This is a genomic window from Streptomyces liliifuscus (assembly GCF_016598615.1).
Taxonomy (GTDB): Bacteria; Actinomycetota; Actinomycetes; order Streptomycetales; family Streptomycetaceae; genus Streptomyces; species Streptomyces liliifuscus.
The window spans coordinates 5,166,394-5,281,736 of record NZ_CP066831.1; the positions used below are offsets into that span (position 1 = coordinate 5,166,394).

Below are 115,343 nucleotides of genomic sequence, written 5' to 3' on the forward strand. Positions count from 1 at the left end.
GCGACTTGCCACCACCCTCGTCACCCCCGCCCCCCTTGTCCTGCTCCTGCTGAAGCAGAACGAAGGCGGCTCCGACCCCCACTGCGAGGCCCATCGCCACGGCGACCATCCAGGGCCGGGTACGCCGACGCGCGGGCCCGGAGAGTTGAGTGGGTGTGTACCCGTAGGCGCCCGGAGTCGAAGCCGAGGCCGTCGGCAGCTCGTACGACCCCAAGGGCGGGGCAGCCGGAGCCGACGGAACACTCCGGGGCGGCGTCTGCGGCACCGACTCGCCCAGCGCGGCGAGTCCTCCGTACGACGGGTCCTCGACCAGTGCCGTCCGCACCCCGCATCGCACGATGACCTCGGCCAGAGCGGGTCGCGCCGCCGGATCCTTGACGACACACGCTTCGATCAGTTGCGCCAACTCTGGTTCGACGCCCGCGAGATCGATGGGTTCGTGGACGGCCCGGTAGCTCACCCCGGCGGGCTCGCCCCTGCCGAACGGGGGCCGCCCGGTCGCCGCGTACGCGATCGTCGCGCCGAGTGCGAATACGTCGGCCGCCGGCCCGACCTCGTTGCGTATCAACACCTCGGGAGCGGTGAAGCCGGGCGTGCCGGGCCCGGAGCCCGCTTCGGTGAGTGCCGTCTGCCCGGCGCCCCGCGCGATCCCGAAGTCGATGAGCTGGGGGCCCTGGGCCGCGAGGATGACGTTCGGCGGCTTGAGGTCCCGGTGCGTGACATCGTGCTCGTGCACGGCCGCCAGTCCCTCCGCGAGGGCGGCGAACAGGCCGCGGCACGTCTCGGGCGGCAGAGCCCCCCGCTCGGCCACCGCCCCACCGAGCGTGGGCCCCGACACATACTCCGTGGCGAGCCAGTAAGGCGCGGCGTCCAGCGACGCGTCGATCAGGTTCGCCGTGTACGCGCTCCGCACCGCCCGAGCCGTCTCCACCTCGCGCCGGAACCGCGCCAGCGCCTCGGGATGGTCGGTGATCTCGTCCCGGATCACCTTGATCGCCACGAGCCGCCCACCGGGCGACCGCCCGAGATACACCTGCCCCATCCCACCCGCCCCCAGCCGGGCGAGCAACGTGTACGCGCCTATGTGGGCGGGGTCCCGTTCTCTGAGTGCCTCCACCCAACCGACCTTTTCACACAGGTCACTTCGACGCCTTCCCGTACAACTCGGCGGCCTCGCGCCCGAACACGACGCTGTACGACACGTCATCGGTGGTACCGCCCTGCTGGAACCCGCCCAGCACCCCTACGACCCGCCCCTCCGCATCGATCCACGGACTCCCGCTCGTGCCCCCGCTGTACCCCGGACACTCGATCCGCTGCTGGCTGCCGCCGTACGCCGTGGAGATGTTCGTGCACCACACGGGCGTCTCCCGAGCCCTGGGATACCCGACAACGGTGACGGCCCGCCCCACCGGACTCACCCGCCGCCCGGCAACCAGCCGGTTGCCCCCCACGACATCCTCGATCTCCTCCCCACCCCGGGAGGCGACCCGGGCGAACGCCACATCACTGTCCTCGTCCTCCCGCCCCTTCCACCCGTCACCGACATACGTCCGCGTCACGGCCCACTCCCCGTACGGCGCCTCCCCGCCCCGATACCCGGGCACGAAGTAGATGGCCCCGCCGCCACTCCCACTCAGACAGTGGGCGGCAGTGACGACGAGATCCCGCCGCTCGCTGTGCACGACGGAGGCGGTGCAGTAGTGCGCCCCGCCCCTGACCAGCACTCCCACCCGCGCGTCCCCGGCACTCACGGGAGCCGTCACGGTGACGCCGAGCGGTACGGGCGTACGCACACGACCGTGCGCGGCCGCCACGGGCACCGACCCGGTGGCCAGCAACGCCACGGCGACGAGGAGGGGGAGACGGATGGGGCGCTTCATCGCAGGAAGCCTTGCCGGACGGGGTGAGAGGAATCCCCGCCTCTACCTGAGAATCCCGTATGAACAGGTCAACACCCAGCGGCTGCCCGGAACGCGGGGATCATGCGGGAGTCGAAGGGTGCAGGCCCAGGTCGGGGATACGGTGGCCGTCGGATACAAACAGAGTCACGAGCCCTCGTCCACGTACTCAAAGAGAACCCGAGTCATGTCTGACATCCCCGCGAACCTCACCTGGGAACGTGCCGCCCCGCCGGAGGCGACCGGTCCGGGTCCCTGGATCGAGCTCGCCTTCGGCGACAACGACCTCGTCTACATCCGTGAGACCAGCGACCCGGAGACCGTCGTCACGACCACCCGGAAGAAGTGGGACGCCTTCGTACTCGGCGTACAGGCAGGCGAGTTCGACCACTTCGTGGAGGGCCTGGAGGGCGTGGAGGACGGGTCGCCCTAGCCCGACGTCAGTCCGACTCGGTATCGGCGCCGGCGTCGACATCGGCCCCGGTGTACGCCGCAGTCGTCCGGTCCGCCCGCGCCCGCGCAACCCCCTCCGCCTCACCGTCGGAGACACTCGCCGCGTACCAGCCCTCGCTGCTCAGGACGACGAACCGTCGGCCTTCCTCGCCCCCGGCCCAGGCCATGAACTCCTGGGCGTCCACGGCCTCGCCGGTGGAGAGGTGCAGGGTGAGGCCGATGAAGGCCATGTCCCAGCCGACCCCGACGGCTCCGGGGCCGAACTGGGCCCACTTCTCGTCGTCGTCGGGGGCGATGTGGTCGAGCTCGAAGCGCGTACCGCCGTCCTCCTCGGGGATCAGCCGGAGCTCGATCCAGGTGACGTTCCCGTCGAACTCCCAGGTCGCGGCGAAGCCCCGCGGCGGGTCGCAGCTCTCGACGGTGCCGTTGGCGTTGCCCTCCAGCTGGTACTTGCCGCCGACGCGGAGGTCGCCGGTGACGGGCAGGAACCAGCGCGGGATGCGCTCGGGGTTGGTGCAGGCGTCCCAGAGGTCCTCGACGGTCGAGTCGTAGGTCTGGCTCAAGGTCACCACGTGTCCTTCGCCGGCCTCGATGACACGGCTGCCGACGCGGCGCCGCACGGCGTTGATCTGGTGGGTGACGTCGATCATGGGTTGCTCCTCTGCTGTACGGGGTCGTCGCCGCCGGAGTCGCCGTCGCTTTCGCGTTCACGTTCGCGGAGCCGGCGCTCGCGCTTGCCCCGGGCCAGTTCGGTGGCCAGGGCGTCCAGGTGGGGGGTCCAGAAGTGCCGGAAGCGGGCCAGCCACGCGTCGATGTCGCGCAACGGGTCGGAGTTCACGGCGTAGAGCCGCCGGGTCCCCTCCGGCCGGACCGTGGCGAAGCCGTTCTCCCGCAGCACCTTCAGATGCTGCGAGACGCCCGGCTGGGATATGCCGAACTCCTCCCTGATGACCTCCGAAACGGCCCCGGAGCTCATCTCACCGTCGGCGAGCAGCTCAAGGATCCGGCGGCGTACGGGATCCCCGAGTACGTCGAATGCGTGCACGGCATCAATATATCACTGCTCACTTATATAAGCACAAGCAAATATAGGTGGGACCCACCCCGGGCCGCGACGGGCCGATGGGCCGATGGGCCTGCCGCCGCACCCGTCGACATGCCCCGCAGGTGACACCCCGCCACATCCCCACGCCCGCAACCGGGATAGCCTTCCCCCAGCGCAAAACGGGCGGTGTCTACTCACCAGGAGACGTACGACCCGGAGAACATCGGCACGACGGACCGGCGCACATGGGACGGGGTCGGGCTCGATGGGCGGGCGGAGTCGGTCACCGCCCGGAGTGAGCCGGATAAGAGGGGCTAACGACGGAACCACACCTCGGGTTCCGGTTCGACTCCCGGTTCCACTTCATTGCCCGGCGTGACCTGCCGTGATACACAGAGTGACGATATGCCTCCTTGTATACCGACCCCCGCCCCCGTCAGGGCCCCGCGAGGGCCGGTGACAAGGGATCCGTACGAAACCCGCCAACCAATGACGCCAAGTCGACATGCGACAGCGTCTTTGTCGGCGACAATGGCCCTGACCTCTGCGCAGAGTGGCAGGGGGTGCAGAACAACCCACAAGGGGCGGTGACTTACATGCTTTTCGCAGCCGAAAAGGGCGACATCAACACCATCATCGGCGGGATTGCCCCGGACTGGGGCCCCTTCGGCAGCCTGGGCAACGAGGCGCGGGTAATGATCGAGGTCGTGATGGCGGTCGCCATCCTGCTGTGCCTCGGCATCGCGATCTGGGGCGCGGCGAAGCAACGCATCGGCGCGACGGCCCTCCGCGACACCTTCAGTGCCGAGCAAGGCAAGGGCCTCATCGTCGCGGGTCTCACCGGAGTCTTCATCATCGGTTCCCTCGGCACTGTCTTCACCATCGTGTACGGCATGGCCGTCTAGGCGGCCGCCGGCTCGGCGTCCTCAGACCCGGCCGGGCACGCCCGGTCTCCCTCCAACCCACCCGTCCGTCGTGCCCACCGGCTGAGGTTGCGTTTCCCTGATGTCGAGTCACCACACCGCGCCCGCGCTGAAGCCAGCGCGGCTACCGTCGTATTACGCGGTTCAGCAAGAGGTTGAGGGGGCGTACGCGGCATGAGTCTCGGCGACGAGCACGGAGCGCGCGGCGACGACGGCGGATACGGGGGGACCGGCCAGACCCGCACACGCCTCCCCGACAGCGCCGGTGACGTCTACGGCGGCGCACGACGCGGCGGCCGTTCCTCCTCCCGCAGCCTCGTCACGGTGGTGGGAGTGGTGGTGCTCCTGATTGCCGCCATCGCCTTCGCGAACCGTGGCGGCGGTGATTCCGCCTCGGACGAGTCGAGCGGCGACAAGACGAAGTCGGCCCCGACGGCGCCCTCCGGGGACCAACCGGTGCAGACAAAGGCGGGCGGCATCCCGTCGGGGTTCGCGCACAACCAGCAGGGCGCGGAGTCCGCGGCCGCGAACTACTCGGTGGTGCTGGTTTCGGCCGACATCCTCAAGCCCGCCCGGCGCAGCGAGATCGTCCAGCAGGTGTTCGTCGCCGACAAGGTGTCCGCGCTGCAGGCCAAGCTGGACAAGGCGTACTCCAAGGAGTTCCTGAGCAACGTCGGCCTGGACGAGAACGGCAACGCGGCCGCGGGACAGACCTACGTCTCACGCACCATGCCGGTCGGCACCAAGATCACCGACCACTCGGCCGACGCCGCGACCGTCGAGGTCTGGTGCACGGGCGTGTTCGGCACCGCCGGGGACGACTCGAAGAACCCGGTCAGCAACGACTGGTTCACCATGACGCTCCAACTGCGGTGGGCCGACGGCGACTGGAAGGTCGACAGCTTCTCCCAGAAGCCCGGACCGGCGCCGGTGAACGGCGACAACACGGTCTCGCCGTCCGACGAGATCTCGAAGGCCGTCGAAGAGTTCGGAGGCTTCACGTATGCCCGGTAGCCCGCGCCGCGTACTAAAGGTCACCGCCGCCGTCGCAGCCGTACAGACCACGCTCGTGCTGCTCGCCACCCGCGCGGCCGCGGCACCGACTCCGACACCTTCGCCGTCCGACGACAACTGCGACCTGATCGTCGGCCCAGCCAAGGACTACTGCGAACGAGACGGCGGCGGCTCCAGCCGTCAGGGCCCCTCCCTCGACGACCCCGCCACGGCTCTCGACCCCCTCGCCTCCCTCGCCAAAGGCTGCGCCAAAGCCGCCTCCTGGACCATCGACAAGCTCAGTGACGCGGTCCAGAACACGGCGACCGTCGACTTCACGAACACCACGTTCCTCCAGCAGTACGCGGTCGTCTTCGCCGCGTCGACGATCCTCACCCTCCTCCTGTGGCTGCTCGCGGTCGCCAAGCGAGCCGTACGAGGCGTCCCCCTCAGCACGGCCATCGGCGAGGCGATCGGCTTCCTCTGGCTGACGGTGCTGGCGTCGGCCTTCACACCCCTGATCCTCTACACCGTCGTGTCGGCGACCGACGGCATCGCCGAGGTCCTGGCCAAGACGACCGGCAACCAGACGGACACGTTCTTCGGCAACTTCTCCGGCGCCCTGAACAAGGGCACCGACATCGGCGGCGGCCCGATCATGCTGATCGTGGTGTCCCTCGTGTCGATCCTCGCCGCGGGCGTCCTGTGGCTGGAGCTCGTGATCCGCGCCGCCCTCCTCTACGTGGGCGCGCTCCTCGGCACCGTCGTCTACGCCGGACTGGTCGACAAGAACCTCTGGGGCCACGTCCGCCGCTGGGCGGGCATCATGATCGCCGTCATCCTCGTGAAACCGGTGATCGTGATCGTGCTGGGCCTGGCCGGCGCCCTGTCCGCCGAGGACGGACCCGACGCGTTCTCCGCCGTCGTCTCCGGCCTCGCCATCATCCTGCTCGCCATCTTCGCCAGCGCGATGATCTACCGCTTCGTACCGGGCTTCGGCGACGAGATCGCCGGCTCCCGCAACAACCGCATCATGCAGGGCGCCGAAGGCAAGGCCGCGGCCGTCATCAGCTCGCCCGCCACCCTCGTCGCCCAGGGCATCAAGACCCACAGCGCCCGGGCCGACAACAACGGCGGTGGAGGCGGAGGCGGCGGTGCCCGCCCCTCCAACCCCGCCTCCGGCGGCGTCGCCGCCCACAGCTCCCGCGGCTCCTCGGGCGGGGGCGGCGGCGGATCTGTCCCCTCCGCCGCACCCCCACCACGCAGCAGCCCGGTGAACACCCCCCACGCCGGAAACACACGCAACAGCAGCAACAACCGCACGGGAGGTGAAGGGCGTTGACGACCGAGGCCCATGTGTCCCATCCGGTCACGCCCCGCCGGACATATCTGATCGGCCGCGCCCGGCCGAACGCGATCGTCGGCAGGAACCGCGAGTCCGGCGAGATCGCGCTGATCATCGTGGGCGCGTTCCTCGGCATGATGTCCGGTCTGATCGTCCCTGTGCTCTCCCTGCGCATCGTGTCCCTCGTGGGCTTCCCGATGCTGGCACTGGCCGCGGTGTACGTGCCCTACAAGCGGCGGACCTTCTACAAGTGGTTCGAGATCAACCGCAGTTACAAGCGCAGCCTCCGCCAGGGCACCGCCTACCGCAGCAAGGTCATGGAGTCCGGGACACGCATCGACGGCCGCGAGGTCGAGGTCGGCCCCCCGCCCGGCATCGGACGGATCACCTGGCTCGCCGCGCCCTTCGGCCCGGACGAGATCGCCGTCCTCCTGCACGCCGACCGGAAAACCGTCACTGCGGCGATCGAGATCGAGGGCCCCGGCGTCGGCCTCCGCGACAGCGAGGACCAGGAAACCCTCGTCGACCGGTTCGGCACCCTGCTCAAGCACGTCGCGAACGGCGACGGCTTCGTCACCCGCCTCCAGATGCTCGCCCGTACGCTCCCCGCCGACCCGGACGCCCACGCCAAGGACGTCGTCGTACGCGGCGACGAGAAGGCACCCGGCTGGCTGCAGCAGTCGTACGACCAGCTCCAGTCCATGGTGTCGACGAGCAGCGAACAGCACCGCGCCTACCTCGTCGCCTGCATGCACTACTCCCGCGAACTCGCCGCCGAGGGCCACGCGATGGCCCGCGCCGCGCGCCCGCAGGGCGGCAAGAAGCTCGACCGCGACTCCGGACTCGCCGTCGTCATGGCCCGCGAGCTCACCGACATCTGCTCACGCCTCCAGGAGGCCGACATCCGGGTGCGCCAGCCGCTCGGACAGGGCCGGCTCTCCTCCCTCGTGCATTCGATGTACGACCCGGACCACCCCATCGACCACATCCAGGCCATGACGAAGCGCAACGCCTGGCCGGCCGAGCTGGACGCCATGGAGCCCACCTACCTCCAGGCCAAGACCCGCGAGTCCTCCACCCGCGCCCCCTGGTGCCACTCCACGGCCTGGGTGAAGGAATGGCCGATGACCCCGGTGGGCGTCAACTTCCTCGCCCCGCTGCTCGTCCACACCCCCGACGTGATCCGCACGGTCGCCGTCACGATGGACCTCGAACCCACCGAGGTCGCCATCGAGCGGATGCTCACCGAGAAGACGAACGACGACGCCGAGGCCAGCCGCCAGGCCAAGATGAACCGGACCGTCGACCCCCGCGACGTCGCCTCGCACAACCGCATGGACCAGCGCGGCGAGGACCTCGCGAGCGGCGCCGCCGGCGTCAACCTCGTCGGCTACATCACCGTCTCCTCCCGCAACCCCGAGGCACTCGCCCGCGACAAGCGGACCATAAGGGCCTCGGCCGGCAAGTCGTACCTGAAGCTGGAGTGGTGCGACCGAGAGCACCACCGCGCCTTCGTGAACACACTCCCGTTCGCCACCGGCATCCGAAGGTAGGGCTGAGTACTGATGCGGGATCCGCTGTCCGTCCTCACCGAGGCCTTCACGTCCTTCCTCTTCGGCAAGGTCGAGACGACCCGCCCACCGGTGCGCACCTCCACCGGCCAGGCCCAGGCCGTCTACCTGCCGACCGCGGCCCCCGGCCTCGGCGACTCCGGCGTCATCATCGGCCGCGAGGTCTACTCCGGGAAGGGCTACATCTACGACCCCTTCCAGCTGTACGGACAGCAGCTCCCGGCACCGCACTGGCTGGTCCTCGGCGAGTCCGGCAACGGCAAGTCGGCCCTGGAGAAGACGTACGTCCTACGGCAGTTGAGGTTCAAGGACCGGCAGGTCGTCGTCCTCGACGCACAGGGCGAGGACGGCGACGGCGAGTGGAACCTCATCGCCCGGCAGCTGGGTATAACCCCCATCCGGCTCGACCCGACCGCCGCCCTGGACATGGGAATCCGGCTCAACCCGCTCGACCCCGCGATCACCACCACCGGACAGCTCGCCCTGCTCCGGACGATCATCGAGGTCGCGATGGGCCACGGCCTGGACGAGCGCTCCGGCTTCGCCCTCAAGGTCGCGCACGCCTACGTCAACGAGACGATCGTCGAGCGCCAGCCCGTACTGACGGACATCGTCGAGCAACTGCGCCACCCCGAACCGGAGTCGGCGGAGGCGATGAACGTCGCCATAGACGACGTACGGGCCTGGGGCCTGGACGTCGCCCTCGTCATCGACCGCCTCGTCGACGGTGACCTGCGCGGCATGTTCGACGGCCCGACCACGGTCGGCATCGACCTCGACGCGCCCCTCATCGTCTTCGACCTGTCCCACATCGACCGCAACTCCATCGCCATGCCGATCCTCATGGCGATCGTCGGCGTGTGGCTGGAGCACACCTGGATCCGCCCCGACCGGAAGAAGCGCATCTTCCTCGTCGAGGAGGCCTGGCACATCATCAACAGCCCCTTCGTGGCCCAGCTGTTCCAGCGCCTGCTGAAGTTCGGCCGACGCCTGGGCCTGTCGTTCGTGGCGGTGGTCCACCACCTCTCCGACGTGGTCGACGGCGCGGCGGCCAAGGAAGCCGCCGCGATCCTCAAAATGGCGTCCACCAGGACGATCTACGCCCAGAAGGCGGACGAGGCAAGGTCGACAGGACGGGTACTCGGCCTGCCCAGGTGGGCCGTGGAGATCATCCCCACCCTCACGCCCGGCATCGCCGTCTGGGACGTCAACGGCAACGTCCAGGTCGTCAAACACCTGATCACCGAGACCGAACGCCCCCTCGTCTTCACCGACCGCGCCATGACGGAGTCGTCGGCCGACCACCTCGCGGACGACGCCCTGCGGGCCGCCGAACTCGAGGCCGAGGAACGCGCGGCGGCGTTCATGGAGCAACACCTGAGCGATCTCGACGACTCGTCCGAGTCCACGGTGGCGTAGAGGAGCGGCCCGAGATGAGACCGGACGAGCGCGACCGCCACCGCGGCGGCGAAGGCGGCATCCCCGACGGACTGCTGGTCGGTGTCCTGGCCTTCGTCCTCGGCATGACCGTCATGGTGTGGACGGCGACCGGCCTGGCCGGCCTCTTCACCCACGGCTCCTGGCCCGCCGAGGTCACCTTCCGCCGTACGCCCCTGGCCATGCGCCAACTCGTCGAGGCCCCCCACGACATCGCGGCCGCCTGGCCGGAAACCCCGGAGACCCAACTCTCCGGGTACGGCCTCTTCTGGGGCCTGTTCATCGGCCAGCTGATGGTCCTGCTGGTCCTGACGGTGTTCGTCATGGGAACGGCGGCGAGATGGCGAGCGGGGAGGGCACGACGCAGGGCGCTCGCCGCGGCGGAGTCGGACCTTCCGTCCAAGGACGAGCCTCGCGAGGTTCCTCGGAGCCGGGCGGCGGAGCGGCCTGAGGTGGAACGGCCGGAGGTGGAACGGCCGGAGGTGGAACGGCCGGGAGTGGAGCGCCCCGCAGCGGCACACCACCCGGCGCACCCGCCGGTCGAGCACGCCACGGCGCCGCAGCCGGCGACGGAGTACCCGGCGGCGGCCCCGGTCCGGGCGGCGGAGCCGTCGCTGGAGTCGGTTCCTGTGGCAGCCGACGGTGAACGGGTGGGTGGGTGGGAAAGCCCCGTACCCACCCCGCGAGGTCCCCTCGTCCTCGGCCCGCCCGAGACCCGCCACCCCCTCGCCGTCCAGGCGATCCGGGACGCCGACGGCCCGGCCCTGGTCATCACCTCCAACCCCACCCTCTGGTCGGACACGAAGGACGCCCGCGCGAAACTGGGCCCGGTCCTCCTCTACGACCCCTCCCACCTCTGCGACACCCCGGCCCGCCTCCACTGGTCCCCCTCCGCCGGCTGCGAGAACAAGGACACCGCCAAGGCCCGCGCGGCAGCGCTCCTCGCCCCGGTCCGCCCCACCGCGAAGATCGACCAGACGGTCGCCGACACCGCGGAAACCCTCCTGCGCAGCTACCTCCACGCCGCCGCCGTGGACGGCCGCACCATCCGCCACGTCCACCGCTGGGCGCAGGGCACCCAGGTCCAGGAAGCCGTACGCATCCTCCGTACGAACCCCAAGGCCGCCGCCGGCTCCGCGGGCGAACTCGAAGCCACCCTCACCTCGCACCCCGAACGCCGGGACATCGCCCAGGAGTTGACGGCACGGGCCCTGTCCGCCCTGTTCACGGTGAATGTCCGCGAAGCCTGCACACCCAACCGAACCGACACCCTCACCTTGGATTCCTTCGCCGACGAAGGGGGCACGCTTTATGTGGTCGGTGAACCCATCGAGGACCCCAGGGCAAATCCCGGTGCGATGCCCCTGCTGACGGCCCTCGCCTCAAGCGTGGTCGAGCGCGGCCGGCGCATGGCCGAACGGTCATCCTCCGGTCGCCTCGACCCACCACTCACCCTCGTCCTGGACGACGTGGCAGCGGTGGCCCCCCTCCCCCAGCTCCCGGACCTCCTGTCCGCGAGCACGGGAACCGGCACGGGCGGCCCCGACCGAGGCCTCCCCGTCCTGGCCCTCCTCCGCTCCCGCGAACAGGCCCGCTCCCGCTGGCCCCACCACGAGCTCCCGGTGTAACTCACCGCCCCCTAGGGCCGCTTGAACACGAACTCCAACTCCCGCGCGCCCGGATCCCCCGGCACCGGAACGCTCTCCCCCGTGGGCATGAACCCGAACCTCCGGTAGAAGGCCTCGGCCCGCCCGTTCCGCTCGTCCACGAACAACCGCACCCGCTCGACCCCGGCAACGTCCCACGCCCACTCAAGGGCGTACGAGAAGAGCCGCTCGGTGAGCCCCCGCCCCCGCACCTCCGGCCGCACATAGACGGCCACGAGATGCCCCTGGCGTACGTCGCTCACGTCCCCGAGCGCGCCAGGCGCCCCCGCCTCCTCGACGAGCACGATCACCGACCCGACCCACCGCCCGTCGGGAGCCACGGCCACCACCTGCTGCCGCTCACGCACACCCTCGGCGGCCCCCGCCGCCCGCTCCCGCCAGAAGCTGTCGGGCCGGCCCACGGCAGCCTCGTACGTCTCCAGAAAAGCGAGATGCGCCACCGGATCCCGCAGCGCGGCCAGCCGCAGCTCCTTCGCCGCGGGCCACTCGTCGGCACGTATCGAACGCACCACATGGTCCGCCGAGGCATCGAGACGGTCATCAGAACGAGCATCGGGGTTCATGAGGGTCACCGTAATACCGGGGTACTACACCCTTCACCTCATATCCCGCCGTCGTCCGACGCCCCCGGCCACCCGCCCGGCCGACCATCGAAGACATGATTACGGCCTCCGAACTGACCAAACGCTACGGCGACAAGACCGTCGTGTCCGACCTCACCTTCACCGTCCGCCCGGGCACGGTCACCGGCTTCCTCGGCCCCAACGGCGCCGGCAAGTCCACGACCATGCGGATGATCCTCGGCCTGGACGCCCCGACACACGGCACCGCGACGGTCGGCGACCGCGCGTACGCCGACCACCGCGCGCCCCTCCACGAGGTCGGCGCACTCCTGGAAGCACGCTCGGTGCACCCGGGCCGCACGGCCCACCACCACCTGGTCGCGCTCGCCCTCACCCACGGCATCCCCAGGAGCCGCGTCGACCACGTCCTGGACCTCACCGGCCTGACCGACGTGGCCGGACAACGGGTCAAGGGCTTCTCCCTCGGCATGGGCCAACGCCTCGGCATCGCCGCCGCGTTGCTCGGCGACCCGGCCACCGTGATCCTCGACGAACCCGTCAACGGCCTCGACCCCGAGGGCGTCCTGTGGATCCGCAACCTCCTCAAGTCCCTTGCCGCAGAGGGCCGTACGGTCTTCGTCTCCTCCCACCTGATGAGCGAGATGGCCCTGACCGCAGAGCACCTGATCATCATCGGCAGGGGCCGCCTGCTGGCCGACACGACGGTCGACACGTTCGTACGCGAATCTGGCGCGGGCACGGTCAAGGTCGTCACCCCGGAAGCGGGCCTGCTCGCCCAACTCCTCGCGGCCCCGCACGTGGACGTCACGAGCACCACCCCCGGCACCCTCGAAGTCCACGGCACGGACGCCGAACACATCGGCCGCACGGCCGCCGCCCACAACATCCCGCTCTTTGAACTCACCCCGCACGCCGCCTCGTTGGAGGCCGCCTTCATGGACCTGACCCGCGACTCCCTCGAATACGCAGCCCACCTGGAGCCGGCATGACCACCCTCGCCCTCACCCCGGCCCGCATCGTGCGCTCCGAATGGCACAAGCTGTGGACGGTCCGCTCCACCTGGATCATGCTGACCGCCGCGACCGTCGTCACCATCGGCATCGGCATCGCGATCGGCGCCTCCTACGAACAGGACGGCGGTGAGTCCTCCGGCATCGACCCCGTCCAGTTCCTGCTCTTCGGCACGCAGTTCTCGCAGATCATCCTGGCCGTCGTGGCCGTCCTGTTCATCGCGGGCGAGTACGGCACGGGAATGGTCCGCTCCACGATGGTGGCCGTACCGCGCCGCCTCCCGGTGCTGTGGTCCAAGGCCGGCGTCGTCGCCGCGGTCACCTTCACGGCCACGCTCGCCACGTTCCTCGTCACGTTCACGGCCGGGCAGTTCTTCCTCGACGGCACGGACAAGGAGCTGTCCCTGACCGACCCGGGAGTCTTCGGCACCCTCCTCGGCAGCGCCGCGGGCCTGACCTCCCTGGCCGTCATCGGCCTCGGCCTGGGCGCCCTGCTCCGCTCGGTCCCCGGCGGCATCACCGCCTTCATCGGAGGCGTCACCGTCCTCCCGGAGGTCCTCAGGATGTTCCCGTACGACGTCATGGACAGCGCCTCCAAGTACTTCCCCGGCAGGGCGGCCGAGGGCCTGATGACCCTCCACGACTCCTCCGACTACGCGGCAACGGGCCCCGCCCTCCTCGCCCTCACCCTGTGGACGGCGGCGATCCTGGGCGCGGCGGCCCTGCTCCTCAAGCGACGGGACGTATGACCAACTCCCGTACCACTAACTCCCGTACCTTCGGCTCGCGTACGAGGATGGAACCGTGACCGAGACACGGGACTGGCACCGGAACTGGCACCGGGACTGGCTGCGCAGGGCCCGCGACCGGAGCCGCCGGGACCGCGCCCGCCGGGACCAGGCCTGGCGCGACCAGTCCTGGCGGGGCTGGTCACCGGATGGCGCCCGCCAACAGCCCGTCACCCGCACGATCCACCGCCTCAGTCACCGGGTGCGCGCCTTCGACCGACGCCACCCGCTGGTGTGGGACGTCCTGGTCGCGGGCTTCTTCCTGGCCGCCGCCGTCAACGACATGCAGGGAGGCTGGCGGAACATCACCGAGAACCCGGACGCGCCGACCTGGCTTCTCACCACCCTGACCCTGGGCTTCACAGTCCCGCTCCTGTGGCGCCGCACCCACCCCGTCACGGTCCTCCTGGCGATGCTCCCACTCGCCGCCGTCAACGCCTGGACCGGCACGGACCTCCAGGCGAGCCTGACCCTGCTCGTCGTCACGTTCAACATCGCGCTGCACACCGGTCTGCGCGCCCTGCTCTGGTCGTACGCCCTCACCCTTGGACCGATCGTCGTGGACGCCCTCCGCTACCCCGAGGAGCAGGGCGCCGACCAGTCCATCGTGCCGCAGGCGACCCGCCTCGCCATGGTGGCGATCGTCGGCGTCTCCTACCGCACCCGCCAGGAGTACCTCGCCTCCCTCGTCGAACGCGCCCGCCAGCTGGAGGTGGAACGCGACCAGCAGGCCCGTCTCGCCACCGCCGCCGAACGCACCCGCATAGCCCGCGAGATGCACGACATCATCGGCCACAACCTCTCGGTCATCACCAGCCTCGCGGACGGCGGTTCGTACGCGGCCGCCAAGAACCCCGAACGCGCCGCCCAGGCCCTCACCGCCATCGGTACGACCAGCCGCCAGGCCCTCGGCGAACTCCGCCGCCTCCTGGACGTACTGCGCACGGACCCCTCAGGAACAGAGAGGCCAGGAGCCGAACCCCTCGGACCTGCCCCGGGACTGTCCCCGAGACTTTCCGTGGGACACGAACCTCCGGGCGTGGAGATGGCCCCCCAGCCGTCCCTCACCGACCTCGACCACCTCATCGACGGCGTACGCTCCGCCGGCCTCCCCGTCCGCACCACCATCCAGGGCCGAACCACCGCCCTCCCCCCGGGCCGCCAACTCACCGTCTACCGGGTCATCCAGGAAGCCCTGACGAACACCCTCAAGCACGGCGGCCCCGACGCCACATCGACGGTCACTGTGTCGTACGGGGACGGCGGCGCCGTGACCGCCACGGTGACCGACACCGGCCGCGGAGGCACAGGCCGGACCCCCGGGGCCGGAGGCCGCGGCCTCACCGGAATGCGCGAGCGAACCGCCCTGTACGGCGGCACACTTGAGTCCGGCCCGCTCCCGGAACACGGCTGGCGCGTCCACCTTCACCTACCGGAGGAAACCCCGCAGTGACCACCGTGCTCATCGTCGACGACCAGCCGCTGCAGCGCTTCGGCTTCCGCATGCTCCTGGAGAGCCAGGACGACATGGCGGTCGTGGGCGAGGCGTCGAACGGCAGCGAGGCGATCCGCATGACGGCCGAACTCCACCCGGACGTCGCCCTGATGGACATCCGCATGCCCGGCCTCGACGGCATCGAGGCGACCCGCCGCATCGTCTCCTCCGGCGACCGCACCCGCGTCCTCATCCTCACCACGTTCGACCTGGACGAGTACGCGTACGCCGGTCTGCGGGCGGGCGCCTCCGGCTTCCTCATCAAGGACGCCCAGCCCGAGGAACTCCTCGCTGGCATCCGCGCGGTGGCCACGGGCGACGCGGTCGTCGCCCCGAGTCTCACCCGCCGCCTTCTCGACGCCTACGCCGAGCACCTCCCCGCACCGGGCCCGGAAACGACCCCCGGCCATGACCCACGCCTCACCGCCCTGACGGACCGTGAACGCGAGATCCTGGCGGTCATCGGAAAGGGCTGGACGAACTCGGAGATCTCCACCCGCCTCCACCTCGCCGAGTCGACGGTGAAAACCCACGTGAGCCGCATCCTCGCGAAGACCGGTTCCCGGGACCGCATCCAGGCGGTGATCCTGGCGTACGACACGAGGCTGGTCGAGCCATCCTGAAAAGGGCCCTGAAAACACAAAAAAGCCCCCGCACCGAAGTGCGGGGGCTTTTCTCATTCAAATTTTGTTCGGCGGTGTCCTACTCTCCCACAGGGTCCCCCCTGCAGTACCATCGGCGCTGTAAGGCTTAGCTTCCGGGTTCGGAATGTAACCGGGCGTTTCCCTCACGCTATGACCACCGAAACACTATGAAATTCTGAACCGGTGCCTCAACCCCCCTGTGGCCCAGGAGGGGAGACGTGTCGTTCGTTATTTCAGAACTGACACAGTGGACGCGAGCAACTGAGGACAAGCCCTCGGCCTATTAGTACCAGTCAGCTTCACCCCTTACAGGGCTTCCACATCCGGCCTATCAACCCAGTCGTCTACTGGGAGCCTTAACCAATCTAGTTGGTGGGAATACTCATCTCGAAGCAGGCTTCCCGCTTAGATGCTTTCAGCGGTTATCCCTCCCGAACGTAGCCAACCAGCCATGCCCTTGGCAGGACAACTGGCACACCAGAGGTTCGTCCGTCCCGGTCCTCTCGTACTAGGGACAGCCCTTCTCAATATTCCTACGCGCACAGCGGATAGGGACCGAACTGTCTCACGACGTTCTAAACCCAGCTCGCGTACCGCTTTAATGGGCGAACAGCCCAACCCTTGGGACCGACTCCAGCCCCAGGATGCGACGAGCCGACATCGAGGTGCCAAACCATCCCGTCGATATGGACTCTTGGGGAAGATCAGCCTGTTATCCCCGGGGTACCTTTTATCCGTTGAGCGACGGCGCTTCCACAAGCCACCGCCGGATCACTAGTCCCGACTTTCGTCCCTGCTCGACCCGTCGGTCTCACAGTCAAGCTCCCTTGTGCACTTACACTCAACACCTGATTGCCAACCAGGCTGAGGGAACCTTTGGGCGCCTCCGTTACTCTTTAGGAGGCAACCGCCCCAGTTAAACTACCCATCAGACACTGTCCCTGATCCGGATCACGGACCCAGGTTAGACATCCAGCACGACCAGACTGGTATTTCAACGACGACTCCACCATGGCTGGCGCCATGACTTCACAGTCTCCCAGCTATCCTACACAAGCCGAACCGAACACCAATATCAAACTGTAGTAAAGGTCCCGGGGTCTTTCCGTCCTGCTGCGCGAAACGAGCATCTTTACTCGTAGTGCAATTTCACCGGGCCTATGGTTGAGACAGTCGAGAAGTCGTTACGCCATTCGTGCAGGTCGGAACTTACCCGACAAGGAATTTCGCTACCTTAGGATGGTTATAGTTACCACCGCCGTTTACTGGCGCTTAAGTTCTCAGCTTCGCACACCCGAAAGTGCACTAACCGGTCCCCTTAACGTTCCAGCACCGGGCAGGCGTCAGTCCGTATACATCGCCTTACGGCTTCGCACGGACCTGTGTTTTTAGTAAACAGTCGCTTCTCGCTGGTCTCTGCGGCCACCCCAGCTCACGGAGTAAATCCGATCACCAGTGATGGCCCCCTTCTCCCGAAGTTACGGGGCATTTTGCCGAGTTCCTTAACCATAGTTCACCCGAACGCCTCGGTATTCTCTACCTGACCACCTGAGTCGGTTTAGGGTACGGGCCGCCATGAAACTCGCTAGAGGCTTTTCTCGACAGCATAGGATCATCCACTTCACCACAATCGGCTCGGCATCAGGTCTCAGCCTTGATGAGTAGCGGATTTACCTACCACTCGGCCTACACCCTTACCCCGGGACAACCACCGCCCGGGCTGGACTACCTTCCTGCGTCACCCCATCACTCACCTACTACAGGTCTGGTCCGTCGGCTCCACCACTCCCCTTTGCCCGAAGGCTCCAGGGCGGCTTCACGGACTTAGCATCGCCTGGTTCAATGTTTGACGCTTCACAGCGGGTACCGGAATATCAACCGGTTATCCATCGACTACGCCTGTCGGCCTCGCCTTAGGTCCCGACTTACCCTGGGCAGATCAGCTTGACCCAGGAACCCTTAGTCAATCGGCGCACACGTTTCTCACGTGTGTATCGCTACTCATGCCTGCATTCTCACTCGTGAACCGTCCACCACTAGCTTCCGCTGCGGCTTCACCCGGCACACGACGCTCCCCTACCCATCCCAGCGGGCGTTGGCCCTATATGCTGAAATGACACGACTTCGGCGGTACGCTTGAGCCCCGCTACATTGTCGGCGCGGAATCACTAGACCAGTGAGCTATTACGCACTCTTTCAAGGGTGGCTGCTTCTAAGCCAACCTCCTGGTTGTCTCTGCGACTCCACATCCTTTCCCACTTAGCGTACGCTTAGGGGCCTTAGTCGATGCTCTGGGCTGTTTCCCTCTCGACCATGGAGCTTATCCCCCACAGTCTCACTGCCGTGCTCTCACTTACCGGCATTCGGAGTTTGGCTAAGGTCAGTAACCCGGTAGGGCCCATCGCCTATCCAGTGCTCTACCTCCGGCAAGAAACACACGACGCTGCACCTAAATGCATTTCGGGGAGAACCAGCTATCACGGAGTTTGATTGGCCTTTCACCCCTAACCACAGGTCATCCCCAGGTTTTCAACCCTGGTGGGTTCGGTCCTCCACGACCTCTTACAGCCGCTTCAACCTGCCCATGGCTAGATCACTCCGCTTCGGGTCTTGAGCGCGCTACTATATCGCCCTGTTCGGACTCGCTTTCGCTACGGCTTCCCCACACGGGTTAACCTCGCAACACACCGCAAACTCGCAGGCTCATTCTTCAAAAGGCACGCAGTCACGACCCACCAAGTAAACTTGATGAGCGACGCTCCCACGGCTTGTAGGCACACGGTTTCAGGTACTATTTCACTCCGCTCCCGCGGTACTTTTCACCATTCCCTCACGGTACTATCCGCTATCGGTCACCAGGGAATATTTAGGCTTAGCGGGTGGTCCCGCCAGATTCACACGGGATTTCTCGGGCCCCGTGCTACTTGGGTGTCTCTCAAACGAGCCGTTGATGTTTCGACTACGGGGTCTTACCCTCTACGCCGGACCTTTCGCATGTCCTTCGCCTACACCAACGGTTTCTGACTCGTCTCACAGCCGGCAGACTGTGAAAGAGAGATCCCACAACCCCGTACACGCAACCCCTGCCGGGTCTCACACGTATACGGTTTGGCCTCATCCGGTTTCGCTCGCCACTACTCCCGGAATCACGGTTGTTTTCTCTTCCTGCGGGTACTGAGATGTTTCACTTCCCCGCGTTCCCTCCACACACCCTATGTGTTCAGATGTGGGTGACAGCCCATGACGACTGCCGGGTTTCCCCATTCGGAAACCCCCGGATCAAAGCCTGGTTGACGGCTCCCCGGGGACTATCGTGGCCTCCCACGTCCTTCATCGGTTCCTGGTACCAAGGCATCCACCGTGCGCCCTTAAAAACTTGGCCACAGATGCTCGCGTCCACTGTGCAGTTCTCAAACAACGACCAACCACCCGTCACACACCGCTTACGCGATGCTGTACCGGGGCCGGCACTGAAGATCCAGACACAAGGTCCGTACCCTCAGACACCCAACAGCGTGCCCGGCACTCCTGATCTCTTCCCTCAACGTTCCACACCCCCGAAAGGGCAGTACTGGAAGGAGAAGACCATCACGAGTGCCGAATAATCAACGTTCCACCCTTGAGCAACCAGCATCGGACGTACGCCGATGTACTGGCCTCTGACCTCGTCCCGAAGGACTCGGTAAGAAGTGCTCCTTAGAAAGGAGGTGATCCAGCCGCACCTTCCGGTACGGCTACCTTGTTACGACTTCGTCCCAATCGCCAGTCCCACCTTCGACAGCTCCCTCCCCACAAGGGGGTTGGGCCACCGGCTTCGGGTGTTACCGACTTTCGTGACGTGACGGGCGGTGTGTACAAGGCCCGGGAACGTATTCACCGCAGCAATGCTGATCTGCGATTACTAGCAACTCCGACTTCATGGGGTCGAGTTGCAGACCCCAATCCGAACTGAGACAGGCTTTTTGAGATTCGCTCCGCCTTGCGACATCGCAGCTCATTGTACCTGCCATTGTAGCACGTGTGCAGCCCAAGACATAAGGGGCATGATGACTTGACGTCGTCCCCACCTTCCTCCGAGTTGACCCCGGCAGTCTCCTGTGAGTCCCCAACCCTCCGAAGAGGTTGCTGGCAACACAGAACAAGGGTTGCGCTCGTTGCGGGACTTAACCCAACATCTCACGACACGAGCTGACGACAGCCATGCACCACCTGTCACCCGACCACAAGGGGGGCACCATCTCTGATGCTTTCCGGGCGATGTCAAGCCTTGGTAAGGTTCTTCGCGTTGCGTCGAATTAAGCCACATGCTCCGCTGCTTGTGCGGGCCCCCGTCAATTCCTTTGAGTTTTAGCCTTGCGGCCGTACTCCCCAGGCGGGGAACTTAATGCGTTAGCTGCGGCACCGACGACGTGGAATGTCGCCAACACCTAGTTCCCACCGTTTACGGCGTGGACTACCAGGGTATCTAATCCTGTTCGCTCCCCACGCTTTCGCTCCTCAGCGTCAGTAATGGCCCAGAGATCCGCCTTCGCCACCGGTGTTCCTCCTGATATCTGCGCATTTCACCGCTACACCAGGAATTCCGATCTCCCCTACCACACTCTAGTCTGCCCGTATCGAATGCAGACCCGGGTTAAGCCCCGGGCTTTCACATCCGACGCGACAGACCGCCTACGAGCTCTTTACGCCCAATAATTCCGGACAACGCTTGCGCCCTACGTATTACCGCGGCTGCTGGCACGTAGTTAGCCGGCGCTTCTTCTGCAGGTACCGTCACTTTCGCTTCTTCCCTGCTGAAAGAGGTTTACAACCCGAAGGCCGTCATCCCTCACGCGGCGTCGCTGCATCAGGCTTTCGCCCATTGTGCAATATTCCCCACTGCTGCCTCCCGTAGGAGTCTGGGCCGTGTCTCAGTCCCAGTGTGGCCGGTCGCCCTCTCAGGCCGGCTACCCGTCGTCGCCTTGGTGAGCTTCTACCTCACCAACAAGCTGATAGGCCGCGGGCTCATCCTTCACCGCCGGAGCTTTCAACCCCCACCCATGCGGGCAGGAGTGTTATCCGGTATTAGACCCCGTTTCCAGGGCTTGTCCCAGAGTGAAGGGCAGATTGCCCACGTGTTACTCACCCGTTCGCCACTAATCCACCCCGAAGGGCTTCATCGTTCGACTTGCATGTGTTAAGCACGCCGCCAGCGTTCGTCCTGAGCCAGGATCAAACTCTCCGTGAATGTATTCCCGTAATCGGGAGAACACACACGAGAGCGGAACAACCAGCCGGAATAAGACCGGTCGTTCACTGCGTCCTCGCTGTGCGCCTGCCGGAACAATGCCCGGCAGGACTTTTTCAAAGGAACCTCATCTTCGGCCATGACGACCGGAGACGGGGTATCAACATATCTGGCGTTGATTTTTGGCACGCTGTTGAGTTCTCAAGGAACGGACGCTTCCTTCGTACTCACCCTTTCGGGCTTTCCTCCGGGCGCTTCCCTTCGGTCTTGCGTTTCCGACTCTATCAGACCGTTTTCCGATCTGATTTCCTCGGTGCTTTCTGGCCTTTCGGCCTTCCGGCGGTGTTGACTGTATCAGATCCTTTCGGGCCTGACTCCCTGTCAACCGGGTTTGTCTTTGCGGCTGTTGGGCCGTTCCGACGTCCCAAACGTTAGCGGATCCTCTCGGCAGTTCCTAATCGGGCTGCCGACCCCAAATCGAATTGAATTCGGGCACGCCGAATTCGCCCCGTTGGGGAGATCGTGCTGATGGTTTGGTGTGCCGCTTCTGCGGCGGAGGTGCTCCCGCAGAACCGTTACGGCCCCGTGGCAACTCGAAGAACCTTACGGATCGGCGAGGGGAGTGTCAAGTCTCCCCCGGGCGGCCATCCGGCAAACCAGCGGCGGGCAGGAAGTCCGAGCCGGGGCCGAGCCCCAACTCGGGCCTCAGTCAAGGTCGGTGAGCCGGCCACCGGCGTCCGGCTGCGCGTGCTCCACGCGGCGCAGCAGCCGGGTCAGCACCTCGCCCAGGACGCCGCGCTCATCCGGGGAGAGGTCCTGGAGCAGGTCCTCCTCGAAGACGGAGGCGAGGCGCATGGCCGCCAGCCACTTCGAGCGCCCCTCTTCGGTGAGCTCGACGATGACGCGTACGCGGTTGGACTCGTCGCGTTCCCGGGTGACCAGGCCCTCCGCGACCATGCGGTCGATGCGGTGGGTCATGGCGGCCGGGGTGAGGCCGAGGCGCTTGGCGAGGTCGCTCGGGCCCATTCGGTAGGGGGCGCCGGAGAGGACGAGGGCCTTGAGGACCTCCCACTCGGCGTTGCTCATGCCGAGGGTGGCGGTCTGGCGGCCGTAGGCGACGTTCATGCGGCGGTTCAGGCGGCCCAGCGCCGAGACGATCTTCTCGACCTGGGGGTCGAGGTCCTGGAATTCGCGCTGGTAGGCGGCGATCTGTTCTTCGATCGTCGGCTCGCTGACGCGGGGGGTGTCACCCATGGCCGCAGTATGGCACGCGCTCGCTTGGCGTTGAAGTCCTTCGGGATGTACTGTTTAGATCCTAACTTTAGCTTCGAAGTCTTCACCTCTAACTCCTGAGGCAGACGTAAGACTTCTCCTACCAAGGCAGGTGAAAGTGACCAGGGCGATGGGCGCTGAGATGCGCCGGATCCATGTGGGCAACGCACTCAGCGCGTTCGGGCTCGGCTTTACCGTCCCGTATCTGTACGTCTATGTGGCGCAGGTACGGGATCTTGGTGCGATGACGGCGGGGCTCGTGCTCGCCGTCTTCGCCGTGGCCGCGCTCGTGGTGCTGCCGTTCGCCGGGCGGGCCATCGTCCGCCGGGGCCCGCTGCCGGTGCTGCTCGCCGCCCTGGTCACCGCCGCCGTCGGAGCGCTGAGCCTCGGGCTCGCGAGCAGTTCGACGACCGTGCTGCTGTCCGCGGCGGCGCTCGGTGCCGGTCAGGCAGTGATGCAGCCGGCGCTCGCGACGATGATCGTGGACTTCTCGTCGGCCGAGACGCGGTCGCGGGCCTTCGCCACTCAGTTCTTCCTGCAGAACCTCGGGCTCGGGGTCGGCGGGCTCATCGGCGGTCATCTCGTCGACGCCTCACGGGCGAGCTCGTTCACACTCCTGTTCTCGATCGAGGCGGCGATGTTCCTGCTGCTCGCCGTGGTCATGGTGACCGTACGGATGCCGCGTACGGCCAAGGTCGAGGGTGCTCCGGGTGAGGCCAGGGGCAGCTGGAAGCAGTTGCTCGGCAATCGGGCCATGGTGCAGCTGTGTGTGGTCGGCTTCGTGCTGTTCTTCGCCTGCTACGGGCAGTTCGAGTCGGGGCTGAGTGCGTACGGCGTCGAGGCTGCGGGGATCTCCACGTCCGCGCTCGGGACCGCGCTTGCCGCGAACACGGCGATGATCGTGGTCGCCCAGTTCGCCGTGCTGCGGTTCGTCGAGCGGCGGAAGCGGTCCCGGGTGATCGCCGCTGTCGGGCTGATCTGGGCCTTCGCCTGGGTCGTCGCCGGTTACGCGGGGCTCGGGCACGCCAGCCAGACCATGGCGACGGCAGCGTTCGTGTCGACGTACGCGCTGTTCGGGCTCGGGGAGGCGATGCTGTCGCCGACCGTGGCGCCGCTGGTCGCGGATCTGGCGCCGAGCGGGATGGCGGGGCAGTACAACTCCGCCTTCGCCCTGGTGAAGCAGCTGGCGCTCGCGGTCGGTCCCGCGGTGGGCGGGCCCATGGGGGCCTCGCTGCATGCTCCGTACGTCGTGACGTTCCTGCTGTTCTCGCTGGGGATCACGTTCCTGGCGGTGCGGCTGGGGAAGCAGCTCACTCCCCTGCAGAATCAGCCGTCGCTGGCCAAGAGCCGGGTCGTGGCGCGGGGCGGGGCTTCGGCCGAGGCTGTGCAGACCGCGGCCTGACGGGCGTACGAAGCCGAGAAACAGAGGACGGCCGTCACCACTGATGTGGTGGCGGCCGTCCTGCTGTTTGCGTGGCGGTGCTCAGTGGATGGCTGTCACCAGGGTGGACGTGAACGGGAGCGTTGCCGTGCCGTCGGGGTTCGCCTGGTCGGTGAGGGTCGCGGCCACCGCTTCGGCGGCCTGTGTGAGGGCTTCCGGGCCGCCCGCGTCCTCGATGGCCTGGCCCCAGGGGACGGCGGAGAGGTGGCCGCGGGCGAAGGCGGCGAGCCGGGGCAGGGTGATGCCGAAGGTGACGTCATGACTGACCACGTCGTGGAAGCCCGCGGCGGTCAGTGCGGCCGTGAGGCGTTCGGCGGGGCAGGAGAAGGCCATCGCGAAGTGCGCCTCGGCCTCCGGGCCGCCGTACTCGGTGATGGCGCGGTGGTGGGCCACGAAGTACGGGGAGCGGTCCCAGGAAGCCCAGGCGGTGGCGGCGTACCGGCCGCCGACGCGCAGGACTCTGGAAGCCTCGACGAGGGCCGCGCCGAGGTCGGGGAAGAACTGGACGCCCTGCTGACAGAGGACGGCGTCGAACGTGTCGTCCGGGTGGGGGAGGTGGTCGGCGGGGGCCACTTCGAACTCGATGTCCGGGTACATGCGGGGTGCCTTGGCGGCGGCGACCTTGAGCATGGCCTCGTTGAAGTCGGCGGCCGCGACATGGCCCGTGGGGCCGACCCGGGCGGCTGCCGCGCGGGCCACGAAGCCGGTGCCGGAGGCCACGTCGAGGACCTGGTGGCCCGGACACAGGTCCACGGCGTCGAGCAGCGCCTCGACGAACGGCGCCATGATCGGTGCGCTGTACTCCTCGTAGCGCTCGGGAGCGCTGCCTTTGAGCTGAAAGCCCGTTTCGTCTGCCTGGGGTGAGCTAGCCATGGGTGAGCTACTAGCACCGCTGGGCGGGTCCGACCAGATGGCGCGCGGCTCCTGGGTCGGATGGTGCACGGCTCAGGCGTCAGGTGGTGCGCTGCTTCGGGGTCAGGTCGTGCGCGGGAGTGCGAACTCGCACCACACCGCCTTGCCGCCGCCCGGGGTGCGGCGGGAGCCCCAGTTCGAGGCGATGGTGGCGACGATCGCGATCCCCCGGCCGGACTCGTCGGCCGGCTCCGCGCGGCGGCGGCGCGGGAGGTGGTCGTCGCCGTCGGTGACCTCGACGATGAGGCGCCGGTCCGTGCGGCGGAGTCTGAGGCGCATCGGCGGGGTGCCGTGCTGGAGGGAGTTGGCGACGAGCTCGCTCGCGGCCAGTACGCCGAGATCGTGCAGGTCGGTCGGGAAGCGCCAGCTGGTGAGGACGCCGGAGGCGAAGGCACGCGCGCGCGGGGCCGCTTCGACCCCGCCCAGCAGTTCCAGGGCGGCGTTGCGGAAGAGCTCGCTGTCCGGTCCCGTACGGGCGGGGTGCTGAAGGACCAGGACGGCCACGTCGTCGTCGTGGTCGGCCGTCACGCCCGCCGAGCGGACCAGGCGGTCGCAGACCACCTGGGGGGTGCCCGTGGCGCCGGCGAGGGCGCGCTCCAGGGACGCGATGCCCTCGTCCAGGTCGGCGTCGCGGCGCTCGACCAGGCCATCGGTGTAGAGCACGGCGGTGGAGCCGGGGCCGAGGGGGATCGAGCCGGAGGCGTGCATCCAGCCGCCCGTGCCGAGCGGGGGGCCGGTGGGTTCGTCGGCGCGCAGGACCGTGCCGCTCTCGTCGCGGACGAGGATCGGGAGGTGGCCGGCCGAGGCGTACACCAGCCGGCCCTCGTTCGGGTCGTGGACCGCGTACGCGCAGGTGGCGATCTGGTTGGCGTCGATCTCCATGGCGAGGCCGTCCAGGAGCTGGAGGACCTCGTGCGGGGGCAGGTCGAGGCGGGCGTACGCCCGGACGGCCGTGCGGAGCTGGCCCATGACGGCTGCCGCGCGGACGCCGCGGCCCATGACGTCGCCGATGACGAGGGCGGTGCGGCCGCCGCCGAGGGTGATCACGTCGTACCAGTCGCCGCCGACCGCGGCCTCCGTGCCACCGGGGTGGTAGGTGGCGGCGACGCGCAGGTCGTCGGGCTCTTCGAGCTCCTGGGGCAGCAGGGAGCGCTGGAGGGTGACGGCGGTCTCGCGCTGCCGGCGCTCGCTGGCGCGCAGCCGCTCGGCGGCCTCGGCGTGGTCGGTGACGTCGGCGGCGAAGATCAGTACGCCACCCCCTTCGGGGGTGGCAGCTGCGTCGACGGGGACCGGGGTGCACGTGAACGTGTACGAGCGGCCGCCGGGGGCCTTGCGGGACTTGACCGTGCGGGGCTTGGAGCTGCGCAGGACCTGGTCGAGGAGCGGCAGCAGGCCGATCTCGGCCAGCTCGGGCAGCGCGACGCGCGCGGGCTCGCCGGCCGGGCGGACGCCGAAGGCCGCCACATAGGCGTCGTTCACATACGCGAGGCGGTGGTCCGGGCCCTGCACCAGGGCGACGAGGGCCGGGATGCGGTCGAGGACCTCGCGGACCGGCAGCTCGTCGACGGCGGGCAGGAGCGCGGCGTCGGACAGCCGCTCGGCGCGTGCCGCGGGCACGGAGCCCTCCGAAGGGAGCGCCGTCGGCGAATCCTCGGTCCGCGCTGCCGCGCGGCGCTGCGTTCCGGGGAGCCGGGCGCTCCAGCGCGTGAAGTTCACAGTGGGACAGGCCTCGTGGGTTTGAAGGGCGAGCGGTCGGCCCGCCCATGGTGTGGACCAGTGTGTCCGACCGGACCGACATCCGTCAGACGCGGGCGCGGCCGGTGGAGTTCCTGGGTCCGGTCAGGACGACCCCTTCGGGTTCTGAGGAGGCTTTCCACCGGCCGCGAGTTCGAACTCCGCACGGGGATGTTCGAGCGAACCGAGGGAGACGATCTCCCTCTTGAAGAGCCCCGACAGGATCCATTCGGCGAGCACGCGGGCCTTGCGGTTGAAGGTGGGCACCCTGCTCAGGTGGTAGACGCGGTGCATGAACCAGGCAGGGTAGCCCTTCAGCTTGCGCCCGTAGACGAACGCGACGCCCTTGTGCAGTCCCAGGGAGGCGACCGAGCCGACGTACTTGTGCGCGTACGTCCCCAGGGGCTCGCCGCGCAGGGAGCGGGCGATGTTGTCGGCGAGGACCTTGGCCTGGCGCACGGCGTGCTGGGCGTTGGGGGCGGTCTCCGTGCCGGGCTCGGCGGTGACGTCCGGGACGGCTGCGGCGTCTCCCGCGGCCCACGCGTGCGTGGTGCCGTCGACGGTCAGCTGGGCGGTGCACTTCAGGCGGCCGCGTTCGTTCAGCGGGAGGTCGGTGGCCGCGAGGACGGGGTGCGGTTTCACGCCTGCGGTCCACACGACCGTACGGGTCGGGAAGCGCGCCCCGTCACTGAGGACGGCGACGCGGTCCGCGCAGGAGTCGAGGCGGGTCTCCAGGCGTACGTCGATGTTGCGGCGGCGCAGCTGGGTGACCGTGTACTTGCCCATGTCCTCGCCGACCTCGGGGAGGATGCGGTTCGAGGCCTCGACGAGGATCCACTTCATGTCGTCGGGCTTGACGTTGTGGTAGTAGCGCGCGGCGTAGCGGGCCATGTCCTCCAGCTCGCCGAGTGCCTCCACTCCCGCGTAGCCGCCGCCCACGAAGACGAAGGTCAGGGCGGCGTCGCGGATCGCGGGGTCTCGGGTGGAGGAGGCGATGTCCATCTGCTCGATGACGTGGTTGCGCAGCCCGATGGCCTCTTCGACGGTCTTGAAGCCGATGGCGTACTCGGCGAGCCCGGGGATCGGGAGGGTCCGTGAGACGGATCCGGGGGCCAGCACGAGTTCGTCGTACGTGATCTGCTCGGGGCCCGTGCCCTCCTCCTCGGTGGCGAGGGTGGTGAGGGTCGCGGTGCGCTTGGCGTGGTCGATGGACGCGGCCTCGCCGATGACGACCCGGCACTGGTCGAGTACACGGCGCAGCGGCACGACGACATGGCGCGGTGAGATCGAGCCCGCGGCGGCCTCGGGCAGGAACGGCTGATAGGTCATGTACGGGTCGGGCGTCACCACGACGATTTCCACGTCGCCCCGCCTCAGCTCGGGTTTCAGCTTCCGCTGGAGCCCGAGAGCGGTGTACATCCCGACGTAGCCGCCGCCGACAACGAGAATGCGCGCACGTTCCTTCACTCACCCATGACGCACCGGCTACGGGAGTTTGTCCACAGGCCCGTCAATTTGTGTGACCGGGCGCCTGAGACGCGCACGGTTGGCCGATTTGCCGGAGTGCGGGGAAGCTTCGCAGGTCAGCGGGTGTGAGCGGGGTGGAAGTAGGGGGCGCAACCGGGACGTATGCGGCCCGTAGTCCGATCGGGGGGCGCTCCGTGCGGAACCTGCCCCTTCTGAATTGACCCCCACTCAACTATGTTCGTGTGTCATCGGGGTGTAGGGGGATGCGCTCGACGGGTCCGTGCGGCGATACCGCGCGGCGAAGGCTGTTCCGCTCGCTCCGGCTGTCAATGGCGGGGAGAGTCTCCGGGGGGAGACGTCATTACCGGGGGAACACATATGCACATTCAGGATTCTCAATGGTCTTCCGCGTCTGCCATCGGGGCGGGCGGCGCGATCAGTGCGGCGGCATCGAACGGACGCGGCGTGGGGGACCCGTCGCGCACGACGCCACTGCGCGTGGACGCACAGCGCAATCTGGAGCACGTACTTCGCGCGGCCCGTGAGGTCTTCGGCGAGCTGGGGTACGGCGCGCCGATGGAGGACGTGGCGCGGCGCGCCCGCGTCGGTGTCGGCACGGTGTACCGGCGCTTCCCGAGCAAGGACGTCCTGGTCCGGCGGATAGCCGAGGAGGAGACCTCCCGGCTGACCGACCAGGCGCGCTCGGCGCTGGGTCAGGAGGACGAGCCGTGGTCGGCGCTCTCGCGCTTCCTGCGGACGTCGGTGGCCTCGGGTGCCGGGCGGCTGCTGCCTCCGCAGATCCTGCGGGTGGGCGTCGGTGACGAGGGGGCCGAGGGCACGGTCCTCGACGAGACGCGGGTGCCGCAGCAGCGGTCCCAGCCGCTCTCGCCCGAGCTGCGGCTCGTGGAGCAGCGGCCTGCTCCTCTGCAGGAGACCGTGGAGGTCGTGTCGATCGAGGACGACGCCGGCGCTGCGCAGCTGCTGGAGGTCGTGGGCCGGCTCGTGGATCGGGCGCGGGCGGCGGGCGAGCTGCGTCCGGATGTCACGGTGTCGGATGTGCTGCTGGTGATCGCGACGGCGGCGCCGTCCTTGCCGGATGCGGCTCAGCAGGCTGCGGCTTCGGCTCGGTTGCTGGACATCCTGCTGGAAGGGCTTCGGTCGCGGCCGGCGTAACGCCCAAGGGCGCGGGTACGGGTGCCTCCGGCTGGGGATGCGTGTGGGTTCGTTGTCGGGTGCGGGGTCGCGGGGGCTTGTCGCGCAGTTCCCCGCGCCCCTGATGAGGCGCGCTTTTGTCAACCTGCCTGGCGGGGAAGGCGGTTGAGTCTTCCCCGTTCGGGTGAACGGTAGTGCTGTGGTTCGGCAAGTCTCCACGGACGAGTGGTTGGTCCGTTCCTCCGGGTAACAGCGGTCGGTCCGTGTGGCACTCTTTCCCGGTGTTCGGGTCCGAGTGTGCAGGCGGGGGCTTTCCGCGATGAGCGTTGACGGGCGGGACGAGTCACCCGGTGAGGGTGGCGCGGAGGCCGGTGGGCTGCCGTCGCCGCAGGTGCCGAGCCAGGGCGGCCGGGCGAAGGGCACCCCCTCGGGATCCCCGGAGGCCGTTCCGCCGCAGCGGGACCGGCGCGAGTGGCACGACAGCGGCGTACTGCCGCCTCCGATCGAGTTGCCGCCCGCCGACGCCGAGCTGATCGAGCGGATGCGCTCGGGCGACGACACCGCGTACGAGGAGCTGTTCCGGCGCCACGCGGACGCCGTCCGCCGGTACGCGCGCACCTGCTGCCGGGACGCCCACACCGCGGACGACCTCACGGCCGAGGTCTTCGCCCGCATGCTCCAGGCCGTACGCGGCGGGCGCGGCCCCGAGCACGCCGTACGCGCCTATCTGCTGACGACCGTACGACGTGTCGCGGCGAGCTGGACCAAGTCGGCGAGGCGCGAGCAGCTGGTCGACGACTTCGCCGTGTTCGCGGCACAGTCCGCGCGCGGCTCCGAGGTGTCCGACGACGACACGCTGGACCTGGGCGCCGACGTCCGGGCGATGCACGAGGCCGAGCAGTCGATGGCCATGCAGGCGTTCCGGTCGCTGCCGGAGCGGTGGCAGGCCGTGCTCTGGCACACCGAGGTCGAGGACGAGTCGCCGAGCGAGGTCGCCACGCTCTTCGGGCTGGACGCCAACGGCACGCGCGTCCTTGCCAGTCGGGCCCGCGAGGGCCTCAAGCAGGCGTATCTCCAGGCCCATGTGAGCGTCACGCTCACCTCCGACGAGGAGTGCGCGCGCTATGCCGACCGGCTCGGCGCGTACGCCCGCGGCGGATTGCGCACGCGTGCCGAGCGCGGGCTGCGCAAGCACCTGGAGGAGTGCGCCAAGTGCCGGCTAGCCGCCGGTCAGATCAAGGAAGTCGCCAGCGGGATTCCCGCGGTCGTACCGATCGCCGTCATCGGCTGGTTCGGTGCCGCCGGGTACGCGAAGGCGGTCGCCCTCATCGCGGGCGGGGCGGGCGCGGGTGCGGCCGGTGCCGCGGGGGCCGCGTCGGCGGCGGGCGGCAGCTCCGGAGGTGCCGGCGCCGGTGGCGGGGCAGCGGCCGAGGGACTCGGGGCGCCCGTGAAGGCGGGTATCGCGGCCGGTGTAGTCGCTGCGGCCGTCGCCGTGGTGGCGCTCGCGCTGTCCGGTGACGAGGTGAAGCCCAAGGATCCCGTGGCCAAGCCGGAGCCGTCCCCGCCCGTCGTCGAACCGCGCGTACCGTCCCCGTCGCCGAAACCCCCGAAGGCGGAGCCCGCGCCGAACCGGCCGGTGCCGATCGTGGCGCCCTCGCCGCGTCCTACGCCGAGCCCCACCCCGACGCCCGCTCCCACGCCCAGTCCCACCCCGAAACCGACTCCCCCGCCGGAGCCGACACCCAAGCCCACGCCTCCACCGGCTCCGAAGCCTCCCCCTCCGCCCGCTCCCCCGGCGGTCTTCCAGTGGAACCAGCTGGAGTACGGCGTCACCGGCGACGGCACCGAGCCCGAGATGCGGCTCGGCGAGAGCAGCTGGGTCTGGCAGCGGTACGGCATGTCGATCGCGGACACGTCGTACGCGAACGGGGTCACCGTCCACGGCGCCTCCTCGGTCACCATCGATCTCAACCGCACGTGTTCCTCGTACGACGCGGTGGTCGGTGTCGACGACATGACGATGGGGCTCGGTCAGGTGCGGTTCTCCGTCTTCGCGGACGGGGCCCGGATGTGGCAGTCGGGGCTGGTGCAGGGCGGTCATCGCGCGGTGCCCGTGCATGTGGATCTGACCGGCAGGAAAACGATCCGCCTGGTCGTCGAGCCGCATTCGCCCTTCGACTCGGTGGCGTTGGCGGACTGGGCGGATTCACGGTTCCGGTGCCAGTGAGGTCCCGCGGCTCCGCCGACGCGACCGGCCTCCTGCGCCGGTGACCGGTGCCGGTGACCCGGGCCGGTGTCAGCGGCGATCGCTGTCCGTGGTGGCGGCCGTGGCTGCCACGGTGGCCGTGACCGCTGCCTCGACGAGCTCTTTCAGGATGTCGTCCGGGGTGAGGGTCGCGCCGATGCGCCGCTCGGTGTCGTACGCCGGCCGGCCCAGACGGGACAGGGCGACTGCCTCGATGCGGTCGAACTCCTGGCTGTAGGGCAACGGACGGGGGTGGCCCTGGCGCCATCGGGAGCCCGCAGCGAGGAACCGGACCACGCGCACGTGGTCGTCGATGTCGCTGAGGACGCCCGCCGCCCGCTCGGTCAGCGTGGCGAGGACCACCTCCGAGCACCGCGCGGACGTGGCCTCGCGCAGCGTGTCGGCCAGTTTGCGCAGCCCGTCCCCGGGACTCGCCTCGACCGCGGTGAGCAGCGCGCCGAGGCCGTTCAGCGCGGCGAGGAACTGAGCCGGCGGTGTGCCACGGTCCATCTCCGTGCGGGCCGCCTCGTGCAGTTCGCGGGCCCGTACGAAGTCCTGGTCGTCGAAGGCCATCTGCGACCGCATGAGAAGGACGAACGCCCTTGAGTCCGGCACCGCGTAGCGATCGGCCGCGGCCGTCGCCTCGTTCAGCGCGGCCAGAGCCTCGGCCCGGTCCCCCACGTAGTAGGCGATCTCACCGAGGCGGGCGATGAGGAACGGCGTCTCCACATACGCCCCCACCTCGACCGCGAGCCGCATGGCTTCCTCGAACTCGCTCTTCGCCTCGTCGAAACGGCTGCGGGCCATGGCCGCCTCGCCGCCCGCGCTGCTCACCTGGGCGAGCATCCAGCGGTCCCCCGTGCGCCGGGCGACGGCCCGCAGTTCCGCGAGGGTCTCGTCGACGCCATCCATACCACCGGGGCTGTCCACGGCCACATGGACGCGGAACAGGAGGGCCGCGCCGATCTCCCAGTCACCGCCGTGCTCCCGGCAGTTGGCCAGTGACCTCTCCATGTCGTCGCGGATGCCTTCGGTGTTGCCGAGAACGAACGCCATCAGCGGCCAGATGATGCCGGGGAACCGCGCCGCGTCCGGACCGCCCCGCGCCATGGTGGCCCGCACGACCCTGGCGTACTCCTGCGTCCGCTCGTCGTTCAGCGGGACCTGGCCGAGCTCCGCCCGCAGGAAGAGATCCAGCACGCGCAGTTTCATGCGGGTCCGGTGCGAGGGGTGCCCCTTCTCGGCCTCGGGGTCGGCGAGGTAGGCCTCCACGGGGTCGACGGAGTCGAGGTCGGGAAGCCCTTCCGGGGTATGTCGCCGGGAGGGGTCTCGGAGCTCGGAGGAGCCGGAGGCGTCGGAGGTCCCGGAGGCGTCGCAGGAGCCGGAAGTCTCGAAGGTGCCGGCGGAGTGTCTGTCGAGTGCCGTGCCCAGGCGCAGGACCTGGTCCGCCCAGGTCGCGCCCTCCCGGCGGAAGTTGCGCAGCCACCAGAACCAGCCCATGGCGAGGACGATGGAGCCCAACTCCGGCTCGTCGGCGGCGACGAGGGCCCGGTGGAGTGCCGCACGGATGTTGTCCAGGTCGGACTCCAGGCGGCCGATCCACCGGAGCTGGTCGGCGGACCGCAGGAGCGGATCGGCCTCCTCGACCAGCGCGCGGACCCACGCGCGGTGCCGGCGCTCGGCCGTGGCACGCAGCTCGGGGGTCTCGGCGGCGCGCTCCGCGGCGTACTCGTGGATCGTCTCCAGCATGCGGTAGCGCATGCCGCTGATTCCTCGGCCGCAAGGCGTCGCGACGACCAGGGACTTGTCGACGAGCGCGCCGACGATCTCGGCCACGGGTCCGGTGCACACGGCCTCGGCGGCGTCCAGGTCCCAGCCGCCCGCGAAGACGGAGAGCTCGCGCAGGACGGTCCGCTCTGGCTCGTCGAGCAGGTCCCAGGACCAGTCGACGACCGCGCGCAGGGTCTGCTGGCGGGGCAGCGCCGTGCGGCTGCCGGAGGTGAGGAGGCGGAAACGGTCGTCGAGACGGTCGGCGATCTGGCGCGGGGTGAGCATGCGCAGTCGGGCGGCGGCCAGCTCGATGGCCAGGGGCAGGCCGTCGAGGCGGCGGCAGATCTCGTCGACGGCGGCGGGGTCGTGGCTGACGTCTGCGTCCGGGTACGCCGCGACCGCGCGCTCCGTGAAGAGGCGGTGCGCCGGGTCGGGGAGCAGGGGCTCGACCGGGCGCACGGACTCGCCGGGCACGCCCAGGGGTTCGCGGCTGGTGGCGAGGATCGTGAGGCGCGGGCAGTGGGTGAGGAGGGTCTCGGCGAGCTCGGCCGCGGCGCCGATCACATGTTCGCAGTTGTCAAGGATCAGGAGCTGGCTGCGCGGGGCGCAGTACTCGATGAGCAGGGCGACCGGGTCGTCCTGCTGCACTGTCATCTCGTGGGTCTTCAGCACGGTCTCGCGCAGACCGAGGGCACTGACGACCGCGCCTGTCACCGCCTCGGGCCGGTCGAGCGGGGCGAGCTCGGCCAGCCATGCCTGTGGATGCCCGGCGGCGGCTTCCTCGGCGAGGCGGGTCTTGCCTGATCCGCCCGGTCCCGTGAGGGTGACGAGTCGGACCCTGTGCAATTCGGAACGGATGGCGTCGAGTTCGGGTTCCCGGCCCACGAAGGAATTCAGGCGGGGGCGGATGTTGCCGGTGCGGTCGGCTCTTGAGGGGGTGGTGGGGGTGTACGGGCTCGGGGTGGCGGCCGGGGCCGCCGGCCGAGGGGTCAGCAGTTGCCCGTGCAGGGCTCGGAGTTCCGGGCCCGGGTCCGTGCCGAGGCCGTCCGCCAGGCCCCGGCGGGCGCTCTCGTACGCGGCCAGGGCGTCCGCCGTGCGGCCCGTGTCGCGCAGGGCCCTGATGAGGAGGGCGTGCAGGGGTTCGTCGTACGGGTGGGTCTCGGTGAGTTCCCTCAGCTCCGGTACGGCGTCGTGGGCGTGGCCGTTGCGCAGGTCCGCCTCCACGCGCGCGCGTGTCGCCTCCTGGCGGAGGGATTCCGGGCGGGTCGCGGCCGTCGTACGGTCCGGGAGGTCGGCCAGGGCCGGGCCGCGCCACAGGTCGAGTGCCTCGCGTAGGGTGCGGGCCGCTGTCTCCGGGGTTTCGTCCAGTTGTGCCCTGCCCTCGCGGACCAGGCGTTCGAAGACGAACAGGTCCACGTCCTCGGGGGTGGTGGCGAGGCGGTAGCCGCCGGGCTCCGAGGTGATCGCGTCCTTGCCGAGGGCTCGGCGTAGGCGGGCTACGAGGGCCTGGAGTGCGGCGGGGGCGGCGTGTGAGGGGCTGTCCGGCCACACCTCGTCGATGAGGGTCTCCGGAGACGTGCTTCGGCCTGCTCGCAGGGCCATCGCCGTCAGGAGCGCGCGGAGGCGGGGGCCGCCCAGGGGCACGTCCTTGCCCTGGGCGTCCGTCGCCTGGGTGACGCCCAGGATTCTGTACCGCACGGGCCCATTGTCACCGGTCCCTCCTGGCAGGGCCGACTTTTTCGCCCCCGCCGCCCCTACCCATTCCCGTCTCTTACTCAGGGGCTCCGCCCCCGAACCCCCGTTGCGCAGTTCCCCGCGCCCCTGAGGTATTTCAGCCTCTCCGGCGTTTGAGGAGCGGGGGTTCGGGGGCTGGCCCCCGAACGGGAAGGGAATGGGTGGGGGCGGCGGGGGCGAAAGAATCCCCGCTACCCCCTCCGCGCCCCCGCCCCCAAAGCCCCCTGCTGAGGCCGAATCCCCGCCGGGACGGCCCGCTGCCTCGCGGGCGTCCCCGTCCAGCACGTCCCCCGGCGGTCCAGCAGCCGGCGGAGCCAGAGCTCAAGGGACACCAAATCCGCGAGGCCTTCCAGGGGAAGGGCCTCTCCGTCGGCCGCCGCCCGGAGGGCCTTGCGGACGACCCGGGCCTCGACCAGGCCCGCCTGGGCGAGGAGAGGCGTGTCGAAGAGGGAGACGAGGTCGTCCACGGCGACCCGGAGCCCCGTACGGGCCGCGGCCGTGGAGGACGCGTGGGACGGGGCGCCCCAGCCGGGCGGCAGGTCCGCCACACCGGCGCCCTCAAGGACCGTACGGAGGATCGCGGCCCGCGCCCCGGGCTGCACCCGCAGCGCCTCGGGAAGGGCGCGACAGGCCCGTACGACCTGGTTGTCGAGGAACGGGGCGTGCAGCCGCTGGAAGCGGACCTCCGCGGCCTGTTCCAGGATCCGGAGGTCCGAGGCGTGCCGCGCCAAGGCCGAGCGCGCGCGGAAATCGCCCGGCCGCTGCCCCGGACCGACCCCGCCCCGGGTCGTCGCACCCGCCAGGCGAACCGATACTTCAGCGAGGGCCTCACCGGTGAGCCAGCGCGCGGCGGGCCCCGGTCTGGCCCACGTGAGCGCGGCGAGCGACGCCCCCACGGCACCTCCCGGCTCCTCGAACCGCTTGTGCAGCAGCCGGTCGGCGAGTCCCTCTATACCGACGAGATAGGGCGTACGGGACAGCTTGCGCGCCGCGCCGTACACGCGCGCGGGGACCATGACGGAACCGTCGGCCTTCGCCAACGCAGCGACGGGGCGCACCAGATGACGTCGTTTGCGGTCCATCAGCAGGTCGGCGAGGCGGGCCGGGTGCGCGTCGAGGACCTGACGCGCGCCGTACCCGGTGAAGTGGTCCGCGCTGCCCGAGGCCAGGCGCGCGCGGTGCCGGGCGGCCGTCACCAGGGAGGGTCCCGGCTCGTCCGTCAGCGGGCCCTCCAACTCGGCGTAGGGGAGGACCTCTTCGCCGCCCGCGACGACCACGTGATGCAGTCGCGGATTGGCCGCCAGCGTCCCCGCCCGCTCCAGTTCGGCCTCGCGGCCCTTCACCGCCAGGTCGTTGAACGTGACCGCGAGGAGGCGTTCGCCGGCACCCGTGCCGTGGCCCAGGACGGTGCCCGGCGCACCCGGGAGGCCGGCGGCGAGGAGGGCGAGGGTGCCCGAGGCGGGTCCTCCGGAGAGGTCGGCTCCGATGCCGGGCACGGGCATGCCGCGCGCGGCGCGCCGCTCGGCGGGGCCCATGCCGGGGACGGGACCGGGGTCTATGTCCGACCCGGGTACGTGCCTCGGGGCGGCGAGTCGTGCGCGTACGGCCTCGACCAGGGCGTCGCGTACGGCGTTCACCGCGCTGTCGGGGTCGGTGGTGGGGGCGGCGACGGCGAGGGAGGCCACCTGCTCGTACCCGGCGATCTCGCGTGCGCCCGCGCGCAGGATCAGCGCATGCCCCGGCGGAATGCGCCGCACTCCCTCGTACGGAGTCGAGTCCTGGAGCGCGGCCGGGACGTCGGGAGCGGCGAGCAGGGCCGCCAGGTGCCCGAAGTCGAGGTTGGCCTCGATGAGGTCGGCGAGGGGGAGGGCCGCGGTCGAGTACGCCGTGCCGCCCGCCCAGGGGGTGTAGAACACCGGCCTGACGCCTGCCAGATCGCCGCAGACCATGAGGCGGCGGCCCACCTGGACGACGGCCGTGTAGCTGCCGGACCAGGCCGTCAGATGCCGAAGTGCCCCTCCGCGCGCGGCGAACAGGCCCACCCGCAACTCTTCGTCGGAGGCTCCGCAGGTGCCGAGCACCGCCATGCGGTTCTGTTCGTCGGCCTTGACGACGCGCACCTCGTCGGGGCGCCAGTCACCGACCGCCCAGAGCGGATCGGGGTCGCCCCACAGGAGTTGGGACCCCACCGGGTGCACCGTCTCGCCGTCGCTGCCCGTCGCTCCCGCCGAACCGATCTCGGGCGCACGAGCGGCGGTACTGCTCCATCCCACCAACCACCGCATCGCCGCCTCCACAGGCTGTGGACAACCAGTGCACCGTACGAACCGGTCACCATGCTGCCACGAAGAATGCGCGTCGGAGGGCCGGTGCGGCCGCTTGTGCTCCCCGGAGTGCGCCCCTGGGAGATGCCCGCGAAAAAGCGAACGCACGCGCGACGAGCGGCGATCGCACAGAATTTACTCAAGGACGACGACGTGAATGCGCCCCCGGTACGCTCCCCAAAAACACCTAACGCGCCCTCAAGTGCCATGGTGGGAGGGGTATTTGACCTCGAAAGGCATGGGCGATATTCAGCCAAATCGGTGATGGACGAACACGCGTGCACACGCTCCGTACATGCTGTGCGCAACGCACAGTCCGGGAGGCGGAGTCCGCCTCCCGGACCGGTCCGCCGCCCGCGGGGATGGAGGCGGCGGTGTCCCCCAGCCCACTGGATCCAGTACAGCGGGCCGACCCACGCACGATCCATGGAAGCGCTCCCCCGATGGCCGGAGAAGAGCGCACGGACGGGCGCACAGCCACACAGCGGGAGCACGAGACGACGCTCTGTGCTTGCCCACGGGCCACAATCCCGCCATCCGGAACAATGCCCCTTAACGCTTGGGATGCGGCGAACTACCCTGTGTTTGCCTGTGTTTTCGCGGGAGGCATATTCCTGAGGGCTCGGCCACGTGCTTTTGCGGGTGGGGTTCCAGGGGTTGGCGCCCGGGAAGACGCAGCACGAATGCCGCTGGGCCACCACCCGCGCGGCAGCCGTCTGTGTCGAGGGGTGGCGCATGTCCAGGGAGCAACGCGGGCCGAACGAAAAACTCGGCGCCGTTCTCGCCCTCGCGGGAATCAGCAACGCAGGACTCGCCCGACGCGTCAACGATCTTGGCGCTCAACGCGGGTTGACTCTTCGCTACGACAAGACGTCGGTGGCGCGCTGGGTGTCGAAAGGCATGGTGCCGCAGGGTGCCGCGCCGCACCTCATCGCTGCCGCCATCGGCCAGAAGCTCGGCCGCCCGGTCCCACTCCACGAGATCGGCCTGGCGGACGCGGATCCCGCACCGGAAGTGGGCCTCGCCTTCCCCCGTGACGTAGGACAGGCCGTGCGGTCGGCCACGGATCTCTACCGTCTCGATCTCGCCGGACGCCGGGCCGGCTCCGGCGGCATCTGGCAGTCGCTCGCCGGATCATTCGCAGTGAGCGCATACGCAACTCCCGCGTCCCGGTGGCTGATAACCCCGGCCGACAGCTCGGTGGCAAGGGACGCCAGCCCGCTGGAGGGCTCCGGAGCACCGCTGAAAGTCGGCCACAGCGACGTACAGAAGCTGCGGGAGGCCGCCGAGGACGCCAGGCGCTGGGACTCCAAGTACGGAGGCGGCGACTGGCGTTCGTCCATGGTGCCGGAATGCTTACGAGTCGAGGCCGCACCCCTGCTGCTGGGCTCGTACTCGGACGAGGTCGGCCGTGCCCTCTTCGGGGCCAGCGCCGAACTCACCCGCCTGGCCGGCTGGATGGCGTTCGACACGGGCCAGCAGGAGGCCGCCCAGCGCTACTACATCCAGGCCCTGCGCCTGGCCCGCGCAGCGGCCGACGTGCCCCTCGGGGGCTACGTACTGGCCTCCATGTCCCTCCAGGCGACCTACCGCGGCTTCGGCGACGAGGGCGTCGACCTCGCCCAGGCCGCCCTGGAGCGCAACCGGGGCCTGGCCACCGCCCGCACGATGAGCTTCTTCCGCCTCGTCGAGGCACGGGCCCACGCGCGCGCGGGTGACGCCCAGGCGGCCGGCGGAGCCCTGAAGGCCGCCGAGGGCTGGCTGGAGCGGGCCCGTGACGGCGACCACGATCCGTCCTGGCTCGGCTTCTACGGCTACGACCGCTTCGCCGCCGACGCGGCCGAGTGCTACCGCGACCTCAAGGCCCCCCGCCAGGTCCGCCGCTTCACGGAGCAGGCCCTGTCGAAGCCGACGGAGGAGTTCGTACGCTCACACGGGCTGCGCCTGGTGGTGTCGGCGGTCGCCGAGCTCGAGTCGGGCAACCTCGATGCGGCGTGCGAGCAGGGGGTGCGGGCGGTGGAGGTCGCCGGGCGCATCTCGTCGGCCCGCACGACCGAGTACGTGAAGGATCTCCTTCACCGCCTTGAGCCGTACGGGGACGAGCCGCGGGTGGTGGAGCTGCGCGAGCGGGCCAGGCCGTTGCTCATGGCACCGGCCTAGTGGGAAGGCCCCCTTGGCGCCTGCGGGGCTGGGGTGGTCCTGGGGGTGCGGGTTGGGTGTGGCTGGTCGCGCAGTTCCCCGCGCCCCTGAAGGGGCGCGCCCCGCTTCACCGGCGCCATGAAGGTGATCGGGACAACGCGCCTCCGCTGACGTGACCGGGACCATCCGCCTCCGTTGACGGGACCGGGACCGGAACCACGCGTCTTTCCCTCGGCCCTGCCATTCTGTGGGTTTGAGCGGGTTGTCAGTGGCGCAGTGCACTATCGGGGGTGGGAGTCGGAGGCTGGAGGTGGGGCGGGCAGATGGGGCGGAAGGTCGCTTACGACTGTGACGTGCTGGTGATCGGCGGCGGAATCGTCGGTCTGTCGACGGCGTATGCGATCACGCGTGCCGCGCCGGGCACGCGGGTCACGGTGCTGGAGAAGGAACCGGGCCCTGCCCGGCACCAGACAGGGCGCAACAGCGGCGTCATCCACAGCGGGATCTACTACCGCCCGGGCTCACTCAAAGCCCGCTTCGCCGTGCGGGGCGCCGCCGAGATGGTGAAGTTCTGCGCGGAGTACGGCATCGCCCACGCCGTCACCGGCAAGCTGATCGTCGCCACGGAGCGCGAAGAGCTGCCCCGCCTGCACGCACTGGTCCAGCGAGGCCGGGAGAACGGCATTCCGGTCCGCGAGCTGGGCGCCTCCCAGATCGCGGAGTACGAGCCCGAGGTGCGGGGCCTGGCCGCGATCCACGTGGCCACAACAGGCGTGTGCGACTTCGTGGGCGTGGCCCGCCAACTCGCGGAGGCGTCCGGCGCCCACATCCGCTACACCGCGGAGGTCACACACATCGACCGCCGCCCGGACCTCGGAGTGGCAGTCCGCACCCAGGACGGCACGATCATCCGCGCCCGGGTCCTGGTCAACTGCGCCGGCCTCCACTGCGACAGAATCGCCCGCCTGGCGGGCGACGACCCCAAAATGCGGATCGTCCCCTTCAGAGGCGAGTACTACACCCTGGCCCGCCCCGCCCTGGTGAACGGCCTCGTCTATCCCGTCCCGGACCCGGCCTTCCCCTTCCTCGGCGTCCACCTCACCCGGGGCATCGACGGAAGCGTCCACATCGGCCCCAACGCGGTCCCGGCCCTGGCCCGAGAGGGCTACGACTGGCGGACCGTACGCCCCCGCGAGCTGGCAGAGACCCTCACCTGGCCAGGTTCCTGGCGCATAGCCCGCCGACACTGGCGCTACGGAGCCGGCGAAGTACACCGCTCGGCGTCGAAGCACGCTTTCACCAAGGCAGTCCGCCGCCTGCTCCCGGCCGCCACCCCCGACGACCTGATCCCCTCGACCGCAGGCGTCCGAGCCCAGGCAGTCCTGAGAGACGGCACCCTCCTGGACGACTTCCTGATCCAGGAATCCCCCCGCACGGTCCACGTACTGAACGCCCCCTCCCCCGCAGCCACAGCCTCCCTCCCCATCGGCCGAGAGGTGGCGGCCCGAGCCCTCAAGTCAATGACAACCACCTGAGCCCAGGGCGAATCGCACAGCGGGTAGGGACCCACGAACGGAAGGGGCCGTGCCGGTACGTCGAAGTCCGCCGCATACGGCTCCTCCAAAAAACGGATCCCTCCCAGACTCACAGCCGTACACCCGGCAAGCGGCGGACTCGACGTACCGGCACGGCCCCGACCCACGACGGCGCACACCGGCACCGAACCCCCACACCGTAAAATCGACCCACTGTGTCTGACTCCTCCATGCCCCCCGACAAGCCGACCACCCCCAGGAAGCCCCGCCCAAAGGGCGAGCCCCGCTTCCCCGACGGCCCCCGCCCCGACCCCGCCGGCTCCCACTTCGAGCGAAGAATCCGCAGCTTCCAGCCCCGAAGAAGCCGAGTGACCCAGGGCCAGGCGGACGCACTCCAGCGCCTGTGGCCCAAGTGGGGCCTGGACATCGACGGCCGGCACCCCCTCGACCTCAAGGATCTCTTCGCCGCCGACCTCCCGGTCGTCCTGGAGATTGGCTTCGGCATGGGCGAGGCCACCGCGCAGATGGCCACCGAGGACCCCACCACCGGCATCCTCGCCGTGGACGTCCACACCCCGGGCCAGGGCAACCTCCTGAACCTCGCGGACCGAGCCGGCCTGTCCAACCTCCGCGTGGCCAACGGCGACGCGATCATCCTGCTCCGCGAGATGCTGACCCCGGACTCCCTCGACGGCCTGCGCGTCTATTTCCCTGACCCCTGGCCCAAGAAGCGCCACCACAAGCGCCGCCTGATCCAGCCGGAGTTCCTCACCCTCGCCGCGTCCCGCCTCAAGCCGGGCGCACTGCTGCACTGCGCGACGGACTGGGAACCGTACGCCGAGGTCATGCTCGAAGTCCTCACCGCCCACCCGGACTTCGAGAACACCCAGCCGGACGGCGGCTACGCGCCACGCCCCGACTTCCGCCCCCTGACGCGTTTCGAGGGCCAGGGCCTGGACAAGGGACACGTGGTGAACGATCTGCTCTTCCGCCGCGTACCGCATACCGCGACGGACAACTAGGCCGAACAACACAACGCACGGCCCACAACGCACGACACACAAAACACAACGCACACCACACACCAAACAACGCACAACGCACAACGCACGGACCGCACAGCCTGATGGGGCCAGAAAGAGGGGCCAGAAAGACGGAGCCACAACAAGCACCGCCCCCGAGCCCCGACGGGGCGCTCTCGCGGCCCACGCCCCTCCCTCGTTAGGGTCTTTGTCATGGCCACCGGTCCCCCGCTCCCACCGCACCCCGGCTTCCCTCCCGGCATCCCCGCCGGAGGCACCGCGCACTGGTGGCAGCGCAAGTGGGTCCGCTACAGCGCCCTGACCACCCTGCTCGCCCTCTCCGGCCTCGTCATCCTGGCCCTGGTCCGCAAACAGACCGGCACCGAGGGCTTCCTGGTGGGCCTTGGCCTCGCCGTACTGCCCGTCCCACTCCTGGTCGCCGCCTTCCGCTGGCTGGACCGGGTGGAACCGGGCCCCTGGCGCAACCTTCTCTTCTCCTTCGCCTGGGGAGCCTGCGCCGCCGCGCTGATAGCCATCGTCGCGAACAGCTTCGCGACGAGATGGATAGCGACCGCGACGGCGGACCCGTCCAGCGCAGACACCCTGGGCGCGACGGTCATAGCACCGATAGTCGAGGAGTCGGCGAAGGCGGCAGCCGTATTACTCGTCTTCCTGTTCCGCAGGCGGGAGTTCACGGGAATCCTCGACGGTGTGGTGATAGCCGGCGTCACGGCGACGGGCTTCGCGTTCACCGAGAACATCCTCTACCTCGGCACGGCGTTCGGCACGGACCAGCTCAGCGGCGGCAGCGGCATCGCCTCCGTCACGGCGGCCACCTTCTTCGTACGCGTGATCATGTCGCCGTTCGCGCACCCGCTGTTCACCGTGCTCACGGGCATCGGCTTCGGCATCGCGGCGCTCTCCGCGGACCGCCACCAGGTCCGCCGCGTACTGCTCCCGATCGTCGGGCTGCTGCTCGCGATGGGCATGCACGCGATGTGGAACGGCTCGTCGACGTTCGGCGAGTACGGCTTCTTCGCGGTCTATGCGGCCTTCATGGTCCCGGCCTTCGGCCTGCTGACCTGGCTGGTCATCTGGACCCGCCAGCGCGAGCTGGGCACGATCCGCTCCGAACTGCCCGCGTACGCGATGGCGGGCTGGCTCACGGCCCCCGAGCCGTTCGTCCTCGGCTCGATGAAGGCACGGCGGCTGGCCCGCGACTACGCCACGCACCACGGCGGTCGCGAGGCGGGCAGGGCGGTCGCGGAGTACGAGGCGTACGCGACGTCGCTGGCGTTCCTGCGCCACCGGGGCCGCAAGGGCCGCGCGGGCGCCGACTTCGTCGCACGGGAACGGGAGCTGCTCAACGAGCTGTGGACGCGCCGCGAACCGGCCCGCCCGGCTCTCCTGTACGCGGCCCGGGCGACGGCTCCGGCACCGGTGGCACCGCAGTGGCAGGGCTACGGCCACCCGGCACCGACGCCGTACACATACACGTACAACCCGTACCGCTCTTAGTGGGCCCAGCCCCAAAACTCAACGCGACCCCAAAACGCAACAGCCGCCCTCCCCCTCCGACCTCAGCCGGAAGCCGAGGTCAGCCTCCCCAACTCCGCATCCGTGAGGACGAGTTCGGCCACCCCCAGCAACGCCGGAAGCTGCTCAACCGTACGAGCGCTGGCGATGGGTGCGACGACGGTCGGCCGGGAGGCCAGCCAGGCAAGAGCCACGGTGGCGACCTCGGCCCCGCGCTCCCGCGCGACTTCGTCGAGCGCGGCCAGCACCCGCTGCCCCCGCTCCGACTCCAGATGCGCGCCCGCCGACCCGGCCCGCGCGCTGTCGACCACGGCACCCGCCCGGTACTTGCCGGTGAGGAAGCCCGAGGCGAGCGAGGAGTAGGGGACGACGGCCAGACCGGCCCGGGAGGCGACGTCCCGGAGCGGGCCCTCGTACGAGTCACGGGAGACGAGGTTGTACCGGGGCTGCAGCGCCACGTACCGCGCGAGGCCCTCGCGGTCGGAGAGGTCGAGGGACTCCTGAAGCCGCTCGGGGGAGAGGTTGGACGCGGCGATCGCGCGCACCTTGCCGGCGCGGACGAGCTCGTCCAGGGCCGTGATGATCTCCTCGACCGGCACGGACGGGTCGTCGAAGTGGGTGTAGTACAGGTCGATGTAGTCCGTCTTCAGCCGCCGCAGTGACGCGTCGGCCGCGGCCTTGATGTTCACCCCGGACAGGCCCTTGTACCGGGGGTGCGCACCGACCTTGGTGGCGACGACGACGTCGGCGCGGTTACCGCGCGCGGCGAGCCAGTCGCCCAGGACGGTCTCCGACTCACCTCCCTCGTTGCCCGGCACCCAGGCCGAGTAGGTGTCGGCGGTGTCGACGAAGTTCCCGCCCGCGGCGGTGTACGCGTCGAGCACGGCGAAGGACTGCGCCTCGTCGGCGGTCCAGCCGAAGACGTTGCCGCCGAGGGAGAGCGGAAAGACGTCGAGGTCGGACGAACCCAGCTTGCGGAGTGAGGTCATAAATGGGTCAACGGCCGTACCGGACGGCCGTATTCCGCACCCGGGAACCTCTCGGGCCGCCTCACCGGTCGGGCCCGCCCCATGCGGGGTGAGCCCGTCCTACGAGGTGGGCCGTCCTACGGGGTGAGCCCCTTGCCGCGCAGCCACGCCATCGGGTCGATGCCGTCGCCACCGCTGGTGTGGACCTCCAGGTGGAGGTGCGCCCCGGTGACGTTGCCGGTCGCGCCCACGCGGCCGATGATGTCGCCGGTGGCCACCTTCTGGCCGACGCTGACACCGATCGACGACTGGTGCGCGTACCAGACCTCCGTGCCGTCGTCGAGCGTGAGGACCGTGCGGTAGCCGTACGAGCCGTTCCAGCCGGCCTCGGTGATCGTGCCGCTGTGAACGGCCTTGATCGGGGTACCCGTGGGAGCGGCGAAGTCCAGACCCGTGTGCTGGCCGGACGACCACAGAGCGCCGGACTGCCCGAAGGTGGAGGTGATCGTGTACGAGGAGGTGGGCAGCGTGAACTGCTTGGCGAGCTCGGCGAGGCGTGCGGCCTCGGCCTTCTCCTTGGCCTCCTGGTCCGCCTTCTTCTTGGCGGCGGCGACCTTGGCCTCGGCGGCGTCCCGCTCCTTGGCCGCCAGCGTGGCGGCCTTCTTCGCGGCGGCGGCCTCGGCGGCCTCCTGGGCCTCGCGGTCCACCTGGTCCTGCTGCTGCTCGGCCTGGAGCATGATGCGGGCGCGCAGGGCCTCGCCCGCGTCCGAGTTGCCCTGCTCGGCGTCGGCGGTGGTGAGGCCGACGGCGGTGATCGGGGTGCTGGAGCCCTCCGGGGCGTCGTCGTCCGAGAAGGGCGAGCCGACGTTCGGCAGGTCGGGGATCGAGATCGACACCGGAGGCTTGCCGGTCTGCGCGGTGGCCATGCCACCCGCACCGACGGCGGCTATGACACCGACGCCCAGAACGGTCGAGCTACGGGCGAGTCCTCCGCCGCGCTGCTTGGAGACGCGGTGCCGGCCGCGGACGGGAAGGACGGTGTCCGCGCTGGGATTCCAGACCTCCCACGTCTCCTCGTCCTTACGGGCGCCGTAGGCGAAGGTGTCGGGCTTCTTGTCACCCGAGGACTCACCCGTCAACTCATTCGGCACGAACGAGGGTGTGGGGGCAGGCCGGTTGGACGCCACGTAGGCGCACTCCTTTCCTTCCTTCTCGCCTACCGGGTTAGCTGACGGGTTCGGAGCAGGAAGGTCTCCTACGCGCGTCAACCGCGGTGCGCTACACCGCGAAGACGAGCGATTCACCCCAAGTGGTGGTTCCCCGGTTCCCTTGCGGGATTCGGCGCGTGCGCACGGAGCCGACTCTTGTGACGGCTGGGACGACCGCGCTGCGTTATCGAACGTTAATAGACCCGGGCACCGGATTCCAAGCTGTTCCTGATGATCGTTAAGGCTCTTGGCCTGGACTTACAGGTCATGAGCGGGGTAAATCGGGCGAGTTGATCGTCATTCAGGAACGGGAGCCCTGTTGATGGTGCGTCAGTTGTTGAGCGGAGGGATTCCGTTCGACTACCAACGGTGATATGGGCCGCGGAAAGAGCGACGCATCTCACGGCCGCCGCACCGCGAGCAGTGCCATGTCGTCGGCGGCCCCGCCCCCGGTGTGCCGCAGGACGTCGTCCAGCACCGCGGCGAGCAGCTCGTCGGGCCCGGGAAAGACTCGCCCCGACAGGTGCCGCGCCGGATCGAAGAAGACGCCCCGCCGGTCCCGCGCCTCGGACAGTCCGTCCGTGTGGAAGAGCAGCATGGCCCCGCCCGGGAACTCCTCCTCCTGCGCGCGGTCGGGCCAGGCCCCCAACTCCCCCGTCCCGAGCGGCAGCGCGGGCTCCGCCGCGGCGAGCGTACGTACCTCTCCGTCGCCGTACAGCAGAAGGGGCCCGGGGTGGCCGCGGTTCACGAGGCGTACGACCGGGGTGCCGTGCGGGATCTCGGCGAGCACGGCGGTGGTGAAGTCCTCGAAGACCTCGATGATGTCGCGCCGGACGCCTTCGCGCGCGAGCGCCCGCTCCAGCCGCTGGGCGACCGCCTCCAGGCTCGCCTCCTGCTCGGCGGCCTCCCGGAAGGCCCCGATGAGTACGGCGACTACGGCGACCGCCCCCATGCCCTTGCCCCGTACGTCGCCCACGAGGAGCCGTACGCCGTGCGGGGTGTCCTGCACGGCGTACAGGTCGCCCCCGATGAACGCGCCCTCCTGCGCGGCCTCGTACCGTGCCGCGATCTCCAGGCCGCCGATCCGCGCCGCCGGTTCGGGCAGTACGGCCCACTGGGCGGCCTCCGCGACCTCGCGGGCGGTGGCGAGGCGCGCGTTGCCGCGGACCACGAGCCGGTTGATGCCGACGGCGAGCGCCGCGGTCGTGGCCACGGTGAGGACCTCGGTGACCGCGCCCGCGTCGAAGGCGAACCTGAGGTGCACGAGGGCCATGGCCGCGGTCGCCACGATCCCCGTCCACACGGTGACGCCGAGCGAGAGGAAGGGTGCGGCGACGAGCGGGGCGGCCGTGAGGAACGGAGCGGCGGTGAAGTCCTGCGGGGTGAGGAGGTCGTAGCAGACACCCGCGACGATCAGCAGCGCCGACAGCGCGCGGACGAGGGTGCGTGGGTAGGAGGCCGTCCTCTCCACGGGCTCGACGCGCACCGGCTCCTGCTCCTCCACCTGTCCAGGCTTCCGGGAGCGGGGGCGGCGGGCGAGCGGACGAGACCCGGGCGGGTGAAGACACCCGGAAACACCCGAGGGGAAGACCTGGGCAGAGGATCTGCGGAGAAGGCCCGCGGAAAACACCTGAGGCCGGAATCCTTGATCGGATTCCGGCCTCAGGCCTTCAGTAGCGGGGACAGGATTTGAACCTGCGACCTCTGGGTTATGAGCCCAGCGAGCTACCGAGCTGCTCCACCCCGCGCCGTTAAGACCACTGTACGCCATCCGCGGGACCCAAAGCACACGCGTTGATGTCGCCCGCGCTTAACCGGGGGGTTTGGCATGAAACCTGCCGGTCGGCGGCACCGGTCCGCCCGGCCCGTCAGCCGAGATGGCGGTTGGGCGCCTTCGCGGCGGCCTCGTACTCCGGGAGCACCAGGACGTCGGCGCCGGCCGCGGCCAGCAGCCCGCTCCCGTCCGCGCCGGCCACGAAGGTGTCCGGCTCCCGCCAGGCGGTCACGACCCTGCGTACGCCCGCGTCCAGGATCAGCCGGGCGCAGGGCGCGGGCCGGGACGCGCGGCGGGCGCACGGTTCCAGGCTGCTGTAGACGGTGGCGGTCGCGAGCCGCGGGTCTCCCGGCCCGATCTTGGCGAGGGCGGCCTCCTCGGCATGGGACACGGGGTCGGACTCGCGGGAGTATCCGCGGGCCAGCTCCGTACCGTCGGCCGCGACGACGACCGCGCCGACGCTGAACGCGGTCCGCGAGGGCGGACACTCGGCGGCCAGTTCGCAGGCGAGCGCCAGCCACCGGTGGTCGGCGGCGGAGGGTACGGTCCCGGCGCCGGGCGCGGTGGGGACGTACCGCATGAGGACGATGTCCCCCACGGGCCGCGTCTCGACCAGGCTCAGCCGGTTGCGGGGGCCGCCCGGGTAGTCGCCGGGCCCGAACAGCCGGGGCGCGTCCGGCTCCCCGACGATCAGGGGCGCGAGGGCGAGCTGCAGTTCGTCGGCGAGGCCCTCGCCGAGGAGCTGGGTGTGGACGCGGCCACCGCCCTCGACCATGAGCCGCCGCACGCCGCGCACGTCGTGGAGGTGGGTGAGCACAGCCCGCCAGTCGACGTCCGGGCCGACGGAGACGACGTCGACGCCGAGCCCGCGCAGAGCTTCGCCGGCCCTCTCGGCCCCCTCGTCGCTCGTATAGACGATCTTCTCGCCGCCCGTGGACCAGAAGTTGGCGTCGGGGTCGAGGTCGCCGGTGCCGCTGACGGTGACCTTCAGCGGGTACTCCGGCCGTCCGGCGGCGACCCGGGCCGCACGGCGCTCGGCGGAGTTGACGAGGAGGCGGGGGTTGTCGGCGCGCAGGGTGCCCGCGCCGACGAGGATCGCGTCGGACTCGGCCCGTACCTCGTCGACCCGGTCGAAGTCGGCCGGTCCGGAGAGCAGCAGCCGTCCGGGGCCGGTGTCGTCCAGGCAGCCGTCGAGGGAGACGGCGGCGGACAACAGGACGTAGGGATGAGGCATGAACGCGCTCTCTTTCGGACTCTTTCGGGCCCTGTAGGGCTCTGTCGGAGGCGGAGCCGGGGCTTGCCCGGACGGCGGCCCGGTGTCGCCCGGAGGACGGTCGGGGCTTGGTTCAAGTTTGAAACAAACCTACACTGGCGGCATGACGACCCGCTGGCTCACCTCCGAGGAGCAGCGCGCCTGGCGCGCCTACATCGCCGCCTCCCATCTCCTGGAGGACGCGATCGACCGGCAGCTCCAGCAGGAGGCCGGTATGCCGCACCTTTACTACTCCATCCTCGCCAACCTCTCCGAGGCGCCGGGCCGCAGTCTGCGCATGACGGACCTCGCGGAGAGCACGAAGATCACCCGCAGCCGGCTGACGTACGCGGTGACCCGCCTGGAGAAGGACGGGGCGGTGCGCCGCGAGGACTGCAGCATGGACAAGCGGGGCAGCATCGCGATCCTCACGGACGAGGGGATGGCGCTCCTGGAGCGCACGGCCCCCGGCCACGTCGAGACGGTCCGCGCGACGCTCTTCGACAAGCTCACGCCGGAGCAGGTGGGGCAGCTGGAGGAGATCTGCACGGTGATCGCGCGGGGCCTGGAGGGGGACGACCCACAGGCGACACCAGAGGACGTCCCGTGGCGACGCCGGTCGACTCCGTGCGCGGGAGGGCCGCAGAGCGGCGAAGCATGAGGAATCACCGCAACCACCACAATCACCTATATTCGTTGCTTCAACTTTAAAGCATGGGGTAGTGTCTCGATCCGAGGATCTGTTTCAAATCTGAAGCAGGTAAGCGATCGGACCGGGAGAACCGCATGCCCGACTACCCCGCCGCCACCCAGCGCTCGCGCGTCCGGGTGCCGCTGCGTTTCAACGACGGCTACAGCGTCGACGCCGAACTGGTCACCTTCCACGGGCTGGCCGACGGCCAGGAACACGTGGCGATGATCCTCGGCACTCCTTCGGCCGCCCCTTCAGCCACCCCCCTGGTCCGCCTCCACTCCGAGTGCCTGACAGGTGACGTCTTCGGCTCGTCGCGCTGCGACTGCGGCCCCCAGCTCCGCGAGGCGGTCGAGCAGATCGCGACCCGGGGCGGCGTGCTGCTCTACCTCCGCCAGGAGGGCCGGGGCATAGGCCTGTACAACAAGCTCGACGCGTACGCCCTCCAGGACGAGGGTCTCGACACGTACGCCGCGAACACGGCCCTGGGCCTTCCCGAGGACGCCCGCGACTACACGGCGGCGGCCCAGATGCTGACGGCGCTCGGCATCACGGAACTGGACCTTCTCTCCAACAACCCCGACAAGGCGAACCAGCTCCGGGACCTCGGCATCACGGTCGGGCACCGCGTCCCGACGGGCGTCTTCACGACGGCCCACAACGTCCGCTACCTCCGCGCGAAGGTCCTCCAGACCCAGCACACGCTGCCGCTGGCGGAGTTGACGGCGGGCTGAGGCGATCGCGGATCTCTGACGGAAGGGGTGGCTCCGCGCGACCACAGGGCAGAGTGCGGTCATGGGGGACGACAGCGAAGCTCAGCGCATGGCGGAGGACGACAGACTCTGGCAGCACACGCTGCACGAGAACACGATGCTGTTCCAGCGCGGCAACCTCTTCCTGGTGGGCCAGTCACTCTTCGCCGTGGCCCACACGACGCTCCTGGCCTCGGAGCAACACCTCGCGGCCGCCCGGGTCCTGGCCGCCTTCGGCCTCGTACTGGCCCTCACCTGGCTCTACGTCGGCCACCGCCACCGCCTCTACTACCGCCACGTCCAGGCAAGAGCACTACAACGCCTCCCCGACTACGCCACCACCTGGACCACGTGGACCGGCCGCAGACGAGGCATGTCGATCACCTTGATCGCGTACGTCCTGCCGGGTCTGGCTGTGGTGATGTGGGCGGCGTTGCTGGTGATCACCTGAGCAGGCCCCGAAACACAACCGAGCCCCCACCTCAGAAATGTCTCTGAGCTGGGGGCTCTTGCGTAGACCCTGTGGGACTCGAACCCACAACCAATGGATTAAAAGTCCACTGCTCTGCCAATTGAGCTAAGGGTCCGTGCGTCGGACCAGGCCGATGCACGCACCGACCCGTGTCGATGCAGGAACGAGCATAGCCGGACGTGGCCGAGACTCCGATCGGGTATCGGTGACGCGGCCACGCCGGATGGGGTCGGAAGGGTCCCACAGGGCTCCGGCGGAGGCCGGAAGGATGGTGCGCGGCAAGGCGCGCGCGTTACGGGTCCACCGGATCCGGGGCCCCCGCTCGGGACGCCTCTCGGGCGTGGGTGCGTTCGTGGTTCGGGTTGAGGAACCAGTGGCGGGCCGAGGCGAACCACCAGGCGGCGGCGAAGCCGAGGACGGCCAGGACCGCGATGGGGGCGTAGTTGAAGGTCTCCCAGGTGACCGGGGAGACCTGGGGCAGCATGAAGAGGATCGTGATGACCCCGACCCATGCCACCGCCACGATGCCGATCGGGCGGGACCAGCGGCCCAGGTGCCACGGGCCCCGTTGGAAGGCCTCGCCCTTGCGCAGGCGCAGCAGGGTCGGGATGACGTACGCGATGTAGAGGCCGATCACCGCGATGGACGTCACGGCCGCGTACGCCGTCACGTTGATCAGGTAGGGCAGGCCGAGCATCAGCGCGCCCAGCGCCGCCAGCCACACCGCCGCGACAGGCGTACGTGTGCGCGGGCTCACCGTGTGCCAGATGTGCGAGAACGGCAGGGCCCCGTCGCGAGAGAAGGCGTAGATCATGCGGGAGTTGGCGGTCACGGACGCCATGCCGCAGAACAGCTGGGCGCCGATCACCACCAGCAGGAGGAGTTTGCCCGCCGTCGCGCCGAGCGCGTCCAGGAGGATCTGGGCGGGCGGCACCCCGGTCGGCGAGCCGAGGGCACCGTCGTACGACTGGATCGCGAAGGTGAAGCCCAGGAGCAGGACGAAACCCGCTATCCATGATGTCCAGATCGACTGCACTATGCCCTTCGGGCCGGCCGTCGACGCGTCGTGCGTTTCCTCCGTCATGTGCGCCGAGGCGTCGTACCCGGTGAAGGTGTACTGGGCCATCAGCAGGCCGAGCAGGACGACGTAGAAGCTGCTGCCCCAGCCCGTGTTGTTCACGAACTCCGTGAACACGAAGGACGCCGACTGGTGCTGGTCCGGCGCGAACGTCAGCGCGCCCACGATGACCGCCACACCCACCACGTGCCACCACACGCTGACGCTGTTGAGGAGGCCGACGATCCGTACGCCGAAGGTGTTCAACAGGCCGTGCAGGACCAGGATCCCGGCGAAGAGCAGGATCGTACGGCCCGGGGTGACCTCGAAGTCGAACTGCAGGTTCAGATACGCGCCCAGGAACGAGGCCGCGCCGAAGTCGATGCCCGCGGTCACCGCGACCTGGCCGAGCACGTTGAACCAGCCCGTGAACCACGCCCAGGCCGCGGCCGTACGCGGGGGCGCGAGGCGGTGGGCCCAGAAGTAGAGGCCGGCGGAGGTCGGGTACGCCGAACAGATCTCGGCCATCGCCAGCCCGACGAACAGGGTCATCAGACCCACCGCCACCCAGCCCCAGGTGATCACGGCGGGGCCGCCGGTGTTCATGCCGAACAGGTAGAGCGTCAGGCACCCGGAGAGCACCGAGATGATCGTGAAGGAGACCGCGTAGTTGGAGAACGCCGACATGCGGCGGGCGAGGACCTGCGTGTAGCCGAGCTGCGCGAGACGTTCCTCGTCCGACAGCCCACTTGCTCTGGCGTCATCTGTCATGCCCCCAGCAATTCCCCTGCCGGGGGTGTGACATGCGCCACGGAGGGGCTCGTTTGGCTAAATATGAGCCCCTCTGGCAACTGCCCTGCCCGAGACCGGCAACCGGCCCCACCCGCGGGTCGAGTGTCCCGCACGTCCGTGGCCCCGGCTCCCGGTCCGGCCGGTTCCGGGAACGCCGAAGGGGCCCGTACGACCAAGGTCGTACGGGCCCCTTCAGTTGCTCAGCTTCAGTTGCTCAGCGGGCCGATCGGCCGTCGCCGCTCAGGCGATGTCAGCCGTTGCGCTTCCAGCGCGGCTTGTCGTCACGGCGCCCGAAGGACGGGCCCGAGCCGGAACCGGCGCCGCGGTGGTCGTCACGACGGCCGTAGGGACGGTCGTGGCCACCGGAGCGGAAGCCGCCGCCGGAGGGACGGTCACCCTGCCGGTCGCGGTTGAACGGGCGGTCGCTGCCCCTGTGACCGGCGGGACGGTCGTCGCGGCGGAAGCCACCACGGTCGCCGCGGTCGCCACCGGCGGGACGGTCGTCACGGCGGTCACGGTTGAAGCCACCCGAGGGGCGGTCGTCGCGACGGAAACCACCGCGGTCGCCGCCACGGTCACCACCGCGGTCATCACGACGGTCACGGTTGAAGCCGCCCGACGGACGGTCGTCGCGACGGAAGCCGCCACGGTCGCCACCGGAGGGACGCTCGTCACGACGGTCACGGTTGAAACCGCCCGAGGGGCGGTCGTCACGACGGAAACCACCGCGGTCGCCGCCACGGTCACCACCGCGGTCGTCACGACGGTCGTCGCGGCGGAAGCCACCGGACGGACGGTCGTCGCGGCGGAAACCGCCACGGTCGCCACCCCGGTCGCCACCGCGGTCACGGTTGAAGCCACCCGACGGACGGTCGTCACGACGGTCACGGCGCTCGTAGTTGCCACGCTCGTCACGACGCTGACGCGGCTGCTCCTCGCGAGCGGCAGCGGCGGCGGCTTCCTCGGCCACCGCCTGCTCGGCGACGGCAGCGGCGGCGGCCTCGACCACGGCGGCGGCCTCGGCGAGCGCGGCCTCCGGGTCCTCGCCACGCTCACGCGCGGCCCGGGCGATCAGCCGGTCCGACTCCTCGCGCAGCTCGACGGCACGACGCTGCGCGCGCTCCAGCTGCTTGGTGAGGTCGGAGACCTCGCGCTCGGCCTGCTGCGCGGCGTTGCCCGCGGACTCGGCCTGGACCTCGGTCATCGACCGGGCACCGGTGATGTCGGCGACCTCCGGGTCGAAGGTCGTACCGCCCTGGATGATGTGGCGCGAGGCGTCGACGCCCGCGTCCTCCATCAGCCGGAAGATCTGGCGGCGCTGGTGCGGCAGGGAGAGCGAGACGACCGTGCCGGAGCGGCCCGCGCGGGCCGTACGGCCGGAGCGGTGCAGGTAGTCCTTGTGGTCGCCGGCCGGGTCCACGTTCAGGACCAGGTCGATGCCGTCGACGTGGATACCGCGGGCGGCCACGTCGGTCGCGACGAGCGCGTTGACGTAACCCTTCTTGAAGTCCTCGAGCACGCGGGTACGAGCGCCCTGGGTCATACCGCCGTGCAGCGCGTCGGCCTTCACACCGGAGTCGCAGAGCTGCTCGGCGATGCGGTCGGCGCCCAGCTGGGTGCGGACGAAGATGATCGTGCGGCCCTTGCGGGAGGCGATCGCGGCCGTGACCGGCGCCTTGTCCTTGGGCTTCACGATGAGGATGTGGTGGGACATCGTCGTGACGTTGCCCTGGGCGCTGTCGACCTCGTGCGTGACCGGGTTGGTCAGGTAGCGCTTGACCAGCGTGGAGATCTCGTTCTCCATCGTGGCCGAGAACAGCATGCGCTGGCCGCCGCCCGGAATCTGGTCGAGCAGCTCGGTGACCTCGGGCAGGAAGCCCAGGTCGGACATCTGGTCGGCCTCGTCGAGGACCGCGACCTGGACGTTCTCCAGGGAGCAGGCGCCGCGGTTGATGATGTCGCGCAGCCGGCCCGGGGTGGCGACGAGGACGTCGACACCGCGCTCCAGCGCGTAGATCTGGTTGCCCATCGACGTACCGCCGCAGACGACCTTCATCTTCAGGCCGAGCACGTCGCCGTAGGGCTGGAGGGCGTCCGCGACCTGCATCGCGAGCTCACGCGTCGGCGTGAGGATGATGCCGCGGGGCTTCTTCTTCTCGGTGTGGCCGCCGGAGAGCTGCGTGAGCATCGGCAGACCGAAGGAGAGGGTCTTGCCGGAGCCGGTGCGGCCGCGGCCGAGGATGTCCTTGCCGGCCAGGGCGTCCGGGATGGTCGCGGCCTGGATCGGGAAGGGGGAGGTCACGCCGTTCTGCGCGAGCTTGCGCACGACGCCCTCGGGCAGACCCAGGTCGCCGAAGGTGACCTCGGGAACCTCGGGAGCCGCAGGCGCGGCAGTCTCGTCGACAGCGTCCCCGATGTTCTCGTTCTCGGGCACGACGACGTGATCAGTACTGGAAATGGACATGCGAATGCGAAACCTTCCGGAGTCTCGTACGGCACGCGCCCGTCAACTCCGTGATTTCGCAAACGACCGCCTCAATGCGGTCAGCCACGGCAAGGGAGAGTACGCGCCACACGGCGCGCTCTACTTGGCGCCGGGCAATGGGATCAAACGATCTACCACCATACGCACCCCCCACCCGGTAAGGCAAACCGGCTCCGAGAGGCTCCGGTCACACTGCCTCCGGGTCCTCTCGCCGAACGCGGGCGCACCCCCTGTGACCAGGCCAGATACGGTCAGGCCCGTTGTGACCGGCCAGGTGTGACCAGGTCGCTTCAGGCCTCGACACCGGCCTGGGGTGCCGGTTCCCGCCGCTCCACGAGCTGCGGTTCGGGCTCCGGGTGCGCCGAGGACGACGGCTCGGCGGTCGTGGGGTCCGGCGACGGAGGCGGCGGCTCCTCCTTGGTGGGTGTCGGCTCGGGGTCCGGTCGCGTCGGCGTGGGCTGGGCCTTTGTCGGTGAGGGCGCCCCCGGCTTGGGCTTCTTCCCGTCCTTGCCGTCCTTGCCCGGCTTGGGCGGAGCGGCCGTCCCGCTCTCCCCGGCGGACGGCGACGCCGACCCGGACGCCGACTCGTGGGGCTTCGCCCGACCGTGTTTTCCGTCACCCGCCCCGCGGTGGCCGGCGCCCCCGCCGCTCACCGCGGACCCGCCGTCGGGCGCCTCACCGCCCCGCTGCCCGGCCGAGTGCGAGGGCTTCGCGTGGTCGCCCCCGTCGTCACCGACGCTCATGCAGCCGGCGGACGCGGCGACGGCCAGGGCGGCGGCGGCCAGACGGACGGGTACGTACTTGGCGCGCACGGGCAGCCACCTCCGGGCGGTGTGAGGAGTCCCCCTGCCCAACTCCCGCCGCCCGCAAGAAGACACGCGAACGCCGGAGAGACACGGGAGAACCGCCCGCACACCACGAGAGATATGTCACCCACACCCGAGAGCGCACGCCCGCCAGTGGTCACCCGCACCCGAGACCATGACCCCGCCCGCCGTCACCCGCACCCGAGGGCACGCGCACACTCGCCGTCACCCACGCCCCAGGACACGCCCCCGCCCGCCGTCACCCACGCCCCAGAGCGCGCACCCGCCCGCCGTCACCCGTACCCGAGCGCGTGCAGCCGTGCGTCGTCGATGCCGAAGTGGTGGGCGATCTCGTGGACCACGGTCACCTCGGTCTCGGCCACGACCTCCTCCCGCGTCGCGCACATCCGCAGCGTGGGCCCCCGGTAGATGGTGATCCGGTCGGGCAGCACCCCGGCGTACCACTCGCCGCGATCGGTCAGCGGAGTCCCCTCGTAGAGCCCGAGCAGCTCGGGGTCGTCGGCGGGCGGCTCGTCCTCGACGAACACCGCCACGTTGTCCATCAGCCGCGTCAGCTCCGGTGGAATCCGGTCCAGCGCCTCGGCGACCAGTTCCTCGAACTCCTCGCGCGTCATCTCCAGCACAGAGCCATTGTCCGGTACCGAGGCCCGGGCGCCACGGGACGCGGCGCACGAGAACACACCCCGGGGCACGCCCGGGAGCGGGGCCGCGCCGCATATCCGCCCCCACCTCTGGGCATACGGGACCAATGGCCCGCGTCCCCGCTGCCGCCACCGCTCTGCACCGTGTACGAAGGGTTCCCCGTGCCTTCGTACGCCGCTACCGCGCACGCCGCACACACCCCGTCGTCGAACTCGTCCACCAACCGCACCCCTGGGCCCGCGCCCTGGGCCTCGTCACCGTCGTGCTGTTCGGCGCGTGGCTGGGCCTGCTGATCGTCGGGAACGTCCGGGCGCCGGTGGGCCCCATGGACACCACGATGACGCTGCGCCCCTCCCTCACGGGCGGCACGAAGATCAACGTCTCGCCGCTCGGCGCCCTGGAACTGCGCAGCCACACGGCCCCGCTCCGCCTCGACGTGGACGTCGACCAGCTCGACCCCGTCCGCTCCCAGGCCCTCGTCGACCACCCCGAACGCCTCTCCGGCCTCCAGGACGAGGTCGCCCAGGACGTCGGCGACGGCACTCTCGACCTGGCCGTACGGTCCGTCGTGGCCGTCGTCTCCGGGGCGACCGCCCTCGGCCTCGCGGTCTACCGCCGCCCGCGCCGGGCCCTGGCGGCCGGCGGCCTGGCCCTGACCCTGCTGACCGCCTCGGGAGCGACGGCCTTCGCGACCTGGAACCCCAACTCGGTTCTGGAGCCGAAGTTCTCGGGCCTGCTCTCCTCCGCCCCCTCGGTCGTCGGCAACGCCCGCAGCATCGTCAGCGAATTCGACGTCTACCAGAAGGAGTTGGCCCGCCTGGTGACGAACGTGACAAAGCTGTACGACGTCACGTCCACGCTGCCCGCCTACGCGCCCGACCCCTCCACCATCCGCGTCCTGCACGTCTCCGACATCCATCTCAACCCGGCGAGCTGGAAGATCATCGCCTCGCTGGTGAAGCAGTACAAGATCGATGTGATCGTCGACTCCGGCGACACCATGGACCACGGCACGGCGGCGGAGAACGGCTTCCTGGACCCGGCGGCCGACCTCGGCGCCCCGTACGTCTGGGTGCGCGGCAACCACGACGGCCGGGTCACCCAGAGCTATCTGGAGCGCATGAAGAACGTGCACGTGCTCGACAACGGCCGGGCGGTCTCGGTGGCGGGCCTGCGCTTCGCGGGCGTCGGCGACCCGCAGTTCACCCCCGACCGCACGGCCAAGCTGGGCGGCGACCAGTCGGAGGTGCTCGCGGGCGCCCGCCTCGCCTCCTCCCTGCGCGACCAGAAGGCGGCCGGCACCCCGGTCGACATCGCCGTCGCGCACAACCCGACCGCCGCCCGCCAGACGGACGGCGATGTGCCCCTGGTCCTGGCCGGCCATCTCCACCACCAGGAGATGGAGATCATGAAGTACGGCACCCGGCTGCGCATCGAGGGCTCCACGGGCGGCGGCGGTCTGCGCGCGCTGGAGGGCGAGGATCCCGCACCGATCGAGACGTCGATCCTCTACCTCGACCGCGACACCCGACGTCTCCAGGCCTGGGACGAGATCAAACTGGGCGGCCTCGGGCTCACCACGGCCGAGGTCAGCCGCCACCTCCCCAAGGAGAACCAGCCGGGCGCCGTCACCACCCCGGCCACCCCGACCCCTTCCGCACCCACCCCGTAAACCGTTTTGGCGATCCCTCCCGACATCCCATATGCTTCTCACGTCCCCGACGCGCTGCAAGGCGCCCAGGCGGGCCGATAGCCCTCATCGTCTAGCGGCCTAGGACGCCGCCCTTTCAAGGCGGTAGCACGGGTTCGAATCCCGTTGGGGGCACCAGCTACTTGTATGGGTCGCAGGTCAGAGTCTTCTCTGGCCTGCGATTTCTTTTTCCCCGGCTTCGGCTCCGACCCCGGCCCGCGACCTGTTCGCGACCTGTCCGGGAACCGCCCCTCCGCTCCGAGGCGTACTGGTTGCGCCGTGCGGCCTTTACTAGAAGAGAGCGAGCGGAGCCGCGCAAGCAGGCGTCGGTGTGCGATGAGGAGGGCCCGGCTTGGCGGTCCGTGGGGCACCTGCCGACGGTACGGACGTCACCGCGCGGAACGCCGGCCGCCAAGACTTCCGCCGGATGTGGCTGGGCCAGAACATCAGCCTCGTCGGCGACCAGGTGTCCCTGTTCGCTCTGCCCAGCCTGGCCATCCTGGTGCTGGACGCCACCGGACCCCAGGTCGGCGTGCTGCACGCGATGGCGACGATCGCCTTCCCCGCGCTCGGCCTGTTCGTCGGCGCCTTCATGGATCACGTCCGGTGCCGCCCCTTCATGATCGGCGCGGATCTGCTGCGGCTGGTCCTCTTCCTGTCGATCGCGGTGCTTGCGCTGACGGACGCGCTCGGGCTGTGGCACCTCTTTGTCGCCGCGGCGCTCGCGAGCGTGTGCACCGTCGTGTTCGACGTCGGCTACCAGACACACCTGCCCCGCCTGGTCAGCCGCGACTTCCTGCCGCTGGGCAACGCACGCCTCGAAATGTCCAGCAGCGTGGCCCGCGCGGGCGGCCCCGCCATCGCCGGCGCGGTCACCCAGCTGCTGGGTCCCGCGCTCGCCGTAGCGGCCAACGCGCTCAGCTTCCTCGCCTCCGCGGCCGGCCTGCTCACCATCCGCACCCCCGAGTCCGCCGTACCCGACCCGACCGGCGCCCCCTGGCGGAAACAGATCCTGGACGGCGCCCGGTACATGTGGCGTACGCCCGTCCTGCGATGGCTCTCGGCCGCCGCCGCGCTGCGCAACTTCAGCATGGCCATGGTCGACACCGTCCTGCTGCTGTTCCTCTACCGCGCCATGGACCTGTCCCCGGCACTGGCCGCCGCCGTCCTGACCGCCGGGGCGCTGGCCGCCGTACTCGGGGCCGTCGTCAGCCGTCGCCTCGTCCAACGGATGGGAGCCGGCCCGGTCCTGCTCGCCACAGTGACCGAGGGGATCGTCTGGGCCGCGGCCCCACTGGCCCTGGCCACCGGATCGAGCGCGGTGGTCATCGCCATCGCCTTCGTCTCCGCGCTGTGGCTGCCGGTCTGGAACATCACCGTCATCACCCTGCGCCAGCTGATCGCCCCGCCCCACCTCCTGGGCCGGGTGCACGCCACCGCCCGCACGATCAACCTGTGCACCATCCCGGTGGGAGCGGTGGCCGGCGGCCTCCTCGCCGGCTGGGCCTCCGGCATGTGGGGCGAGGGCACCGGGCTCGCCGCCGCCCTGGCCGTCGCGGGCCTGGTCACCGTCTGCGGACTGCCGTTCCTGTTGCGCGGGGAGATCCGGCACATGCGCCGGCTGCCCTCCAGCGAGGAGACACCGTGATGGCTGCCCCCGACCCGCACTCCGGCGGACGCGTCGCGTTCGTCGAACTCCTGCCGCCCGGCGGCCGTCCGAACCCGGGCGCCAACGGCATCGCCGGGCTGCGCGCCGCACGAGCGCTGCACTGCGAGACCGTCGTCGTCACCGCACACCGCCACCGGCTGGAACCGGCCGTCGGTGAACTCGTCGACACCTGGATCGGCTGCGACACCACCAGCGCGGACAGCGTCGCCGACGCCGTGGCGGGGCAGCGCCTCGACGCGCTCATCAGCTGGGCCGACCCCTTCGCCGGCATCGCCCAGCAGGCGGCCACCCGGCTCCGCCTCGACACCGTACGAGCGGCCACCCTCACGGAACTCCGGCACGCGGTCGCCGCACACCGGCGCCGCACCGGTTACGGCGACGCGGTGACCCCGGCCGGCCGGCTGATCTGCGAACAGGAACTGCAGGGTCCGCTGGTCAGCGCCGAGGGCATGGCCGTCGACGGCCGCCTGGAGACATGGGGTCACACCGACCGGACCCTCAGCCCGCCTCCCCACTACATCGAGACCAGCGTCGCCTTCTCGGCGGAGCCCCTCCACCCCGACCTGGACGACTACGCGGCCGCCGTCTGCAAGGCGCTCGGCTACCGCAACGGCCCCTTCCACTTCGAGGCCGTACTGACCGACACCGGTCCGGTCCTCGTCGAGATCAACACCCGTCTCGTCGGCGCCGGAATCCACCGGGCCATCGACCTCGCCACCGGCACCTCCTGCGTGGAACAGGTGCTGCGCGGCTACGTCGGCCTCCCGCTGCCGCCGCCACGGGCCGACGGCGCGGCCTGTCTCGCCCACCTCACGATCCCGGCCGACGGCCGCATCACCGCCGTCGAGGGAGTCGACGTCGCCCGCACCTCACCCGGAGTCCACGACGTCGTCTGCTCCGTCACGCCCGGCGACACGGTCACCGTCACCGGCTCGAACACCGACCGCCTCTGCTACGTCCTCGCCACCGGCGAAAGCCGTCACGCGGCCCGACGGACCGCCCGGAACGCCGCCGCGAAAATCGGCATCACGACCGGGCCGTACGCATGGTCGTCACACGTCTGAGTCACGGGCCGCGCCCTCCGCCGGGTCACCTGCCCCGCACCCAGCACGTTTTCGGCCCACCGCTCATCCTCTGATACGCTGCTTCAGCGACGTCACCCCAGCTGACCAGCGCCTCCTCCCTCACCAGGAATCATCTTCCCGGCGTCGGCGGCAGACGGAATTACGTTGGGGGCACGCAACCCCGTGTGCGACACTGTTCGCACACAACAGCTTGGTCCTGTGGAGCAGTTTGGAGTGCTCGCCACCCTGTCAAGGTGGAGGCCGCGGGTTCAAATCCCGTCAGGACCGCTGAGATTCCTCGTGAATCTCTCGGCTGGGTAGCTCAGTTGGTACGAGCGACCGCCTGAAAAGCGGTAGGTCGCCGGTTCGACCCCGGCCCCAGCCACAGCACAGGCCCCGATCCCCGGATCGGGGCCTTGTTGTATGCCCTCGTTGTAGGCCCGCACAAAAGCGTTCGCCCCTCGTTTCCCCGAGGTGAGATCCTGGAGGGCGTATGTCAACGACTCCTGCCCCCGCCTTCGGCGCCATCGCCCCCCGCCTGACCGAGCTGTCCCTGCGCGACGCGCAGCGGCTCGGGCGCAGGCTCGAAGGCGCGCGCAAGGTCCGTAAGCCCGAGGCCCGGGCCGCCGTCCTCGCCGAGATCGAGGCGGAGGTCGCCAAGGGCGAGACCCGGATGGCCGAGCGCCGCTCCCGCGTGCCCGCGATCACCTATCCCGAGCAGCTCCCGGTCAGTCAGAAGAAGGACGACATCGCGGCCGCCATCCGCGATCACCAGGTCGTCATCGTCGCCGGCGAGACCGGTTCCGGTAAGACCACCCAGATCCCCAAGATCTGTATGGAGCTCGGCCGCGGCGTCCGCGGCATGATCGGGCACACCCAGCCCCGCCGTATCGCCGCCCGGACCGTCGCCGAGCGCGTGGCGGACGAGCTAGACGTCACGCTGGGCGAGGCCGTCGGCTGGAAGGTGCGCTTCACCGACCAGGTCAACCCGGACGGCACCTTCGTCAAGCTGATGACGGACGGCATCCTGCTCGCCGAGATCCAGACGGACCGCGAGCTGTACGCGTACGACACGATCATCATCGACGAGGCCCACGAGCGGTCCCTCAACATCGACTTCCTGCTGGGCTACCTCGCCCAGCTGCTGCCCAGGCGCCCCGACCTCAAGGTCGTCATCACCTCCGCGACCATCGACCCCGAGCGCTTCTCCCGGCACTTCGGGGACGCCCCGATCATCGAGGTCAGCGGCCGTACGTATCCGGTCGAGGTGCGCTACCGCCCTCTCCTCGAAGAGGACGGCGACGACTCCGACCGCGACCAGATCACCGCGATCTGCGACGCCGTCGAGGAACTCCAGGGGGAAGGCAAGGGCGACATCCTCGTCTTCCTCTCGGGTGAGCGGGAGATCCGCGACACCGCGGACGCGATCACGAAGAGGAACTACCGCTTCACCGAGGTACTTCCCCTGTACGCCCGCCTCTCGCACGCCGAGCAGAACAGGGTCTTCCAGCAGCACACCGGCCGCAGGATCGTTCTGGCGACCAACGTCGCCGAGACCTCTCTCACCGTGCCGGGCATCAAGTACGTGATCGACCCGGGCACCGCCCGTATCTCCAGATACAGCCACCGCACAAAGGTCCAGCGCCTTCCGATCGAGCCGGTCTCGCAGGCCAGCGCCAACCAGCGCAAGGGCCGCTGCGGCCGGACCAGCGACGGCATCTGCATCCGCCTCTACTCCGAGGACGACTTCCTCGCCCGCCCGGAGTTCACCGACGCCGAGATCCTCCGTACGAACCTGGCGTCCGTCATCCTCCAGATGACCGCGGCCGGGCTCGGGGACATCGAGAAGTTCCCGTTCATCGACCCGCCGGACCACCGCAACATCCGCGACGGCGTCCAACTCCTCCAGGAACTGGGCGCGTTGGACCCCGCCCAGAAGGACGCCCGCAAGCGGCTAACCGAGCGGGGCCGCAAGCTCGCCCAGCTGCCCGTGGACCCGCGGCTGGCCCGGATGGTCCTGGAGGCCGACAAGAACGGCTGTGTGCGCGAGGTCATGGTGATCGCCGCCGCGCTCTCCATCCAGGACCCGCGCGAGCGCCCGGCAGACAAGCAGACACAGGCCGACCAGCAGCACGCCCGCTTCAAGGACGAGACGTCCGACTTCCTGGCGTACCTCAACCTCTGGCGGTACGTGCGCGAGCAGCAGAAGGAGCGCGGCTCGTCGTCCTTCCGCCGGATGTGCAAGCAGGAGTACCTGAACTTCCTGCGGATCCGCGAGTGGCAGGACATCTACACGCAGCTGCGGACCGTCGCCAAGCAGATGGGCATCCATCTGAACGAGGACGACGCCCCCGAGCAGCAGGTCCATCTCTCCCTCCTCGCCGGCCTGCTGTCCCACATCGGCATGAAGGATGTGAAGGAGACAGGGGGCGAGAGCGGGAGGAACACCGGGAAGAACGAGTATCTGGGCGCCCGGAACGCCAAGTTCGCGATCTTCCCCGGCTCGGCGCTCTTCAAGAAGCCCCCGCGGTTCGTGATGTCCGCCGAGCTCGTCGAGACGTCCCGTCTCTGGGCCCGGGTCAACGCGAAGATCGAGCCCGAGTGGGTCGAGCCCCTCGCGGAACACCTGCTGAAGCGCACGTACAGCGAACCGCACTGGGAGAAGGACCAGGCCGCGGTGATGGCGTACGAGAAGGTCACGCTGTACGGCGTGCCGATCATCGCCCAGCGGAAGGTCAACTACGGGCGGATCGACCCGGAGGCCAGCCGCGAGCTTTTCATTCGCAACGCACTGGTCGAGGGCGACTGGCGTACGCACCACAAGTTCTTCGCGGACAACCGCAAACTCCTCACCGAGGTCGAGGAGTTGGAGCACCGCGCCCGGCGCCGCGACATCCTCGTGGACGACGAGACGCTGTTCGACTTCTACGACCAGCGGGTGCCCGAGCACGTCGTCTCGGGCGCGCACTTCGACTCCTGGTGGAAGCACAAGCGCCATGAGGAGCCCGAGCTGCTCGACTTCGAGCGGTCGATGCTCATCAACGAACGGGCCGGAGATGTCAGCAAGGACGACTACCCGGACACCTGGCGCCAGGGCCCGCTGAAGTTCCGGGTGACCTATCAATTCGAGCCAGGTGCGGACGCGGACGGCGTCACCGTCCACGTCCCGCTCCAGGTGCTGAACCAGGTCACGGACGAGGGCTTCGACTGGCAGATCCCGGGCCTGCGCGAGGAGGTCGTGACGGAGCTGATCCGCTCCCTCCCGAAGCCGATCCGCCGGAACTACGTCCCGGCCCCCAACTTCGCCCAGCGGTTCCTGGACCGGGCGGTGCCCCTGCAGGAGCCGCTGACGACGACGATGGCGCGCGAGCTGAAGCGCATGGTCGGTGTGCCCCTCACGGCCGACGACTTCGACTGGTCCCGGGTCGCCGACCATCTGAGGATCACCTTCCGGATCGTCGACGAGCGGCGGCGCAAGCTGGCCGAGGACAAGGACCTGGAAGCCCTGAAGCTGCGCCTGAAGCCGAAGGCGCGCCAGGCGATCTCGCAGGCCGCGGCGGCGACGGCCGAGCGCGAGGGCGGCGGAGCCATCGAGCGGACGGGCCTCACGGACTGGACCATCGGCTCCCTCACCCGTGTCTTCGAGACGCGTCGGGCCGGCCAGCCGGTGAAGGCGTTCCCGGCCCTGGTCGACGACGGCGACACCGTCTCCGTACGTCTCTTCGACACCGAGGCCGAGCAGCAGCAGGCCATGTGGAAGGGCACGCGGCGGCTCATCCTGCGCAACATCCCGGTGAACCCGGCGAAGTTCGCCTCGGACAAGCTCACGAACGCGCACAAGCTGGCCCTGTCCGCGAACCCGCACGGCTCCGTCCAGGCCCTCTTCGACGACTGCGCGACGGCCGCAGCCGACAAGCTGATCGCCGACTTCGGCGGCCCGGCCTGGGACGAGGAGTCGTACCGCAAGCTGTACGAGAAGGTGCGCGCGGAGATCGTCGACACGACGGTCCGTACGGTCAACCAGGTGCAGCAGGTCCTGGCCGCCTGGCAGGCCTGTGAGCGCCGTCTGAAGGGCGTACGCAGCGCCGTGCTGCTCGCGAACCTCACGGACGTACGCAAGCAGCTGGACGCCCTCGTGAAGCCCGGCTTCGTGACGGGGACGGGTCTGCGGCGGCTGCCGGATCTGATGCGCTATCTGGTGGCCGCGGACCGCCGGCTCCAGCAGATGCCGACGAACGTCCAGCGGGACACGAGTCGTATGGAGAAGGTCCACGAGATGCAGGACGAGTACGCCTGGCTCCTGGAGCAGATGCCTCAGGGGCGTCCCGTGCCCTCGTCGGTCCTGGACATCCGCTGGATGATCGAGGAGCTCCGGGTCAGCTACTTCGCCCACGCGCTGGGCACGGCGTACCCCGTCTCCGACAAGCGCATCGTGAAGGCGATCGACGCCGCTGTCCCGTAACGGCGCCTGCACAGTGGGTGAGTTCGCCCAGGGGGCTCACCCTCCTGTAGAGTCCTGTCTCGCAGCGCAACGCAAGATCCGCACTGCGAAACTTGGTCCTGTGGAGCAGTTTGGAGTGCTCGCCACCCTGTCAAGGTGGAGGCCGCGGGTTCAAATCCCGTCAGGACCGCATCAGATGAGTGGGCCCGCATCCGAAACCGGATGCGGGCCCACTGTCATTCCCACGGCGTCAAGGGCGCCCCTCAGGGGCGCGGGGAACTGCGCGACAAGCCCCCACGGACCGGCACCCGCAACCACACCCCACCACCCAAACCCCACAGGCCCCGCGCAGCACACCGCGGGCTTGACGCCGTCACATTCCCCCAGTACCTAAAAACCAGGGCCCAAGACACCCCACCGCACACCCCACCGGAGGTGACCATGGCGGCGACCGCTCGGCATGAGACGCGCGCCCTGCTCCGCGCCCACCTGTCGGCCGCCTCCGGCTACCGCCATCTGACAAGGCACTGCCCGATCTGCCACAGACTCCTCCGGCTGGCCTCCGAGAGCGCTCCCTACGACCAGGAGAGCCCCGAGACCCCCTACGAGGACGAGACACCCTCCCCGGCGTGAGCGGACCGCACAACGCGCCCCGCACCCCAACTGCCCCTCGGGCGACGCCAGATGCGCATGGCCCCCTCTAGCGCAGAAACGCCATCCACAACAAGGACCATGACGTGTGACGGGTGTCACCGCATAAGTTTTCAAACCCGCGGAACTTACCCCCCACCTACAACTGGTCAATTTAATATGTGCAATTGCACCCAGCTCCGGGGCCACGCACAGCTGATCCGACAGGTCTCCCCAGACTGCGACAAGGCCGCTCACAGACCGGCCCCACACCCTGTGCGTACCCCATGACCAGCACATGACCAAACACCGCCGGGACGCCGTCGGCACACCCACGGCGCACCATCGGCGCAAAAAAAGATCGCGCTGGACCCGGCGGAGTCCAGCGCGATCTACGACGCACCCTTGTTACTTGTGGTTCTCGCTTGGGCGTGGACCCCGTTGGGGCAGGATCCGCGTCGCTTGGAGCTTGGGTTCGGGCAGTCCGACAAGTTAGGGGACCTGCCGAAATGCCCTGCTATGGAGTTGTTGTTCAGACTTCGCTGCGCTGCTGCGGGATGCCCGCGAGCAGGGCACGAACCTCGGCCTCGCGGTAACGGCGATGCCCGCCGAGCGTGCGGATCGAAGTGAGCTTGCCGGCCTTCGCCCACCGCGTAACCGTCTTCGGGTCCACGCGGAACATCGTGGCTACCTCAGCGGGGGTCAGCAGCGGCTCGGCATCAGGGGTGCGAGCGGTCATGAGCGGCCTCCTCGGGAGAACCGAACCTTCTCGGTTCTTTCCTCTAAATTCTGCACCTTGACCCGCGTTGCCCGAAATGGCGGATGCGGGTCGAGTCGGTTATAGGACGAACGGCTTGTCCTCGGCACTACAACTACACCATCTGTCCAGCCGCGTCGGCCAAACCGATGGAATTGCCCTCCCAGGTGTTCATCAGCGACGGAAGCCGATGGACCATGCCATAGCGGACAGTCACGCCGCTGTGACGATCAGTCACAGGGCGATCAGGAGTCAACAGACCCCCCATAGCGTGCAATGCTGAGATTCCACCCATACGTGGGCAGAAGGAGCCCTCCCCGGACTCCTTGTCCTATTTTGGCATGAGGAGGGGCGTTAGACGCAAGGTCCGCGTTAGTGCCGTCCGTCACGCTTACCCCGTACGACCCGGATAGGGACTTACGTCCTGTCAGAACCCGTGACGCACAGGGACCATCAGTCCCACAGGTCGTCTCCCGCCCCGGCGGGCGAACCTCCGACGCCGGTATGCGGACCTCCAGTATGCGGACTCTCCGCTTCAGGGCCACCGGAAGATCTCTCCGGCGACCGCCGCCGCCCTTCGACCCTTCGGCCCCCGGGCGCCTCGGCCTCAGTTCGCCGAGCGACGGTCCCGTACCGAGCGCCACCGCTCCACGAGCCGGCCGTACGCCTCGCCGGCGCCGGGCCCGTCGCCCGTACGCAGCGCCTCGATGCCCTCGGCGACGTCGGCCGCCGAATGGTCGCCGTCGAGCTCCCCGGCGGGCAGGACGTGCACCAGGCCGCCGTAGTCGAGCTCCACCAGGGAGCGCGGGTGGAACTCCTCCAGCCAGCGCCCCACGTCCACCAGGCCGTCGATGAGCGGCCCCTCGTCGAGGGTGTCCCGCAGCGTCCGCAGACCCCGCGCCACCCGCCGCCGGGCCTGCACCATCGGCGTCCGGTAGCGCAGGACGGGCGGGTCCTCCGCCGCCCCCGGGCCGTCCCCGGAGCCGGTGCCCTTGTCGTACTCGCGCTCCTCGTCCGACACCAGCACGAACCAGTTCAGCGGGACCTGCCAGGTCGACGTGCGGATCCAGGGCCGGGCGTCGGGGTTGCGGGTCAGCCAGCGCTCGTAGTCCTGGGTCGCCTGACGGCGTACGACCGCCGGCAGCACCGCGTCCAGGACCGGTGCGGGCAGTTCCTCGGCCAGGTCGCCCAGGGCCTGCCAGCCGCGCAGCCGGGTCCGCCAGGGGCACACGCACAGCACGCCGTCCACGTCCGCGACGAACGCGTCGCCGCTCTCGTGCACCGGCACCGGGATCGGCGGGACGGGCAGCAAGTCGGCCAGCGACCGGCGCAGTTCGTCCTGGTAGGAGGGGCGGTCGGGCCGGCGCGCGTAGCGGGCCCAGTGGCCGCGCTCCGGCTCCGGGAAGGCCGCGAGCGGTTCGTACACGCGCAGATAGGACGCGTACGGGACGATCAACGAGGACACCTTGGGCACGCTTGCTCCCTCCCCCGCCGACCCGACGGAAAACCCGTGAAACCCGCTCACAGGAGTGCGGGAAAACACTGCAAATCGTCCCACGCCCCATCGTGACCGTACTCCGCGAGAGGGTGATCCTGACCACTGCGCGGATGGCGGTCGTGTCCAGGCTCTAATCTCGTGCCACACAGACCTCCGCCACCCGTACGGAGGCCGTCCCAACCGCCGCTTCCTCACTGGGAGTCACCACCGTGACCGATGTAACCGGCGCGCCTGCTGATGTACTGCACACCCTGTTCCACTCGGATCAGGGCGGCCATGAGCAAGTCGTGCTCTGCCAGGACCGAGCCAGTGGCCTCAAGGCCGTCATCGCCATCCACTCGACCGCCCTGGGCCCCGCCCTCGGCGGCACGCGCTTCTACCCGTACGCGAGCGAGGAGGAGGCCGTCGCCGACGCGCTGAACCTCTCCCGCGGGATGTCGTACAAGAACGCCATGGCCGGGCTCGACCACGGCGGCGGCAAGGCCGTGATCATCGGGGATCCCGAACGGATCAAGACCGATGAGCTGCTCCTCGCGTACGGCCGCTTCGTGGCCTCACTCGGCGGCCGTTACGTCACCGCGTGTGACGTCGGTACGTACGTGGCCGACATGGACGTCGTGGCACGCGAGTGCCGCTGGACCACCGGACGCTCCCCCGAGAACGGCGGCGCGGGCGATTCGTCCGTCCTGACGGCCTTCGGTGTCTTCCAGGGCATGCGGGCCTCCGCACAGCACCTGTGGGGCGACCCCTCGCTGCGCGGCCGCAGGGTCGGCGTCGCGGGCGTGGGCAAGGTCGGGCACCACCTGGTGGAGCATCTGCTGGAGGACGGCGCGGAGGTCGTGATCACGGACGTCAGACAGGACTCCGTACGGCGAATTCTGGACAGGCACCCGTCCCCGTCCGGTGTGACGGCCGTCGCGGACACCGACGCGCTCATCCGGGTCGAGGGACTGGACATCTACGCCCCCTGCGCGCTGGGCGGCGCCCTGAACGACGACTCCGTGCCGGTGCTCACCGCGAAGATCGTCTGCGGTGCGGCCAACAACCAGCTGGAGCACGCCGGCGTCGAGAAGGACCTCGCCGACCGCGGGATCCTCTACGCGCCGGACTACGTGGTGAACGCCGGCGGTGTCATCCAGGTCGCCGACGAGCTCCACGGTTTCGACTTCGAGCGGTGCAAGGCGAAGGCCGCGAAGATCTTCGACACCACGCTGGCCATATTCGCACGTGCGAAGGAGGACGGGATTCCGCCGGCCGCCGCGGCCGACCGGATCGCCGAACACCGCATGGCGGAGGCACGCCGCCCCTGAGGTCCGAAGGACCTGTCCGGGGCGTCCGGCGGGTACCCGTCGGCGGGTGTTGGAGAGAACTCTCACGTTCGTCGGCGGGTCGTTCGCCAAGAAGAGGTTAAAATCGCGGTTGACCAGCGGGGACAGGGCACCCCGAGGGTTCTGGGACCAGGCGCGTCCTGCGGGCGACGTACCGTATGGGCGTGGGCTCAGGTACCGTGGAAGCCCTACGGACCGGTCTCTCCACGGAGAGCCCGTTCCAGATCATGAACGCGTGTCAAGACTCTGGGGCCGTCGAGCCCCGTATCCGAGGGGGTCGAGCCATGGGGCGCGGCCGGGCAAAGGCCAAGCAGACGAAGGTCGCCCGCCAGCTGAAGTACAGCAGCGGCGGGACTGACCTCTCGCGTCTGGCCAATGAGCTGGGCGCTTCGACTTCGCAACAGCCGCCGAATGGCGAGCCGTTCGAGGACGACGACGAGGAAGACGACCCGTACGCCCAGTACGCGGATCTCTACAACGACGACGAGGACGAGGACGACGAGTCCGGTCCCACGTCTCAACGCCGCGGCGCTTGACGCTCCAGCTGAGCTTGTCTTTCTAGCTGCGCTTTACCCGGTCCGGAGCGGTTCGCCCTCCGGGCCGGGTTTGCGCTGTTTTTTCGGCTGAGCTGTGCTGCACGGGTGCGGGTGGATCGTGGCTGGTCGCGCAGTTCCACGCGCCCCTGAAAGGGGCGCCCATGTCGGACCGCGCTATTACGCGCCTCAGCTTGCGTAGTCGCCGACCAGTTCTGCTCCTGTGGTGTGGTCGCCGCGGTCGGTGATCTCGCCTGCCACCCACGCCTCCACGCCTCGGTCGGCCAGTGTGGCGAGGGCCACATCTGTGGAGTCCTCCGGGACGATCGCGATCATGCCGACGCCCATGTTGAGGGTCTTTTCCAGCTCCAGGCGGTCGACCTGGCCGGTGGTGCCCACGAGGTCGAAGACGGGGGCCGGGGTCCAGGTGGCGCGGTCGACGATCGCGTGGAGGCCGTCCGGGATCACCCGGGCGAGGTTGGCCGCGAGACCGCCGCCCGTGATGTGCGAGAAGGCGTGTACGTCGGTCGTGCGGGTCAGCGCCAGACAGTCCAGCGAGTAGATCTTGGTGGGCTCCAGGAGCTCCTCGCCGAGCGTGCGGCCGAACTCCGCGACATGCTGGTCGAGCTTCAGCTTCGCGCGGTCGAAGAGGACGTGCCGGACGAGTGAGTACCCGTTCGAGTGAAGGCCTGAGGCCGCCATGGCGATCACCGCGTCACCCGTACGGATGCGATCCGCGCCGAGCAGCCCGTCGGCCTCCACAACGCCCGTACCGGCGCCCGCGACGTCGAAGTCGTCCGGGCCGAGGAGGCCGGGGTGCTCGGCCGTCTCGCCGCCCACCAGGGCGCAGCCGGCGAGGACACAGCCCTCGGCGATGCCCTTCACGATGGCCGCCACGCGCTCCGGGTGGACCTTGCCGACGCAGATGTAGTCGGTCATGAAGAGCGGCTCGGCGCCGCACACCACGATGTCGTCCATGACCATCGCGACGAGGTCGTGGCCGATGGTGTCGTACACGCCGAGCTGACGGGCGAGGTCGACCTTCGTGCCCACGCCGTCCGTGGCGGAGGCGAGCAGCGGGCGCTCGTACCGCTTGAGGGCGGAGGCGTCGAAGAGGCCGGCGAAGCCGCCGAGGCCGCCGAGGACCTCGGGGCGCTGCGTCTTCTTCACCCACTCCTTCATGAGTTCGACGGCGCGGTCGCCCGCTTCGATGTCGACGCCCGCGGCTGCGTAGCTGGCACCAGTTGTCTCAGACATGACGGTGAGAACTTTCGTGTCGTACTGCAGGTGAGCAGGTATTACGGGCTGTCTACGGGCGACGGATCGCGTCGGCCGCGGCCGTGGCGGCGGGCCCGGCGGCCAGCTCGGTCTCCAGGAGCTGCTTGCCGAGCAGCTCGGGGTCCGGGAGCGCCATCGGGTACTCGCCGTCGAAGCAGGCACGGCAGAGGTTCGGCTTGTCGATGGTCGTGGCCTCGATCATGCCGTCGATGGAGATGTACGAGAGGGAGTCGGCGCCCAGCGAGGTGCCGATCTCCTCGATCGTCATGCCGTTGGCGATCAGCTCGGCGCGGGTCGCGAAGTCGATGCCGAAGAAGCAGGGCCACTTCACGGGGGGCGAGGAGATCCGGATGTGGACCTCCGCCGCGCCCGCTTCCCGGAGCATGCGGACCAGCGCGCGCTGAGTGTTGCCGCGCACGATCGAGTCGTCGACGACGACCAGACGCTTGCCCTTGATGACTTCCTTGAGCGGATTCAGCTTCAGCCGGATGCCCAGCTGGCGGATGGTCTGTGAAGGCTGGATGAAGGTGCGGCCCACATACGCGTTCTTCACGAGACCGGCACCGAACGGGATGCCGGAGGCCTCCGCGTAACCGATCGCGGCGGGCGTGCCCGACTCCGGAGTCGCTATGACCAGATCGGCTTCCGCGGGGGCTTCCTTGGCGAGACGGCGGCCCATCTCGACACGGGAGAGATACACGTTCCGGCCGGCGATGTCCGTGTCCGGACGGGCCAGATACACGTACTCGAAGACACAGCCCTTGGGCTTCGCTTCCGCGAATCGGGACGTCCTCAGGCCGTTCTCGTCGATGGCGACGAACTCGCCCGGCTCGATCTCACGGACGTAGGCGGCGCCGCAGATGTCGAGGGCGGCGGACTCGGAGGCGACGACCCAGCCGCGCTCCAGACGGCCGAGGACCAGCGGACGGATGCCCTGCGGGTCGCGGGCCGCGTACAGCGTGTGCTCGTCCATGAAGACGAGCGAGAAGGCGCCCTTGATCTGCGGGAGGACCTTCCCGGAGGCCTCTTCGATGGTCAGCGGCTTGCCGTCGTCGTCGACCTGGGCGGCCAGCAGGGCCGTGAGCAGGTCCGTGTCGTTGGTCGCCGCCACACGCGGGGTGCGGCCCTCCTGCTTGGGCAGGTCGGCGACCATCTCGGCGAGCTCGGCCGTGTTGACCAGGTTGCCGTTGTGGCCGAGCGCGATGGAGCCGTGCGCGGTGGCACGGAAGGTGGGCTGGGCGTTCTCCCAGGTGGACGCGCCGGTGGTCGAGTAGCGGGCGTGACCGACCGCGATATGACCTATGAGCGAACCGAGAGACGCCTCGTCGAAGACCTGGGACACGAGCCCCATGTCCTTGAAGACAAGGATCTGGGAGCCGTTGCTGACCGCGATTCCCGCGGATTCCTGGCCTCGATGCTGGAGGGCGTAGAGCCCGAAGTAAGTGAGCTTGGCGACCTCTTCACCGGGAGCCCAGACTCCGAAGACGCCGCAAGCGTCCTGGGGTCCTTTCTCGCCGGGGAGCAGATCATGACTGAGTCGACCGTCACCACGTGGCACGCCACCGAGTGTAGGCGAGATCGACCACTGGTCCGAATTGGGGATCCAGGGGCCCTAATGGATCACTTCGCGGCGACCGCTTGGACGCCCGGGCCGTTTTCGCTGGTCAGCGTGAGCGTGCTGCCCTTCAGCTGGTATTTCACGGTGCCGCCGAAGAGCTTCAGGAGGGTCTTCTCGGTGTCCATGAGTGAGGCGGAGCACATCTTCCGGGTGGTGCCGGGCGCGCCCAGAGTGATAGTGCCGTCGCCGACCGTCGCCTTCGCGGTCACCTTGTTGCAGCCGAGCTGACCGCGGACGGTGCCGTCCTTGTCGAAGGTGAGGTGGACCTTGCCCTCGGCCTCGGAGGCCAGCGCCACGCCCGATTCGCCCCCCGCCGCACCCTTCGTCATCGTGGTGACGTTCCACTTGGTGCCGTAGAGCTCGGCGGGCTTCTCGGCGGTGAGTTTCACGGTGTACCCGTTCTCCGTGGTGAGCGTCAGCCTGTCGTCGTTGACCTCGGCCTTGAACGTGCTGCCGGAGATGATGCCGCCGAGCCGGGACTCGAAGCCCATCGTCCCGTCGGCCGTGCAGGCCATCTCGGTCTTGAAGGTGTCGTCGCCGATCGTGATCGTGTCGCCCTCGATCTCGGCGGTGGCCCCGAAGTGGTTGCAGCCGTAGTTGCCGCCCACCTTGCCGTCCTTGCCGAACTCGATGTGGGCGCCGGCCGGGGCGTCCTGCGTCTTGCCGTCGGCCGTCACGCTCTCGACGTTCCACTGCTTGCCGGTGATCCCGGTGGCCTGCCGGGTGCCGACGGAACCGGAACCGGAATCGTCGCTGCCGCTCTCCGTTCCGCAGGCGGCGGTGGCGAGGAGCCCGGTGACGGCCAGGGCACTGAGGCCGACCCGCGGGCTGAGGACGCTGAGGTTGAGACGCTGCGTGTGCATGCCGCTTTGACGGGGCGGGTGGGGTGCTTGGTTCCCTCACCGGATAACGGCCGCGCAACGCCCGGCCGCCGATCCCGGTGCCGGGTCGGCGCCGGTCGGTGCCGGGGCCCCTCGTCGGCGTCAGCGCATCAGGGGAAGCAGTCCGCCCAGGTCGGCACGTTCGCCGCTGGCGCCGGCCTTCGCTTCGTCGAGGGCCGCCTTCCACTCCATGCGCCCGGTAGCGAGCCTGATCCACGTCAGCGGGTCGGTCTCGACGACGTTCGGCGGGGTGCCGCGGGTGTGGCGCGGACCCTCCACGCACTGCACGACCGCGTACGGCGGCACGCGCACCTCGGTGGAGGCGCCGGGGGCCTTCGCGGCGAGCGCGTCGGCGAGGAGACGGGTGCAGGCGGCGAGGGCCTGGCGGTCGTACGGGACGTCGAGCCCCGGGACGGCCGCGTTCAGGTCGTCGGTGTGGACAACCAGCTCCACCGTGCGGGTGACGAGATAGTCGGCGAGGGTCATCACTCCCACACGCGTGACCAGCAGCCGTCCGTCCGGGGCGCCGGGGAGGCGTTCGGTGAAACGGGCCAGGGTGCGCTCGCACAACGCGTCGAGGTCCGGCTCGGCGGCGGCGAGCGCGTGCACGTCGTCGTCGACCTCGTCCGCGCGCGGAGCCGTGGCGAACGGCCAGTCGAGCAGGGCGAGCCGGGGCTGCCCGGTGGGCTCGTCCTTGTCCAGGCCCCGGCTCACCGCCTCCAACGCCATCGTGAGATGCCCGGCCAGCACCCGTACGGTCCAGTCGCCGAGCCTCGTCGGCCCGGCCAGCTGCTCCGGGGTCAGGCCGCGCACCGCCTCCCGTACGTTCCCGAACTGGGCGAGCACCGCCGCGCGGGTCTTCGCCGGGTCGTAGGTACGGGTGCGCTTCTTGGCCGGGGACATGGCGGCGAGCCTATGCGCTCCGCTGGGAGGGGGGTACTTCGTCTGCGGGCTCGTCGTGGCCGGTCGCGCCGTTCCCCGCGCCCCTCTGGGGCGCTGCCGTGAACGTTTCCTTGTTGGCCGGGACTCCGATCTCGCTCCAGGTGAAGGGGATTCCGCGGGCCGCGTCGAGGTCCGGGCCGTCCATCAGCTGGAAGTGGACATGCGGTTCGGTGGAGTTGCCCGAGTTGCCGCAGCGGGCGATCCGCTGGCCCGCGCGTACGCGGTCGCCCGGCCTGATCGTGAGCGAGCCCCGCCTCACGTGGGCGTACATCGCGAACACCCCGTCGCCGAGGTCGAGCACGATGCGGTTGCCGGTGATCCAGGGGGCGCCGCCGAGCCCCCTGACCATCCCCTCGACGAGCAGCAAGTAGGCAACCGCCGGAAGGGAGTTGCGGCTGAGGTGATCGCGCATCCAGTCGGACGCGTGCACGACGGTGGCGTCGGCCACGGCGAACAGCGGTTCGTCGTAGGCGGGAAAGGCGCGGCTGCGGCGGACGACCGGCCAGAGCTTGGCGAAGGCGGGGCGGCTGTTCTCCGATGCGGCGGGCTCGGCCACGATGTCGATCGCGTACGTCTGGCCGTACGCGTGCGTGCCGTGGCTGGGGACCTTGGTGGCCGGACTGTTCATGGCGGACCAGCGGCCCCTGACGGGCGGCTCCACCTCGACCGGCGGATGGTCGAGGACCTCACGCCGGGGCCCGGTCCGGCTCACGAACATCCAGAGCGGGAAGGTGACCAGCAGCGGCAGGAGCGCCCACCCCGAGCCGAACGGATAGCCGGGAAGAAAGACGTCCCACAGGACCAGGGCGAAGCCGGTCGGCAGGAGTACCCGGTACAGAATCATCGCGGTCTTGCGGACGGACATGGTTCCCCCAGGGCCGGAAGTCGTTGAAGTCTCAGACCGGTTGAGCCGTGGTGAGGGCCACGAGGAGCGGTACGACGCGGCTCCCCGGGATCTCGTAACGGCCGCGCCCGGCCTGCCGGAGCCAGCCCGCGGCGGTCAACTGCCGCAGGTGGTGGTAGATCTGGCCGCTCGTCCCCACGTCGTCGAGCCCGGCCAGTTCGGTGGCCGTGCGCCGGCCGCTGACGATCTCGCGCAGCAGCCGCAACCTCATGGGGTGCCCGAGCGCGGCGAACACGTCGGCCGCCTCGCTCCAGTCGGCGTCGAGCAGTTGGTCGGTGGTCATGCCGTACTGCCACTCGTACCGCTCCTCGGTCGGCAGCCGCACCGAACCCGTGAACAGCACACCGCCGCCCTCGACATCGGCCAGCTGCGCCTTGAGCCCTTCGAGAGCCCAGAAGTCGCCGTCACCCGCACCCGGAGCAGGCTCACTGTTCTCCAGGGCGTCAAGACGCCGCTCCAACTCCGCGACGCGCTGCTCCAGATCCATGAAACGAGATTACGTAATTACGTATAAGCGGTCAAGAGAGGGGAGGGCACCGCCCCGCGGGCATGTCGAAGGCCCTGACCGATATCCGGTCAGGGCCTTCGACATACGCCAACAACAGCGCCCGTCAGGGGCGCGGGGAACTGCGCGACAAGCCACAACGGCCCCGCAGACGAATCCCCGCCCCCAGCGGAGCGTCTACGCGAGCAGCGCCGGGATCGTCCCCTCGTGGGCCGTGCGCAGTTCGGCCAGGGAGAGGCTGAACTCGCCCTGGACCTCGACCTCGTCGCCGTCCACGACACCGATGCGCGTGACGGGCAGACCGCGCGCCCCGCACATGTCGTTGAAGCGGAGCTCCTCGGAGCGCGGGATCGCGACGATCGCGCGACCCGCGGACTCGGAGAAGAGGAAGGTGAACGCGTCGAGCCCGTCCGGTACGACCAGACGCGCGCCCTTGCCGCCCTGCAGCGCCGACTCGACCACGGCCTGGATCAGACCGCCGTCGGACAGGTCGTGCGCGGCGTCGATCATGCCGTCGCGGGAGGCGGAGATCAGGATCTCGGCGAGCAGCCGCTCACGCTCCAGGTCGACCTGCGGGGGCAGACCGCCGAGGTGGTTGTGGACGACCTGCGACCAGGCCGAACCGCCGAACTCCTCGCGGGTGTCGCCGAGGAGGTAGAGCAGCTGCCCCTCCTCCTTGAAGGCGACCGGCGTGCGGCGGGCGACATCGTCGATGACACCCAGCACGGCCACGACCGGCGTCGGGTGGATGGCCACCTCGCCCGTCTGGTTGTAGAGCGAGACGTTGCCGCCGGTCACCGGGGTGCCCAACTGCTGGCAGGCGTCGGCCAGTCCACGGATGGCCTCCGCGAACTGCCACATGACGGCCGGGTCCTCGGGCGAACCGAAGTTGAGGCAGTCGGAGACGGCGAGCGGCTTGGCACCGGTCGTCGCCACGTTCCGGTACGCCTCGGCCAGGGCCAACTGGGCGCCGTGGTACGGGTCCAGCTTGGTGTACCGGCCGTTGCCGTCCGTGGCGATCGCCACACCGAGGCCGGACTCCTCGTCGATGCGGATCATGCCCGAGTCCTCGGGCTGGGCCAGCACGGTGTTGCCCTGCACGAAGTGGTCGTACTGGCTGGTGATCCAGGACTTGGAGGCCTGGTTCGGAGAGGAGACCAGCTGGAGGACCTGGTCCTTCAGCTCCTCCGAAGTGGCGGGCCTGGCCAGCTTGTTGGCGTCGTCCGCCTGCAGCGCGTCCTGCCACTCCGGGCGGGCGTACGGCCGCTCGTAGACCGGGCCGTCGTGCGCGACCGTGCGCGGGTCGACGTCGACGATCTTGCCGCCGTGCCAGAAGATCTCGAGGCGGTCGCCGTCGGTGACCTCACCGATCACCGTCGCGATGACGTCCCACTTGTCGCAGATCTCCAGGAAGCGGGCGACCTTCTCCGGCTCGACGACCGCGCACATGCGCTCCTGCGACTCGCTCATGAGGATTTCCTCGGGAGACAGAGTCGAGTCGCGCAGGGGTACGTCGTCCAGCGTCACGCGCATGCCGCCGGAGCCGTTGGACGCCAACTCGCTGGTGGCGCACGACAGTCCGGCAGCTCCCAGGTCCTGGATACCGACAACCAGCTTCTCGGCGAAGGCCTCCAGGGTGCACTCGATGAGGAGCTTCTCCTGGAAGGGGTCGCCGACCTGGACGGCGGGACGCTTCGACGGCTTGGCGTCGTCGAAGGTCTCGGACGCGAGGATCGACGCGCCGCCGATGCCGTCGCCGCCCGTGCGGGCCCCGTACAGGATGACCTTGTTGCCGGAGCCGGACGCCTTCGCGAGGTGGATGTCCTCGTGCCGCATCACGCCGATGGCACCGGCGTTGACCAGCGGGTTGCCCTGGTAGCAGGCGTCGAAGACGACCTCGCCGCCGATGTTGGGCAGGCCCAGACAGTTGCCGTAACCGCCGATGCCGGCGACGACACCGGGGAGTACGCGCTTGGTGTCGGGGTGGTCGGCCGCGCCGAAGCGCAGCGGGTCGACGACCGCGACCGGGCGGGCGCCCATCGCGATGATGTCGCGCACGATGCCGCCGACGCCGGTGGCCGCGCCCTGGTAGGGCTCGACGTACGACGGGTGGTTGTGCGACTCGACCTTGAAGGTGACCGCGTAGCCCTGGCCGACGTCGACGACGCCCGCGTTCTCGCCGATGCCGACGAGGAGGGCGTCCGACTGGGGGGCCTTCTCGCCGAACTGGCGCAGGTGCACCTTGGAGGACTTGTACGAGCAGTGCTCGGACCACATGACGGAGTACATGGCGAGCTCGGCGCCGGTCGGGCGGCGGCCGAGGATCTCGACGACCCGCTCGTACTCGTCCTTCTTCAGGCCCAGTTCGGCCCAGGGCAGCTCGACGTCGGGGGTCTCGGCCGCGTGCTCGACCGTGTCCAAGACACGGGGGGCGGCCCGAAGGGCCTCGTTTGAGGGCGGCGGTGGGAGACGGGAGGGAGTCCGGCTCATGCGTTGACCAGCTTCTTGAGGATCGAGGTGAAGAAGGGGAGGCCGTCTGTGCGGCCGGACCCGATGAGGGGCTCGACGGCGTGCTCGGGGTGCGGCATGAGACCTACGACGTTGCCGGCCTCGTTCGTGATGCCGGCGATGTCCCGCAGCGAGCCGTTCGGGTTGAAGTCCACGTAGCGGAAGGCGACTCGGCCCTCCGCCTCCAGCATGTCGAGGGTGCGCTCGTCGGCGACGTACCGCCCGTCCATGTTCTTCAGCGGGATGTGGATCTCCTGGCCGGACTCGTAGTCGGCGGTCCAGGACGTCTCCGCGTTCTCCACCCGCAACTTCTGGTCACGGCAGATGAAGTGCAGGTGGTCGTTGCCGAGCATCCCGCCCGGGAGGAGATGGGCCTCGGTGAGGATCTGGAAGCCGTTGCAGATGCCGAGCACCGGCATTCCCGACTTCGCCTGCTCAATCACGGTCTCCATCACCGGCGAGAAGCGCGAGATCGCTCCCGCGCGCAGATAGTCGCCGTACGAGAAACCGCCGGGCAGCACCACGGCGTCGACCTGCTTGAGGTCCTTGTCCTTGTGCCAGAGAGCGACGGGTTCGGCACCGGCGAGCCTGATCGCGCGCTGCGTGTCCCGGTCGTCGAGGCTTCCCGGGAAAGTGACGACGCCAATACGAGCGGTCACTTTCCTGCCTCCGCGACTTCCTCGACCTTGACGGTGAAGTCCTCGATCACGGTGTTGGCGAGGAAGGATTCCGCAAGTTCATGGATGCGGGCGAGGGCGGCTTCGTCCACCGGTCCGTCCACTTCCAGTTCGAATCGCTTTCCCTGACGAACGTCGGCGATGCCTTCGAAACCGAGGCGCGGCAGTGCACGCTGCACCGCCTGGCCCTGGGGGTCGAGGATCTCCGGCTTGAGCATGACGTCGACTACGACGCGTGCCACTGGCACTCCCGGTGTGTGGTGCTGAGCAGGTTCGTTCAGACTACCCGTACAAAATTTCTACGCGGGTAGATTCGTAGGAAACTACGTGATGGCCATCACGATTCCGCATCGAGACGCTATCGACCGGGGATGAAGGGGCTACCTTCACGAAAAATCCTGGGAAAGATCCGGATCAGGACCCGGTCTCCTATTGCCTTGAGACACGCCAAGAGATTTAGTCGAGCTTCACATTGGATTGCCGGGCACTGTACAAAGGAATTGGCAATAACCGATACTTTGCCCAATCGCCCATAAAAGCAGCCGGACAGTCGGCATCTCCGCACGTCATCACGCGTCGCAGGAGAGGTGCCGCACGAAGGGACCGATATTCGTGGCGCAGCGTGTCGTAGTCACTCTCTTCGACGACATCGACGGCTCGGAAGCGGCGGAAACGATCGCCTTCGGTCTGGACGGCAAGTCGTACGAGATCGACCTGAATCAAGCCAATGCCAAGAAACTGCGTAAGGCGTTGGAGCCGTACCTGGAGGCCGGGCGCAAGCGGTCCCGGTCCGGCAAGGCGTACCGGCAGACGGCCGTTGCGCCCGATCCTGCCGCCGTTCGGGCGTGGGCCCAGTCGCACAAGATGGAGGTGCCGGCTCGGGGGCGGATCCCCAAGCGGGTCTATGAGGCGTTCACCGCTGCGCAGTGACTCCGGGTGGAGGCGGGGCTTCCGCGGGTCCGTTGTCGGGTGCCGGTTCGCCTCGGCCGGTCGCGCAGTTCCCCGCGCCCCTGACGGGGCCCGGGGCCCCGGAAGCCCTCACGGGGCCCTGGGAGCAGCCGACTTGCGTAGTACCCCTGCTGATCAGCTAGAGTCTGGAGCACGCCGAGGGGCAAGGCCGAAAGGCCCGGTCCCGGAGTCACGCGGGTGTAGTTCAGTAGTAGAACATCCCCCTTCCAGGGGGAAGGCGCAGTGTGCAATTCCTGTCACCCGCTCTGCACTGCCGGTCTGGTCAGCGTTTTCGATCAGGTAGGCTGGTGCCTGCGCCGATCGGTGAAAGCCGGTCGGAGGCAAATGCGGACGTAGCTCAGTTGGTAGAGCGCAACCTTGCCAAGGTTGAGGTCGCCAGTTCGAACCTGGTCGTCCGCTCCAGCAAGTAAGGCCCCGGTCATCACGATCGGGGCCTTTCTCGTGTGCCGGGGCCGTTTCACCGTCTCACCGTCTCTCCGACATCCGGACGGCCCCTCTGACATTTGTCATGTGCACCGGTGACAGCGCGCACTGCTCCCGCCCGTCGGCGGCGGGGAGGCTTGTCTCATGAACACGAACGAGCACGTGATTGAGGTCACGGATCTACGACGTGTGTACGGGGGAGAGTTCGAGGCGGTCCGGGGGGTGTCCTTCTCCGTCGGCCGCGGGGAGCTGTTCGCGCTCCTCGGGACCAACGGCGCGGGCAAGACCTCCACCGTCGAACTCCTCGAAGGGCTCGCACCGCCGTCCGGCGGCCAGGTGCGCGTCCTCGGCCACGACCCGTACACCGAACGCGGCAAGGTGCGCCCGCACATCGGCGTCATGCTCCAGGAAGGCGGCTTCTCGTCCGAGCTGACCGTCGCGGAGACCGTACGGATGTGGGCGGGCTGCACGAGCGGGGCCCGGCCCGAGCGCGAGGCGCTGGCGCTGGTCGGCCTGTCGCGCCGGGCCGCCGTGCGCGTGAAGCAGCTGTCCGGGGGCGAGAAGCGGCGGCTCGACCTGGCGTGCGCGATCCTCGGGCGGCCCGAGGTGCTCTTCCTGGACGAGCCGACGACCGGCCTCGACGCCGAAGGGCGCCAGGAGACCTGGGAGTTGGTGCGCGAGCTGCGCGAGACGGGCACCACCGTGGTGCTGACCACGCACTACCTGGAGGAGGCGGAAGGGCTCGCCGACCGGCTCGCGATCCTGCACGCCGGGCGTATCGCCGTCACCGGCACTCCGGCCGAGGTGACCGCCTCCCAGCCGTCCCGGATCTCCTTCGAGCTGCCCGCCGGCTACTTCCCCGGCGATCTGCCGCCGCTCGCCTCGCTCGGGATCACCGGCCACGAGATGGAGGGCCGGACGATCCGGCTGCGGACGCTCGAACTGCAGCGGGCCGCCACCGAGCTCCTCGTGTGGGCCCAGCGGGCAGGGGTCGAGCTGCGGGGGCTCGATGTCCGGTCGGGGTCGCTGGAGGAGGCGTTCCTGCGGATAGCCCGTGAGGCGTCGCAGACGTCGGAGATGACGGCGGAGAAGGAGCGTGTGGCATGAGCGCGGAGACTGTGACCAACACCGCACAGGCCGGTCCGACCGCGACCGCCGCACGGCGGATGACGGCCCTCGCACGGGCCGAACTGACACTGCTCGGCCGCAGCAAGGCCACGTTCTTCGCGGCCCTGTTCGTGCCGCTGATCATGCCGCTCAGCCTTCGCGGGGCGGTCGAGGACATGGACCTGGCGGAGGCGGGGCTCTCGGTCGGCTCGGTCATCCTGCCGTCCGCCGTCGGCTTCTCCCTGCTCTTCGCCGTCTACAGCTCACTGGTGAGCGTCTACGCCGCCCGGCGTGAGGAACTGGTGCTCAAGCGGCTGCGCACCGGGGAGCTGCGGGACGCGGAGATCCTGGCGGGCGCCGCGCTGCCGTCGGTCCTGATCGGCCTCGTGCAGTGCGTGGTCCTTACGATCGCGTGCGCGGCACTCCTCGATGTGGGAGCGCCCGAAGCCCCGCACCTCGCCGTCCTGGGCCTGCTGTTGGGACTCGTCATGTGGCCCGCCATCGCGGCGGTCGTCGCGAGCTTCAGCAGGAGCCTGGAGGGCGCCCAGGTCGCGGCGATGCCGTTGCTGCTCGTGTCCATGATGGGTTCCGGCACCTTCATTCCGTTCGAGCTCATGCCCGACCGGCTCGCCACCATCTGCGAACTGCTGCCGCTGTCCCCGGTGATCACTCTCATCCGCGGCGGCTGGACCGGAGACCTCGGCGCGTACGACGCCCTGGGCGCCATCGCCACAGCGGTGGCCTGGCTCGTGCTCTCGGTGTTTGCTGTACGGCGGTGGTTCCGCTGGGAACCGCGACACTGAGACGGCCGGGAACGACGACGAAAGACGGAGGCGGGTATGCGCGGGCCAGGGGCCTGGTGGCGGGCTCAGAGCACGCCGGCGAAGGTCGAGACGTACACCCGTTGGTCCTTCCACAGCTTCGCGCTGATCGAGGTGAGCACGGTCGGACTGCCGGCCTTCGCGCAGGTGGGGGCGCCACTCGCCCTCGTGATGCTCCCGCCGCTGACCGTGCACGCCCTGCTGGTGTCGGTGACCTCGTCACGGGCGCTCGACTGGACGTGCGGCCGGCGTGAGCAGCCCGTACGGCTGATCGCGGCGCTCGGTGTCCTCACCGCGCTGCTCGGCATCGCCGCGCTCGCCGTCTCCGAGCACGGCCCGTCCGGCGACGACGTCGACACCACGGCGGGCACGTTCTTCGTCGTGGTGGTGCCCTTCGGGGTCGGCATGATGGCGCTCGGGATGCGTCGACGGCGCGTGCTGGCGCTGCTGAGCGGATTCGCCGCGGGTACCTGGGTCGCGGCGTTCCTGATCGGACGGCCGGCGGCCACCGCGGCCGCCACCGCGCTCGCGGTGCTGCTCATCGGCGGGGTCCTCTGCCTCACCTCCACCTTCTCGGTGTGGCTGCTGAACGCCGTGCTCGAACTCGACACCGCCCGCGAGACCCGCACCCGTCTCGCCGTCGCCGAGGAGCGGCTGCGCTTCGGGCGGGACCTGCACGACGTGATGGGCCGCAACCTCGCGGTGATCGCCCTGAAGAGCGAGCTGGCGGTCCAGCTCGCCCGGCGCGAACGGCCCGAGGCCGTGGAGCAGATGATCGAGGTGCAGCGGATCGCCCGCGAGTCCCAGAGGGAGGTCCGCGAGGTCGTACGCGGCTACCGCGAGGTCGACCTCGGCGTCGAACTCCTGGGCGCGCAGGGCGTGCTGACCGCGGCCGGAGTCGAGTGCACGGTGACCGGATCCGCTTCGGAGCTGCCCTCAGCGGTCCAGTCGGCGCTCGGCTGGGTCGTACGGGAGGCGACCACGAACGTGCTGCGGCACGGGGACGCGGGGCACTGCCGGGTGTCATTGGGGGTGGAGGGGACCCGTGTGGTCCTGACCGTGGAGAACGACGGGGTGGAGAGGGACAGGGTGCCGAGTACGCCCACCAGCAAGGGGTCCGGCCTCGCCGGGCTGCGGGAGCGGTTGTCGGCGGTGGACGGGACGCTGGAGGCGGGGCCGGTCGACGGTGACCGGTTCCGGGTGGTGGCCGAGGTTCCGCTGCCGGCGACGGCCACCTCCTCATCGTCCGCGTCGCCGCCGCCGTCCTCTTCCCCGTCTCCCGCCCCGCGCCCCGTGAACGAAGAGGTCGCCCCATGACGCCCGTACGTCCCATCCGGCTGTTGCTCGCCGACGACGAGCACCTCATCCGGGGGGCGCTCGCCGCGCTGCTCGGGCTCGAGGAGGACCTGCTGGTGGTGGCGGAGGCGGCCAGTGGGCCCGAGGCGTTGGCGATGGCCAGGGCCCACGAACCCGATGTGGCGGTACTGGATCTCCAGATGCCCGGGGCGGACGGTGTGAGGGTGGCCACATCGCTGCGGGTCGAACTGCCCGCGTGCCGGGTGCTGATCGTGACCAGTCACGGGCGGCCGGGGCATCTGAAGCGGGCGCTTGCGGCGGGTGTGCGCGGGTTCGTCCCGAAGACCGTCAGCGCCCAGCGGCTCGCGGAGATCATCCGTACAGTCCATGCCGGAAACCGCTACGTCGACCCGGAGTTGGCCGCCGACGCGATCTCCTCCGGGGACTCGCCGCTGACCGCGCGCGAGGCGGAGGTGCTGGAACTGGCCGGCGACGGGGCGCCCGTCGCGGAGATCGCGGAGCGGGCCGCGCTGTCGCAGGGGACCGTACGGAACTATCTGTCGTCGGCCGTCTCCAAGCTGGGGGTGGAGAACCGGCACTCGGCGGTGCGTCTCGCGCGGGAGCGAGGTTGGGTATAGTTGCTCTCGCGCCACGGCGCAGTGCGGACGTAGCTCAGTTGGTAGAGCGCAACCTTGCCAAGGTTGAGGTCGCCAGTTCGAACCTGGTCGTCCGCTCCAGCAAGTAGTAACGAGAAGGGCCCCGGTCATCGCGACCGGGGCCCTTTCTCGTACGTGTACGTGTACGTGTACGTGTGCTCGCTCAGCTCCAGGTGGTGCCCGTGAGGCGCTCGTACGCCTCCACGTACTTGGCGCGGGTGGCGTCCACGACCTGCTGGGGCAGGGCGGGCGGCGGGCGCTCGCTCTTGCGGTCCCAGCCGGACTCGGCGGAGGTCAGCCAGTCGCGGACGAACTGCTTGTCGTACGAGGGCTGCGCGCGGCCCGGCTCCCACTGGTCGGCGGGCCAGAAGCGGGAGGAGTCCGGGGTGAGCACCTCGTCGGCGACGACGAGCGTCTCGCCGTCGAAGCCGAACTCGAACTTCGTGTCCGCGAGGATGATCCCGCGCTCGCGCGCGATGTCACGGCCGCGGCCGTAGACGGCGAGCGTCGCCTGGCGCAGCCGGGCCGCGGTGTCCGCGCCGACCTGGCGGGCGACCTCCTCGTACGAGACGTTCTCGTCGTGCTCGCCGACGGCGGCCTTGGTGGCCGGGGTGAAGATCGGGGCGGGCAGCTCCGAGCCGTCGCTCAGGCCCTCGGGGAGGGCGAGACCGCAGACGGTACGGGTCCGGTCGTACTCGACGAGACCCGAGCCGGTGAGGTAACCGCGGGCCACGCACTCGACCGGGGCCATCCGCAGTGACTTGCAGACCAGCGTGCGGCCGGCCCACTCGGCGGGGGCGCCGGGCGGGAGTTCGGTGCCGAGGACGTGGTTCGGCATCAGGTCAGCGATCTGGTCGAACCACCAGAGCGAGAGCTGCGTCAGGACGCTGCCCTTGTCGGGGATCTCCGTGGGCAGCACCCAGTCGAACGCGGAGATGCGGTCGCTGGCGACCATCACGAGGTCGCCCGCCTCGTTCTGGTACAGGTCGCGCACCTTGCCGGTGTGCAGATGCACCAGACCCGGCACCTCGACGGGCTCGGGCTTTTCTACGAATCCGGACACGGTTCCTCCCCGTCTTTCTGGCCAACTGGGTCGATTCTCCCGTACGGGAGGAACCGGCCCGGCCAGGGGTCGGGTGTGAGGGTTCTCCACGGGCTCGGTTCCGAAGGTTTTCCACAGGCTCAACGGGCTCAGTCGCGTTTGCAGATGCGGTCCAGGAGGTTGGCCGTGGCGCGCTGGACGCGGGTGTCGATGTGGCCCGGGCGGTCCAGGGCCGGGGACCAGGCGAAGGTGCCGGCCGCGAAGACGAGGGCGCCGGAGGGGGCACGGTAGAGGGACGTCTCCTGGTGGCGGATGGCTCCCTCGGTGTCCCGGTACGGGGAGTGGGAGAGGAGGATGCGGCCCTGGTGCTCGGGGAGCGTGATGCGCGGGAAGTAGCGGTCCGCCTCGCCCGCGACCATGCCCTCCAGTTCGTCGCCCTCGTGGGCGCCGGTCGCCTCCCACAGCCAGTGGTCGGCGTTGCGGACGACCAGGGGGTGCGCCTCGGGGACCCGGCCCGCGTACTGGACGCCCAGGAGTTCCTGCTCGGGGCGGTCGACCTCACGCCACAGTGCGGGTTTGCCCGGGCCGCGACGTTTTCGGCAGGTGAGCAGGCGGTCGGGGACGCCGGACGGGGACGGGCCCAGCTCCGCCTGCCAGTACATGGTGTTGGCCGAGAGGAAGACGAGGGACGTGCCGTGCTCGCGGGCGACCTCAACGGTGCGGCGCATGGTCGTCGACCAGTACTCGTCGTGGCCCGGGAAGACCAGGCCGCGGTAGCGGGTGGGGTCGACGCGGCCGGCGTGCAGGTCGCGGGCGTCGGCGTACGCGAGGTCGTAGCCGTAGCGCTCGGCCCAGCGGATGAAGTCGTAGGCGTGGCCGACGTGGAGGGGGAGGCCCGCGCCCGCGTACGGGCGGTCGAACGACACCGTCGTGGCGGCCTCGGCCTCACCGAGCAGCCGGCCGTGCTCGTCCCACGCGTGGTAGAGGCTCGCGCCCGTGCGGCCGTCCTCCGGATAGAGGTTGTACGCCTGCCAGGTGATGTCCGGGAGGAGGAGCAGCAGGTCGGCGGGGTGGTTGTCGCGGACCGTGAACGGGATGTGCGAGCGGTAGCCGTCGTCGGTGGTCAGCACGGCCACGTACGCGCCGATGCTCCAGTACGTCGGGATCTGCAGCCGCCAGGAGAGCCACCAGTGGTGGCAGGAGACCGTGCGGTCCGCGGTGAGCGGGGGCGGCTGGACGATGCCGGGGAGGCGGGGGCTGGTGGTGATCTTGCTGGCGCCGTCGCCGCCGTAGTGGCCGATGCGGTAGATGTCGACGCTGAACTGCTGCGGCGGGTCGACCGTGATGTGGAAGTCGATGGCCTCGCCGGGGGCGGCCGCGCCGGTGGAGGCGAAGCCCTTGATCTGCCGGTGGACGTCGTCCGCCGTGCGGGGGCCTCCGGCGGTCTGGCGGGGGGTGGGGACGCGTGCGCCGGTGGTTCCGTGGTGGCTGCGGTTGCGGCTGCCGTCTCCGGGGGATGCCGCGCCGGGGGGTGGGGCCTGGTCCACGTACCACGGGACGACGTGGCCCGTGTCGTCGAAGTAGTGCTCACTGCCGCGCAGCCAGGGGACGGGGCCCTGTCCGAAGGGGTCCGTGACGGCATGCGCCAGCGCTCCCGACTCCCACCGGCGAATCTGCTCCGACCCCATACCGCGTTCCCTCCCTCGTGCCCCCGTCAGCCCCTGCCGGCCTTTGCAGGCCCTTGCCTTGTCAATGAGCGGTCCCAGCACATCACATTACGCATGCGCGCCGTCACCGTTCGTCGCGAATTGCCTCCGGCGGTTGGGCGGGGGCAGGGGGAGTGGGGTGCGGGTGGGTGGTGATGTGCGGGTGAGTGGGCGTATGGGTGGATGCGGGATGTGCGGGTCCGGTGGGGGCTGGTCGCGCAGTTCCCCGCGCCCCTGGAAGACGGGGCTGCGCCCCGCTTCCGGGTCGCGCGTCTCACCCCGTCCGGCGTTTGAGGACGAGCGCGTCAGCGCGATACGGGGGTTCGGGGGCGGAGCCCCTGAGTAAGGGACGGGAATGGGTAGGGGCGGCGGGGGCGGAGAAGGGTCTGGGGTCAGACCAGGCGGACCGGTTTTTCGGGGCGTATGCCCAGGTGGAGGAGCCAGGTGCGGAGGGGGGTGGGGTCGCCCTCCTCGATGAGGCTCAGGACTCGGGGTCCGAGGTCCACGGAGCGTTCGCCGTTGATGAGGAGCGACGGGCCGTCGAGCCAGTCGAGCCCCGGAGCGGCCCCGGCCGTGTCCATCGCCGCGCAGCAGACCATCGCCGTGACATGGTCGGCCAGCAACTCCCGCCCGGTCCGGGGCGGTTGCAGCGGGAAGAGCGGCAGCGAACCGTCGTCCCAGAGGGGCATGTCGGGACCGACCTGCCCGGCGGCCCCGGAGGGAGCCGCGGCCGACACCGCGGCCTCCTCCCGCGCCACCTCCGCACTCAGCCCCGCCGCCAGCGCCGAACTCCGCTCGTTCTCCGGCCCGCCGTCCTCTTCCTCGTACGCCTCTTCCTCGTACGCCGCGGCCGCACGCCTCTCCACGGCCGCCGGATCCCCCGGCTCCCCGTCGCTGAGGTGGTCCATCACCCGGGCCAGGGTCGGCCCCTCCGGATCCGAGGCCCCGGCACCCGTCCCGGCCCCGGAAGACCGGCTCACGCCTAGCGCGTCCAGCACCCGGTGCAGCCGCGCCGCGTCCGTACGCCACTTCCGGTCCACGACCTCGTCCGGATACTCGTCCCAGTCGACCGGCGCCCAGTCGGGCCCGGTCTCGGCCGGTCCGCCGTGGAAGAGGCGCGCGGCCAGCAGTGACGCCGCCTCGTCGATCGCGCCGGGCTCCTCCAGCAGGTCGCAGGCGGGCCGCTCGCCGAGCCGGGAGGCGAACCCCTCGGCAAGGCGGTCGCGCCGCGAGAGTTCGGTGAGGGCCGCGACCACGCCCGCGTCGAGCCGGGACGGCCAGCGCCCCATCCGCCAGGCGGGCAGCGCGACCCGGGTCAGCAGCCGGTCCCAGCCCGCGTACGCGAGCCCCACCTGCTCCTGGGCGACGATCCGCAGACCGTAGTCCACAGCCTGTGCACGCTCCGCCGCCGCGGCGGCGACCCCCCGCTCCATCTCGGCGGCATGCCCGCGACAACTGCGCAGCAGAAGCCGTGCCACCCAGCCGACCCCGCCGAGCACCGTCCGGGACAGGGGTCCGCGGGGCTCCGAGGTCACGGCCACCGCCGCGTCGAGACCTCGGACGAAACGCCGGGCCGCGGCTATGTCGGGGTGCGCCGACGGTCCCGTACCGGCGACGACCGGCGCGAGGACGGCGCGCAGTTCGCCCACCCGCATCCACCACAGGAAGGGCGAGCCGATGACGAGGACGGGCGCGGCCGGCGTACGACGGTGGGCCGACGGGAGGACCCGGACGCCCGGTACGCCCTCGATCTCGTCGCGGGACTCCGGCCTGGGCGGGCCGTGGGCCGGGTGGGTGCGGTCCTCCAGCCAGCTGTCGCAGTCCGGGGTGAGCGCTATCGCGGAGGGCGCGGGCACTTCGAGGCGGTCGGCCAGGTCGCGCACCATGCGGTAGAGATCGGGCGCCGACTCCTCGGCGATCGTGACCGTGGGACTCACGGCGGGCCGGGACCGGACCACGACCAGCGCGATGCCCACCGCGGCGAGGAGAACGAACAGGGCGAACCCCGACACGATCCAGCGCGTGACGGCCCAGCCAGGCCCGTCGATGTGGCCCGTCGACCCGCCGACGAGCAGCACGACGGCGACGGCCGCGGGCAGCAGGGCGACGGCCAGCGCCCTGCTGCGGACCCGCAGCACGGCGAGAGCCCGTGAGCGCGCGGCCTGCGCGCCCACCTCCACACCCATACCGGACACGACCGGTGTCACCCCCTACTGCCCGCCCGGCGCGTGCATACCCAGCCACTGCCGGCGGACGTCCATGGCGTTGCTCACTCCCCCACTGTGGCACCCACGACCGACATCGCAATGCCGGTGGGCCAAGTGCCGGAACGCTTGCGCCGCACCCTAGTTGGGGCCCCGGCCCTCGTCAGCCGGATGGGGGATCGGTCACTCGATGGAATGGCTTTGGGCAGAGGTGGCTGACGAACGGGCCCCGGATCCTGTGCTGGATCCGGGGCCCGGGGTGATTCTTCGATGTGTGTTGAAGCAGGTGAAGGTGCGTAACCGTCGGTTACGCCTGGGTCGCCCCCGCCACCTTCGCCGCGATGTCCGTACGGTGCTGGCCGCCGTCGAGGCGGATTCGGTTGACCGCTTCGTACGCGCGTGCGCGGGCCTGGGTGAGGTCCTTGCCGCTGGCCGTGACGGAGAGCACACGGCCGCCCGCGCTCACGATCGCGTCGCCGTCACGCCTGGTGCCCGCGTGCAGGACGTACGCGTGCGGGGCGTCCTGTGCCGCCACCTCGTCGAGGCCCTCGATGCGGTCGCCGGTGCGCGGGGTGTCCGGGTAGTTGTGCGAGGCGATGACCACGGTGACGGCCGCGTCGTCGCTCCAGCGGAGGGGTTCGAGGTCGGCGAGGGTGCCGTCCGCCGCCGCGAGGAGGATGCCGGAGAGAGGGGTCTTCAGGCGGGCGAGGACGACCTGGGTCTCGGGGTCGCCGAAGCGGGCGTTGAACTCGATGACCCGTACGCCGCGCGAGGTGATCGCGAGACCGGCGTAGAGGAGCCCGGAGAAGGGGGTGCCGCGGCGGCGCATCTCGTCGACGGTCGGCTGCAGGACGGTCTGCATGACCTCCTCGACCAGCTTCGGGTCAGCCCACGGCAGGGGCGAGTACGCGCCCATGCCGCCGGTGTTCGGACCCTCGTCGCCGTCGAGCGCGCGCTTGAAGTCCTGCGCGGGCTGCAGCGGGACGACCGTCACGCCGTCGGTGATCGCGAAGAGGGAGACCTCGGGGCCGTCGAGGAACTCCTCGATGACCACGCGGTCGCAGGCGTTGGCGTGTTCGCGGGCCTTGTCGAGGTCGGCGGTCACGACGACGCCCTTGCCGGCCGCGAGACCGTCGTCCTTCACGACGTACGGGGCTCCGAAGGCGTCGAGCGCCTCCTCGACCTCGTCGGGGTTCGTGCAGACGTACGAGCGGGCCGTGGGTACGCCCGCGCCCGCCATGACGTCCTTGGCGAAGGCCTTGGAGCCCTCCAGCTCGGCAGCCTCCTCGGAGGGGCCGAACACCGGGATGCCCGCCTCGCGCACGGCGTCGGCGACCCCGGCCACGAGGGGGGCCTCCGGGCCGACGACCACCAGCTCGGCGCCGAGCTCCGTGGCCAGCGCGGCCACGGCCTTGCCGTCGAGGGCGTCGACCTGGTGCAGCTCGGCCACCTCGGCGATACCCGCGTTGCCTGGGGCACAGTGCAGCGCGGTGACGTCGGGGTCGAGGGAGAGGGAACGGCACAGGGCGTGTTCGCGGGCACCGCCGCCGATAACTAGGACCTTCACGGGGGTCAGACTAGCCGTCGTGTTTCGGGGGCGGGTCGGCGTGGGCACGCCACCGCTCACTCCTGCTTGTCGCTGCTCGTCACTACTACTGGTCGCCGCTCGCTACTACTGCTGGTTGCCGCTCGACTTGCAGCCCGCTGGTACGACTGGTTGCGGCTCGTCGCTGCCGCTCATTGCTGCTCGTCACTGCCGCTCGTTGCTACTCGTTGCGGCCACTCGTTGCGGCTCGTCACTGCTCGTTCGAGAACTCCTCCACGACCGTCGCTCCCAGCTCTCTCACGATCAGTTCGTGGCCCGAGAGGGCGGACTCGTCGAGGTCCGGATCGTCGTCCTCCGGGATGTCGTCCTCGGGGGAGATGGGGGGCGGCTCCGGCGCGGAGGGGCGGGGAGCGGGCGCGGGACCGGGTGCGGGCGCCGACTGGGACTGGGGTGCCGAGGAGGCGGGCCGGGGAGCCGGAGCCGACGACTGCTGCTGCTGCTGCGGGGCGGGTCGGGGCGCCGCCGGAGCCGGGGCGCCGCCTGCTCCGTAACCCCCGCCGTAACCGGACCCGGGGCCGGGCGCGGGCGGCGGGGCCGAACCGCCGGACGGGTCGACGACCGCCTCGACCTTCCAGTGCACGTTGAACAGCTCGGTCAGCGCCTGCTTCAGCACCTCTTCGCTGCCGCTGCTCGCGAAGTTGTCCCGAGCGCCCGCGTTGACGAAACCGATCTGGAGAGTCGTGCCGTCGAAGCCGGTCACCTGCGCGTTCTGGCTGAGCAGGATCCAGGTGAAGCGGCGGCGGTTCTTCACCGCCTCCAGGATGTTCGGCCACAGCATGCGGGGGTCGGGGCCACCGCTGGGTGGAGCGGAGGCGTACGCGGCCGGGGGGGCGGGGGCTTGAGCCTGGGGCTGGGATTGGGATTGGGGCTGGGGCTGGGCGGCCTGGGCCGCAGTTGGGCCGGGTGCGGCGGCCGGTGGCTGTCCCCCACCCGCGGGGGCGGCGGTCGGCCATCCGCCGGGTCGTCGGCCGCTGCCCGCGGCGGTGGCGGCGGGCCAGGCACCGGGGGCGGCGCCGGCCGCGGGTGCAGAGGGGGGAGCCTGGGCAGGGGGCTGTTCCGAAGCGGGGGCGGCCCCCGGGGAGGCTTGGGCCGAGGTGGGGCCCTGAGCCGGAGCGGGAGTTTGGGCTGGTGCGGGGGCTTGGGGCGCCCCGGGACCCGTAACTCCACCAGGACCCGTTTCTCCACCGGGGCCCCCCGCCCCCCGTACCGCAGCGCGAGCCGCGGCGGGCCCGCCACCGGGCGGGACGGAGGGACCGGAAGGAGCAGGGGAAGCGGAAGGGGCCATGCCGCCCCCCTGCGCACCGGTTGGCATACCGGGGGGCATCCCCGCCGGGGCCCCGGTCGGCATACCGGCATGGGCGTCGGGCCCGGGCACGTACCCCATGGCGGGTGTTCCGGCCGCGGCCGCCCCCGTGAAGTTCACCCCGCGCTCGATGCGGTCGAGCCGGGCCATGAGGGACCGCTCGTCGCCGTACGCGGCGGGCAGGAGCACGCGCGCGCAGATCAGTTCGAGCTGCAGGCGGGGCGAGGTGGCCCCGCGCATCTCCGTCAGCCCTTCGTTGACGAGATCGGCGGCGCGGCTGAGCTCGGCGGCGCCGAACACTGAAGCCTGGGCCGTCATCCGCTCCACTACATCGGTGGGAGCGTCGATGAGCCCCTTCTCCCCGGCATCGGGCACGGCCGCGAGGATGACGAGATCCCGCAACCGCTCCAGCAGGTCGGCGACGAACCGCCGAGGATCGTTTCCGCCCTCGATGATCCGGTCGACGACCTCGAAGGCGGCGGCGCCGTCCCCCGCGGCGAAGGCCTCGACCACGGAGTCGAGCAGCGACCCGTCCGTATAACCGAGCAGTGAGGTGGCCATGGCATACGTCACACCGTCGTCGCCCGCCCCGGCCAGCAGCTGGTCCATGACGGACATGGAGTCACGCACGGAACCGGCGCCGGCACGCACGACCAGCGGAAGCACGCCGTCCTCGACGGGACTGCCCTCGCGTCCGCACACCTCGCTCAGGTACTCCCGCAGTGTTCCGGGCGGCACGAGCCGGAACGGATAGTGGTGCGTACGCGACCGGATGGTCCCGATGACCTTCTCGGGCTCGGTGGTGGCGAAGATGAACTTGAGGTGCTCCGGCGGCTCCTCGACGACCTTCAGCAGCGCGTTGAACCCGGCCGACGTGACCATGTGGGCCTCGTCGATGATGTAGATCTTGTACCGGCTGCTGGCGGGCCCGAAGAATGCCTTCTCGCGCAGGTCACGGGCATCGTCCACGCCACCGTGCGAGGCGGCGTCGATCTCGATGACGTCGATGGAACCCGGCCCGTTCCTCGCGAGGTCCCGGCAGGACTGGCACTCACCGCAGGGCGTGGGTGTGGGCCCCTGCTCGCAGTTCAGACACCGCGCCAGGATCCGCGCACTGGTCGTCTTCCCGCACCCGCGCGGCCCGCTGAACAGGTACGCGTGATTGACCCGGTTGTTCCGCAGCGCCTGCTGCAACGGGTCGGTGACATGCTCCTGCCCGATGACCTCGGCGAACGACTCCGGGCGATAACGGCGGTACAGCGCGAGAGACGACACGCGTACGAGGTTATAGGCGCCCACTGACAACGAGGACCGCCCGCCGGACTTCACCGCTCCGCCCCACCGGCGCCGGGCCGCAACACCGGCTCCACCAGGGCCGCACCCTCGACTCGGGCGGCCCGCAAACGCAAGCGCCCCCCACGCACCCGCCAGAGCCAACCTACCCTTGCTGCCTTCCGGCCCTGGGGGAGTTCAGTCAGATAGCGCCACGTGAGGGGCTGCGCACACAGTACCCGATCTGAGCGGGGGGAACGAGTTCGCGAGCACTCCTCAACGTCTTGTATTGTTTGCCGCGGAGGATTCGCCTAGTGGCCTAGGGCGCACGCTTGGAAAGCGTGTTGGGGGCAACCCCTCACGAGTTCGAATCTCGTATCCTCCGCCAGTGCCTCACCGGGCACTAACGTCGAAGGGCCCCACCGCTTGCGGTGGGGCCCTTCGACGTTGTCGGTCTCTGGAGGGATCGGATGAGCGAACAGCGGAGCGTGGACTTCTGGTTCGATCCCGTCTGCCCCTACACGTGGATCAGTTCGCGGTGGATGGTGGAGGTCGCCAAGGTGCGGCCGGTGAGTGTCCGGTGGCGGGTGATGAGTCTGTCGGTGCTCAACGAGCATCGGGACGACAACCCCGAGGGCGAGTGGGGCGACTACATGTGGGCTCCGGTGCGCGTGTGTGCCGCCGTGGAGGAGCGGTTCGGTCAGCGGGCGCTCGGTGACCTCTTCACTGCGATGGGCACCCGATTTCATCTCCTGGGCGACTGGGGGAACCTCTCGGCGGCCCTTGCCGATGCCGGGCTGCCGGAGGGGATGGCCGAGGTCGCCGGGTCCACCGCGTACGACGAGGCGATCCGGTCCTCGCACGCTCAGGCCGTCGCCCTGGCCGGCGACGACATCGGCACCCCGGTGCTGTCGGTCGCCGGGCCCGGTGGCGAACAGGTCGGCTTCTTCGGGCCAGTCGTCTCCCCCGCGCCCACCGGAGAGACTGCCGGACAGTTGTGGGACGGCTTTCTGCTGATGGCCACCGTTCCGGGCTTCTACGAGGTCAAGCGCACCCGTACCGAAGAGCCCCGGTTCGACATGGACATGGGCGACTGACACGACTCGTCCGGCAGACGGGGCAGTTGCCTGGAGGCCAGGGTGCGGGCTTGTCCCCCTGGCGAGCTACGCGGGAGTGACCACTGCGGGGTGACGATCCTGGGCCGCCTGATCCGTAGCGTCTGAGTCGTCGCCGACGGACTCCGGCCGACCGGCTCGTTCCCAGCCCTTTGTCCTCTCCTCGTCTTCTCCCCGTCTTCCCCATGTCTTTTTTGGAGGTCCCCGTGAACCGCATGCTCAAGACAATCGCCGTGGCCACGACGTTCTGCGCCGTGGCCGGCGCGGGCATCGTCGGCTACGGGGAGGCCACCGCCCCGGCGGCCCAAGCCCAGGTACAGGTGCAGGTGCACTTGGAGACAGCCTCCGCCGCGACCGCGTCGCACGGGCACGGGGACTCGTTCTCCGGGACCAAGAAGATCCGTGTCGGCGGCTACTCGGTCAACGTCTCGTGTTCCGGCCGCTCGGTGGCCCGTAAGCCGGTGGTCGTTCTGATGGCCGGAGGGGGCGACGGGCTGGACACGATGGGCGGCCTGCAGAAGAGCTTGAGCAAGAAGGCCCGGGTCTGTTCCTACGACCGGCTCGGCGAGGGCGAGAGCGATCAGCCGGACGGCACCCAGACCATCGACGACAGCTCCAGGATCCTTACGGGCGTGCTGGACCGGGTCGCCGGTGACCGCCCGGTCGTGCTGGCCGGCCACTCGCTGGGCGGGCTGATCGCCGCCCGGTACGCCCCCGACCACCGGGACAGGGTCAAGGGCCTGGTCCTGATGGACGCCACGATCCCGGCCCTGACGGCGGGTATCTCGAAGGCGATCCCCGCGTCGGCCACCGGCATGGCGGCCGAACTGCGTGACCAGACCATCGCGGTGAACGAGGGCCAGAACCCGGAGAAGTTCATCATCGCCGACGCCGAGGTCCGCTCCGCGGGGAACATCCCGGTGCAGATCATCAGGCACGAGTCCCAGTACGCCGAGGTCCCCGACTACGGGCCCGCCCTGGAAGAGATGTGGGCCGAAGGCCAGGACCAGTGGCGCGCGCTCTCCGGCCGCAGCAGGATCAGCGTCGCCGCCGGGAGCGGCCATTACGTCCACGTCGACCGCCCCGACCTCGCCGTCAAGGCCATCCAGCGGGTCACCGCACAGGCCACGGCCCACTCCCACTCGTAGTCGTCAGTAGTCGTTAGTAGCCATCAGTAATCGTCAAAGGAAGGGCCCCACCGTTCGCGGTGGGGCCCTTCGTCGTACGAGTACGTCGTCCTGGGGCGGGGCGCCCGCCCTGTCGTGGCGGTTGGGGGTTGGCGGTTACTTCGGGTCGCGGTTGAAGGACGCCTTCGACCAGACGTAGCCCAGTACGGTCAGCGCCAGGGACCAGGCGATGGCGAGCCAGCCGTTGTGGCCGATCTCGGTGCCGAGCAGCAGACCCCGCAGGGTCTCGATGGCCGGCGTGAAGGGCTGGTACTCCGCGATCGGCTGGAACCAGCCCGGCATCGCGTCGACCGGGACGAAGGCGCTGGAGATGAACGGCAGGAAGATCAGCGGCATCGCGTTGTTGCTCGCCGCCTCGGGGTTCGGGCTGATCAGGCCCATGCCGACCGCGATCCAGGTGAGCGCCAGGGCGAAGAGCACGAGCAGCCCGAAAGCCGCCAGCCACTCCAGGACCGTGGCATCCGTGGACCGGAAGCCGATGGCCACCGCGACGGCGCCCACGAGGAGCACGCTCATCACGCACTGCAGCACGCTGCCGACGACGTGCCCGATCAGCACCGACGGGCGGTGGATCGCCATCGTGCGGAAGCGGGCGATGATGCCCTCGGACATATCCATGGAGACGGATACCGCGGTGCCGATCGTGGTGCCGCCGATGGTCATCAGCAGCAGCCCCGGCACGAGATACGCGATGTACGCCGAGCGGTCCGGACTGCCGCTGCCTCCGATGCCCGCGCTCATCACGTCGCCGAAGATGTAGACGAAGAGCAGCAGCAGTACGACCGGCGTGAGCAGCAGGTTCAGGGTGAGGGACGGGTAGCGCCGCACGTGCAGCAGATTCCGCCGCAGCATCGTGGACGAGTCGCGTACGGCGAGGGCGAGGGAACTCATCGGACATCCTCCTTGGGCTGAGCGGGCTGGACTGGCTGAGTGGGCTGAGCGGGGCGGCCGGGCTGGGCGGGCACCTTGGCGCTGCCGGTCAGGGCGAAGAACACGTCGTCGAGGTCGGGGGTGTGCACGGTGAGTTCGTCGGCCTCGATGCCGGCCGCGTCGAGCCAGTCGAGGATGGAGCGCAACTCGCGCTGGCTGCCGTCGCTGGGGATCTGGAGCGAGAGTGCCTCGTCGTCCCGGCTCGCCTCGTGCAGGGCGAGGGCGGCGGTCTGGTAGGTGTCCGGGTCGTCGAAGCGCAGTCGTACGTGGCCGCCGGGGATGAGGCGTTTGAGCTCCTCGGCGGTGCCCTCGGCGGCGATCTTGCCGTCGTTGAGGACGGCGATGCGGTCGGCGAGCTCGTCCGCTTCCTCCAAGTACTGGGTGGTGAGGAAGACTGTCACTCCGCCGGTGACGAGTTCGCGGATGATCTGCCACATGTTGTGGCGGGAGCGTGGGTCCAGTCCGGTGGTGGGTTCGTCGAGGAAGATGATTCGGGGGTTGCCGACCAGGGTCATGGCGATGTCCAGGCGGCGTTTCATGCCGCCGGAGTAGGTGGAGGCGGGTTTCTTCGCGGCTTCCACCAGGTCGAAGCGTTCCAGGAGTTCGGCGGTGACCTGTCGGCCCTCCTGCTTGGAGAGGTGGTGCAGGTCCGCCATGAGGAGCATGTTCTCCTCGCCGGTGATCAGGCCGTCGACCGCGGAGAACTGGCCGGTGACACCGATCGCGGCCCGCACCCCGTCCGGTGACGTGGTGACGTCGTGGCCCGCGACCTGGGCCTGCCCGCCGTCGGCGGAGATGAGCGTGGAGAGGATCTTCACGGCGGTGGTCTTGCCTGCGCCGTTCGGGCCGAGCAGGGCGAATACGGACCCGGCCGGGATGCGCAGATCGATGCCGTCGAGGACGGTCTTGTCTCCGAACGACTTGCGCAGACCGACTGTGGAGACGGCGGCCGGCGACTGGTGGCCACCACCGGGCCTGGACGTGGGCATGACAGATGAAGACATGGGGCCCTCCCGTTAGAAGGCTGATTGGAAGACTGAAGGGGCTGGGGGATCGGAAGAGATGAGGCTGAAGCGAGGCGAGGCGGGGGCGGGACTCAGAGAGCGAGGCTCGGCGAGACAGAGCAGAGAGCGGGGCCAGGCGGTTCGAGGCGAGGGCGCTCAGGCCTTGGCGCGGAGAACGTCGATGTTTCCCCAGTTGGAGCGTGCGCGGACCTTGACCGTCTCCTCGGTCTGCTCCGGGGCCTCGGACGCGGCGAGCGTGTTGCGTACGTGCCCGCGGTTGGAGCTGACGTCGAGCCAGGCAGCCGTGCCCTCGCGGATACCGACCTCGATGGCGCCGTTGGAGGTCTCCAACTGGACGTTGCCGCGCGCGACTTCGGCGACGCGGAGGGAGCCGTTGGTCGTGGTGCCGACGACCGATGCCTCGGCACGCGCGATGTCGATGGCACCGTTGGCACCGCTCATCCGCAGCTCACCCGTCACGGCGCCGACGATCGTGCTGCCGTGCGAGTTCTTCAGGACGGCCGGGCCGTCGACGATGCCGACACGCAGGTTGCCGGTGCTGGTGGTGATCTCGGCCATGCCCTCGACCCGGTCGACGGTGCTCGAACCGTGCGAGGCCTTCAGCTGCAGCGGGCCGGTGGTGTCGAGGCGGACGTCACCCGCCGAGATCTTCACACGGACCTCGCCGAGCCGGCCCTCGCCGATCATCTGGGTCCCGGCGCCGGTCATGTCGACGTTCGAGCCCGTGGGCAGTTCCACCGACACGTCGACCGTGCCGCTGCGACCGAGGAGATTGGCCTTGGGCGTGGTGACGGTCAGGGTGCCGCCGGCGTAGGAGACCTCGGTCTGGTCGGCCGTCCGTACGTCCAGGTCCTTCTTCGGGTCGCGGGGCCGGACGTCGACGACGGTGTCGAGGCGGTCGCCCGCGGTGAACCGGATGGAACCGGCGTACACGTAGGCGGTGGCCGAGATCGGTTCGGGAGTGTCGAAAGAAGGCATGGCTGTCCCGTCCTCTTGAGTCCTTGGGTCGTCCCCGCTGGTGGGACGTGGTGTGGGTGAAGTGGCGCGGATGAAGTGAGGTCAGTGGAGTGAAGTGGTGCGGGCCCGGGCTAGCGCACCCAGCCCGTGATGCTCTGTCCGATGGTCTGGGTCTTCTCCGTCGTACGCGGCCGGGTGCCGCCGTCGACCGCGGCCGACACGGCGCGTACCAGCCACGCGTTGACCGACAGGCCCTCGCGGGTCGCGGCCTCCTCGGCGCGGGCCTTGAGGTGGGCCGGCATACGCAGGTTGACGCGGGCGGTGCCGCCCTCGTCACCGTCGGCCGGGGCCGCGGCCCTGAGCGGTTCGACGGGCTCGGCCGGCTCCGCGGAGGCGCCGCCGTCGGTGGGCGGCGGTGTCACCACGAAGTCGGGGTCGAGCCCGCGCAGCCGTACGTCGACCGAGCCGGGGGCGAGTTCACGGGTGATCTCGTCCGTCGCGGCGGAGAGCACGTTGAGCATGATCAGCCGGGTCGCCGACTCCAGGGGAGCCGTCAGCCTCTCCGCCAGCTCGCGGGCTTCGTCGCCACCGGCTTCGGCGGCCACCGCGAGTTCGCGGCGGAGGCTGTCGACATACGGGGTGAGGTCCATGACGCCATCATGGCACCACAATGGCGCCACACGCAAGTCGCGAGGCAACATCCCGGGGTTGACGATCAACACAATCAGCCTGACCTGCGAAAACACACTGGCACCCGACTGGGCAATTGTGGCACCAAGAGCGCCCACGCACCTCTAGAGGGTGAGATTGGCACCGCGCGGCACCGAATGGCACCGCCCGGCACCAAACCGTGCCACCCGACGCCATGTGATGCCACCAGCGAGGCGCGTACACAGGCCTCCATCGCGTCGGGATCGAGGTCCGTGTCATGCTCTGCTCTCCATTCCAGTCCCTCGGAAGCCCAGTCCCTCAGAAGCCCTGTCCCTCGGAAGCCCTGTCCCTCGGAAGCCCAGTGCCGACATCGACTACCCGACCGATGACTTCCTGGTTGCCCGGCGCGCCGACGGCTCGTAAGGACCGCTCGTGACCAAGGCTCTTCCCGGCCCGCCGCAGGACGACCTGGCCGCGCAGACGTCACCGACATCCCCACCGACACGAATACCGGCACGGACACCGGTGGAGATACCGGCACGGACAGAGGCCCAGACCCCGGTACAGACGCCCGGGTCCGCGATACCCGGGCCGGTCGCGCTTCCCCCGCGTGACCGGCGCCCCCGCCGAACCGGCCCGGCCGGCCGGTACGACCCGTATCTCCTCGCGGTCGCCCTCTTCGCCGGCTACACGGCTCTCTCCGTCGCCCGCTACCGGCACCTGGCCACCCGTTCCTGGGACCTCGGCATCTTCGAGCAGGCCGTCCGCGCGTACGCGCACCTCCAGGCGCCCGTCGTCGATCTGAAGGGGCCCGGGGCCAATGTCCTGGGCGACCACTTCAGCCCGGTGACCGCGCTCCTCGCCCCCGTCTACCGGGTCTTCCCCACCCCACTCACCCTCCTCGTCGCGCAGGCCGCGCTGTTCGCGCTGTCGGCCGTGCCGGTGACCCGTGCGGCGGCCGGGCTGCTGGGGCGTCCGCGCGGGCTGGCGATCGGCATCGCGTACGGCCTGTCCTGGGGCATCCAGCGTGCCGTCGACTTCGACTTCCACGAGATCTGCTTCGCCGTACCGCTGATCGCCTTCAGCCTGGAGGCGATCCTGGCCCGGCGGTGGCGCGCGGCGCTGCTGTGGGCGTTGCCGCTGGTACTGGTCAAGGAGGACCTCGGGGTGACGGTGGCGGCCATCGCTCTCGTCGTCGCCCTGCGGTGCCGCCGCGACTCCCGGCGCACGATCCTGTACGCCCTCGCCATGGCCGCCCTGGGCATCGCCGCCACCCTGGTCGTACTCGTCGTCGTCATCCCCGCCTTCAACACGACCGGCGGCTACGACTACTGGACCAAGGTCGACGGCGGCTCGACCCTCCTCGACGGCACGGGCACCAAACTCCGCACCCTCGCCTGGCTGCTGGTGCCGACCACCGGGTTGCTGGCGCTGCGCTCCCCGCTCGCCGTCGTCGCGCTGCCCACGCTCGGGTGGCGGTTCCTCTCCTCCGACGACCACTACTGGGGGACCGACTGGCACTACAGCGCGGTCCTGATGCCCGTCGTCACACTCGCCCTCGTCGACGCCCTCGCCGGTGCCCGGTACAGCCCGCGGCCCTGGCTGCGTACGTACGCGCACCATCTGCCCGCGGCCGTCGCCGCGGCCGCGCTCTCGCTCACGACCACGCTCCCGATGTCCGTGCTGGCCGAGCCCGCCGCCTACCGCAAGCCCGCGCGCGTCACCGCGGTCGAGCGCCTCCTTGACCGGATCCCGGACGGCGCGACCGTCGAGGCCGACATCCGCCCCAGCAGCCGCCTCGCCTCACGCTGCCGTGTCCTGTGGGTGGGCGACACCCGCGGAATCACCCCCGAATACATCGCCCTGCAGAACCCCGACGACCGGATCCGCGACATCGAGGCCCGCACGCTCCGGCTCCACCCCGACGCCAGTTACTCGCTCGTCGGCACGACCGAGGGGTACGTCGTCCTCAGACTCGACTCCTGATCGCACCTTCCTCCGACTGCCCTAATTACCCCAATTGCTCCGCCTACTCCGGCTGCTGCGGCTGCTGCGGCTGCTCCGAGGAGCCCAGCACCGCGATCGCGCCCTGGGCCACGGCACACAGGCTCTCGGCGCCCCCGTCGTCCACGGTGGACAGGTCGCAGCGGCAGACGACTCGGGTGCGGCCGGCCCGGACGACCCGCGCCTGGGCCCGCAGCAGTACACCCTCGGCCGGGCGCAGATAGTCGATGGTGAAGCCGGAAGTGATCAGCCGGGAGTGGGTGGCCGCGCCCGCGGCGAAGGTCAGCGCGTTGTCCGCGGCGTAACCGAGCACACCGCCGTGCAGGAAGCCGTACTGCTGGCGCAGGTCGTCGCGGATGTCCAGCTCCAGCGTCACCTCGCCCTCCCCGAAGGACACCAGGCGGGCACCGACCAGGTTGCTGAAGGGCTGCGCCGCCAGCACCTTCTGGGCAGCCGCCAGATCCGGGATGTCACTCACACCGCACCTCGCCTCACTTCACTTCACTTCACTAGTGAAGTGAGAATCCCGCGCATCCGTCGGATCTGTCAAGATCTCCCCATGTCCGAGCCCGGCCCCGACCCCGGGGACACCCCCGACGCGCGCCTCTTCTTCCATCTCCAGCGAGCGGCACACCAGTTGCGTACGACCGCGGACCGGCGCTGTCTGGCCGCCGCCGGGATCACCACGGCGCAGCTCGGCGCACTGTTCGCCGTGCGCGAGCAACCCGGTGTCACCCAGCGGGAGTTGGCCGGCGTTCTGGGACTGCGCGAGTCCGCCGTCACCGCGCTCGTCACCCGGCTCACCACGGCCGGTCTCGTCACCAAGCAGGCCCACCCGCGCGAACACCGGGCCGTGACACTGGAGTTGACGTCCGAGGGGGCCGACGCGCTCCGCGCCGCCCAGCCCGAGATCGACCGCTTCAACGGCGAGATGCGGGCTCTTCTCGGCGAGGACGAGTTCGTACGCACCGCCGCGGCCCTCAGCCGGCTCGCGCACTGGGAGCCCTGACCGGGTGACCGGGGTCAGCGGAGGATCTTCACCCGGCGCGTCTCCGACACCTGGTCGATGTCCGACGTACGGATGGTGACCTTCATCGTCCAGGTGCCCGGGATGGGGAGGTTGAGGGACGAGGTGCCCCAGTAGCCGCCCTTGTTGGTGAGGCCGGCGTCGATGGGGCCGATCTTCTGGGAGGCGAGGGTGAAGGAGAGGCGGATCTCGGGGACCGTGGCGATGCCTCCGTCGGGGCCGATGACGACCGCCTCGACCGTGTTCTCGCCGACGCGGCCCGGTTCCAGGACGATCTGGACCTTGCCCTGGCCGCCCGGGGTGCCGACGTCGAAGGGGATCAGCGTCGTCGACGCGGTCCGCTGACCGGCCGCCGCGGTCTCCTCGGCCGCCGCCGTCTCGATCTCGGCGCGCCCCGGCTGCGTACCGGTGAGAACCGTCGTGACGACCAGCACGACCACACCCACGACGACCTCGGCCAGGACCGAGCGGCGCAGGGCACCGCGACGGGCCGCGGGTGCAGCGGTCGGCCCGGACTCGTTTCCGGGCTCCTCCTCGGAACCGTCGCCGACGGCGGCCGACGGGGGCTCCCCGGCGTCCCGGCCGGAGCTGCCGGCCCCGGCGCCGGAGTCCACACCCCCGCCGGTGCCTCCACCCGCGCGCGCCCCCACCGTCTCCAGCACCGGGACCCGCAACGGCTCCTCCGCGTCCGTCAGCCGGGCCGTCCAGCGGCGCGAGAACCCGGCCGCCGCCAGCAGCAGGACCACCGCGCAGACCTTGGCGACCAGGATCTGGCCGTACGACGTGTCGAACAACGCGTCCCACGAGCCGAGTCCGCGCCAGGACTGGTAGACGCCGGTCAGCACGAGGACGGTGACGGAGGCGAACGCGAGGCGCGAGAAACGGGCCACGGAGACCGCCGAGAGCAGCGCCTCCGAGCGGTGGAGCGTGGTGAGGAGCGCCGCGAGGCCGCCCAGCCAGACCGCCATCGCCAGCAGGTGGAGTACGGAGGAGGTCATCGCCAGAGGGACCTGGATCCCGGCGGACGCGTGCTCGGCGGCGGCCCAGGTGACCGCCAGACCGACGGCGAGAAGCCCGCCGACGGCGAGCACGACCGGCGTCGGCCGCACTTCTTCATTCTCCGGACCCGCCACCTCCGGACCCGTCACCTCCGGACCCGCCACCTCCGGACCAACCGTCTCCGTGCCCGCCGCCTCCCGGCTCTCCGTCTCCGACGCGCCCCGGACGACCGGCACGCCCCGGACGACCGACGCGACCCGGACGAGGAAGACCGCCGCCCCCGCCAGCAGCACGAGCCGGGCCAGCAGCGCCCAGCCCGGCCTGCTGGTCAGGGTGTTCTCGATGAGTTCGGGGTCGAGGAGGGTGGAGGGGCCGGTGCCACGTTCGTACGGGCCGCGTATCAGGAGGAGTGCGGCCGTGGAGGCGACGAGGACCCACCAGCCGGCCCGGACGAGTCCGCGCAGCGGCTCGGCGGAGGGCGGGCGGCAGACCAGGACGAAGGTGACCGCGCCGATGAGCAGGGCGACGGCGGCGTACGCGGCGTAGCGGGCGATGTCGTAGAGGGCGCCCGAGGCGGGGTTCACGGCCGGCTCGGCGGAGACGGACGCCGTGGTCTCGGACGGTTTGCCGATGGAGAAGGTGAAGGCGCCGGAGATGGGGTGGCTGTCCGCCGAGACCACCCGCCAGGCCACGGTGTACGTACCGTCGGCCAGGCCGTCGTCGAGTGGCACCCGGACGGTGTCGGACCGGCCGGACGCGTGCTCGGTGTCGCCCGCGTTCACCCGGCGGTTCTCGGGGCTGAGGACGCGCAGCGAGTCGTCGGTGATGCCGACCGACTCGGTGAAGGTCATGGTGACCTGCTTCGGCGCGGACTTGAGGACGGTTCCCTCGCCGGGACTCGTCTCGCGCACGGCCGAGTGGGCGGACACCGGGCCCGCGCCGCCCAGCAGGAACAGCGTGCCCAGCAGGACGACCAGGGCCGCTGCCCGGCGTGGCGCCGACACCCGTAGTACCCGTAGCACTCGGTGTATGCGGCGCACTCGGCCCACGTCGCCTCTCCCTGCTGCTCGTCCTGCTCGTCCTGCTCGCACTGCACGTCCATGTACGTGTACGTCGGTGGCCGCGGTTGTCTGCCGTTGGCAGCGGCCGCGGCCTAGGTGAGAGTACGGATGTACGCGACACCTTGTTCAACCCGGCCCGCGTTCACCACGTCGGCCGCGCCGACACCCCGCCGTCCACGACCAGGTCGTGCCCGGTGATCCAGGAGGCCATCGGCGAGGCGAGGAACACACAGGCGTCGCCCACGTCCTCGGGACGCCCCAGCCTCCCGGTGGGAACCGCCTGCTGCCAGCGCCGTACGCCGTCGGGCCACGCCTGAGCGAGACCCGCGCGGTCGATCAGCCCCGGCGAGACCGTGTTCACGCGGATTCCGTAGGGACCGTACTCCAGGGCCGCCGAGCGCGCGTGTGCGACGACGGCCGCCTTGGACGCGGAGTAGTGGGCGTGCAGGGGAGCGGGGTGCGTGGCCTCGATGGACGCGATGTGCGTGATGCTGCCCACAGGCCCGCCGGACGAGCCCCGCCGGTCGCTCGGGTCATTCAGGTCGCTCGGATCACTCGGGTCGCTCAGGTCCCTCGGGTCGCCCTGCCCCCTCCCCTCGCGCATCACCTCCACCGCCGCCTGCGTACACGCGAACACGCTCGACACATTGGCGTCGACCACCGCCCGCCAGTCCCCCGCCGTCATCCCGGGCAGTTCCTGGACCGGCTGTACGCCCGCGTTGTTGACCAGGGCCGTCAGTCTGCCGCCGCACCGGTCGGCGGCCTCGCGCACCAGGCGGTGGCACTCGTCCTCGACGGTCAGATCGGCGCGCAGGGCGACCGCGCGTCCGCCCGACTCCTCGATGAGGCCGACGACTTCACGGGCGGCCTCCGCGTTCGTACGGAAGTGGACAGCCACGGCCGCCCCCGCCGCGGCGAACCGCAGCGCGATGCCCCGCCCGATGCCGCCCGACGCCCCGGTGACGAGGGCGACCTGCCCGTCGAGAAGTCCGCGGCGGTGGCCGTCGCGGCGTCCGTCGTCCGGGCCGCTCACGGGCGGCTCAGCGCGGCGATCCGCGCGGCCCGGTCCGGGTAGCGGGCGGTGAGTTCCGCCGCGTCCCCGTGCTCGTACCCCTCGTAGGTGAAACCGGGCGCCATCGTGCACCCGAAGAACGACCAGCCGGTGGCGGCCGCGACCCGCGCGCCCATCCAGGTGCGTGCGGGCACGGTGTACTGGAGGTGCTGGCCGCCGAGGACGTCGGGGCCGAGCAGGACCGTACGGGACGTGCCGTCGGGGGACAGGAGCAGCATCTCCAGCGGATCCCCCAGGTAGAAGTGCCAGGTCTCGTCGGCGGGGAGCCGGTGGAGCGCCGAGAAGTCATCGGGTTCCGCGGTCAGGAGGACCACTATCGCGGACCCCTCGGGGCGGCCGTCGGGCCGCTCGGGACCCGCCCAGGTACGGGCGAAGAGACCGCCCTCCTTGGGGATGGGCTCCAGTTGGTAGTGGGCGACAAGGGCTTCGGGAGTGATGTCATGGACCACCTACCGACCATGCCCCAAAGGGAGTTGCCGAAGCGCCAACCGCCTCCCGACGCGCGGAACACCGAGTGCTGCCGCTGAGCGGTCCTCGCCCGCCGCGCCCCTAATATCCCGCGGCTTCCCTTGTCAGGAACGCCAGTTGGGCCTTCTTCGCCGGCAGGTGCACCTCCGGCAGGTCGATCTCCGGGAGCACGACCGGTGAACCGAGTACGAAGCCCTGGCGGGTCAGACGGGTGATCGCCTTCTCGTTACGGATGTCGGGTTCGACCACGACCCGGCGCCGGCCGAGGACGCCCAGCACATACACCGTGAACGCGGTCAGCAGCGCCGAGCTGTACCCCGGCCGCTCGTCGCCCTCGCCGACGGGCGCGATCAGCAGATGGACGCCGATGTCGCCGGGCTCCACCTCGTAGCACTCACTGACCCGGTCGGCCTCCGGCTCGTACGTCTGGAAGAGCGCGGCCGGTCTGCCGTCCAGGACGGCCAGAAAGGCGTGGTGGGTGTCGAGGGAGTCGAGATGCCGGTACGTCTCCAGCACCTGCTCCCTGCCGAAGCCGCCCATGCCCCAGAAGCGGGCGCGTTCGGCCGTCACCCAGGTGTGCAGCACGTCCAGGTCGGCGTCCGGGTCCACACGCAGCACGCGGACCGTGCCGAGGCCGTCGACGACCTGCTCGTGGACGGCCTCCCGGCTCTCGGCGTACGGCTCGGATGTCATCGTCGTGTCCTCCATGAGCTTGGTCCAGTCGGTCACGACGGGGACGAGATCTCCCCTGACCCACAAGGGGAGTTGATCGCGGTGGTGCGGTGAGTCCGGGACTCCCGAGGCCCCGAACGGCACCACCCAGAGGCTGTTCTCGCGCCGGGCCACATCCCACACATAGCGGGCGGCGGGACCCCGCGCGGCCCGGTCGGTGAGCCCCGGCACGGCGGAGGTGCACAGCACGCAGTCGTGGTCGCCGGAGAGCCCGGGTTCCGTCCCGTCGTACGAGGGGTCCGGCAGCGCCCGCCAGGGAGCGAGGCGGTGGGTGTCGCCCCAGGTGCCTTGCGGCAGGTCCGCGGCCACCTCCTCCACGGCCGCCCTGACGGTCCCGGCACGGTCGATCCCGTACAACTCCTCGGCCCTGAGCAGGCTTTCGAGGGCGAAGGCGACACGGGGGACGAGTGCGAGCCAGGGGCGGAAGACCTCGGGGTACAGCGGGGGTTCGGTGAGGCGGGCCAGGGCGGGGTGGGCCGCGAGGCGGCGTACGACCGCGCCCCGGACCGCCGCGTAGACGGCCGCCTCCGTGCTGTCGGCTGCCATGTGACGGTCCCAGTGGAGGAGCCGGTCGCGCAGGGAGGCGGCCCCGGGGGTGAGGTCGTCGAGGGCGGCGAGGTGGTCCAACAGCGGGGTGGCGGAGGCGAGATGGGTGTCCGTGTGGAGGGCGGCCATGTCGCCGGCGGACCAGTCCCGCCGGGTGTCGAGGAGTGCGCGCAGCCGGGTGGCCCGGTGGGGCGGGGCGAACTCGACGCCGAGCGGGGTCGCCGGGCCGCGCTGGTTCGCCATCACCGCGATGCCGTCGTCGACCGTGCCGCGCGGCATGGGGGCGTACCAGCCCTGCCACTCGTGCCCGGGCTCCCAGGCGTTGACGATCCTCGTGCGGTTGTCCTCGCTCCGGACCGGGACCCTGCCCGCGACCCGGTGCAGGAGGCCGCCCTCGGTGTCGGCGGCCTGGACGACGTTGACGGGTTCGGCCCAGTCGTCGAACGCGCGGTCCACGTCGGCGACCCGGCGGGCGCGGAGGAGGGGGAGGAGCGAGGAGAAGCCGAGGTCCTCGCTGACTCGGGGCGGGTGGCGGAGGCTTAGGGGACCGACGGGGTCGGCGGGTTCGCCGTGGCCGTCGCCTCCGGCATCTCCGCTGAAGATGTCGCTGTTGATGAAGTCGCCGTTGATGACGACCGGGCCGCGGTCGGTCTCGATCACCTCGACCTGGACGGGGTCGCCCTCGGCCACCTCGATGATCTCGGTGTGCCGGGAGGCGGGGTGCCACACCCCGTCCGGGCCGAGGGCCTCCACCCGATCGCCGTCTCCAACACCGGCTCCGAGGCCGTCTCCGTCTCCGGTCCGCCGGAGCCGCTCCCGGTACAGGTCCTGGTAGTCGGCCATCGCGTTGGTGATCGCCCAGGCGACCGTGCCCGTGTGGCCGAAGTGGGCGATGCCCGGGACGCCCGGCACGGCGAGGCCGATGACGTCGAACTCCGGGCAGGACAGGCGGATCTGCTGGTAGACGCCGGGGGCCTCGATATAGCGGTGGGGGTCGCCCGCGACGACCGGCCCGCCGGTGGCGGTGCGCTCACCGGTGACGAGCCAGCCGTTGCTGCCGGAGGTGCCGGGCCCGTCGGTGGCGAAGAGGTCGACCGCGTCCGGACCGAGATGGCGTACGACCTCCTCGCGCCACAGCTTGGCCGGGAAGCCGGCGAAGAGGACGTGCGTGGCGAGCCAGACGCCGAGCGGGGTCCAGGGTTCCCAGCGGCCGGGGGCGAGACCGACGGTCGTGAACTCGGGGGCGCGGCGGGCGCCTTCGGGCAGGCCCTGGTTGACCCCGTCGACGTACGCCCGGACCCAGGCGGCCGTCTCGGGGTCCCGTCTTTCCAGTGCGGTGAAGCAGCGTCTCGCCGTGTCGTCGAGCCGGGCCTGTCTCGCGAAGCGGTCCCAGCCGAGCGCGTCCGGGCCGAGGAACGCGGCCGAGGTGCCGCGCGCCCGGTGCCGTTCGACCTCCAGCTGCCAGGCGCGGTCGTGGGCGGTGGCCAGCCCCTGGGCGTGGGCGAGTTCACGCGCGTCGCCCGCGCGCAGATGTGGGACACCCCAGGCATCGCGGTAGATCTCGACAGTCACCCTGTGTCTCCCATGTGGTTTAGGTTAGGCTCACCTAAGTAAGGTGCGCCGGAATCGTACGTGAAGGGTGAAGAAGTCATGGGGCAGGGTCACGGCTGGGAGGGCGCGGTCCTCAAACTGTTCCGGGGCAAGGACTTCGTGTTCACGGTCACGGGAGCGGAGGACGTCACCGAGCACTACCGCCGGGTGCGCCTCACCGACGGCGGCATGCTCGCGGCGACCGGGGTGCACCCGACGATGTGGGTGCGGCTCTGGTTCGACAACGCGGGCAAGCCCCACCAGCGCGCGTACACACTCGTGGATCCCGATCCGGCCGCGGGGACCTTCAGCCTGGAGTTCGCGCTGCACGAGGGGTGCGCGAGCGACTGGGCGCGGGCCGCGAAGCCGGGGGACACGATCGAGGCCACGGTCCAGGGCACGGGGTTCACGGATCCGGACCCGGCCCCGTCCCACGTGCTGGCGATCGGGGACACGGCCTCCCTCCCCGCGCTCAACTCCCTTCTCGGGGCGGTGGGTTCGGCGCCCACGACGATCTGGTTCGAGTCGGCGGAGGGCCTGGACGGTCTGCCCCTCCAGGCGGATCCCGACCGCCACGACGTCCGTACGGTCCCGCGGCTCGACAAGGGCGCGCATCTGGTGGCCCAGGTGAAGGAGGCCGTGCCGGACCTTCTGAAGGACGCGGCCGACCCGTACGTCTGGATCGCCTGCGACACGGCGACGACGCGGGCGCTGGCCGCCTACTTCCGCAAGGAGCTGGCGCTGCCGAAACAGCGGGTGAACGCGCTGGGGTACTGGCGCGCGGCCTGAGCGGCCGCTCGGCACCCCCTTGCGATGACGCGCGGCCCGAGCGCTCACTTGCGATGATCGGAGCATGGACGCCACGCTTCATCTAGCCCAGCAGCCCGAGGCCGACGAACTGCTCGGCCGCAGCCCGCTCGCCGCGCTCGTCGGCATGCTCCTCGACCAGCAGGTTCCGATGGAGTGGGCCTTCGCGGGCCCGTACACGATCGCGCAGCGCCTGGGCGCGGACGATCTCGACGCGCACGAGATCGCGGCGCACGACCCCGAGGCCTTCGCGGCACTGCTGTCCGAGAAGCCGGCCGTGCACCGCTATCCGGGCTCGATGGCGAAGCGGATCCAGCAGCTGTGCCAGTACCTCGTGGAGCACTACGAGGGGGACGCGGCGAAGGTCTGGGAGGGCGTGAAGACCGGCGAGGAACTCCTCCGCCGTCTCAAGGAACTGCCCGGCTTCGGCGCACAGAAGGCGCAGATCTTCCTCGCCCTGCTGGGCAAACAGCTCGGCGTACGCCCGAAGGGCTGGCGCGAGGCGGCCGGTGCGTACGGCGAGGACAAGTCCTTCCGCTCTGTCGCCGACATCACGGGGCCGGAGTCGCTCGTGAAGGTACGGGCGCACAAGCAGGAGATGAAGGCGGCGGCGAAGGCGGAGAAGGCCTCCGGCAAGTGAGGGCTTCCGGCGCGGCCTGCGCCCGTAGTGCGTAGAACGCGTAGAAGGGGACTGCGGGGGAGGGGACCGCGGGGAGGGGTCAGTCGGTCGGCCGTCCCGGGTGGCGGGGTGCCGGACGGCGGTCCGAGCATGGAGCATGGCCGAGGTACCGAGCGGAGCGCCCTGGGGGTCGGACGACGACCGGCGGGTCCACGCGGCCCGCGCCCCGCACCGGCCGGAGAGACCCGGAGGGCCCGGTGGACCCGGGGGGCTCGGCGGACCCGGAGCGCTCGGTGGCTCCGGCGGACCCGGAGGGTTCGGTCGCCCCGGAGGACCTGAGAATCCGCTCTTCCTCCTCACGCGCACCGCCTGGCAGGCCGTACTGGCCGCCGGGATCGCGACGCTGGCGCTCGGCGTCATGATCCTGGTGTGGCCCGAGGCGACGCTGTTCGCGGCGGGGGTGCTCTTCGGGCTCTACCTGCTCTTCAGCGGCGTACTCCAACTGGTCTCCGCCTTCGGTACACACGCGGCGACCTCTCTGCGGGTCATGGCCTTCATCAGCGGCGCCCTGTCGATCCTGCTCGGCCTGTTCTGCTTCCGCGGGGCGATGCAGTCGATCCTGTTGCTCGCACTGTGGATCGGCATCGGCTGGCTGTTCCGGGGCGTGACGCAGACCCTGGCCGCGGTGTCCGACCCGTCCGTCCCCGCCCGCGGCTGGCAGATCCTCCTCGGCGTCCTCAGCTTCCTCGCCGGTGTAGTCCTGATCGTCTCCCCCTTCGAGTCGGTTGCCGTCCTCACGGTGGTCGGCGGCTGCTGGCTCCTCGCGCTCGGCCTCACGGAGATCATCACGGCGGTTCAGCTGCGCAGACGGTTCGCTGCGCGGCCGTTTTGAGGGGCTGGGATCTTGGGGTTTCGGGGGATCGTGCCGGCCGGTGGGGGCTGGTCGCGCAGTTCCCCGCGCCCCTAAGAGCGGGGCTGCACCCCTGGCTTTTGTCTTTCAGGGGCGCGGGGAACTGCGCGAGCAACCACGACGGGCCCGCAGCCGACGACCCACCCCCGAACCCCACCCACCCGCACCCGAACAGTTCAGCCCGCCGCAGGCAACCGCGTACGCCAAGAGGGCGGTTCTCGGGACGCGGCCGATGAACCACCCACCCGTCCCGGGGACATGACCACTGATGACCCCCGACCGGTTCGCCCCGCGGCGCGAGCGCCGGAACCGTCGGCCCACCTGGCCACGGTTCCTCATGGCGCTCGCCGCGCTGCTGTGCGCGACCTGCACGGTGAGTGCCGTGGGCGCCCACACCGGACCCCGCACCGCACCACCGCCCGCCGTCTCCACCGAGTCCGGCCTGGAACACCCCCACGACCTCCTCGACACAGCCCTGCGCCCACCGGCCCGCCAGAGCCACCGCCGCCACGTTCGCCGGCGCCCCGCACGACCCCCGGTCCCGGCGCACCCGCGCCCGAGGCCACGCGCCCACCCCGTATCCCCGTACGCCCCCACCCCGCGCGCCCAGCGCTGCATGGTCCTCCGCTGCTGACGGTCCCGCTCCGGACCGCTCCCCCTCCCCCCAGCAGCACGAGAGGACCCCCATGTCGAAGGACCCGTACGCGATCCTGCGTGCCCTCGTACGCGCCGAATCCCTCCGCAACGCCCCGAAGCCGGCGCCGATGCCGACGCGTGACACCCACCAGGTCACCCCGGAACCCGCTCCGGAGCAGCAGTCCCCGCGGAAGGACCACGAACGCGACTGAGCTAACCGCCCGGGGAGGCGGAGGCGGACGTACCGCCTCCACCTCCCCGGCCCTCGGCACCGGCTACCGCCTGCGCCGAGCCGTTCCGAAGATCGACCGGGTGATCTCGCGCCCGATCTGCGTACCCAGACTGCGGGCCAGCGACTTGAACACACCACTGCCGACCACCTGCTCGACGACGGAGGAGTCCTGATCGTCACCCTTCCGCCCACGGCCCCGAGACGGAGCAGGAGTCGAGGGGGCCGAGGAAGCCGAGGAGGCCGTGGCCGCCTCATCCCGCGCGGTCAGCTTCTCGTACGCCGACTCCCGGTCGACCGCCTCCGCGTAACGCCCGTACAGCGGCGACGCCCGGACCGCCCGGTCGAGGGCGGCCGGATCGACGGGACCCATCAGGGACTCCGGCGCCCGCAGCCGTGTCGCCGCGACCGGCGTCGGCGCACCCTTCTCGCTGAGGACGGTGACCACGGCCTCGCCGGTCCCGAGCGCGGTGAGGACCTCCTCCAGGTCGTACGGGGAGTTGGGGAAGGTCTTCACCGTGGCCTTGAGTGCCTTCTGGTCGTCGGGTGTGAAGGCGCGCAGCGCGTGCTGCACCCGGTTGCCGAGCTGGGCGAGGACATCCCCGGGCACGTCCTTGGGCGTCTGTGTGACGAAGAAGACGCCGACCCCTTTCGAGCGAATCAGCCTGACGGTCTGGGTGATGGCGTCCAGGAACGCCTTCGACGCGTCGTTGAAGAGCAGGTGCGCCTCGTCGAAGAAGAAGACGAGCTTGGGCTTGTCCACGTCACCGACCTCCGGCAGGTCGTGGAAGAGGTCGGCGAGCAGCCACATCAGGAACGTGGAGAAGAGCTGCGGCTTGTCCTGCACGGCGGGCAGCTCCAGAACGGAGACCGTGCCCCGCCCGTCCCCCGCCACGCGCGACAGCTCACTCGTGTCGAACTCCGGCTCCCCGAAGAACGGACTCATCCCCTGCGCCTCGAACGCCGTCAGCGAGCGCAGGATCACCCCGGCCGTGGCCGTGGAGAGCCCGCCGATGCCCTTGAGCTCGGTCTTCCCCTCGTCGGAGGTCAGGAAGGTCACCACGGCCCGCAGATCCTTCAGGTCGACCAGCTCCAGGCCCTTCTGGTCGGCGTAGTGGAAGATCAGGCCGAGCGACTGCTCCTGGGTCTGGTTGAGCTGGAGCACCTTGGCCAGCAGGACCGGCCCGAAGCTGGTGATCGTCGCGCGTACGGGGATGCCGTGGCCCATGCCCCCGAGGGCGTAGAACTCGCACGGGAACCCGGCCGGCGTCCACTCCTGGCGGACCTCCCCGGCCCGCGCCCGCACCTTGTCGTTCTCCTGCCCCGGCGCCGAGATCCCGGAGACGTCACCCTTCACATCGGCGAGGAACACCGGCACGCCCTGCGCGGACAGCTGCTCCGCGACGAGCTGCAGGGTCTTCGTCTTGCCGGTACCGGTGGCCCCGGCGACCAGCCCGTGCCGGTTGAGCATCAGCAGCGGGATCCGGATCTGTACGTCCGGCAGGCACCGCCCGTCCCAGAGCAGGGCGCCCAGATCGAGCGCGGGGCCCGTGAAGGCGTACCCGGAGGCGATTTCGAGGACCGGTTGCGGAAGCGCGGGAGCACCGCTCACGCCTTCGGGTGCCTTTGCCGGCGGCGCTTCACTGTCAGTCATTTCAGACCCCTGTTCCCGGTTTGCCCAAGGCTGTCCTCGGCCCGCATCCGAACCGATCTTGAAAGGGTGATCTAGGAGAATTACCGGTTTGCCCCGATTTACGGCGTCATTTCCAGCGTCGCACTCCGCCACCATGGCTGCGCCCGGAAGCTCTTGACCGGTAGGCTTTCCGTGTGATCTTCAAGCGCATCGGAAACGGCCGGCCGTACCCCGACCACGGCCGGGAAAGCACCCGGCAGTGGGCGGACGTCGCGCCACGCCCGGTCCGCCTCGACCAACTGGTGACGACCAAGGGCCAGCTCGACCTGGAAACCCTGCTCGCCGAGGACTCCACGTTCTACGGCGACCTCTTCGCGCACGTCGTGAAGTGGCAGGGCGACCTCTACCTCGAAGACGGCCTCCACCGAGCCGTCCGAGCCGCCCTCCAACAACGCCAGGTCCTCCACGCCCGAGTCCTGGAACTGGACTGAGCGGACCCTATGGGCCCGGTCCAGCCCAGCGCCCTTGCTTTTAGGGGCGCGGGGAACTGCGCGACCAGCCACGGACGGCCCGCGGCCGACGCGCGACACAACCCCCCACCCCCAGGGGCGCGGGGAACTGCGCGACCAGCCCCCACCGGCCCGCAGCCAAAAGACGCCCCCCCCCCCGCCCCCCGCGGAGCGAATTGGCCCTTTCGGGTTGGACTGACCCCCGGTCAATGATCATCTAGTAGGCATCACCGCCAACGCGCACTACGCTGCGCCCATGAGCATGCTGACTCCCCCTGGCATGGGCGGCCAGTACAAGATCACGGGGGACAAGTACCCGCGGATGCGCAGAAACCGAGGGCGCCGCAGAATCGCGCTCGCGGTAGTCGCCTCCGTCGCCGCGCTCGGACTGATCGGCTGGGGAACGCTGCAGCTCATCGACGTCTTCACAGGCGGCGGCGACGAGGCGTCCGCGGCAGGTCCGGCCGCCGACTGCACGGCATCCCCCTCGCCCTCCCCGAGCCCGGTCAAAGCCCTCCCCAAGCCCGGCCAGATCACCGTGAACGTCCTCAACGCCACCCCCCGCGGCGGCCTCGCCAAGGACACCGCCGACGAGCTGAAGAAACGCGGCTTCAAGATCGGCGACGTCGGCAACGCGACGAAGACGTACGACAAGAAGGTCAAGGGCGCCGGGATAGTCCTCGGTGCCAAGGCGGCCTCCGACGCCGCGCTCCCCGTCCTCGCGACACAGCTCACCGGTGCCGAGCTGAAGACCGACACCCGCGCGAAGCCCGCGGAGGTCGACCTGATCCTCGGCACGGCCTTCAAGTCCCTGACGAAGAAAGAGGACGCCGACAAGGCCCTGACCACGTTGGCCAAGCCCGCACCGACGCCCTCGGCGACGAAGAAGAGCTGCTAGCGGGTCCCCGTACGGGTCCGTGCTCCGAACAAGCGCGGACCCGACCCTGCCCCTGGCGCGCTACTCGGCCGCGCCGTACATCCGGTCCCCCGCGTCCCCCAGGCCCGGGACGATGTAGCCGTGC

The 115,343-nt window shown here is 70.0% G+C and carries 90 protein-coding genes, 10 tRNA genes, 3 rRNA genes, 1 other RNA gene and 1 riboswitch (2 of these 105 only partly in view); of the genes, 52 read left to right on the plus strand and 52 right to left on the minus strand.

The features are described from left to right. Both JEQ17_RS21900 and JEQ17_RS21905 read right to left on the minus strand, forming a co-directional pair. Positions 1–1,117, minus strand: partial view of a serine/threonine-protein kinase gene (locus tag JEQ17_RS21900; protein ID WP_200396808.1) — the 5' portion only. The gene continues 593 nt to the left of window position 1, outside the view; the window shows 1,117 of its 1,710 coding nt (coding positions 1–1,117); its start codon is at positions 1,115–1,117; the stop codon falls past the left edge of the window. Positions 1,118–1,139: 22 nt separating this feature from the next. After that, the gene (locus JEQ17_RS21905) at positions 1,140–1,883 is read right to left on the minus strand and encodes a trypsin-like serine peptidase (RefSeq protein ID WP_200396809.1); all 744 of its coding nucleotides are present in this window, start codon (positions 1,881–1,883) and stop codon (positions 1,140–1,142) included. Between the two features lie 205 nt (positions 1,884–2,088). Here JEQ17_RS21905 and JEQ17_RS21910 point away from each other — a divergent pair, with 205 nt between their 5' ends. Continuing rightward, entirely contained in the window at positions 2,089–2,334 is a 246-nt protein-coding gene (locus JEQ17_RS21910; protein ID WP_200396810.1) for a DUF397 domain-containing protein, read from the plus strand. Positions 2,335–2,341: 7 nt separating this feature from the next. Here the strand turns inward: JEQ17_RS21910 and JEQ17_RS21915 are convergent, their stop codons facing one another. Beyond that, complete coding sequence (locus JEQ17_RS21915) at positions 2,342–3,004, minus strand: SRPBCC family protein (RefSeq protein ID WP_200396811.1); 663 nt, start codon at positions 3,002–3,004, stop codon at positions 2,342–2,344. Beyond that, positions 3,001–3,399, minus strand: coding sequence for an ArsR/SmtB family transcription factor (locus tag JEQ17_RS21920; RefSeq protein ID WP_200396812.1), 399 nt, complete (start codon positions 3,397–3,399; stop codon positions 3,001–3,003). Before JEQ17_RS21920 ends, JEQ17_RS21915 begins: the two co-directional genes overlap by 4 nt. A 596-nt stretch (positions 3,400–3,995) precedes the next feature. Between JEQ17_RS21920 and JEQ17_RS21925 the strand changes: the two genes are divergently transcribed. The 6 genes from JEQ17_RS21925 (at position 3,996) to JEQ17_RS21950 (ending at position 11,296) form a co-directional block, all read left to right on the plus strand. Then, the gene (locus JEQ17_RS21925) at positions 3,996–4,304 is read left to right on the plus strand and encodes a hypothetical protein (protein WP_055613376.1); all 309 of its coding nucleotides are present in this window, start codon (positions 3,996–3,998) and stop codon (positions 4,302–4,304) included. 192 nt (positions 4,305–4,496) lie between these two features. Next, positions 4,497–5,336, plus strand: a complete 840-nt coding sequence (locus JEQ17_RS21930; RefSeq protein WP_200396813.1) for a hypothetical protein — start codon at positions 4,497–4,499, stop codon at positions 5,334–5,336. After that, positions 5,326–6,657 carry a hypothetical protein gene (locus JEQ17_RS21935; RefSeq protein WP_200396814.1) on the plus strand — a complete coding sequence of 444 codons (1,332 nt, stop codon included), beginning with the start codon at positions 5,326–5,328 and terminating at the stop codon, positions 6,655–6,657. The genes JEQ17_RS21930 and JEQ17_RS21935 overlap by 11 nt, the downstream gene beginning before the upstream one ends. Further along, positions 6,654–8,213 (plus strand): SCO6880 family protein, encoded by a 1,560-nt coding sequence (locus tag JEQ17_RS21940; RefSeq protein WP_200396815.1) that lies wholly within the window; start codon positions 6,654–6,656, stop codon positions 8,211–8,213. Before JEQ17_RS21935 ends, JEQ17_RS21940 begins: the two co-directional genes overlap by 4 nt. Positions 8,214–8,225: 12 nt before the next feature. Next, positions 8,226–9,650, plus strand: coding sequence for an ATP-binding protein (locus JEQ17_RS21945; protein ID WP_200396816.1), 1,425 nt, complete (start codon positions 8,226–8,228; stop codon positions 9,648–9,650). 14 nt (positions 9,651–9,664) lie between these two features. Then, positions 9,665–11,296 carry a P-loop NTPase family protein gene (locus JEQ17_RS21950; RefSeq protein ID WP_200396817.1) on the plus strand — a complete coding sequence of 544 codons (1,632 nt, stop codon included), beginning with the start codon at positions 9,665–9,667 and terminating at the stop codon, positions 11,294–11,296. A gap of 11 nt (positions 11,297–11,307) precedes the next feature. Here JEQ17_RS21950 and JEQ17_RS21955 read toward each other — a convergent pair whose 3' ends face one another. Further along, entirely contained in the window at positions 11,308–11,898 is a 591-nt protein-coding gene (locus JEQ17_RS21955; RefSeq protein ID WP_200396818.1) for a GNAT family N-acetyltransferase, read from the minus strand. A gap of 95 nt (positions 11,899–11,993) precedes the next feature. Here JEQ17_RS21955 and JEQ17_RS21960 point away from each other — a divergent pair, with 95 nt between their 5' ends. The 4 genes from JEQ17_RS21960 to JEQ17_RS21975 all read left to right on the plus strand — a co-directional run bounded on the left by JEQ17_RS21960 (position 11,994) and on the right by JEQ17_RS21975 (position 15,835). Next, the gene (locus JEQ17_RS21960; RefSeq protein ID WP_200396819.1) at positions 11,994–12,908 is read left to right on the plus strand and encodes an ABC transporter ATP-binding protein; all 915 of its coding nucleotides are present in this window, start codon (positions 11,994–11,996) and stop codon (positions 12,906–12,908) included. Further along, the gene (locus JEQ17_RS21965; protein WP_200396820.1) at positions 12,905–13,678 is read left to right on the plus strand and encodes an ABC transporter permease; all 774 of its coding nucleotides are present in this window, start codon (positions 12,905–12,907) and stop codon (positions 13,676–13,678) included. The genes JEQ17_RS21960 and JEQ17_RS21965 overlap by 4 nt, the downstream gene beginning before the upstream one ends. Positions 13,679–13,898: 220 nt before the next feature. Continuing rightward, positions 13,899–15,170, plus strand: a complete 1,272-nt coding sequence (locus JEQ17_RS21970) for a sensor histidine kinase (protein ID WP_234048758.1) — start codon at positions 13,899–13,901, stop codon at positions 15,168–15,170. After that, entirely contained in the window at positions 15,167–15,835 is a 669-nt protein-coding gene (locus tag JEQ17_RS21975; protein ID WP_200396822.1) for a response regulator, read from the plus strand. The genes JEQ17_RS21970 and JEQ17_RS21975 overlap by 4 nt, the downstream gene beginning before the upstream one ends. A gap of 66 nt (positions 15,836–15,901) precedes the next feature. Here the strand turns inward: JEQ17_RS21975 and rrf are convergent. The 4 genes from rrf to JEQ17_RS50510 form a co-directional block, all read right to left on the minus strand. Continuing rightward, positions 15,902–16,018, minus strand: a 5S ribosomal RNA gene (gene rrf / locus JEQ17_RS21980). A gap of 101 nt (positions 16,019–16,119) precedes the next feature. Next, a 23S ribosomal RNA gene (locus JEQ17_RS21985) occupies positions 16,120–19,238 on the minus strand. A 318-nt stretch (positions 19,239–19,556) separates the two neighbouring features. Then, positions 19,557–21,083, minus strand: a 16S ribosomal RNA gene (locus tag JEQ17_RS21990). Together the 16S, 23S and 5S rRNA genes form the textbook arrangement of a ribosomal RNA operon. A gap of 705 nt (positions 21,084–21,788) precedes the next feature. Continuing rightward, positions 21,789–22,337 carry a MarR family winged helix-turn-helix transcriptional regulator gene (locus JEQ17_RS50510; RefSeq protein WP_200396823.1) on the minus strand — a complete coding sequence of 183 codons (549 nt, stop codon included), beginning with the start codon at positions 22,335–22,337 and terminating at the stop codon, positions 21,789–21,791. Positions 22,338–22,485: 148 nt separating this feature from the next. Between JEQ17_RS50510 and JEQ17_RS22000 the strand changes: the two genes are divergently transcribed. Beyond that, the gene (locus JEQ17_RS22000) at positions 22,486–23,757 is read left to right on the plus strand and encodes an MFS transporter (protein ID WP_200396824.1); all 1,272 of its coding nucleotides are present in this window, start codon (positions 22,486–22,488) and stop codon (positions 23,755–23,757) included. Positions 23,758–23,838: 81 nt separating this feature from the next. Here the strand turns inward: JEQ17_RS22000 and JEQ17_RS22005 are convergent, their stop codons facing one another. The 3 genes from JEQ17_RS22005 to JEQ17_RS22015 all read right to left on the minus strand — a co-directional run bounded on the left by JEQ17_RS22005 (position 23,839) and on the right by JEQ17_RS22015 (position 27,909). Next, positions 23,839–24,669, minus strand: coding sequence for a class I SAM-dependent methyltransferase (locus tag JEQ17_RS22005; RefSeq protein ID WP_234048314.1), 831 nt, complete (start codon positions 24,667–24,669; stop codon positions 23,839–23,841). Between the two features lie 102 nt (positions 24,670–24,771). Continuing rightward, positions 24,772–26,424, minus strand: a complete 1,653-nt coding sequence (locus JEQ17_RS22010) for an ATP-binding SpoIIE family protein phosphatase (RefSeq protein WP_200396825.1) — start codon at positions 26,422–26,424, stop codon at positions 24,772–24,774. A 123-nt stretch (positions 26,425–26,547) separates the two neighbouring features. Continuing rightward, the gene (locus tag JEQ17_RS22015) at positions 26,548–27,909 is read right to left on the minus strand and encodes an NAD(P)/FAD-dependent oxidoreductase (RefSeq protein WP_200396826.1); all 1,362 of its coding nucleotides are present in this window, start codon (positions 27,907–27,909) and stop codon (positions 26,548–26,550) included. Between the two features lie 378 nt (positions 27,910–28,287). Between JEQ17_RS22015 and JEQ17_RS22020 the strand changes: the two genes are divergently transcribed. After that, positions 28,288–29,082 carry a TetR/AcrR family transcriptional regulator gene (locus tag JEQ17_RS22020; protein WP_200396827.1) on the plus strand — a complete coding sequence of 265 codons (795 nt, stop codon included), beginning with the start codon at positions 28,288–28,290 and terminating at the stop codon, positions 29,080–29,082. A gap of 298 nt (positions 29,083–29,380) precedes the next feature. Then, a complete protein-coding gene (locus JEQ17_RS22025; RefSeq protein ID WP_200396828.1) occupies positions 29,381–31,288 on the plus strand; it encodes a sigma-70 family RNA polymerase sigma factor in 1,908 nt (635 codons plus the stop codon). A 69-nt stretch (positions 31,289–31,357) separates the two neighbouring features. On the opposite strand, the gene JEQ17_RS22030 is transcribed toward JEQ17_RS22025, so the two are convergent. Next, entirely contained in the window at positions 31,358–34,774 is a 3,417-nt protein-coding gene (locus JEQ17_RS22030) for a BTAD domain-containing putative transcriptional regulator (protein ID WP_200396829.1), read from the minus strand. A 227-nt stretch (positions 34,775–35,001) separates the two neighbouring features. After that, positions 35,002–37,095, minus strand: a complete 2,094-nt coding sequence (locus JEQ17_RS22035) for an asparagine synthase-related protein (RefSeq protein WP_200396830.1) — start codon at positions 37,093–37,095, stop codon at positions 35,002–35,004. Between the two features lie 774 nt (positions 37,096–37,869). On the opposite strand from JEQ17_RS22035, the gene JEQ17_RS22040 reads away from it, so the two are divergent. From JEQ17_RS22040 to JEQ17_RS22055, 4 genes are all read left to right on the plus strand, one after another. After that, the gene (locus JEQ17_RS22040) at positions 37,870–39,294 is read left to right on the plus strand and encodes an MFS transporter (RefSeq protein ID WP_143643663.1); all 1,425 of its coding nucleotides are present in this window, start codon (positions 37,870–37,872) and stop codon (positions 39,292–39,294) included. A 302-nt stretch (positions 39,295–39,596) separates the two neighbouring features. Beyond that, positions 39,597–40,808, plus strand: coding sequence for an L-2-hydroxyglutarate oxidase (gene lhgO / locus JEQ17_RS22045; RefSeq protein WP_200396831.1), 1,212 nt, complete (start codon positions 39,597–39,599; stop codon positions 40,806–40,808). Between the two features lie 230 nt (positions 40,809–41,038). Continuing rightward, positions 41,039–41,830, plus strand: a complete 792-nt coding sequence (gene trmB, locus JEQ17_RS22050) for a tRNA (guanosine(46)-N7)-methyltransferase TrmB (protein WP_200401647.1) — start codon at positions 41,039–41,041, stop codon at positions 41,828–41,830. 213 nt (positions 41,831–42,043) lie between these two features. Beyond that, on the plus strand, positions 42,044–43,348 hold the full coding sequence (locus JEQ17_RS22055) for a PrsW family intramembrane metalloprotease (protein WP_200396832.1): 1,305 nt from the start codon (positions 42,044–42,046) through the stop codon (positions 43,346–43,348). Positions 43,349–43,410: 62 nt separating this feature from the next. Here JEQ17_RS22055 and JEQ17_RS22060 read toward each other — a convergent pair whose 3' ends face one another. The 5 genes from JEQ17_RS22060 to JEQ17_RS22080 all read right to left on the minus strand — a co-directional run bounded on the left by JEQ17_RS22060 (position 43,411) and on the right by JEQ17_RS22080 (position 48,550). Beyond that, positions 43,411–44,355: an aldo/keto reductase gene (locus JEQ17_RS22060; protein WP_200396833.1), complete on the minus strand. Its 945-nt coding sequence runs from the start codon at positions 44,353–44,355 to the stop codon at positions 43,411–43,413. 116 nt (positions 44,356–44,471) lie between these two features. Next, a complete protein-coding gene (locus JEQ17_RS22065; protein WP_200396834.1) occupies positions 44,472–45,521 on the minus strand; it encodes a M23 family metallopeptidase in 1,050 nt (349 codons plus the stop codon). Positions 45,522–45,532: 11 nt separating this feature from the next. Beyond that, positions 45,533–45,688, minus strand: a riboswitch (cyclic di-AMP (ydaO/yuaA leader). Positions 45,689–45,942: 254 nt separating this feature from the next. Beyond that, positions 45,943–47,046 (minus strand): PP2C family protein-serine/threonine phosphatase, encoded by a 1,104-nt coding sequence (locus JEQ17_RS22070; RefSeq protein ID WP_200396835.1) that lies wholly within the window; start codon positions 47,044–47,046, stop codon positions 45,943–45,945. A 170-nt stretch (positions 47,047–47,216) separates the two neighbouring features. Next, positions 47,217–47,290: transfer RNA gene (locus JEQ17_RS22075), tRNA-Met, on the minus strand. Between the two features lie 120 nt (positions 47,291–47,410). Further along, on the minus strand, positions 47,411–48,550 hold the full coding sequence (locus tag JEQ17_RS22080; protein WP_200396836.1) for a dihydrofolate reductase family protein: 1,140 nt from the start codon (positions 48,548–48,550) through the stop codon (positions 47,411–47,413). Between the two features lie 142 nt (positions 48,551–48,692). Here JEQ17_RS22080 and JEQ17_RS22085 point away from each other — a divergent pair, with 142 nt between their 5' ends. The 3 genes from JEQ17_RS22085 (at position 48,693) to JEQ17_RS22095 (ending at position 50,462) form a co-directional block, all read left to right on the plus strand. Beyond that, positions 48,693–49,229 (plus strand): MarR family winged helix-turn-helix transcriptional regulator, encoded by a 537-nt coding sequence (locus JEQ17_RS22085; RefSeq protein ID WP_200396837.1) that lies wholly within the window; start codon positions 48,693–48,695, stop codon positions 49,227–49,229. A gap of 125 nt (positions 49,230–49,354) precedes the next feature. Continuing rightward, entirely contained in the window at positions 49,355–49,993 is a 639-nt protein-coding gene (locus JEQ17_RS22090; RefSeq protein ID WP_200396838.1) for a GTP cyclohydrolase II, read from the plus strand. A gap of 61 nt (positions 49,994–50,054) precedes the next feature. After that, the gene (locus JEQ17_RS22095) at positions 50,055–50,462 is read left to right on the plus strand and encodes a RipA family octameric membrane protein (RefSeq protein ID WP_200396839.1); all 408 of its coding nucleotides are present in this window, start codon (positions 50,055–50,057) and stop codon (positions 50,460–50,462) included. Positions 50,463–50,525: 63 nt separating this feature from the next. Here JEQ17_RS22095 and JEQ17_RS22100 read toward each other — a convergent pair. The 5 genes from JEQ17_RS22100 to JEQ17_RS22120 all read right to left on the minus strand — a co-directional run bounded on the left by JEQ17_RS22100 (position 50,526) and on the right by JEQ17_RS22120 (position 56,267). Then, positions 50,526–50,598, minus strand: a tRNA-Lys gene (locus tag JEQ17_RS22100). Positions 50,599–50,775: 177 nt separating this feature from the next. Further along, complete coding sequence (locus tag JEQ17_RS22105) at positions 50,776–52,311, minus strand: amino acid permease (RefSeq protein ID WP_200396840.1); 1,536 nt, start codon at positions 52,309–52,311, stop codon at positions 50,776–50,778. A 271-nt stretch (positions 52,312–52,582) separates the two neighbouring features. After that, positions 52,583–54,796: a DEAD/DEAH box helicase gene (locus JEQ17_RS22110; RefSeq protein ID WP_200396841.1), complete on the minus strand. Its 2,214-nt coding sequence runs from the start codon at positions 54,794–54,796 to the stop codon at positions 52,583–52,585. 311 nt (positions 54,797–55,107) lie between these two features. Beyond that, the gene (locus JEQ17_RS22115; RefSeq protein ID WP_200396842.1) at positions 55,108–55,629 is read right to left on the minus strand and encodes a hypothetical protein; all 522 of its coding nucleotides are present in this window, start codon (positions 55,627–55,629) and stop codon (positions 55,108–55,110) included. A gap of 287 nt (positions 55,630–55,916) precedes the next feature. Then, complete coding sequence (locus JEQ17_RS22120) at positions 55,917–56,267, minus strand: metallopeptidase family protein (protein ID WP_055637702.1); 351 nt, start codon at positions 56,265–56,267, stop codon at positions 55,917–55,919. A gap of 125 nt (positions 56,268–56,392) precedes the next feature. Here JEQ17_RS22120 and JEQ17_RS22125 point away from each other — a divergent pair, with 125 nt between their 5' ends. The 9 genes from JEQ17_RS22125 (at position 56,393) to JEQ17_RS22165 (ending at position 65,783) form a co-directional block, all read left to right on the plus strand. Then, entirely contained in the window at positions 56,393–57,958 is a 1,566-nt protein-coding gene (locus JEQ17_RS22125) for a metallophosphoesterase family protein (protein WP_200396843.1), read from the plus strand. An 80-nt stretch (positions 57,959–58,038) separates the two neighbouring features. After that, a tRNA-Glu gene (locus JEQ17_RS22130) sits at positions 58,039–58,114 on the plus strand. 214 nt (positions 58,115–58,328) lie between these two features. Continuing rightward, a complete protein-coding gene (locus JEQ17_RS22135) occupies positions 58,329–59,624 on the plus strand; it encodes an MFS transporter (protein ID WP_200396844.1) in 1,296 nt (431 codons plus the stop codon). After that, the gene (locus tag JEQ17_RS22140; protein ID WP_200396845.1) at positions 59,624–60,709 is read left to right on the plus strand and encodes an ATP-grasp domain-containing protein; all 1,086 of its coding nucleotides are present in this window, start codon (positions 59,624–59,626) and stop codon (positions 60,707–60,709) included. Before JEQ17_RS22135 ends, JEQ17_RS22140 begins: the two co-directional genes overlap by 1 nt. A gap of 213 nt (positions 60,710–60,922) precedes the next feature. Next, positions 60,923–60,997, plus strand: a tRNA-Asp gene (locus JEQ17_RS22145). Positions 60,998–61,020: 23 nt separating this feature from the next. Next, a tRNA-Phe gene (locus tag JEQ17_RS22150) sits at positions 61,021–61,094 on the plus strand. A 108-nt stretch (positions 61,095–61,202) separates the two neighbouring features. Beyond that, positions 61,203–65,171 (plus strand): ATP-dependent RNA helicase HrpA, encoded by a 3,969-nt coding sequence (hrpA, locus tag JEQ17_RS22155; protein WP_200396846.1) that lies wholly within the window; start codon positions 61,203–61,205, stop codon positions 65,169–65,171. Between the two features lie 94 nt (positions 65,172–65,265). After that, a tRNA-Asp gene (locus JEQ17_RS22160) sits at positions 65,266–65,340 on the plus strand. A 251-nt stretch (positions 65,341–65,591) separates the two neighbouring features. Continuing rightward, entirely contained in the window at positions 65,592–65,783 is a 192-nt protein-coding gene (locus JEQ17_RS22165; RefSeq protein WP_200396847.1) for a DUF6274 family protein, read from the plus strand. A 529-nt stretch (positions 65,784–66,312) separates the two neighbouring features. On the opposite strand, the gene bldC is transcribed toward JEQ17_RS22165, so the two are convergent. Both bldC and JEQ17_RS22175 read right to left on the minus strand, forming a co-directional pair. Continuing rightward, positions 66,313–66,519, minus strand: coding sequence for a developmental transcriptional regulator BldC (gene bldC / locus JEQ17_RS22170; RefSeq protein ID WP_027749187.1), 207 nt, complete (start codon positions 66,517–66,519; stop codon positions 66,313–66,315). A gap of 625 nt (positions 66,520–67,144) precedes the next feature. Continuing rightward, positions 67,145–68,011 carry a hypothetical protein gene (locus JEQ17_RS22175; protein WP_200396848.1) on the minus strand — a complete coding sequence of 289 codons (867 nt, stop codon included), beginning with the start codon at positions 68,009–68,011 and terminating at the stop codon, positions 67,145–67,147. 233 nt (positions 68,012–68,244) lie between these two features. Between JEQ17_RS22175 and JEQ17_RS22180 the strand changes: the two genes are divergently transcribed. Then, positions 68,245–69,345, plus strand: coding sequence for a Leu/Phe/Val dehydrogenase (locus JEQ17_RS22180; protein WP_200396849.1), 1,101 nt, complete (start codon positions 68,245–68,247; stop codon positions 69,343–69,345). A gap of 302 nt (positions 69,346–69,647) precedes the next feature. Further along, positions 69,648–69,899: a DUF3073 domain-containing protein gene (locus JEQ17_RS22185; RefSeq protein ID WP_055613827.1), complete on the plus strand. Its 252-nt coding sequence runs from the start codon at positions 69,648–69,650 to the stop codon at positions 69,897–69,899. Between the two features lie 186 nt (positions 69,900–70,085). On the opposite strand, the gene purM is transcribed toward JEQ17_RS22185, so the two are convergent. The 9 genes from purM to purS form a co-directional block, all read right to left on the minus strand. After that, complete coding sequence (purM, locus tag JEQ17_RS22190) at positions 70,086–71,153, minus strand: phosphoribosylformylglycinamidine cyclo-ligase (protein ID WP_200396850.1); 1,068 nt, start codon at positions 71,151–71,153, stop codon at positions 70,086–70,088. Between the two features lie 52 nt (positions 71,154–71,205). Further along, a complete protein-coding gene (gene purF / locus JEQ17_RS22195; protein WP_200396851.1) occupies positions 71,206–72,732 on the minus strand; it encodes an amidophosphoribosyltransferase in 1,527 nt (508 codons plus the stop codon). A gap of 62 nt (positions 72,733–72,794) precedes the next feature. Continuing rightward, positions 72,795–73,655: an META domain-containing protein gene (locus tag JEQ17_RS22200; protein WP_200396852.1), complete on the minus strand. Its 861-nt coding sequence runs from the start codon at positions 73,653–73,655 to the stop codon at positions 72,795–72,797. A gap of 120 nt (positions 73,656–73,775) precedes the next feature. Continuing rightward, positions 73,776–74,576: a maleylpyruvate isomerase family mycothiol-dependent enzyme gene (locus tag JEQ17_RS22205; RefSeq protein ID WP_200396853.1), complete on the minus strand. Its 801-nt coding sequence runs from the start codon at positions 74,574–74,576 to the stop codon at positions 73,776–73,778. 10 nt (positions 74,577–74,586) lie between these two features. Then, positions 74,587–75,480 (minus strand): M23 family metallopeptidase, encoded by an 894-nt coding sequence (locus JEQ17_RS22210; RefSeq protein WP_200396854.1) that lies wholly within the window; start codon positions 75,478–75,480, stop codon positions 74,587–74,589. Between the two features lie 31 nt (positions 75,481–75,511). Then, on the minus strand, positions 75,512–76,006 hold the full coding sequence (locus JEQ17_RS22215; protein WP_200396855.1) for an ArsR/SmtB family transcription factor: 495 nt from the start codon (positions 76,004–76,006) through the stop codon (positions 75,512–75,514). Between the two features lie 195 nt (positions 76,007–76,201). After that, complete coding sequence (purL, locus tag JEQ17_RS22220) at positions 76,202–78,445, minus strand: phosphoribosylformylglycinamidine synthase subunit PurL (RefSeq protein WP_200396856.1); 2,244 nt, start codon at positions 78,443–78,445, stop codon at positions 76,202–76,204. Positions 78,446–78,510: 65 nt separating this feature from the next. Continuing rightward, positions 78,511–79,191 (minus strand): phosphoribosylformylglycinamidine synthase subunit PurQ, encoded by a 681-nt coding sequence (gene purQ, locus JEQ17_RS22225; RefSeq protein WP_200396857.1) that lies wholly within the window; start codon positions 79,189–79,191, stop codon positions 78,511–78,513. Continuing rightward, positions 79,188–79,451: a phosphoribosylformylglycinamidine synthase subunit PurS gene (gene purS, locus JEQ17_RS22230; protein ID WP_055613836.1), complete on the minus strand. Its 264-nt coding sequence runs from the start codon at positions 79,449–79,451 to the stop codon at positions 79,188–79,190. Before purS ends, purQ begins: the two co-directional genes overlap by 4 nt. Positions 79,452–79,821: 370 nt before the next feature. Here purS and JEQ17_RS22235 point away from each other — a divergent pair, with 370 nt between their 5' ends. The 8 genes from JEQ17_RS22235 (at position 79,822) to JEQ17_RS22270 (ending at position 84,562) form a co-directional block, all read left to right on the plus strand. After that, on the plus strand, positions 79,822–80,139 hold the full coding sequence (locus tag JEQ17_RS22235) for a histone-like nucleoid-structuring protein Lsr2 (RefSeq protein WP_189841644.1): 318 nt from the start codon (positions 79,822–79,824) through the stop codon (positions 80,137–80,139). A 212-nt stretch (positions 80,140–80,351) separates the two neighbouring features. Then, positions 80,352–80,423, plus strand: a tRNA-Gly gene (locus tag JEQ17_RS22240). Between the two features lie 81 nt (positions 80,424–80,504). Continuing rightward, positions 80,505–80,580, plus strand: a tRNA-Gly gene (locus JEQ17_RS22245). A gap of 165 nt (positions 80,581–80,745) precedes the next feature. Next, positions 80,746–81,708 carry an ABC transporter ATP-binding protein gene (locus JEQ17_RS22250; protein ID WP_200396858.1) on the plus strand — a complete coding sequence of 321 codons (963 nt, stop codon included), beginning with the start codon at positions 80,746–80,748 and terminating at the stop codon, positions 81,706–81,708. Beyond that, entirely contained in the window at positions 81,705–82,511 is an 807-nt protein-coding gene (locus tag JEQ17_RS22255; RefSeq protein ID WP_200396859.1) for an ABC transporter permease, read from the plus strand. The genes JEQ17_RS22250 and JEQ17_RS22255 overlap by 4 nt, the downstream gene beginning before the upstream one ends. 36 nt (positions 82,512–82,547) lie before the next feature. Continuing rightward, the gene (locus JEQ17_RS22260) at positions 82,548–83,846 is read left to right on the plus strand and encodes a sensor histidine kinase (protein ID WP_200396860.1); all 1,299 of its coding nucleotides are present in this window, start codon (positions 82,548–82,550) and stop codon (positions 83,844–83,846) included. Beyond that, on the plus strand, positions 83,843–84,463 hold the full coding sequence (locus JEQ17_RS22265) for a response regulator transcription factor (protein ID WP_200396861.1): 621 nt from the start codon (positions 83,843–83,845) through the stop codon (positions 84,461–84,463). The genes JEQ17_RS22260 and JEQ17_RS22265 overlap by 4 nt, the downstream gene beginning before the upstream one ends. Before the next feature lie 23 nt (positions 84,464–84,486). Continuing rightward, positions 84,487–84,562: transfer RNA gene (locus tag JEQ17_RS22270), tRNA-Gly, on the plus strand. Positions 84,563–84,644: 82 nt separating this feature from the next. Here JEQ17_RS22270 and JEQ17_RS22275 read toward each other — a convergent pair. The 6 genes from JEQ17_RS22275 to ffs all read right to left on the minus strand — a co-directional run bounded on the left by JEQ17_RS22275 (position 84,645) and on the right by ffs (position 93,843). Next, complete coding sequence (locus JEQ17_RS22275) at positions 84,645–85,544, minus strand: phosphoribosylaminoimidazolesuccinocarboxamide synthase (RefSeq protein WP_200396862.1); 900 nt, start codon at positions 85,542–85,544, stop codon at positions 84,645–84,647. 128 nt (positions 85,545–85,672) lie between these two features. Further along, positions 85,673–87,211, minus strand: coding sequence for a N,N-dimethylformamidase beta subunit family domain-containing protein (locus JEQ17_RS22280; RefSeq protein WP_200396863.1), 1,539 nt, complete (start codon positions 87,209–87,211; stop codon positions 85,673–85,675). A gap of 410 nt (positions 87,212–87,621) precedes the next feature. Continuing rightward, positions 87,622–89,415 (minus strand): hypothetical protein, encoded by a 1,794-nt coding sequence (locus JEQ17_RS22285; protein WP_200401648.1) that lies wholly within the window; start codon positions 89,413–89,415, stop codon positions 87,622–87,624. 325 nt (positions 89,416–89,740) lie between these two features. Continuing rightward, a complete protein-coding gene (gene purD, locus JEQ17_RS22290; RefSeq protein ID WP_200396864.1) occupies positions 89,741–91,000 on the minus strand; it encodes a phosphoribosylamine--glycine ligase in 1,260 nt (419 codons plus the stop codon). Between the two features lie 229 nt (positions 91,001–91,229). Next, positions 91,230–93,617 (minus strand): DNA polymerase III subunit gamma and tau, encoded by a 2,388-nt coding sequence (locus JEQ17_RS22295; protein WP_200396865.1) that lies wholly within the window; start codon positions 93,615–93,617, stop codon positions 91,230–91,232. A gap of 127 nt (positions 93,618–93,744) precedes the next feature. Next, positions 93,745–93,843: signal recognition particle sRNA small type (gene ffs, locus JEQ17_RS22300), an RNA gene on the minus strand. A gap of 71 nt (positions 93,844–93,914) precedes the next feature. Between ffs and JEQ17_RS22305 the strand changes: the two genes are divergently transcribed. The 3 genes from JEQ17_RS22305 to JEQ17_RS22315 all read left to right on the plus strand — a co-directional run bounded on the left by JEQ17_RS22305 (position 93,915) and on the right by JEQ17_RS22315 (position 95,877). Then, a tRNA-Ser gene (locus JEQ17_RS22305) sits at positions 93,915–94,002 on the plus strand. An 82-nt stretch (positions 94,003–94,084) separates the two neighbouring features. Continuing rightward, positions 94,085–94,711: a mycothiol-dependent nitroreductase Rv2466c family protein gene (locus tag JEQ17_RS22310; RefSeq protein WP_200396866.1), complete on the plus strand. Its 627-nt coding sequence runs from the start codon at positions 94,085–94,087 to the stop codon at positions 94,709–94,711. A 233-nt stretch (positions 94,712–94,944) separates the two neighbouring features. Next, complete coding sequence (locus JEQ17_RS22315) at positions 94,945–95,877, plus strand: alpha/beta fold hydrolase (protein ID WP_200396867.1); 933 nt, start codon at positions 94,945–94,947, stop codon at positions 95,875–95,877. Between the two features lie 135 nt (positions 95,878–96,012). Here JEQ17_RS22315 and JEQ17_RS22320 read toward each other — a convergent pair whose 3' ends face one another. The 4 genes from JEQ17_RS22320 to JEQ17_RS22335 form a co-directional block, all read right to left on the minus strand. After that, positions 96,013–96,807, minus strand: a complete 795-nt coding sequence (locus JEQ17_RS22320; protein ID WP_200396868.1) for an ABC transporter permease — start codon at positions 96,805–96,807, stop codon at positions 96,013–96,015. Continuing rightward, positions 96,804–97,835 (minus strand): ATP-binding cassette domain-containing protein, encoded by a 1,032-nt coding sequence (locus tag JEQ17_RS22325; protein ID WP_200401649.1) that lies wholly within the window; start codon positions 97,833–97,835, stop codon positions 96,804–96,806. The genes JEQ17_RS22320 and JEQ17_RS22325 overlap by 4 nt, the downstream gene beginning before the upstream one ends. A gap of 171 nt (positions 97,836–98,006) precedes the next feature. Then, positions 98,007–98,849, minus strand: coding sequence for a DUF4097 family beta strand repeat-containing protein (locus JEQ17_RS22330; RefSeq protein WP_200396869.1), 843 nt, complete (start codon positions 98,847–98,849; stop codon positions 98,007–98,009). A gap of 110 nt (positions 98,850–98,959) precedes the next feature. Next, positions 98,960–99,478 carry a toxin-antitoxin system HicB family antitoxin gene (locus tag JEQ17_RS22335; protein WP_200396870.1) on the minus strand — a complete coding sequence of 173 codons (519 nt, stop codon included), beginning with the start codon at positions 99,476–99,478 and terminating at the stop codon, positions 98,960–98,962. Between the two features lie 526 nt (positions 99,479–100,004). On the opposite strand from JEQ17_RS22335, the gene JEQ17_RS22340 reads away from it, so the two are divergent. Then, positions 100,005–101,465: a DUF2079 domain-containing protein gene (locus tag JEQ17_RS22340; protein WP_407700157.1), complete on the plus strand. Its 1,461-nt coding sequence runs from the start codon at positions 100,005–100,007 to the stop codon at positions 101,463–101,465. A 43-nt stretch (positions 101,466–101,508) separates the two neighbouring features. On the opposite strand, the gene JEQ17_RS22345 is transcribed toward JEQ17_RS22340, so the two are convergent. Continuing rightward, on the minus strand, positions 101,509–101,961 hold the full coding sequence (locus JEQ17_RS22345) for a PaaI family thioesterase (RefSeq protein WP_200396871.1): 453 nt from the start codon (positions 101,959–101,961) through the stop codon (positions 101,509–101,511). 81 nt (positions 101,962–102,042) lie between these two features. On the opposite strand from JEQ17_RS22345, the gene JEQ17_RS22350 reads away from it, so the two are divergent. Then, complete coding sequence (locus JEQ17_RS22350) at positions 102,043–102,492, plus strand: MarR family winged helix-turn-helix transcriptional regulator (protein WP_200396872.1); 450 nt, start codon at positions 102,043–102,045, stop codon at positions 102,490–102,492. 14 nt (positions 102,493–102,506) lie between these two features. On the opposite strand, the gene JEQ17_RS22355 is transcribed toward JEQ17_RS22350, so the two are convergent. The 4 genes from JEQ17_RS22355 to JEQ17_RS22370 form a co-directional block, all read right to left on the minus strand. Next, positions 102,507–104,513 (minus strand): copper resistance CopC/CopD family protein, encoded by a 2,007-nt coding sequence (locus JEQ17_RS22355; RefSeq protein ID WP_234048317.1) that lies wholly within the window; start codon positions 104,511–104,513, stop codon positions 102,507–102,509. Positions 104,514–104,712: 199 nt separating this feature from the next. After that, the gene (locus JEQ17_RS22360) at positions 104,713–105,603 is read right to left on the minus strand and encodes an SDR family NAD(P)-dependent oxidoreductase (RefSeq protein ID WP_200396874.1); all 891 of its coding nucleotides are present in this window, start codon (positions 105,601–105,603) and stop codon (positions 104,713–104,715) included. Further along, complete coding sequence (locus JEQ17_RS22365; RefSeq protein ID WP_200401651.1) at positions 105,600–106,079, minus strand: cupin domain-containing protein; 480 nt, start codon at positions 106,077–106,079, stop codon at positions 105,600–105,602. Before JEQ17_RS22365 ends, JEQ17_RS22360 begins: the two co-directional genes overlap by 4 nt. Positions 106,080–106,191: 112 nt before the next feature. Then, positions 106,192–108,960: a GNAT family N-acetyltransferase gene (locus JEQ17_RS22370; protein WP_200396875.1), complete on the minus strand. Its 2,769-nt coding sequence runs from the start codon at positions 108,958–108,960 to the stop codon at positions 106,192–106,194. 78 nt (positions 108,961–109,038) lie between these two features. Here JEQ17_RS22370 and JEQ17_RS22375 point away from each other — a divergent pair, with 78 nt between their 5' ends. The 5 genes from JEQ17_RS22375 (at position 109,039) to JEQ17_RS22395 (ending at position 112,162) form a co-directional block, all read left to right on the plus strand. Next, positions 109,039–109,767, plus strand: a complete 729-nt coding sequence (locus JEQ17_RS22375; protein WP_189841628.1) for a siderophore-interacting protein — start codon at positions 109,039–109,041, stop codon at positions 109,765–109,767. A 64-nt stretch (positions 109,768–109,831) separates the two neighbouring features. Beyond that, positions 109,832–110,425 carry an HhH-GPD-type base excision DNA repair protein gene (locus JEQ17_RS22380; RefSeq protein ID WP_200396876.1) on the plus strand — a complete coding sequence of 198 codons (594 nt, stop codon included), beginning with the start codon at positions 109,832–109,834 and terminating at the stop codon, positions 110,423–110,425. Between the two features lie 136 nt (positions 110,426–110,561). Then, positions 110,562–111,296 (plus strand): HdeD family acid-resistance protein, encoded by a 735-nt coding sequence (locus tag JEQ17_RS22385; RefSeq protein ID WP_200396877.1) that lies wholly within the window; start codon positions 110,562–110,564, stop codon positions 111,294–111,296. Between the two features lie 286 nt (positions 111,297–111,582). Then, positions 111,583–111,948, plus strand: a complete 366-nt coding sequence (locus JEQ17_RS50515) for a hypothetical protein (protein ID WP_200396878.1) — start codon at positions 111,583–111,585, stop codon at positions 111,946–111,948. Between the two features lie 52 nt (positions 111,949–112,000). Next, a complete protein-coding gene (locus JEQ17_RS22395; protein ID WP_200396879.1) occupies positions 112,001–112,162 on the plus strand; it encodes a hypothetical protein in 162 nt (53 codons plus the stop codon). 63 nt (positions 112,163–112,225) lie between these two features. Here the strand turns inward: JEQ17_RS22395 and JEQ17_RS22400 are convergent, their stop codons facing one another. Further along, a complete protein-coding gene (locus JEQ17_RS22400) occupies positions 112,226–113,833 on the minus strand; it encodes a helicase HerA-like domain-containing protein (RefSeq protein WP_200396880.1) in 1,608 nt (535 codons plus the stop codon). A 173-nt stretch (positions 113,834–114,006) separates the two neighbouring features. Between JEQ17_RS22400 and JEQ17_RS22405 the strand changes: the two genes are divergently transcribed. Next, positions 114,007–114,303 (plus strand): type II toxin-antitoxin system VapB family antitoxin, encoded by a 297-nt coding sequence (locus JEQ17_RS22405; protein WP_003999914.1) that lies wholly within the window; start codon positions 114,007–114,009, stop codon positions 114,301–114,303. Positions 114,304–114,601: 298 nt separating this feature from the next. After that, positions 114,602–115,219, plus strand: a complete 618-nt coding sequence (locus JEQ17_RS22410) for a LytR C-terminal domain-containing protein (protein ID WP_200401652.1) — start codon at positions 114,602–114,604, stop codon at positions 115,217–115,219. Between the two features lie 60 nt (positions 115,220–115,279). Here the strand turns inward: JEQ17_RS22410 and upp are convergent, their stop codons facing one another. Beyond that, positions 115,280–115,343, minus strand: the final stretch of a protein-coding gene (gene upp, locus JEQ17_RS22415) for a uracil phosphoribosyltransferase (RefSeq protein ID WP_200396881.1). 572 nt of this gene lie beyond the right edge of the window; the window shows 64 of its 636 coding nt (coding positions 573–636); its start codon lies beyond the right edge, outside the window — the gene reads right to left on this strand; the stop codon is at positions 115,280–115,282.

Excerpts from the sequence above, each read along its gene's own strand:
- JEQ17_RS21905 (WP_200396809.1), bottom strand. The coding sequence starts at position 1,883 with ATGAAGCGCCCCATCCGTCTCCCCCTCCTCGTCGCCGTGGCGTTGCTG.
- JEQ17_RS21910 (WP_200396810.1), top strand. The coding sequence starts at position 2,089 with ATGTCTGACATCCCCGCGAACCTCACCTGGGAACGTGCCGCCCCGCCG.
- JEQ17_RS21915 (WP_200396811.1), bottom strand. The coding sequence starts at position 3,004 with ATGATCGACGTCACCCACCAGATCAACGCCGTGCGGCGCCGCGTCGGC.
- JEQ17_RS21925 (WP_055613376.1), top strand. The coding sequence starts at position 3,996 with ATGCTTTTCGCAGCCGAAAAGGGCGACATCAACACCATCATCGGCGGG.
- JEQ17_RS21930 (WP_200396813.1), top strand. The coding sequence starts at position 4,497 with ATGAGTCTCGGCGACGAGCACGGAGCGCGCGGCGACGACGGCGGATAC.
- JEQ17_RS21935 (WP_200396814.1), top strand. The coding sequence starts at position 5,326 with ATGCCCGGTAGCCCGCGCCGCGTACTAAAGGTCACCGCCGCCGTCGCA.
- JEQ17_RS21945 (WP_200396816.1), top strand. The coding sequence starts at position 8,226 with ATGCGGGATCCGCTGTCCGTCCTCACCGAGGCCTTCACGTCCTTCCTC.
- JEQ17_RS21950 (WP_200396817.1), top strand. The coding sequence starts at position 9,665 with ATGAGACCGGACGAGCGCGACCGCCACCGCGGCGGCGAAGGCGGCATC.
- JEQ17_RS21955 (WP_200396818.1), bottom strand. The coding sequence starts at position 11,898 with ATGAACCCCGATGCTCGTTCTGATGACCGTCTCGATGCCTCGGCGGAC.
- JEQ17_RS21960 (WP_200396819.1), top strand. The coding sequence starts at position 11,994 with ATGATTACGGCCTCCGAACTGACCAAACGCTACGGCGACAAGACCGTC.
- JEQ17_RS21965 (WP_200396820.1), top strand. The coding sequence starts at position 12,905 with ATGACCACCCTCGCCCTCACCCCGGCCCGCATCGTGCGCTCCGAATGG.
- JEQ17_RS50510 (WP_200396823.1), bottom strand. The coding sequence starts at position 22,337 with ATGGGTGACACCCCCCGCGTCAGCGAGCCGACGATCGAAGAACAGATC.
- JEQ17_RS22000 (WP_200396824.1), top strand. The coding sequence starts at position 22,486 with ATGGGCGCTGAGATGCGCCGGATCCATGTGGGCAACGCACTCAGCGCG.
- JEQ17_RS22005 (WP_234048314.1), bottom strand. The coding sequence starts at position 24,669 with ATGGCTAGCTCACCCCAGGCAGACGAAACGGGCTTTCAGCTCAAAGGC.
- JEQ17_RS22020 (WP_200396827.1), top strand. The coding sequence starts at position 28,288 with ATGCACATTCAGGATTCTCAATGGTCTTCCGCGTCTGCCATCGGGGCG.
- JEQ17_RS22025 (WP_200396828.1), top strand. The coding sequence starts at position 29,381 with ATGAGCGTTGACGGGCGGGACGAGTCACCCGGTGAGGGTGGCGCGGAG.
- JEQ17_RS22035 (WP_200396830.1), bottom strand. The coding sequence starts at position 37,095 with ATGCGGTGGTTGGTGGGATGGAGCAGTACCGCCGCTCGTGCGCCCGAG.
- JEQ17_RS22040 (WP_143643663.1), top strand. The coding sequence starts at position 37,870 with ATGTCCAGGGAGCAACGCGGGCCGAACGAAAAACTCGGCGCCGTTCTC.
- lhgO (WP_200396831.1), top strand. The coding sequence starts at position 39,597 with ATGGGGCGGAAGGTCGCTTACGACTGTGACGTGCTGGTGATCGGCGGC.
- trmB (WP_200401647.1), top strand. The coding sequence starts at position 41,039 with ATGCCCCCCGACAAGCCGACCACCCCCAGGAAGCCCCGCCCAAAGGGC.
- JEQ17_RS22055 (WP_200396832.1), top strand. The coding sequence starts at position 42,044 with ATGGCCACCGGTCCCCCGCTCCCACCGCACCCCGGCTTCCCTCCCGGC.
- JEQ17_RS22060 (WP_200396833.1), bottom strand. The coding sequence starts at position 44,355 with ATGACCTCACTCCGCAAGCTGGGTTCGTCCGACCTCGACGTCTTTCCG.
- JEQ17_RS22080 (WP_200396836.1), bottom strand. The coding sequence starts at position 48,550 with ATGCCTCATCCCTACGTCCTGTTGTCCGCCGCCGTCTCCCTCGACGGC.
- JEQ17_RS22085 (WP_200396837.1), top strand. The coding sequence starts at position 48,693 with ATGACGACCCGCTGGCTCACCTCCGAGGAGCAGCGCGCCTGGCGCGCC.
- JEQ17_RS22090 (WP_200396838.1), top strand. The coding sequence starts at position 49,355 with ATGCCCGACTACCCCGCCGCCACCCAGCGCTCGCGCGTCCGGGTGCCG.
- JEQ17_RS22095 (WP_200396839.1), top strand. The coding sequence starts at position 50,055 with ATGGGGGACGACAGCGAAGCTCAGCGCATGGCGGAGGACGACAGACTC.
- JEQ17_RS22105 (WP_200396840.1), bottom strand. The coding sequence starts at position 52,311 with ATGACAGATGACGCCAGAGCAAGTGGGCTGTCGGACGAGGAACGTCTC.
- JEQ17_RS22110 (WP_200396841.1), bottom strand. The coding sequence starts at position 54,796 with ATGTCCATTTCCAGTACTGATCACGTCGTCGTGCCCGAGAACGAGAAC.
- JEQ17_RS22125 (WP_200396843.1), top strand. The coding sequence starts at position 56,393 with ATGGCCCGCGTCCCCGCTGCCGCCACCGCTCTGCACCGTGTACGAAGG.
- JEQ17_RS22140 (WP_200396845.1), top strand. The coding sequence starts at position 59,624 with ATGGCTGCCCCCGACCCGCACTCCGGCGGACGCGTCGCGTTCGTCGAA.
- hrpA (WP_200396846.1), top strand. The coding sequence starts at position 61,203 with ATGTCAACGACTCCTGCCCCCGCCTTCGGCGCCATCGCCCCCCGCCTG.
- JEQ17_RS22165 (WP_200396847.1), top strand. The coding sequence starts at position 65,592 with ATGGCGGCGACCGCTCGGCATGAGACGCGCGCCCTGCTCCGCGCCCAC.
- bldC (WP_027749187.1), bottom strand. The coding sequence starts at position 66,519 with ATGACCGCTCGCACCCCTGATGCCGAGCCGCTGCTGACCCCCGCTGAG.
- JEQ17_RS22185 (WP_055613827.1), top strand. The coding sequence starts at position 69,648 with ATGGGGCGCGGCCGGGCAAAGGCCAAGCAGACGAAGGTCGCCCGCCAG.
- purM (WP_200396850.1), bottom strand. The coding sequence starts at position 71,153 with ATGTCTGAGACAACTGGTGCCAGCTACGCAGCCGCGGGCGTCGACATC.
- JEQ17_RS22200 (WP_200396852.1), bottom strand. The coding sequence starts at position 73,655 with ATGCACACGCAGCGTCTCAACCTCAGCGTCCTCAGCCCGCGGGTCGGC.
- JEQ17_RS22205 (WP_200396853.1), bottom strand. The coding sequence starts at position 74,576 with ATGTCCCCGGCCAAGAAGCGCACCCGTACCTACGACCCGGCGAAGACC.
- JEQ17_RS22210 (WP_200396854.1), bottom strand. The coding sequence starts at position 75,480 with ATGTCCGTCCGCAAGACCGCGATGATTCTGTACCGGGTACTCCTGCCG.
- JEQ17_RS22215 (WP_200396855.1), bottom strand. The coding sequence starts at position 76,006 with ATGGATCTGGAGCAGCGCGTCGCGGAGTTGGAGCGGCGTCTTGACGCC.
- JEQ17_RS22250 (WP_200396858.1), top strand. The coding sequence starts at position 80,746 with ATGAACACGAACGAGCACGTGATTGAGGTCACGGATCTACGACGTGTG.
- JEQ17_RS22255 (WP_200396859.1), top strand. The coding sequence starts at position 81,705 with ATGAGCGCGGAGACTGTGACCAACACCGCACAGGCCGGTCCGACCGCG.
- JEQ17_RS22260 (WP_200396860.1), top strand. The coding sequence starts at position 82,548 with ATGCGCGGGCCAGGGGCCTGGTGGCGGGCTCAGAGCACGCCGGCGAAG.
- JEQ17_RS22265 (WP_200396861.1), top strand. The coding sequence starts at position 83,843 with ATGACGCCCGTACGTCCCATCCGGCTGTTGCTCGCCGACGACGAGCAC.
- JEQ17_RS22280 (WP_200396863.1), bottom strand. The coding sequence starts at position 87,211 with ATGGGGTCGGAGCAGATTCGCCGGTGGGAGTCGGGAGCGCTGGCGCAT.
- JEQ17_RS22285 (WP_200401648.1), bottom strand. The coding sequence starts at position 89,415 with ATGGGTGTGGAGGTGGGCGCGCAGGCCGCGCGCTCACGGGCTCTCGCC.
- JEQ17_RS22310 (WP_200396866.1), top strand. The coding sequence starts at position 94,085 with ATGAGCGAACAGCGGAGCGTGGACTTCTGGTTCGATCCCGTCTGCCCC.
- JEQ17_RS22315 (WP_200396867.1), top strand. The coding sequence starts at position 94,945 with ATGCTCAAGACAATCGCCGTGGCCACGACGTTCTGCGCCGTGGCCGGC.
- JEQ17_RS22320 (WP_200396868.1), bottom strand. The coding sequence starts at position 96,807 with ATGAGTTCCCTCGCCCTCGCCGTACGCGACTCGTCCACGATGCTGCGG.
- JEQ17_RS22325 (WP_200401649.1), bottom strand. The coding sequence starts at position 97,835 with ATGCCCACGTCCAGGCCCGGTGGTGGCCACCAGTCGCCGGCCGCCGTC.
- JEQ17_RS22330 (WP_200396869.1), bottom strand. The coding sequence starts at position 98,849 with ATGCCTTCTTTCGACACTCCCGAACCGATCTCGGCCACCGCCTACGTG.
- JEQ17_RS22335 (WP_200396870.1), bottom strand. The coding sequence starts at position 99,478 with ATGGACCTCACCCCGTATGTCGACAGCCTCCGCCGCGAACTCGCGGTG.
- JEQ17_RS22350 (WP_200396872.1), top strand. The coding sequence starts at position 102,043 with ATGTCCGAGCCCGGCCCCGACCCCGGGGACACCCCCGACGCGCGCCTC.
- JEQ17_RS22375 (WP_189841628.1), top strand. The coding sequence starts at position 109,039 with ATGGGGCAGGGTCACGGCTGGGAGGGCGCGGTCCTCAAACTGTTCCGG.
- JEQ17_RS22380 (WP_200396876.1), top strand. The coding sequence starts at position 109,832 with ATGGACGCCACGCTTCATCTAGCCCAGCAGCCCGAGGCCGACGAACTG.
- JEQ17_RS22385 (WP_200396877.1), top strand. The coding sequence starts at position 110,562 with ATGGCCGAGGTACCGAGCGGAGCGCCCTGGGGGTCGGACGACGACCGG.
- JEQ17_RS50515 (WP_200396878.1), top strand. The coding sequence starts at position 111,583 with ATGACCCCCGACCGGTTCGCCCCGCGGCGCGAGCGCCGGAACCGTCGG.
- JEQ17_RS22395 (WP_200396879.1), top strand. The coding sequence starts at position 112,001 with ATGTCGAAGGACCCGTACGCGATCCTGCGTGCCCTCGTACGCGCCGAA.
- JEQ17_RS22400 (WP_200396880.1), bottom strand. The coding sequence starts at position 113,833 with ATGACTGACAGTGAAGCGCCGCCGGCAAAGGCACCCGAAGGCGTGAGC.
- JEQ17_RS22410 (WP_200401652.1), top strand. The coding sequence starts at position 114,602 with ATGGGCGGCCAGTACAAGATCACGGGGGACAAGTACCCGCGGATGCGC.